General features: G+C 42.1%; 122 protein-coding genes, 2 tRNA genes, 2 pseudogenes, 1 CRISPR repeat array and 2 other annotated features (2 of these 129 only partly in view). Of the genes and pseudogenes, 24 read left to right on the plus strand and 102 right to left on the minus strand.

Annotation, left to right across the window (positions count from 1 at the left end; all coding sequences use genetic code 11):
* A protein-coding gene (gene msrA, locus ACSYSN_RS03985) for a peptide-methionine (S)-S-oxide reductase MsrA (RefSeq protein WP_491712846.1) crosses the window boundary here: on the plus strand, positions 1–399 show its 3' portion. It extends 144 nt beyond the left edge of the window; 399 of the gene's 543 nt are visible here — the last part of the coding sequence; the start codon falls outside the window, past its left edge; its stop codon occupies positions 397–399.
* Between the two features lie 101 nt (positions 400–500).
* On the plus strand, positions 501–1,379 hold the full coding sequence (locus ACSYSN_RS03990; protein ID WP_491712847.1) for a YitT family protein: 879 nt from the start codon (positions 501–503) through the stop codon (positions 1,377–1,379).
* A gap of 35 nt (positions 1,380–1,414) precedes the next feature.
* On the opposite strand, the gene msrB is transcribed toward ACSYSN_RS03990, so the two are convergent.
* Positions 1,415–1,846 carry a peptide-methionine (R)-S-oxide reductase MsrB gene (msrB, locus tag ACSYSN_RS03995; protein ID WP_491712848.1) on the minus strand — a complete coding sequence of 144 codons (432 nt, stop codon included), beginning with the start codon at positions 1,844–1,846 and terminating at the stop codon, positions 1,415–1,417.
* A 151-nt stretch (positions 1,847–1,997) separates the two neighbouring features.
* On the opposite strand from msrB, the gene ACSYSN_RS04000 reads away from it, so the two are divergent.
* Together ACSYSN_RS04000 and tpx are read left to right on the plus strand one after the other, a co-directional pair.
* Positions 1,998–3,185 carry an aminotransferase class I/II-fold pyridoxal phosphate-dependent enzyme gene (locus ACSYSN_RS04000; protein ID WP_491712849.1) on the plus strand — a complete coding sequence of 396 codons (1,188 nt, stop codon included), beginning with the start codon at positions 1,998–2,000 and terminating at the stop codon, positions 3,183–3,185.
* Between the two features lie 85 nt (positions 3,186–3,270).
* Complete coding sequence (tpx, locus tag ACSYSN_RS04005) at positions 3,271–3,765, plus strand: thiol peroxidase (protein ID WP_491712850.1); 495 nt, start codon at positions 3,271–3,273, stop codon at positions 3,763–3,765.
* A gap of 55 nt (positions 3,766–3,820) precedes the next feature.
* Here tpx and ACSYSN_RS04010 read toward each other — a convergent pair whose 3' ends face one another.
* From ACSYSN_RS04010 to ACSYSN_RS04030, 5 genes are all read right to left on the minus strand, one after another.
* Positions 3,821–4,321, minus strand: coding sequence for an NUDIX hydrolase (locus tag ACSYSN_RS04010; protein WP_491712851.1), 501 nt, complete (start codon positions 4,319–4,321; stop codon positions 3,821–3,823).
* A 20-nt stretch (positions 4,322–4,341) separates the two neighbouring features.
* Entirely contained in the window at positions 4,342–6,189 is a 1,848-nt protein-coding gene (aspS, locus tag ACSYSN_RS04015; protein ID WP_491712852.1) for an aspartate--tRNA ligase, read from the minus strand.
* Between the two features lie 2 nt (positions 6,190–6,191).
* Complete coding sequence (gene hisS / locus ACSYSN_RS04020) at positions 6,192–7,478, minus strand: histidine--tRNA ligase (RefSeq protein ID WP_491712853.1); 1,287 nt, start codon at positions 7,476–7,478, stop codon at positions 6,192–6,194.
* Between the two features lie 279 nt (positions 7,479–7,757).
* Positions 7,758–8,195 carry a D-aminoacyl-tRNA deacylase gene (gene dtd, locus ACSYSN_RS04025; RefSeq protein WP_491712854.1) on the minus strand — a complete coding sequence of 146 codons (438 nt, stop codon included), beginning with the start codon at positions 8,193–8,195 and terminating at the stop codon, positions 7,758–7,760.
* Complete coding sequence (locus tag ACSYSN_RS04030; protein WP_491712855.1) at positions 8,195–10,435, minus strand: RelA/SpoT family protein; 2,241 nt, start codon at positions 10,433–10,435, stop codon at positions 8,195–8,197. The genes dtd and ACSYSN_RS04030 overlap by 1 nt, the downstream gene beginning before the upstream one ends.
* A 192-nt stretch (positions 10,436–10,627) precedes the next feature.
* Between ACSYSN_RS04030 and ACSYSN_RS04035 the strand changes: the two genes are divergently transcribed.
* On the plus strand, positions 10,628–10,750 hold the full coding sequence (locus tag ACSYSN_RS04035; RefSeq protein WP_317636810.1) for a hypothetical protein: 123 nt from the start codon (positions 10,628–10,630) through the stop codon (positions 10,748–10,750).
* 83 nt (positions 10,751–10,833) lie between these two features.
* Here ACSYSN_RS04035 and prmA read toward each other — a convergent pair whose 3' ends face one another.
* On the minus strand, positions 10,834–11,790 hold the full coding sequence (gene prmA, locus ACSYSN_RS04040; RefSeq protein WP_491712856.1) for a 50S ribosomal protein L11 methyltransferase: 957 nt from the start codon (positions 11,788–11,790) through the stop codon (positions 10,834–10,836).
* 61 nt (positions 11,791–11,851) lie between these two features.
* Here prmA and ACSYSN_RS04045 point away from each other — a divergent pair, with 61 nt between their 5' ends.
* A complete protein-coding gene (locus ACSYSN_RS04045; protein ID WP_317636812.1) occupies positions 11,852–12,352 on the plus strand; it encodes an aminoacyl-tRNA deacylase in 501 nt (166 codons plus the stop codon).
* 81 nt (positions 12,353–12,433) lie between these two features.
* Entirely contained in the window at positions 12,434–13,378 is a 945-nt protein-coding gene (locus ACSYSN_RS04050; RefSeq protein WP_491712857.1) for a sugar-binding transcriptional regulator, read from the plus strand.
* Here the strand turns inward: ACSYSN_RS04050 and citX are convergent.
* The 15 genes and pseudogenes from citX to ACSYSN_RS04125 form a co-directional block, all read right to left on the minus strand.
* Positions 13,375–13,917: a citrate lyase holo-[acyl-carrier protein] synthase gene (citX, locus tag ACSYSN_RS04055; RefSeq protein ID WP_491712899.1), complete on the minus strand. Its 543-nt coding sequence runs from the start codon at positions 13,915–13,917 to the stop codon at positions 13,375–13,377. The genes ACSYSN_RS04050 and citX overlap by 4 nt on opposite strands.
* 85 nt (positions 13,918–14,002) lie before the next feature.
* A complete protein-coding gene (citF, locus tag ACSYSN_RS04060) occupies positions 14,003–15,541 on the minus strand; it encodes a citrate lyase subunit alpha (protein WP_491712858.1) in 1,539 nt (512 codons plus the stop codon).
* On the minus strand, positions 15,531–16,445 hold the full coding sequence (locus tag ACSYSN_RS04065; protein ID WP_491712859.1) for an aldolase/citrate lyase family protein: 915 nt from the start codon (positions 16,443–16,445) through the stop codon (positions 15,531–15,533). The genes citF and ACSYSN_RS04065 overlap by 11 nt, the downstream gene beginning before the upstream one ends.
* Complete coding sequence (gene citD, locus ACSYSN_RS04070; protein WP_491712860.1) at positions 16,446–16,742, minus strand: citrate lyase acyl carrier protein; 297 nt, start codon at positions 16,740–16,742, stop codon at positions 16,446–16,448.
* Entirely contained in the window at positions 16,732–17,787 is a 1,056-nt protein-coding gene (gene citC, locus ACSYSN_RS04075) for a [citrate (pro-3S)-lyase] ligase (protein WP_491712861.1), read from the minus strand. Before citC ends, citD begins: the two co-directional genes overlap by 11 nt.
* Positions 17,780–18,585, minus strand: a pseudogene (locus ACSYSN_RS04080) (alpha/beta fold hydrolase). Before ACSYSN_RS04080 ends, citC begins: the two are co-directional and overlap by 8 nt.
* A gap of 2 nt (positions 18,586–18,587) precedes the next feature.
* Positions 18,588–18,850, minus strand: a pseudogene (locus tag ACSYSN_RS04085) (anion permease); the annotation flags it as partial.
* 11 nt (positions 18,851–18,861) lie between these two features.
* Entirely contained in the window at positions 18,862–19,344 is a 483-nt protein-coding gene (locus tag ACSYSN_RS04090; protein ID WP_491712862.1) for an RraA family protein, read from the minus strand.
* Complete coding sequence (locus ACSYSN_RS04095) at positions 19,311–19,439, minus strand: hypothetical protein (RefSeq protein WP_491712863.1); 129 nt, start codon at positions 19,437–19,439, stop codon at positions 19,311–19,313. The genes ACSYSN_RS04090 and ACSYSN_RS04095 overlap by 34 nt, the downstream gene beginning before the upstream one ends.
* Positions 19,440–19,457: 18 nt before the next feature.
* Entirely contained in the window at positions 19,458–20,387 is a 930-nt protein-coding gene (locus ACSYSN_RS04100) for an L-lactate dehydrogenase (RefSeq protein WP_491712864.1), read from the minus strand.
* A gap of 192 nt (positions 20,388–20,579) precedes the next feature.
* Positions 20,580–21,974 carry a flavocytochrome c gene (locus ACSYSN_RS04105; protein WP_491712865.1) on the minus strand — a complete coding sequence of 465 codons (1,395 nt, stop codon included), beginning with the start codon at positions 21,972–21,974 and terminating at the stop codon, positions 20,580–20,582.
* Between the two features lie 16 nt (positions 21,975–21,990).
* Positions 21,991–23,394 (minus strand): class II fumarate hydratase, encoded by a 1,404-nt coding sequence (locus ACSYSN_RS04110; protein WP_491712866.1) that lies wholly within the window; start codon positions 23,392–23,394, stop codon positions 21,991–21,993.
* A 166-nt stretch (positions 23,395–23,560) separates the two neighbouring features.
* Positions 23,561–25,570 carry a copper-translocating P-type ATPase gene (locus tag ACSYSN_RS04115; RefSeq protein WP_491712867.1) on the minus strand — a complete coding sequence of 670 codons (2,010 nt, stop codon included), beginning with the start codon at positions 25,568–25,570 and terminating at the stop codon, positions 23,561–23,563.
* Between the two features lie 133 nt (positions 25,571–25,703).
* The gene (brnQ, locus tag ACSYSN_RS04120) at positions 25,704–27,077 is read right to left on the minus strand and encodes a branched-chain amino acid transport system II carrier protein (RefSeq protein ID WP_491712868.1); all 1,374 of its coding nucleotides are present in this window, start codon (positions 27,075–27,077) and stop codon (positions 25,704–25,706) included.
* A gap of 62 nt (positions 27,078–27,139) precedes the next feature.
* Positions 27,140–27,379 (minus strand) — a binding site (T-box leader).
* 93 nt (positions 27,380–27,472) lie between these two features.
* A complete protein-coding gene (locus tag ACSYSN_RS04125; protein WP_491711677.1) occupies positions 27,473–28,369 on the minus strand; it encodes a LysR family transcriptional regulator in 897 nt (298 codons plus the stop codon).
* A gap of 139 nt (positions 28,370–28,508) precedes the next feature.
* Here ACSYSN_RS04125 and ACSYSN_RS04130 point away from each other — a divergent pair, with 139 nt between their 5' ends.
* The gene (locus tag ACSYSN_RS04130) at positions 28,509–30,332 is read left to right on the plus strand and encodes an FAD-dependent oxidoreductase (RefSeq protein ID WP_491711678.1); all 1,824 of its coding nucleotides are present in this window, start codon (positions 28,509–28,511) and stop codon (positions 30,330–30,332) included.
* A gap of 149 nt (positions 30,333–30,481) precedes the next feature.
* Here the strand turns inward: ACSYSN_RS04130 and ACSYSN_RS04135 are convergent, their stop codons facing one another.
* The 56 genes from ACSYSN_RS04135 to ACSYSN_RS04410 form a co-directional block, all read right to left on the minus strand.
* Complete coding sequence (locus ACSYSN_RS04135; protein ID WP_491711679.1) at positions 30,482–31,132, minus strand: copper homeostasis protein CutC; 651 nt, start codon at positions 31,130–31,132, stop codon at positions 30,482–30,484.
* A gap of 42 nt (positions 31,133–31,174) precedes the next feature.
* The gene (locus ACSYSN_RS04140; RefSeq protein WP_491711680.1) at positions 31,175–32,131 is read right to left on the minus strand and encodes a glycosylasparaginase; all 957 of its coding nucleotides are present in this window, start codon (positions 32,129–32,131) and stop codon (positions 31,175–31,177) included.
* Positions 32,132–32,433: 302 nt separating this feature from the next.
* A CRISPR array of direct repeats spans positions 32,434–32,888; the repeat unit is 28 nt; unit sequence GGATCACCCCCGCATACGCGGGAAACAC.
* A 29-nt stretch (positions 32,889–32,917) separates the two neighbouring features.
* On the minus strand, positions 32,918–33,799 hold the full coding sequence (gene cas2e / locus ACSYSN_RS04145) for a type I-E CRISPR-associated endoribonuclease Cas2e (protein ID WP_491711681.1): 882 nt from the start codon (positions 33,797–33,799) through the stop codon (positions 32,918–32,920).
* Positions 33,799–34,746 carry a type I-E CRISPR-associated endonuclease Cas1e gene (cas1e, locus tag ACSYSN_RS04150; protein WP_491711682.1) on the minus strand — a complete coding sequence of 316 codons (948 nt, stop codon included), beginning with the start codon at positions 34,744–34,746 and terminating at the stop codon, positions 33,799–33,801. The genes cas2e and cas1e overlap by 1 nt, the downstream gene beginning before the upstream one ends.
* Entirely contained in the window at positions 34,736–35,386 is a 651-nt protein-coding gene (gene cas6e / locus ACSYSN_RS04155; protein ID WP_491711683.1) for a type I-E CRISPR-associated protein Cas6/Cse3/CasE, read from the minus strand. Before cas6e ends, cas1e begins: the two co-directional genes overlap by 11 nt.
* A 30-nt stretch (positions 35,387–35,416) precedes the next feature.
* Positions 35,417–36,118, minus strand: coding sequence for a type I-E CRISPR-associated protein Cas5/CasD (gene cas5e / locus ACSYSN_RS04160; protein WP_491711684.1), 702 nt, complete (start codon positions 36,116–36,118; stop codon positions 35,417–35,419).
* Positions 36,099–37,181, minus strand: a complete 1,083-nt coding sequence (gene cas7e / locus ACSYSN_RS04165) for a type I-E CRISPR-associated protein Cas7/Cse4/CasC (RefSeq protein ID WP_491711685.1) — start codon at positions 37,179–37,181, stop codon at positions 36,099–36,101. The genes cas5e and cas7e overlap by 20 nt, the downstream gene beginning before the upstream one ends.
* On the minus strand, positions 37,171–37,818 hold the full coding sequence (gene casB / locus ACSYSN_RS04170; RefSeq protein WP_491711686.1) for a type I-E CRISPR-associated protein Cse2/CasB: 648 nt from the start codon (positions 37,816–37,818) through the stop codon (positions 37,171–37,173). The genes cas7e and casB overlap by 11 nt, the downstream gene beginning before the upstream one ends.
* Positions 37,819–37,826: 8 nt before the next feature.
* On the minus strand, positions 37,827–39,506 hold the full coding sequence (locus tag ACSYSN_RS04175) for a type I-E CRISPR-associated protein Cse1/CasA (RefSeq protein ID WP_491711687.1): 1,680 nt from the start codon (positions 39,504–39,506) through the stop codon (positions 37,827–37,829).
* 217 nt (positions 39,507–39,723) lie between these two features.
* The gene (locus tag ACSYSN_RS04180) at positions 39,724–39,921 is read right to left on the minus strand and encodes a hypothetical protein (protein ID WP_491711688.1); all 198 of its coding nucleotides are present in this window, start codon (positions 39,919–39,921) and stop codon (positions 39,724–39,726) included.
* 101 nt (positions 39,922–40,022) lie between these two features.
* A complete protein-coding gene (locus ACSYSN_RS04185) occupies positions 40,023–40,430 on the minus strand; it encodes a hypothetical protein (RefSeq protein WP_491711689.1) in 408 nt (135 codons plus the stop codon).
* Positions 40,430–40,708 carry a hypothetical protein gene (locus ACSYSN_RS04190; protein ID WP_491711690.1) on the minus strand — a complete coding sequence of 93 codons (279 nt, stop codon included), beginning with the start codon at positions 40,706–40,708 and terminating at the stop codon, positions 40,430–40,432. The genes ACSYSN_RS04185 and ACSYSN_RS04190 overlap by 1 nt, the downstream gene beginning before the upstream one ends.
* Before the next feature lie 132 nt (positions 40,709–40,840).
* Entirely contained in the window at positions 40,841–41,194 is a 354-nt protein-coding gene (locus tag ACSYSN_RS04195) for a hypothetical protein (RefSeq protein ID WP_491711691.1), read from the minus strand.
* 148 nt (positions 41,195–41,342) lie between these two features.
* Positions 41,343–41,888 (minus strand): N-acetylmuramoyl-L-alanine amidase, encoded by a 546-nt coding sequence (locus tag ACSYSN_RS04200; RefSeq protein ID WP_491711692.1) that lies wholly within the window; start codon positions 41,886–41,888, stop codon positions 41,343–41,345.
* The gene (locus ACSYSN_RS04205) at positions 41,888–42,298 is read right to left on the minus strand and encodes a phage holin, LLH family (protein WP_491711693.1); all 411 of its coding nucleotides are present in this window, start codon (positions 42,296–42,298) and stop codon (positions 41,888–41,890) included. The genes ACSYSN_RS04200 and ACSYSN_RS04205 overlap by 1 nt, the downstream gene beginning before the upstream one ends.
* Complete coding sequence (locus ACSYSN_RS04210) at positions 42,298–42,519, minus strand: hypothetical protein (RefSeq protein ID WP_491711694.1); 222 nt, start codon at positions 42,517–42,519, stop codon at positions 42,298–42,300. Before ACSYSN_RS04210 ends, ACSYSN_RS04205 begins: the two co-directional genes overlap by 1 nt.
* Positions 42,520–42,531: 12 nt before the next feature.
* Positions 42,532–42,903: a hypothetical protein gene (locus ACSYSN_RS04215; RefSeq protein WP_491711695.1), complete on the minus strand. Its 372-nt coding sequence runs from the start codon at positions 42,901–42,903 to the stop codon at positions 42,532–42,534.
* 15 nt (positions 42,904–42,918) lie between these two features.
* Complete coding sequence (locus tag ACSYSN_RS04220; protein WP_491711696.1) at positions 42,919–43,212, minus strand: hypothetical protein; 294 nt, start codon at positions 43,210–43,212, stop codon at positions 42,919–42,921.
* 11 nt (positions 43,213–43,223) lie between these two features.
* Positions 43,224–44,444: a BppU family phage baseplate upper protein gene (locus ACSYSN_RS04225; protein ID WP_491711697.1), complete on the minus strand. Its 1,221-nt coding sequence runs from the start codon at positions 44,442–44,444 to the stop codon at positions 43,224–43,226.
* A complete protein-coding gene (locus ACSYSN_RS04230) occupies positions 44,410–44,571 on the minus strand; it encodes a hypothetical protein (RefSeq protein WP_491711698.1) in 162 nt (53 codons plus the stop codon). The genes ACSYSN_RS04225 and ACSYSN_RS04230 overlap by 35 nt, the downstream gene beginning before the upstream one ends.
* 13 nt (positions 44,572–44,584) lie before the next feature.
* Entirely contained in the window at positions 44,585–47,683 is a 3,099-nt protein-coding gene (locus ACSYSN_RS04235) for a hypothetical protein (RefSeq protein ID WP_491711699.1), read from the minus strand.
* Positions 47,680–48,438 carry a distal tail protein Dit gene (locus ACSYSN_RS04240; protein WP_491711700.1) on the minus strand — a complete coding sequence of 253 codons (759 nt, stop codon included), beginning with the start codon at positions 48,436–48,438 and terminating at the stop codon, positions 47,680–47,682. Before ACSYSN_RS04240 ends, ACSYSN_RS04235 begins: the two co-directional genes overlap by 4 nt.
* A complete protein-coding gene (locus ACSYSN_RS04245; protein ID WP_491711701.1) occupies positions 48,425–52,519 on the minus strand; it encodes an NlpC/P60 family protein in 4,095 nt (1,364 codons plus the stop codon). The genes ACSYSN_RS04240 and ACSYSN_RS04245 overlap by 14 nt, the downstream gene beginning before the upstream one ends.
* 15 nt (positions 52,520–52,534) lie before the next feature.
* The gene (locus tag ACSYSN_RS04250; protein WP_491711702.1) at positions 52,535–52,738 is read right to left on the minus strand and encodes a hypothetical protein; all 204 of its coding nucleotides are present in this window, start codon (positions 52,736–52,738) and stop codon (positions 52,535–52,537) included.
* Positions 52,739–52,749: 11 nt separating this feature from the next.
* Entirely contained in the window at positions 52,750–53,130 is a 381-nt protein-coding gene (locus tag ACSYSN_RS04255) for a phage tail tube assembly chaperone (protein WP_491711703.1), read from the minus strand.
* Positions 53,130–53,786 carry a phage tail protein gene (locus ACSYSN_RS04260; protein ID WP_491711704.1) on the minus strand — a complete coding sequence of 219 codons (657 nt, stop codon included), beginning with the start codon at positions 53,784–53,786 and terminating at the stop codon, positions 53,130–53,132. The genes ACSYSN_RS04255 and ACSYSN_RS04260 overlap by 1 nt, the downstream gene beginning before the upstream one ends.
* Positions 53,786–54,169 carry a DUF806 family protein gene (locus ACSYSN_RS04265; RefSeq protein ID WP_491711705.1) on the minus strand — a complete coding sequence of 128 codons (384 nt, stop codon included), beginning with the start codon at positions 54,167–54,169 and terminating at the stop codon, positions 53,786–53,788. Before ACSYSN_RS04265 ends, ACSYSN_RS04260 begins: the two co-directional genes overlap by 1 nt.
* On the minus strand, positions 54,156–54,551 hold the full coding sequence (locus tag ACSYSN_RS04270; protein ID WP_491711706.1) for an HK97 gp10 family phage protein: 396 nt from the start codon (positions 54,549–54,551) through the stop codon (positions 54,156–54,158). The genes ACSYSN_RS04265 and ACSYSN_RS04270 overlap by 14 nt, the downstream gene beginning before the upstream one ends.
* Complete coding sequence (locus tag ACSYSN_RS04275; protein ID WP_491711707.1) at positions 54,548–54,889, minus strand: phage head closure protein; 342 nt, start codon at positions 54,887–54,889, stop codon at positions 54,548–54,550. The genes ACSYSN_RS04270 and ACSYSN_RS04275 overlap by 4 nt, the downstream gene beginning before the upstream one ends.
* Positions 54,879–55,169, minus strand: coding sequence for a head-tail connector protein (locus tag ACSYSN_RS04280; RefSeq protein WP_491711708.1), 291 nt, complete (start codon positions 55,167–55,169; stop codon positions 54,879–54,881). The genes ACSYSN_RS04275 and ACSYSN_RS04280 overlap by 11 nt, the downstream gene beginning before the upstream one ends.
* Positions 55,170–55,238: 69 nt before the next feature.
* Positions 55,239–56,942: a phage major capsid protein gene (locus ACSYSN_RS04285; RefSeq protein ID WP_491711709.1), complete on the minus strand. Its 1,704-nt coding sequence runs from the start codon at positions 56,940–56,942 to the stop codon at positions 55,239–55,241.
* Positions 56,887–57,999 carry a phage portal protein gene (locus tag ACSYSN_RS04290; protein WP_491711710.1) on the minus strand — a complete coding sequence of 371 codons (1,113 nt, stop codon included), beginning with the start codon at positions 57,997–57,999 and terminating at the stop codon, positions 56,887–56,889. Before ACSYSN_RS04290 ends, ACSYSN_RS04285 begins: the two co-directional genes overlap by 56 nt.
* An 82-nt stretch (positions 58,000–58,081) precedes the next feature.
* Positions 58,082–58,282, minus strand: coding sequence for a hypothetical protein (locus tag ACSYSN_RS04295; protein ID WP_491712935.1), 201 nt, complete (start codon positions 58,280–58,282; stop codon positions 58,082–58,084).
* Positions 58,239–60,152, minus strand: a complete 1,914-nt coding sequence (locus ACSYSN_RS04300; protein ID WP_491711711.1) for a terminase TerL endonuclease subunit — start codon at positions 60,150–60,152, stop codon at positions 58,239–58,241. Before ACSYSN_RS04300 ends, ACSYSN_RS04295 begins: the two co-directional genes overlap by 44 nt.
* Positions 60,130–60,576 (minus strand): phage terminase small subunit P27 family, encoded by a 447-nt coding sequence (locus ACSYSN_RS04305; RefSeq protein ID WP_491711712.1) that lies wholly within the window; start codon positions 60,574–60,576, stop codon positions 60,130–60,132. Before ACSYSN_RS04305 ends, ACSYSN_RS04300 begins: the two co-directional genes overlap by 23 nt.
* Positions 60,577–60,675: 99 nt before the next feature.
* The gene (locus ACSYSN_RS04310; RefSeq protein ID WP_491711713.1) at positions 60,676–61,173 is read right to left on the minus strand and encodes an HNH endonuclease; all 498 of its coding nucleotides are present in this window, start codon (positions 61,171–61,173) and stop codon (positions 60,676–60,678) included.
* On the minus strand, positions 61,166–61,315 hold the full coding sequence (locus tag ACSYSN_RS04315) for a hypothetical protein (protein WP_491711714.1): 150 nt from the start codon (positions 61,313–61,315) through the stop codon (positions 61,166–61,168). The genes ACSYSN_RS04310 and ACSYSN_RS04315 overlap by 8 nt, the downstream gene beginning before the upstream one ends.
* A 115-nt stretch (positions 61,316–61,430) precedes the next feature.
* Positions 61,431–61,501: transfer RNA gene (locus tag ACSYSN_RS04320), tRNA-Trp, on the minus strand.
* Positions 61,502–61,667: 166 nt separating this feature from the next.
* On the minus strand, positions 61,668–62,006 hold the full coding sequence (locus ACSYSN_RS04325; RefSeq protein WP_491711715.1) for a hypothetical protein: 339 nt from the start codon (positions 62,004–62,006) through the stop codon (positions 61,668–61,670).
* Positions 61,966–62,466 carry an ArpU family phage packaging/lysis transcriptional regulator gene (locus tag ACSYSN_RS04330; protein WP_491711716.1) on the minus strand — a complete coding sequence of 167 codons (501 nt, stop codon included), beginning with the start codon at positions 62,464–62,466 and terminating at the stop codon, positions 61,966–61,968. The genes ACSYSN_RS04325 and ACSYSN_RS04330 overlap by 41 nt, the downstream gene beginning before the upstream one ends.
* A 9-nt stretch (positions 62,467–62,475) precedes the next feature.
* Positions 62,476–62,991: a hypothetical protein gene (locus ACSYSN_RS04335; RefSeq protein ID WP_491711717.1), complete on the minus strand. Its 516-nt coding sequence runs from the start codon at positions 62,989–62,991 to the stop codon at positions 62,476–62,478.
* On the minus strand, positions 62,960–63,313 hold the full coding sequence (locus ACSYSN_RS04340) for a VRR-NUC domain-containing protein (protein ID WP_491711718.1): 354 nt from the start codon (positions 63,311–63,313) through the stop codon (positions 62,960–62,962). The genes ACSYSN_RS04335 and ACSYSN_RS04340 overlap by 32 nt, the downstream gene beginning before the upstream one ends.
* 4 nt (positions 63,314–63,317) lie before the next feature.
* Positions 63,318–63,569 (minus strand): hypothetical protein, encoded by a 252-nt coding sequence (locus ACSYSN_RS04345; protein WP_491711719.1) that lies wholly within the window; start codon positions 63,567–63,569, stop codon positions 63,318–63,320.
* Between the two features lie 2 nt (positions 63,570–63,571).
* On the minus strand, positions 63,572–63,760 hold the full coding sequence (locus ACSYSN_RS04350; protein ID WP_491711720.1) for a hypothetical protein: 189 nt from the start codon (positions 63,758–63,760) through the stop codon (positions 63,572–63,574).
* The gene (locus tag ACSYSN_RS04355) at positions 63,748–64,071 is read right to left on the minus strand and encodes a hypothetical protein (RefSeq protein WP_491711721.1); all 324 of its coding nucleotides are present in this window, start codon (positions 64,069–64,071) and stop codon (positions 63,748–63,750) included. The genes ACSYSN_RS04350 and ACSYSN_RS04355 overlap by 13 nt, the downstream gene beginning before the upstream one ends.
* Before the next feature lie 3 nt (positions 64,072–64,074).
* A complete protein-coding gene (locus ACSYSN_RS04360) occupies positions 64,075–64,293 on the minus strand; it encodes a hypothetical protein (RefSeq protein ID WP_491711722.1) in 219 nt (72 codons plus the stop codon).
* An 83-nt stretch (positions 64,294–64,376) separates the two neighbouring features.
* Positions 64,377–64,661, minus strand: coding sequence for a nucleotide modification associated domain-containing protein (locus tag ACSYSN_RS04365; protein WP_491711723.1), 285 nt, complete (start codon positions 64,659–64,661; stop codon positions 64,377–64,379).
* A gap of 267 nt (positions 64,662–64,928) precedes the next feature.
* Positions 64,929–66,224 carry a VapE domain-containing protein gene (locus tag ACSYSN_RS04370; protein ID WP_491711724.1) on the minus strand — a complete coding sequence of 432 codons (1,296 nt, stop codon included), beginning with the start codon at positions 66,222–66,224 and terminating at the stop codon, positions 64,929–64,931.
* Positions 66,217–66,999, minus strand: coding sequence for a bifunctional DNA primase/polymerase (locus ACSYSN_RS04375; RefSeq protein ID WP_491711725.1), 783 nt, complete (start codon positions 66,997–66,999; stop codon positions 66,217–66,219). The genes ACSYSN_RS04370 and ACSYSN_RS04375 overlap by 8 nt, the downstream gene beginning before the upstream one ends.
* Before the next feature lie 5 nt (positions 67,000–67,004).
* The gene (locus tag ACSYSN_RS04380; protein ID WP_491711726.1) at positions 67,005–67,574 is read right to left on the minus strand and encodes a single-stranded DNA-binding protein; all 570 of its coding nucleotides are present in this window, start codon (positions 67,572–67,574) and stop codon (positions 67,005–67,007) included.
* 2 nt (positions 67,575–67,576) lie between these two features.
* Positions 67,577–68,308 carry an AAA family ATPase gene (locus tag ACSYSN_RS04385; RefSeq protein ID WP_491711727.1) on the minus strand — a complete coding sequence of 244 codons (732 nt, stop codon included), beginning with the start codon at positions 68,306–68,308 and terminating at the stop codon, positions 67,577–67,579.
* Complete coding sequence (locus ACSYSN_RS04390) at positions 68,305–69,690, minus strand: DEAD/DEAH box helicase (protein ID WP_491711728.1); 1,386 nt, start codon at positions 69,688–69,690, stop codon at positions 68,305–68,307. The genes ACSYSN_RS04385 and ACSYSN_RS04390 overlap by 4 nt, the downstream gene beginning before the upstream one ends.
* On the minus strand, positions 69,690–70,208 hold the full coding sequence (locus tag ACSYSN_RS04395; RefSeq protein WP_491711729.1) for a helix-turn-helix transcriptional regulator: 519 nt from the start codon (positions 70,206–70,208) through the stop codon (positions 69,690–69,692). Before ACSYSN_RS04395 ends, ACSYSN_RS04390 begins: the two co-directional genes overlap by 1 nt.
* Positions 70,198–70,461, minus strand: a complete 264-nt coding sequence (locus ACSYSN_RS04400; RefSeq protein WP_491711730.1) for a hypothetical protein — start codon at positions 70,459–70,461, stop codon at positions 70,198–70,200. The genes ACSYSN_RS04395 and ACSYSN_RS04400 overlap by 11 nt, the downstream gene beginning before the upstream one ends.
* Entirely contained in the window at positions 70,454–70,807 is a 354-nt protein-coding gene (locus ACSYSN_RS04405) for a hypothetical protein (protein ID WP_491711731.1), read from the minus strand. The genes ACSYSN_RS04400 and ACSYSN_RS04405 overlap by 8 nt, the downstream gene beginning before the upstream one ends.
* 218 nt (positions 70,808–71,025) lie before the next feature.
* A complete protein-coding gene (locus ACSYSN_RS04410; protein ID WP_491711732.1) occupies positions 71,026–71,334 on the minus strand; it encodes a hypothetical protein in 309 nt (102 codons plus the stop codon).
* Positions 71,335–71,424: 90 nt separating this feature from the next.
* On the opposite strand from ACSYSN_RS04410, the gene ACSYSN_RS04415 reads away from it, so the two are divergent.
* Positions 71,425–71,814 (plus strand): DUF2513 domain-containing protein, encoded by a 390-nt coding sequence (locus tag ACSYSN_RS04415; protein ID WP_491711733.1) that lies wholly within the window; start codon positions 71,425–71,427, stop codon positions 71,812–71,814.
* On the opposite strand, the gene ACSYSN_RS04420 is transcribed toward ACSYSN_RS04415, so the two are convergent.
* Together ACSYSN_RS04420 and ACSYSN_RS04425 are read right to left on the minus strand one after the other, a co-directional pair.
* Positions 71,795–71,992: a hypothetical protein gene (locus tag ACSYSN_RS04420; protein WP_491711734.1), complete on the minus strand. Its 198-nt coding sequence runs from the start codon at positions 71,990–71,992 to the stop codon at positions 71,795–71,797. The two genes, ACSYSN_RS04415 and ACSYSN_RS04420, sit on opposite strands and share 20 nt — an antisense overlap.
* 143 nt (positions 71,993–72,135) lie before the next feature.
* Positions 72,136–72,363, minus strand: a complete 228-nt coding sequence (locus ACSYSN_RS04425; RefSeq protein WP_491711735.1) for a helix-turn-helix transcriptional regulator — start codon at positions 72,361–72,363, stop codon at positions 72,136–72,138.
* A gap of 154 nt (positions 72,364–72,517) precedes the next feature.
* On the opposite strand from ACSYSN_RS04425, the gene ACSYSN_RS04430 reads away from it, so the two are divergent.
* The 3 genes from ACSYSN_RS04430 to ACSYSN_RS04440 all read left to right on the plus strand — a co-directional run bounded on the left by ACSYSN_RS04430 (position 72,518) and on the right by ACSYSN_RS04440 (position 75,056).
* On the plus strand, positions 72,518–73,147 hold the full coding sequence (locus tag ACSYSN_RS04430; RefSeq protein ID WP_491711736.1) for a LexA family protein: 630 nt from the start codon (positions 72,518–72,520) through the stop codon (positions 73,145–73,147).
* A gap of 58 nt (positions 73,148–73,205) precedes the next feature.
* On the plus strand, positions 73,206–73,817 hold the full coding sequence (locus ACSYSN_RS04435; RefSeq protein WP_491711737.1) for an SLAP domain-containing protein: 612 nt from the start codon (positions 73,206–73,208) through the stop codon (positions 73,815–73,817).
* A gap of 117 nt (positions 73,818–73,934) precedes the next feature.
* Positions 73,935–75,056, plus strand: coding sequence for a site-specific integrase (locus ACSYSN_RS04440; RefSeq protein WP_491711738.1), 1,122 nt, complete (start codon positions 73,935–73,937; stop codon positions 75,054–75,056).
* A gap of 36 nt (positions 75,057–75,092) precedes the next feature.
* Here the strand turns inward: ACSYSN_RS04440 and cas3 are convergent, their stop codons facing one another.
* From cas3 to ACSYSN_RS04460, 4 genes are all read right to left on the minus strand, one after another.
* Positions 75,093–77,843, minus strand: coding sequence for a CRISPR-associated helicase Cas3' (cas3, locus tag ACSYSN_RS04445; protein WP_491712900.1), 2,751 nt, complete (start codon positions 77,841–77,843; stop codon positions 75,093–75,095).
* Between the two features lie 428 nt (positions 77,844–78,271).
* Positions 78,272–79,687, minus strand: a complete 1,416-nt coding sequence (locus ACSYSN_RS04450; protein WP_491711739.1) for a DASS family sodium-coupled anion symporter — start codon at positions 79,685–79,687, stop codon at positions 78,272–78,274.
* 16 nt (positions 79,688–79,703) lie between these two features.
* Positions 79,704–81,524, minus strand: coding sequence for an FAD-binding protein (locus tag ACSYSN_RS04455; RefSeq protein ID WP_491711740.1), 1,821 nt, complete (start codon positions 81,522–81,524; stop codon positions 79,704–79,706).
* Between the two features lies 1 nt (position 81,525).
* The gene (locus tag ACSYSN_RS04460; RefSeq protein WP_491711741.1) at positions 81,526–83,313 is read right to left on the minus strand and encodes an FAD-binding protein; all 1,788 of its coding nucleotides are present in this window, start codon (positions 83,311–83,313) and stop codon (positions 81,526–81,528) included.
* A gap of 205 nt (positions 83,314–83,518) precedes the next feature.
* Here ACSYSN_RS04460 and ACSYSN_RS04465 point away from each other — a divergent pair, with 205 nt between their 5' ends.
* Positions 83,519–84,400, plus strand: a complete 882-nt coding sequence (locus ACSYSN_RS04465) for a LysR family transcriptional regulator (protein WP_491711742.1) — start codon at positions 83,519–83,521, stop codon at positions 84,398–84,400.
* 79 nt (positions 84,401–84,479) lie between these two features.
* Here ACSYSN_RS04465 and ACSYSN_RS04470 read toward each other — a convergent pair whose 3' ends face one another.
* Together ACSYSN_RS04470 and ACSYSN_RS04475 are read right to left on the minus strand one after the other, a co-directional pair.
* The gene (locus ACSYSN_RS04470) at positions 84,480–85,199 is read right to left on the minus strand and encodes an MIP/aquaporin family protein (RefSeq protein ID WP_491711743.1); all 720 of its coding nucleotides are present in this window, start codon (positions 85,197–85,199) and stop codon (positions 84,480–84,482) included.
* Between the two features lie 175 nt (positions 85,200–85,374).
* Positions 85,375–85,986, minus strand: a complete 612-nt coding sequence (locus ACSYSN_RS04475) for an SLAP domain-containing protein (RefSeq protein WP_317636845.1) — start codon at positions 85,984–85,986, stop codon at positions 85,375–85,377.
* A gap of 141 nt (positions 85,987–86,127) precedes the next feature.
* Here ACSYSN_RS04475 and ACSYSN_RS04480 point away from each other — a divergent pair, with 141 nt between their 5' ends.
* Both ACSYSN_RS04480 and ACSYSN_RS04485 read left to right on the plus strand, forming a co-directional pair.
* Positions 86,128–86,991: a glycosyltransferase family 8 protein gene (locus ACSYSN_RS04480; RefSeq protein ID WP_491711744.1), complete on the plus strand. Its 864-nt coding sequence runs from the start codon at positions 86,128–86,130 to the stop codon at positions 86,989–86,991.
* A 158-nt stretch (positions 86,992–87,149) separates the two neighbouring features.
* Positions 87,150–87,431, plus strand: coding sequence for an HU family DNA-binding protein (locus tag ACSYSN_RS04485; RefSeq protein WP_317636847.1), 282 nt, complete (start codon positions 87,150–87,152; stop codon positions 87,429–87,431).
* A gap of 65 nt (positions 87,432–87,496) precedes the next feature.
* Here the strand turns inward: ACSYSN_RS04485 and ACSYSN_RS04490 are convergent, their stop codons facing one another.
* From ACSYSN_RS04490 to ACSYSN_RS04505, 4 genes are all read right to left on the minus strand, one after another.
* The gene (locus ACSYSN_RS04490) at positions 87,497–88,195 is read right to left on the minus strand and encodes a methionine ABC transporter permease (RefSeq protein ID WP_491711745.1); all 699 of its coding nucleotides are present in this window, start codon (positions 88,193–88,195) and stop codon (positions 87,497–87,499) included.
* The gene (locus ACSYSN_RS04495; protein ID WP_491711746.1) at positions 88,188–89,249 is read right to left on the minus strand and encodes a methionine ABC transporter ATP-binding protein; all 1,062 of its coding nucleotides are present in this window, start codon (positions 89,247–89,249) and stop codon (positions 88,188–88,190) included. The genes ACSYSN_RS04490 and ACSYSN_RS04495 overlap by 8 nt, the downstream gene beginning before the upstream one ends.
* Before the next feature lie 18 nt (positions 89,250–89,267).
* Positions 89,268–90,119, minus strand: coding sequence for a MetQ/NlpA family ABC transporter substrate-binding protein (locus ACSYSN_RS04500; RefSeq protein ID WP_491712901.1), 852 nt, complete (start codon positions 90,117–90,119; stop codon positions 89,268–89,270).
* 46 nt (positions 90,120–90,165) lie between these two features.
* Positions 90,166–90,406: a binding site (T-box leader), on the minus strand.
* Between the two features lie 61 nt (positions 90,407–90,467).
* Positions 90,468–90,989: a dihydrofolate reductase gene (locus tag ACSYSN_RS04505; RefSeq protein WP_491711747.1), complete on the minus strand. Its 522-nt coding sequence runs from the start codon at positions 90,987–90,989 to the stop codon at positions 90,468–90,470.
* 153 nt (positions 90,990–91,142) lie between these two features.
* Between ACSYSN_RS04505 and ACSYSN_RS04510 the strand changes: the two genes are divergently transcribed.
* Positions 91,143–91,454 carry a TipAS antibiotic-recognition domain-containing protein gene (locus ACSYSN_RS04510; RefSeq protein ID WP_491711748.1) on the plus strand — a complete coding sequence of 104 codons (312 nt, stop codon included), beginning with the start codon at positions 91,143–91,145 and terminating at the stop codon, positions 91,452–91,454.
* A gap of 44 nt (positions 91,455–91,498) precedes the next feature.
* On the opposite strand, the gene pnuC is transcribed toward ACSYSN_RS04510, so the two are convergent.
* Both pnuC and ACSYSN_RS04520 read right to left on the minus strand, forming a co-directional pair.
* A complete protein-coding gene (gene pnuC, locus ACSYSN_RS04515; RefSeq protein WP_491711749.1) occupies positions 91,499–92,212 on the minus strand; it encodes a nicotinamide riboside transporter PnuC in 714 nt (237 codons plus the stop codon).
* A gap of 115 nt (positions 92,213–92,327) precedes the next feature.
* On the minus strand, positions 92,328–93,482 hold the full coding sequence (locus tag ACSYSN_RS04520) for a cation:proton antiporter (protein ID WP_491711750.1): 1,155 nt from the start codon (positions 93,480–93,482) through the stop codon (positions 92,328–92,330).
* 256 nt (positions 93,483–93,738) lie between these two features.
* On the opposite strand from ACSYSN_RS04520, the gene ACSYSN_RS04525 reads away from it, so the two are divergent.
* The 4 genes from ACSYSN_RS04525 to ACSYSN_RS04540 all read left to right on the plus strand — a co-directional run bounded on the left by ACSYSN_RS04525 (position 93,739) and on the right by ACSYSN_RS04540 (position 95,848).
* Positions 93,739–94,374: a hypothetical protein gene (locus tag ACSYSN_RS04525; protein ID WP_491711751.1), complete on the plus strand. Its 636-nt coding sequence runs from the start codon at positions 93,739–93,741 to the stop codon at positions 94,372–94,374.
* Positions 94,375–94,451: 77 nt separating this feature from the next.
* Positions 94,452–94,985 carry a helix-turn-helix domain-containing protein gene (locus ACSYSN_RS04530; RefSeq protein ID WP_491711752.1) on the plus strand — a complete coding sequence of 178 codons (534 nt, stop codon included), beginning with the start codon at positions 94,452–94,454 and terminating at the stop codon, positions 94,983–94,985.
* 32 nt (positions 94,986–95,017) lie between these two features.
* Complete coding sequence (locus tag ACSYSN_RS04535; RefSeq protein ID WP_491711753.1) at positions 95,018–95,620, plus strand: DDE-type integrase/transposase/recombinase; 603 nt, start codon at positions 95,018–95,020, stop codon at positions 95,618–95,620.
* Positions 95,621–95,623: 3 nt separating this feature from the next.
* Positions 95,624–95,848 (plus strand): IS3 family transposase, encoded by a 225-nt coding sequence (locus ACSYSN_RS04540; protein ID WP_491711754.1) that lies wholly within the window; start codon positions 95,624–95,626, stop codon positions 95,846–95,848.
* 46 nt (positions 95,849–95,894) lie between these two features.
* Here the strand turns inward: ACSYSN_RS04540 and ACSYSN_RS04545 are convergent, their stop codons facing one another.
* A complete protein-coding gene (locus ACSYSN_RS04545) occupies positions 95,895–96,209 on the minus strand; it encodes a hypothetical protein (protein ID WP_491711755.1) in 315 nt (104 codons plus the stop codon).
* 725 nt (positions 96,210–96,934) lie between these two features.
* Here ACSYSN_RS04545 and ACSYSN_RS04550 point away from each other — a divergent pair.
* Positions 96,935–97,963, plus strand: coding sequence for a hypothetical protein (locus ACSYSN_RS04550; protein WP_491711756.1), 1,029 nt, complete (start codon positions 96,935–96,937; stop codon positions 97,961–97,963).
* Positions 97,964–99,079: 1,116 nt separating this feature from the next.
* Here the strand turns inward: ACSYSN_RS04550 and ACSYSN_RS04555 are convergent.
* A tRNA-Ser gene (locus tag ACSYSN_RS04555) sits at positions 99,080–99,167 on the minus strand.
* A gap of 610 nt (positions 99,168–99,777) precedes the next feature.
* Here ACSYSN_RS04555 and ACSYSN_RS04560 point away from each other — a divergent pair.
* Complete coding sequence (locus ACSYSN_RS04560; protein WP_491711757.1) at positions 99,778–100,356, plus strand: phosphatase PAP2 family protein; 579 nt, start codon at positions 99,778–99,780, stop codon at positions 100,354–100,356.
* A 33-nt stretch (positions 100,357–100,389) separates the two neighbouring features.
* On the opposite strand, the gene ACSYSN_RS04565 is transcribed toward ACSYSN_RS04560, so the two are convergent.
* Positions 100,390–101,220 (minus strand): DegV family protein, encoded by an 831-nt coding sequence (locus ACSYSN_RS04565; RefSeq protein WP_491711758.1) that lies wholly within the window; start codon positions 101,218–101,220, stop codon positions 100,390–100,392.
* A 244-nt stretch (positions 101,221–101,464) separates the two neighbouring features.
* Here ACSYSN_RS04565 and eno point away from each other — a divergent pair, with 244 nt between their 5' ends.
* Positions 101,465–102,751, plus strand: coding sequence for a phosphopyruvate hydratase (gene eno, locus ACSYSN_RS04570; protein ID WP_491711759.1), 1,287 nt, complete (start codon positions 101,465–101,467; stop codon positions 102,749–102,751).
* Positions 102,752–102,877: 126 nt separating this feature from the next.
* Here the strand turns inward: eno and ACSYSN_RS04575 are convergent, their stop codons facing one another.
* Positions 102,878–103,144 (minus strand): YxeA family protein, encoded by a 267-nt coding sequence (locus ACSYSN_RS04575; RefSeq protein ID WP_491711760.1) that lies wholly within the window; start codon positions 103,142–103,144, stop codon positions 102,878–102,880.
* 242 nt (positions 103,145–103,386) lie between these two features.
* On the opposite strand from ACSYSN_RS04575, the gene ACSYSN_RS04580 reads away from it, so the two are divergent.
* Positions 103,387–105,660 (plus strand): HAD-IC family P-type ATPase, encoded by a 2,274-nt coding sequence (locus ACSYSN_RS04580; RefSeq protein WP_491711761.1) that lies wholly within the window; start codon positions 103,387–103,389, stop codon positions 105,658–105,660.
* A gap of 43 nt (positions 105,661–105,703) precedes the next feature.
* On the opposite strand, the gene ACSYSN_RS04585 is transcribed toward ACSYSN_RS04580, so the two are convergent.
* From ACSYSN_RS04585 to dnaK, 6 genes are all read right to left on the minus strand, one after another.
* Positions 105,704–106,201 carry a GNAT family N-acetyltransferase gene (locus tag ACSYSN_RS04585; RefSeq protein WP_491712902.1) on the minus strand — a complete coding sequence of 166 codons (498 nt, stop codon included), beginning with the start codon at positions 106,199–106,201 and terminating at the stop codon, positions 105,704–105,706.
* Positions 106,202–106,386: 185 nt separating this feature from the next.
* A complete protein-coding gene (locus ACSYSN_RS04590) occupies positions 106,387–106,914 on the minus strand; it encodes an adenine phosphoribosyltransferase (protein ID WP_491711762.1) in 528 nt (175 codons plus the stop codon).
* A 90-nt stretch (positions 106,915–107,004) separates the two neighbouring features.
* The gene (recJ, locus tag ACSYSN_RS04595; protein ID WP_491712903.1) at positions 107,005–109,281 is read right to left on the minus strand and encodes a single-stranded-DNA-specific exonuclease RecJ; all 2,277 of its coding nucleotides are present in this window, start codon (positions 109,279–109,281) and stop codon (positions 107,005–107,007) included.
* A 60-nt stretch (positions 109,282–109,341) separates the two neighbouring features.
* Complete coding sequence (lepA, locus tag ACSYSN_RS04600; RefSeq protein ID WP_491711763.1) at positions 109,342–111,180, minus strand: translation elongation factor 4; 1,839 nt, start codon at positions 111,178–111,180, stop codon at positions 109,342–109,344.
* A gap of 140 nt (positions 111,181–111,320) precedes the next feature.
* Positions 111,321–112,457 (minus strand): molecular chaperone DnaJ, encoded by a 1,137-nt coding sequence (gene dnaJ, locus ACSYSN_RS04605; protein ID WP_491711764.1) that lies wholly within the window; start codon positions 112,455–112,457, stop codon positions 111,321–111,323.
* A gap of 76 nt (positions 112,458–112,533) precedes the next feature.
* Positions 112,534–113,145, minus strand: the end of a protein-coding gene (gene dnaK, locus ACSYSN_RS04610; protein ID WP_317636874.1) for a molecular chaperone DnaK. Its footprint extends 1,245 nt past the window's final position; only the last 612 of its 1,857 coding nucleotides appear in the window; the start codon falls outside the window, past its right edge; the stop codon is at positions 112,534–112,536.

Here is a 113,145-nt window from a genome sequence, read left to right on the forward strand (position 1 = left end):
ACCTATGAACAAGTTGCAAGTGGTCTAACTGGCCACACGGAAGCAGTCGAAATCACTTACGACCCACAAATAATCTCATATGAAACCATGCTGCAATACTATTGGCAAGTAACTGATCCAACTGATGCAATGGGGCAGTTTCAAGATCGTGGTGACAGCTACCGGCCAGTCATCTACTATCATTCACTAGCCCAAAAAGCTGCAGCAGAACAGTCTAAGCAAAACTTGCAGGATAGTGGGAAGTTTGACCAACCCATTGTTACTGCAATCGAACATGCTAAACCCTTCTATCCTGCTGAGGACTATCACCAAGACTTCTACAAGAAGAATCCCGCCCGTTATGCCCTGGAAGAATCAGGTGGACGGACCGACTTTATTAAAAGAAACTGGCAAAAATAAAGTAGACAATCAAAATACTGGTTGTTTTTTGCCTAGTTCCAGCAACTTTTGGTAAACTAATTTACGTTTATTAAGCAAGTTTTATAAAAGGTTATCAGGTAATGGATAAACTCGACACATTCAACCGACGTTACAGTCTGCTTTCAAAAATTTCAGCTTCATTTTTTTATTCTTTAGCGGTTGCGTTTGCTTTGAACTTCTTTTGGGCACCCGGTCACATGTACTCTTCCGGTGTTACTGGGTTTGCCCAGCTGGTCAACACGATGAGTGAACGTTTTTTGCCGGTAACCTTGACCACTTCGACCATGTACTTCGCCCTGAATGTTCCCTTATTGCTACTAGCCTGGTTTAAGATTGGCCATAAGTTTACCTTCTTTACTATTATTACCGTTATTCTAGGTTCCTTAATGATGCGCCTGATTCACCCGGTGGACATGCATATTGATCCTTTGGTCTGCGCCATCTTTGGTGGCATGATCAATGGTCTGGGAACCGGGTTTGCCTTAAAAAACGGCATCTCGACCGGTGGCCTTGATATTATTGGTATCGTGATACAAAAGAAAACGGGCACCAGCTATGGTAAAGTCAGTATCTTAATTAACCTAGTGATTATTGCCGCAGCAGGCTTTGCTTTTGGTTGGACGCGTGCTCTTTATTCGGCTCTGACCATCTTTATCAACGGTCGGGTCATTGATACGATTTACACCCAACATCAAAAAATGCAGGTAACCATTGTAACTGAGCAACCCCAGGCGATTATTGATGGTGTCCAAGAAAAAATGCATCGCGGTATCACTATTTTTCACGATGTTGAAGGAGCATACAGCCATATTGAAAAGAAGGTTTTAATCACGGTGATTGACCGCTATGATATGTACGACATCTTACAGATTGTCAAAAAAAGCGATCCCTACGCATTTATGAGCGTTACTGAGGTTGAACGCGTATACGGTAGCTTCAAAGAACAAGAAATTGTCTAAAAAAGTGCACTTCCAATGGAGGTGCACTTTTAAGGTTATTCAAATAATTGCTTATACTCACCATAACCGCGTTCAGCAAGTTGTTCATATGAGATAAAGTCCAATGCTGAAGAGTTGATACAATACCTTAAGCCGCCACGATCAACTGGCCCATCGTTAAAGACGTGTCCCAAGTGAGAGTCAGCATCAGGACTCTTAACTTCGGTTCTTTCCATGTTGTGCGACTGGTCGCGCCGGTATATCAACTTGGCGATCGGTTTAGTAAAGCTGGGCCAGCCGCAACCAGCATCATACTTGTCTGTACTAGAAAAGAGCGGTTCACCCGATACCACATCGACATAGATGCCCTTTTGATCGAAGTTGTCATACTTACCCTGGAACGGGTAATCAGTTGCTCCATGTTGCGTTACCTCAAGCTGCTCTGTTGTTAGTTGCTGCAATTTTTCTTTTTTCTTTGCTTGTTCCATTTTGCTATCACCACCTACCATAATTATAGCAAACTTTACGTAATTACTTGGGTTAGCGGTCTCATAAATTAATGTTATCTTAAAACTCACTTTTGGTAAAACTAGGTTATAATTATTTCAGTACAAAATAATAGAAAGGTTAACTGTAACTATGCCAAAATTAAGCCCAAATTTATCGAGAAAGATTAATTCTAAGATCAAAAATTTGCCTTCTTCGCAGATTCGTTCTTTTAGCAAAGACATTGCTCAAATTCCGGAGATAATCATGTTGACTGTTGGTGAACCTGACTTGAATACGCCTGAACACATTAAGCAAGCTGCAATTACCGCCATTGAAAATAATGATTCGCATTATGCCCCGGAAGCTGGGAAGATGACCTATTTAACGGCAGTTAGCACATATCTTCAAAAGAGTCTTGGGGTTTCCTATGATCCTAAAAATGAAATCTGTGCAACTGTTGGCGTTTCCGGCGGTTTAAATGTCACTTTTATGGCACTCTTCAATCAGGGCGATAAAGTTATCGTACCAACCCCCGTTTGGGAAGTGTACTTTGGCATTATTAAGATGGCAGGAGGAGTACCTATCCAAGTAGATACATCTGCTGACAATTTTATCTTGACAGCAGAAAAATTAACTCAGACTTTGGAAAACGAAGGTAACGGGGCTAAAGCAGTTGTTTTGACCGATCCTTCTAACCCAACTGGCCGAGTTTATGCGCAGAGTGAACTCAAAGCTTTAGCCCAGGTTATCACTGAATATGACCTGTACGCTGTTAGTGATGAAATCTACGCCGAATTAACTTACGACCACAAAAAGCACTATTCACTTACCCAAATTATTCCGGACCGCACGATTCTCGTATCCGGCCTATCAAAAAGTTTTGCCATGACGGGCTGGCGGATCGGCTACATTGCCGGTCCAGCGGAAATAATGGAAGCGATTATTAAGATCAACTCATTCCTCATTACTTCGGTTACCGATAATGTTCAAGCGGCTGCAATCGAGGGCTTAAAAACTGGTGAAAAAGACTATGCCGCAGCTCGTGCAACCTATGGCAAACGGTTGCATATTGTTCAAACTGGTCTAGAACGAAATGGTTTTGAAATGGCTGTCCCAGAGGGCGCCTTCTATATTTTTGCCAAGATTCCAAGCGCTTTTGGTAGTGATGATGTTGCCTTTGCCAACGATCTTGCTACTAAGGCTAAGGTTGGTGTAGTTCCAGGAAGCTACTTTGGTGCGGGCGGACAAGGATATGTCCGCTTATCCTATGCCTCATCAGAAGAAAAGTTGCAGACCGCAGTTGACCGGATTACCAACTATGTTAAGCAGAGTCTATAACTTAAAGAGCTTATTTTTGGGTTTATTTCAGCTAGTAGTTTAAACTTTACTTAGAGAAATTTATTGTTTTAAGAGAGGATCAATTATGCAAATTACTATGAGACAAGAGAAGCTAGCAACTAATGGTCAACCACCGCTAGTGGGAGATAAATTACCAGACTTTAACTTAACCGTGGCCGATGGTTCAATTCAGCGTGCGACCAACCTGATTACCAAGCCGACCCTCATTAGTGTTGTGCCTAATATTAATACGAGCGTTTGCAGTATTTCAACTAAGCGATTTAATGGTGAAGTTGACAAGTATGATGGCATCAACTTCTACACCATTTCAACTAACACCACTGATGAACAGAAGAATTGGTGTGCTGCTGAAGGCGTGAAAAAAATGAAATTGTTGTCGGACAAGGAGCTCGACTTCGGTAAAAAGATGGGGCTCTACGTTGAAGCTGCCGGAATTGATGCCAGAAGTATTTGGATTGTTGATGCCGACCGGAAGGTACTCTACCAAGAATTGATTCAAGAAATGACTAATGAACCAAACTACGATGCAGCTTTAACCTTTTTAGACAGCTTGAAGTAGTTGTTTTAAAAAGAAAAAGCGGTTAGGGTATTTACCCTAACCGCTTTTTACTTGCTTAAAAAATAGGTTTACTTAATACTTGCCAAGTTGTAAAGGACTGGTCTTTCAAACTAAATCCTGCAGGCTGAAGTATATATTCTTTAGCCTTTAAAGCCAACGGTGACGAATTGGCAATGGTCAAGTCCGTTAGAGGCACCCAGAGGGCGCCTAACGAATCCTGACCAGAAAACTGGTCCACGCTGGCTTGAACATTTCCCTTAGTCTGCTCAATATCATAAAACACACAGATGTGCTGGTTGTAGTGCCAACTTTCATAATCCCATGGATATTTAAAGGATGTAACTCCAACTTGCTTAAACGCTAAAGCCGTTAATCCGGTTTCCTCACGAACCTCGCGCACGACCGCTTCAGTCAATGCTTCACCGTCCTCCAAGCTACCACCAGGCAAGTCGTAGCGGTTAATATAGGGGCCGCCCGTTTTTTTGATAACCAGCAGCTTTTGCTGGTCGGCGATTATTCCGTAGCAGCCAAAGGCACGGTGATATTTGGATGACATGTGCTTGTTCTTTCTTGTTTTTATTTTTCGTCCCAATCAGTGTTAGTTCCATATTCCTCTTCTGCCTGCTTTTCTAGGCTGGCATTGGTCTTAACCACACTATCTTGATACTTACTCTCAATCTCAATACCCAGGTCGGACAGCTGCTGTTTCGTTACCGGGGCTGGAGCGTGCATCATTGGTTCAGCTGCATTGGCATTCTTAGGAAAGGCTAGAACATCGCGGATGTTATCCTTTTCGGCTAGCAACATAGCAAAACGATCTAGCCCAATTGCTAAACCAGCATGTGGTGGAAAGCCCATGTCCAGTGCCTCAAGCAGATAACCAAATTGCTCATAAGCCCGTTTCTTAGAGAAGCCCAGTGCTTTAAGCATCTTTTCCTGGATTGACCGCTTGTGGATCCGGATTGACCCACCGCCAAGCTCATCTCCGTTCATGACGATGTCATAGCTGCGGGCATGGGCTTGGTGCGGATCGGTTTCAAGAAGCTTGATCCCCTCGTCATCTGGCATGGTGAAGGGATGGTGCGCTGCGATCCATCTGCCAAAGCCCTCATCATACTCAAAGAGCGGCCAGTCAACCACCCAGACAAAGTCAAAGACATTTTTAGGAATAATCCCCGTTTCCTTGGCAAATGTCCGGCGCAGATAATCGAGTGAATCGCAACAAACTTTCCACTTGTCAGCCACAAAGACCAGCAATTCACCGCCCTCAAGGCCAAATTCGGCCAGCAACGCTGACTTGTTCGCAGCGGTTAAAAAGCGGGCAACCGGTCCCGAGAATTCTCCCGCTTCATACTTAACCCAGGCAAGCCCCTTGGCGTGGTATCGCTTAATGTAGTCCTGCTTCTTTTCAATTTGCTTACGCGAGTATGCTTTTGCCCCATCCTTAACGGCAATCCCTTTGACAAAACCGCCGTTTGCAATCGCACCAGCGAAGACTTTAAAGTCACTGTCCTTGAAAACTGGACTCAGATCATGTATTTCCATCCCAAACCGGGTATCCGGCTTGTCCGTACCGTACTTGTTCATCGCATCAGTCCAAGAAATACGGGCAATTGGCGTTTTGAGATCAATGTCCATGACATCCTTCATGATTTTTTTCAAGAGACCCTCAGTGTAATCCTGCACCTGCTGCTCATCAGTAAAGGATGTCTCCAAATCAATCTGGGTAAATTCAGGTTGGCGGTCGCCCCGCAAGTCCTCGTCGCGGAAGCACCGGGCCAGCTGGTAGTATTTGTCAAAGCCCGCTCCCATGAGCAATTGCTTAAATAATTGGGGTGACTGCGGCAGAGCATAAAAACTGCCAGGATAAATTCGTGATGGTACCAGATAGTCCCGCGCACCTTCTGGTGATGACTTGCCGAGAATCGGAGTTTCAATATTGATAAAGCCATTTTCATCGAAGAATTCGTGAGTGGCGCGCAAGATTTTTGCCCGCAACATAATTGCCTGTTGTAGTGCAGGACGCCGCAGGTCAAGGTAGCGGTATTTCAACCGTAATTGTTCACCTACTTCGGCATCGTTCTTGATTTCAAAGGGCGGATTCTGCGACTTATTTAAAACCGTGATATCGTCAGCGGTCACTTCGACTTCACCGGTTTTCATGTCTGGATTGGCACTGGCCCGCTTCACTACCGTCCCCTTAACCTGAATAACGTCCTCACTCCCTATGGATTCCGCTAAGGTCATTAATTCAGGGCCTGAATCATGGTTCACCACTACCTGTACTAGCCCTTCACGGTCACGCAGGTCGATAAAGAGAAGGTTGCCCAAATTGCGAATTCGTTGCACCCAACCATACAAATTAACTTCTTGATCAAGGTATTGAGCAGTAATATTACCGCAGTAGTCTGTTCTTTTTTCCATTTTTAATCCTTCAATTGCTCCATCATTTTTTCCATCTGGTCAACATTTTCTAAGTTAAGATCAACTGTTTTACCATCCGCTAGGCGCTTAACGTTCAAAATACCGTTGGCCAGTTCCTGGGCCCCCAACGTAATTACGTATTTGGCCTGGGCCCGGTCAGCCTTTTTGAACTGTGCCTTGAGCTTCTTTTGCTCAACGTCATACTGGGCACTAAAGCCCTGCCGGCGCAAAATGCGGGCAATCTCAACGGCCTTACCTGCAGTACCTTCGCCAATATTGGTAATAAAGAAGTCAATGCCTTGATCTTCAAACAACTGCGGGTTTTGCTTTTCTAAGACCAGCATCAGGCGTTCTTCCCCGATGCCAAAGCCAACAGCCGGTGTATGTGGTCCGTCGAATTCTTCAACCAGGTTATCGTACCGACCTCCGCCTAAAATTGTCGTCGCAGACTCCCACAGGCTCTTATCTTCGACCATGAATTCATAAATAATACCAGAATAGTAGTCCAAGCCACGCACCAGGTCGTTATCAATCACATAGTCAATCCCCAAACGGTCGAGCATCTGCGTAATCTGGGCAAAGTTGGCCTTGGTTGCTTCATCTAAGTAATCAATGATCTTCGGAGCTGCTGCCAAAAAGCGCTTGTCTTGGTCATCTTTTGAATCCAAAATGCGTAAGGGATTTTTCTCCAAGCGCCGCTTAGAGTCATCTGATAGTTGGTCTCTTAATGGAGTAAAGTAATTGACCAGGGCATCACGGTAATCATGCCGGACCTGGGCATTGCCTAAAGTATTAAGGTGCAACTCATAGTTTTTTACCCCTAGTTCAGCTAATAAATCGTGGCCCAACATAATGCTTTCAACATCGGACAAAGGGTTGCTAGCACCAAAGCTCTCAATACCAATCTGGTGGAATTCCCGTTGCCGGCCGGCTTGTGGGCGCTCGTAACGAAAAGTCGATTGGATGTAGTAGACGTTAAAGGGCTTAGCCTTTTCTGGTGCATATAATTTATCTTCCACATAGGCCCGTACTACCCCGGCTGTTCCTTCGGGCCGTAAGGCGATGTGGCGGCCGCCCTTGTCTTCGAAGTCATACATCTCCTTTTCGACGACATCAGAAGTTTCACCGCTCGATCGCGCAAAAACTTCATAATTTTCGAAAGTCGGGGTCCGCATCTCCCGGTAATTTGCCCGTTTTAAAAAGTCGCGGACAGTCTGTTCAACCTGTTCCCAAGAGCCAGACTGCTCTGGCAAGATGTCGACTGTTCCTTTTGGTCTTTGAACTCTCATTTATTTCTTCCTTTTACTACAACTAAAAAACGCCCTTGAATGAATCAAGGGCGCTTTGAATTAGCACGGTACCACCTTTTGCTTGCTGCGAATAACGCTCGCGAAACGATTATTATCTGATAAAGGGGTCACAGTTAGTTTTCATCTGCTCTTTTCACCCTAGGAAGCAGTCTCTAAAATAAAAATGCTAAACTTCAATCTTCGTCATTGATAATTCTTTTTTAGAATATATTTTTACCAGTAAAAAGTCAACCTGGAAAGCTATTTTACTGGCAAATTTTACTGGTCAAGCACAATCGTGAACGGTCCATCATTTTCCAGGCTAACCTGCATGTCTGCCCCAAATTGCCCCGTTTCAACAGTTAAACCAGCTTGCCTTAATTCTTGATTAAAAACTTCCCACAATTCAGCTGACTTAGGCGGCCGCATTGCTTTCGTAAAACTGGGCCGGTTACCCTTTTTGGTGTCAGCTAACAAGGTGAACTGACTGACACTCAAGATTTTTCCGCTAACCTCTTTGATTGCTAGGTTAGTCTTACCGTGCTCATCTTCAAAAATACGCATTTTGGTAATCTTGGCGGCTGCTTTCCTGACCTGGTCAAGTTCATCGCCATCCTTTAGACCAACTAGGAGTAAGTAGCCACGGTCAATCTGGCCCACGGTCTTATCTGCAATTGCCACCTTAGCCCAGTTAACTCTTTGAATTACTACTCGCATTAATTGTCTGCCCTCCGTGTTTCATAAACGTCTGGAATATCGCGTAATTTAGTCAAAATACTATCAAGTTGAGATGAATTGTTAACGGCAACCGTTGCATAAATATGGGCAATGTTTTCTTCATTAACTTTACCAGACAGGTTGTTAATGTTAGGGGTAAGTGAATTTAGTTTGGTCAAAACATCACTTAACAGGCGGCTACGATTATAACCAAAAACCTCAATGTTGGCATTAAAGGTCTGGCCGCTATTTTCGCCCACATTTTCCCATGCTACTTCAATTAATCGGCCTTGACTGCCATCATTGGCAGTGATATTGCGGCAATCTGAACGATGAATCGTTACCCCGCGTCCTTTGGTCACGTAACCGACAATGGCATCGCCTGGAACGGGATTACAACACTTGGCCAAGTGTAACATTAAGTCACTGATTCCTTGAATCATGACCCCATTCTTATGCTTGATTTTCATCGTCGCAGCTGAATTTTTGTGGTCTTGCGGCTTGGAAGCAGACTTTTGCCCTGAATTTAAAATTTCTTCTTCCAGCTGCTGCTGTTTCTTCAACTCATCTGCCCGGCGGAGGTCGGCCGTTAGCCGATTTACGACACTGGTTGCCGACAAGTCACCAAAGCCAACGGCAGCATACATTTCATCCGTTGTATGGTAGTTTAACTGTTCTAAAATTTGTTCAAGGTGATCCTTATCCAGAAATTCCTTAGGGGACAGATCCTGCTGACGTAGCTTGTCGTTAATCATCTGTTCGCCCTGTTCAATACTATTTTCACGATCAAGATTACGGAAATAGCGGCGAATCTTATTGCGTGCCCGCGAAGTTTTGACCATATCAACCCAATCACGAGAGGGCTTAGCATTTGATTGGGTCATAATGTCGATGACATCACCATTTTTTAACTTATAATCAAGTGGCACTAACTTACCATTAACTTTCGCGCCAACAGCGTGTCCACCAACCTGAGTATGGATTTCATAAGCAAAGTCAAGTGTTACTGAGCCCTTAGGTAGTTCGTAGACTTCTCCTTTAGGCGTGAACACATAAACACGATCTGAAAAGATTTCACTCTTAACGTTCTTCATGAACTCGCCAGCATCTTGCGTTTCATCCTTTAATTCCAGAATTTCCCGCACCATGTCTAACTTTTCATTTGAACTTGTTTGTGCTACTCCAGTTGTATTGCCGCGCTTGTATGCCCAATGGGCAGCAACTCCGTATTCGGCAATCTCATGCATCTGTTCTGTCCTGATCTGAATTTCCAGCGGTCGACCACCAGGACCAATGATAGTAGTGTGCAACGATTGGTAACCATTAACCTTAGGAACTGCAATGTAATCCTTAAAGCGTCCAGGCATTGGTTTCCACTTCGTATGAACTGCCCCCAAAACGGCATAGCAATCCTTAACGCTTTTAACTATTACCCGCACTGCCAGCAAGTCATAGATATCATTAAAGTCCTTGTGCTTGTTGACCATCTTTTTGTAGATCGAGTAGATATGCTTAGGTCGGCCGTATATTTCGTACTTAATACCCAAACTATCTAAACTAGCTTTCAAAGTCTTAATTGCATCTTGAATATACCCTTCACGTTCACTGCGCTTTGAATTCATTAGGCTAACAATCTTATAGTAGGACTCGGGATTTAAGTAGTGAAAGCTCATGTCTTCCAGTTCCCACTTAATTGTCCCGATTCCCAGCCGGTCAGCCAGGGGTGCATAAATATCCATTGTTTCCGAAGCAATCCGGCGCTGCTTGTCAGGGCGCAAGTGCTCCAGAGTATGCATGTTATGGAGCCGGTCGGCTAGCTTAACCATAATTACTCGGATGTCCTTGGCCATTGCAATCAACATTTTACGGTGATTTTCAGCTAAAAATTCTTGGTGTGACTTATATTCGTACTTATTCAACTTAGTGACGCCATCAACCATGAAGGCAACGTCCTTACCAAAGTTCGCCTTGATATCGGCATTAGTAACAGATGTATCTTCAACTGTATCGTGTAAAAAACCCGCCGCAATTGTATCCGGATCAAGACTCAATTTGGCTAAAGTGCCTGCCACCTGCGTTGGGTGAACGATATAGGGCTGGCCCGACGCCCGCTTTTGTCCTTGGTGCGCTTCTTTGGCAAAGTCATAAGCTTTTTCGACAAAAGCAATTTGTTCCGCTGACATATATTTTTTACAAGCGGCAAGCACTTGCTCATGCGTCATTTCCTTGTATTTCGACATAAAAGACCCTTCTATTTGTATATTTGTTTGTCCATCAGGCCAAAAATTTCAAAAATTAAATAAATCAACCCAAACAGGTAGTTGTAATTTGCATACTTAAATAAAACAAGCAAGCAAAAACAAACTGGTAAAAATAGCAACCAGTAGCGCTTTAGGTTGATTGTTTTAACTAAATTACCCACGTGATAGCTGATGATGCTATTAACCAGAACAAATAAGATGCCAACTCGAACCGTTGTCAGTATTCGTAGTAAACTGAAAATTAGCGGTAGTATGACCACTAACAGCGACCACCAGATTACTGGCATCGGCTGATATTGATTTACCTTTCGAATAAATGGTATGTGATTAAGTTTATCAATCAATTTGCTAATTCCTTACTTAGTCTTAGATTCATATTATAACTCTTCTTGATCTTCTTTTCTCTCAATTACTAAGCCAACCCACCGTTCTTGTTTCATCGTAAGGGCAATCTGAAAACCATGTTGGTCAAGGGCCTGCTTGATTTTGTCGAACTGCAAGTAATCGATCCCAGAAAAAATGACTTGCCCGCCATTATTTAAATGTTCATCCAATTGCGGAATTAAATCAAGCAAAATCTCTGCCAAAATATTAGCCACAATCAGGTCATACTTGCCCGATACTCCTGCCAGTAGGCTAGTCTGCCTAATATCAATGTTAGTCAACTGGTTCAAGGCAATATTTTCGTGAGCAGCTGTAATTGCCTCATCAGAAATGTCAGTTGCGAGTACTTGCTCGGCTCCCAAAAGGGCAGCTGCAATTGCCAAAATCCCCGACCCGGTACCAACATCGACTATCTTCATGGGCTTGATTAGAGCTCGTTCCAGCCCCATCAGAGCTAGCTGAGTAGTGGTATGATTACCTGTGCCAAAGGCCAGACCCGGATCTAACTTGATTAGTTGCTGATCATTAAATTGGGGCTGGTATTTTTCCCATTCTGGTACAATCGCCAAATGCCGCGAAAGGTTAAGTACGTGATAAAATTTTTGCCAAACGGTATTCCAATCCTCGTCCTCAATATAACTGGCACTTACCTGGGCTAGGCCAGTTGCTAGGCCAAGCTGCTGCAGTTCCTTCAACTTGGTTCGATACTCATTGATTAAGTGCTCACGATCACTTTCCCCACTGAAGTAAGCCATAAACTGTAGGTCGTCAGGTAAGTTGGCGATTTCAGCTAGCTCAACTACAGTCGCATCATGCTTCCAGCCTGCTTCTTCAAAGTCAGACCGCTGCCGCACTTCAATTCCCTGACTCTGTAATACGTCTTGACTATAGCTAGTCAGCGCGTCTTCCACTTCGTGGCTGGTCTCTACTTTAATCACTAACAATTTCATCGTTCTACCCCTTTTTGTTTTTCTTTTATCAATGCTATGATTAATGGTGGTGATATTAACTATGTCTAAAAAGAAACAGAAAATTGAAAAAACCCTCGTCGAGAAAATACTTGATCGCAACCAGATTCCCTACCATCAAACGGTCTTTGCTACTCACGCAGATGCAGGCGGTGTAGCCCAAATGGATACTTCTATTTTAAACGAGAATGAACATTTGGTCTACAAGACACTGGTCTGCACTGGCAACAAAACTGGTGTGGTGGTTGGTGTTATTCCGGTAACAGCCCATTTGAGTATGAAGAAGTTGGCCCAGCATTCTGGTAATAAGAAGTGTGAGCTACTCCCGCTAAAGGACCTTGAACGGACTACAGGCTACGTCCATGGGGCCAACACCCCAATCGGCATCTACTTCAAACATCACTTTCCAATTTTTCTTGATGAAAGTATGGAAAATGAAGCAGAGATTGCCGTTTCCAGTGGCAAAGTTGGGCGCAGCGTTTTTCTAGATCCGCATGATTTGCAAAAAGTTACCGCTGGAATCTTTGGTGATTTGTTAGAATAAAGGTTCCTGCTTGGGCGGTAGCAATAGCTGCCAGAATATATTGGTAAAGATAATTAATGAAGCAAGATAAGGACGATCAAAATGACATTATTAACTGATGAACAACTAGCAAATATCGCACATGATTATTTTCTCAGTAAGTTAAACATTGCCGATATTTCCAAGAAATACAACCTTTCCCGCTACCTAATTACAAAGGCAATCGAAGAAGCCCAAGACAAGGGGATTGTCAAAATCAGCATTTACCAAAGCCCCAAACGCGCCGAAAAACTGGAAAAAGAACTGCAACGTTTGTTCAACCTGAAAGAAGTATACATCTTAACGGACTTGGAAACTAAAAACCAAGATAATGAGATGATTGTTAATTATGCCGCTAAACAGATTCAAAATTACGCTAAGTCCGCACACGTCATTGGCCTAACTTGGGGTACGTTGTTGAAGGACATTATTAACAACTTTTCCGAAACCAATCAGGAAAATCTAACCTTCGTTCAACTTTTGGGCCAGGCTGTCAATTCGAGTAAACGAAAAAATCAACTAGTCCAAGAGGCTGCAGACAAGTTTAACGCCCAAAGTCTGACCTTCCCGGCCCCGTTATATGCAATCAACCCGGACCTGGTACAGAATATCAAGCAGGAACCCTATTACCAGTATATTGAACACTTCTTTGCGCAGATCGACCTTGCTTTTGCTAGTATCGGAACAGTTCAGTCCCTTGAATCAGGCCAGTTTTTTATGGACCATTATGCAGACCACCTGTTTGAACCGGGGAAACAGGAAGAAATTGCCGGTATTATCTTTGGTCGCCCCTATGACATTAAGGGTAACTTTTACCAGCCGCTTGAAGCCCACATTTCTGGCATTAGTCTTGATGACATTATGCGCATCCCTAACCGCTTTGTGACGGTGAAGAACCGCTTTAAGGAAGATGCCCTACTCGGCGCACTTAGAAGCAGAGTAATCACCCACTTGCTAACAACTAGTGGCATTGCAGAGCGCGTATTACACAAAAATCAGCAGCTCTAACAAAATGTCTGGGCAAAAATTTTACTAATGTATTCCTGCATTTCTGCTACGGAGTGCCGCCGCGAGCGCGCACACTCTTTGGCTGGCCGGTTGCATAAAAAGCATTTGCGCGGTAACAGACCATTATCTAAACGAGATAGGGCCTGTTTTTGGTTTTGCACCAGCACATCAGCGTCAAACAAACGGTTAATTTCAGCCGCATCTTCAAAGGATATGGCCAGTTGTTTAACCTTAGCGGCGTCTACTTTTAAGATGTAAAACTGTTCACAGCCAGTTTCTTGATGCCAAGTTGCAAACGTTGTGTAGGCATATTGTTTTTCCTGGAGCCGCTCTTCTAGGTCAGAGATGCCTGCTTCAAATAATTTCTGCAAGTAGCGGTTATTTTTGATTGGTCCTGGAATATTGAGCTTAACATCAAGCAGGGTTGCCTGGGGATACTGCTGAAAGGCTTTTCTTTGCAATGCCAGTCGGTCATCCCGATTGGCTAATACCGTCTTAATATCCTGTTCTTGACCCGCTAGAAAGATTGACTTACTCATTGCAGTCACGTCACCATCCTCTTTTAAATATTATAACTAAAAAAACGTGAAAATCGGCTTTGAACTTATTTTCACGTTTTTAATTTTAGTCTTTAACTTGTTTTATTTGATCAATTATGGTGCCATCCCGATACTGAGTTAACGCAACCGTCCGGTTAGTATATTCTAGCGGTTGGGGAACACCAACCTGCTCTTCAGCCATCTTTTGCAGTTCTTTGATGTCCACCAAGTTGAGGTCAGGAACTTGGCTGAAGACTTCGAGTAAGTCCTGACGGTTAGGGTTGACGGCAATTCCGCGCTCGGTTACCAAGACATCAATTGAACTGCCAGGTGTAACCACAGTTTCAACCGCTGGAACAACAGTTGCGTTACGGCCACGCACAAGTGGTGCAGTAATGATGGTCAGCTTGGCAGAAGCAGCATCCTGGTGACCACCAATGGCTCCCCGAATCACCCCATCAGATCCCGTCATCACATTCACATTGAAATCAGTGTCAATCTGTAGGGCTGAGAGAATCGCGATATCGAGGTTATTAACCACTGCGCCCTTGTTATGCGGATCAGCGTACCAAGAGGCATCAATTTCTTGCTGACCACTATTCTTGGCCATGGACAGGGCTGCGCCCTTGTCAAAATCCTGGACATCCATGATTTTCTTGACCAAGCCCTCCTCTAAAAGATCGGTTGTTGGCTTAGTAATTCCGCCTAGAGCAAAAGAGGCTGTCAATCCGTCTTTAAGCATTGACTGGCGCAAATAGCGCGTAACTGCTAGCGCTGCACCACCAGAACCAGTTTGGAACGAAAAGCCCTGCTGATAGTAAGGTGAATTCACGATTACCTGATTAACCATCTCGGCAATCTTTAATTCCTTAGGATCCTTGGTAAAACGGGTAGCACCGGAACCTATCTGGTCAGAATCGCCAATTTTAGCTACCTTAACAACGTAGTCAACCTGTGTTTGCTTAATTGATGCCGGCGTATTAGGATAATCAACAATGTTGTCAGTCAAAAGAACGACCTTGTCGGCATATTGAGCATCGATTAAGGCGTAACCTAAAGAACCAAAGACTGCGTCACCGTCTTGACCATTGGCATTGCCAGCGGGATCAGAAACTGGAACGCCCAAAAAAGCAATGTCGATTTTGATCTCGCCCTCTTCAATTGACCGAGCACGATTACCGTGTGAACGAAAGATGACCGGATTCTTCAGTCCACCTCGCGAGACAAATTCACCTAGACTACCGCGCATACCAGACGAAGTGATATTGGTGATTACTCCCTTTTTAATGGCCTCAATTACCTTATCGTTCATAATACCGGTAAGCGAGGATGGGGCCAAAGTTAAATTCTGGTAGCCCATTGCAATAATTTGGTCCATTACTTCATTGAAGGCAAAGTCTCCATTGCGAAAATGGTGGTGGAATGAAATTGTCATTCCATCTTTCAAGGTCTCTTTAATAACCTTGGCCAGTGATTCAGCTACCTTATTTGTTCCCGTAGTAACTGCCACTTTAGGTGCTACCCGTTTTATTTCCGGATTACCAATCTCACTTGACGTAAATGGTGCTAAATTCATTTGTGCCATTAATGCAGCTGGTAATTCACGGTTTACCCTATTTTTCAATGTACTTTCCCTCCTCATCAATCAGCTTAGAAGCCTTGGCCGTTTCAAGGACCCGGTTAGCTTTTTCAACCACTGGCTTATCAACCATCTTACCGTTCAGCGAAATAACTCCAGAGCCCTTAGCCTTGGCTTCGCGAATCGCATTTTGAACAGCTAGGGCCGCTTCAATCTCATCCTTAGTCGGGTTGAAAACCTCGTTGACCATTGAAACTTGTCGCGGATTAACGAGTGACTTACCGTCATAACCCAATTCATAGATATAACGAGTTTCTCGGTAGAATCCCTCCAGGTCATTCATATTGGAAAAAACCGTGTCAAAGGCATAGACATCAGCAGCCCGGGCTGCTTGGAGAACCATATTACGCGCAAATTCGAGTTCACGACCATCGGGATAACGGTGGGTGTGCATGTCAGCGGTGTAATCTTCACCAGAAACAGCCAGTCCCATCATTAATGGCGAGGCTGCGGCAATTGCTGGTGCATTCAAAACCCCCTTGGCGCTTTCAATTGCCGCCATCACACCAATAGAGCCCTGGGCTAACCCATATTCCGCTTCAGCTCTTTCCATGTCATGAACTAATTTTTGAATCATTTCCGCCGATTCAGTCTTAGGCAGCCGAATAACGTCCACGCCAGCTCGTACCATCGCTTTGACATCTTCGTCATAAAACGGTGTATCTTGCCCATTAATTCTGACCACAATTTCTGCTCCTCCGAAGTCAACCGTCTTGATGGCGTTATAAACCAACATTCTAGCTGCATCTTTTTCAGTCAAGGAAACCGCATCTTCCAAGTCTAGCATAATTGAATCTGCCCCATAAATACCAGCATCCTTAATCATTGCTGGATTGTTACCAGGAACAAACATCATGGTTCGCCGCAAACGATTTTTAACGTAAGTCATTTATTGCAATACCTCCAATTTGGGCTGGTCTGTTGTTCCGGTTGCCCGTTGCACAGCAGCTAACGTCCGCGCTGCAACGACACAGTCAAGGGCCCCTTTATCCGTTGCCTTGATCTTGGCACTAGTAATACCAAAATCGGTCAAAGTAGCGGTAATTACCTTTTTAATTTGCTTACCATAAGCCTTAGCAACCTCTGAATCAAGCTCAATTTGAATTCCTCCGGTTGCCGGTAACACCATAATTTGGATATCAGAAGATTCTAAAGTGCCGGCGACACCAACTGTTTTAATTTCCATTAATGTTCATTCCTTCCTTAATTCTTTTTTGTAAATCTTGCTGATGCGCTAGCATAAAATTCATCGTGCTAGCTGGCACCAGTGCAGCAATTGCCGCAAGCTGATCTGTTTTAAGCAACTGTCTAACGCGAGTTGCTGTAATAATTTGCTCCTTAGTGCTAAAGCGTTCAACAATTCTGACGTCAATCTCAGGACTTAGGATATTAACCAAACTTTGGTTATAGAAATTAGTTGTCCGTGAAAATGGTTCAGTTCCTAGATAACGACGTTTAATTGCTAATGCTGGTGCAATCTTATTTTTAAAAACAAGAGCATCAACTGCAGTTTGACTGACGATCAGTTCAGCGGGCGACTTTAAAAAATAAGCCGGAAAAGTTGATTGCGAAACTAAATAGTCGCCCCCGCTGACGACCAGTACATTGTCCAAGTCGGCCGTACCGGCCTTAACCAGTTCCTGCCGTTCTTTTGTGTTAAACAGTGAAGCATCTGTTGCAACAACAAAGACATAAACCAGGTCATTTTCTCGACTGGCTAGTTCCACCAGTTGCCGGTGTCCAAGTGTAAAGGGGTTGGCATTCATGACGATAGCCGCAACTTGCTGGCTAGCTTGGTTAGCAACCTGCGGAAGTTTAACCAAAAAGTCATCAATATCAGGTGTCCCAGTTTCCAAAAAGGCAGCCGTTTCAGTTCGAGCTAATTCAGTAAATCCCAGATGGGCAAAACTAGCTGCATACTCCTCCTTGGTAAAGACTAAACTGTGGTAAATATTTTGATTAAACAAATACTGCTGCAAAACTGTCACTAGTTGATTGAACCGCGCCCCTGCCACTGCATCTTGGTTACAGACAGCAAGATATTTCAAAACATTGCCAACAACACTGCCAGTGCCGACTAGTTCATTTTGATCATCAAATAGTCCAAAGGTATGGTCAATAACCTCAACTTCCCGTGAACTAAAGTTGGTAATCCCCCTTTTTGCCAGGAAATTTTCCCACTTTTTGCGTGTCGCTGGAATATTTAAATACAAGTCAACTATCTTATCCATTTGCTTTTACCTTTTTAAGAAAGCTCATCACTTGCTGATAGACCAGCTGGGGTTGTTCCGCTTGTAGCAAATGGCCACAATTAGGAATTGTTTCAGCCTTAATCACAGAATTTAGGGTCGTCATGGCAGCAGCAAAGTGATAGTCAAAAACGGTGAATTTTCACCTGCTAGGACCAACATTGGCACTTTCAATCCAACCAATACATCCCACCAGTCTTGCGCTGCATGGTCAATCCGACAGAGAAAATTATCTTCGGGATGATATGGGAACTTCTGCGCTTCAGCCTTAGCCTGGTTGAACATGGTGTCATCAACGTGGCTATAGATACCAGTACCAAAATCAAATTTAAGGTACTGCGGAAAGTTTTCCCAAGTTAAATCTTTAAAGCCATACTGCCAAGATTGATCCTTAATCATCTTAGGTGGCTGATCTAAGTCAACCAGGGCCCGAAAACGGTTCTCACCAAATAATGAAATAGTCGCCCATAAGTTGGCCACTCCCATCGAATTACCTATGCCAACCACAGATTTTAGGTTCAGCTGCTGCATCAGTTCTGCCAAATCGACAGCGTGTCGACTTATTCTTTGTCCTTTAAAGGTGCGCTCCGATTTGCCTTGATTGCGCGGATCGAGCACAATAAAACGAAAATCCTGACTAAAGAGTTGAGCGCACTGCTGCCACATTAGCGCCGAACCACCAATACCTGGAACGGCCAAGATTGGTGGCTGATCGGTTAAGCTATCATAATAATTAATCCTTACCCCATCATTGGTAATGAAGTTAAATTGTTGCAGCATTTTACCACACCAGTTTTGGGGTTCACTTCATCCTTAATCGGAGCTAGGCCGACTAAAACAGTTACAATCAAGCCAATCAGAGTTATCCCCCCAATTGGTAGGGTTTAGTAATACAACCCACAATCGTCGCCACAAAGATGGCAAACATTTGCCAAGTGACTAGCGAAAGTCCCGCTGGTCGCAACGGCGTCATGCACCACAAGATAATCCCGCAAACAAGGGGAAGCACAAACCCGCGATAATTTACCTTTTCTAAATTTTTCATAATTTTCCCTTTTAACTTTCAGGGCGATAATAATCGTCAATTATTTGATAATCTTTATGCTTAAGTTCATTATCAATCCAAGCGAGGTCGCCCGTCCCCTCGTGATAACTTGCCGCTTTGGCGTCATCTTTTTGGTGAAAAGCTTGCGCCCGAGCTAGCAAAGTTGCTGCTTCAGCACGCTCAATTTTGATTACACCATCACCGTCACCCAGAATCAGGTCACCGGGATTTACGGCAATACCTCCGCAAGAAACCGGCACGTTGATTTCGCCTGGACCTTCCTTATATGGTCCGTTAGGCGTAGTACTAACTGCATAGATTGGTAGATCCCAGTTGCGGAGGCTGTCAATATCACGCATAGGACCGTCAACAACGACGCCAGCCACATGTCTTTGATCGCGTAACCACGTCATCATCACTTCACCGATAACTGCCCGGGTGTTGTCTTCCTCGTTATCAATTACCAGTACATCGCCCCAGTTCGGTTCATGCAATCCGCAACATTTGAAGCCGGTAATTCGCGATAGGCCTGGATTAAATCTTGATCAGGTAATTTTCTTTTTAAATAGATGCGCTTTCCGTTTTGCACATTAAGGCCTTCTTTTGCTTAAGCTAAATCAATTGCTGCTAATACTTCCTGCATCTTTTCGGCGGAGTTGCACATCTTCTTTAATTCAGCATCAGATAGCTTAGTTTCGATTACTTGATTAATTCCTGCCCCATTGATTACAGTTGGCGTACCTAAATAGAGGTCACGCTTGATGCCATATTCCCCATTAATTGGAGCTGACAGCGGTAGCACAATTGCCCGATTTTCTAAAATTGCACTGACAATTTGCGTCAACATCATGGCAATTCCGTAGAAGGTGGCACCCTTATGCTCAATGATTACACCACCCTTTTGGCGGACGTCCTGTTCAATTTCGGCCAGGACCTGGTCATTAATGCCACTAAAGTCACGTAAAGCCTTACCAGAAATAGTGGACTCGTCAAAGTTTTCAAAGGAGGTATCACCGTGTTCGCCCAGAACCAACGAGTTGACCTCAGTAACCGGTACTTGCAGCTTTTTAGCCAATTCAACCTGGAGCCGCGCTGAATCCAGTGAAGTACCTGTCCCAATTACCTTGTTTTTTGGAAAACCTGATAGTTTCTGGGTTAACGTGGTCAGAATATCAACCGGATTGGCAGAAACAACAAAGATTCCTTGGAAGCCTGAATCAACTACTGGCTGAATGATACTTTTCAAAATGCCGACATTCTTGTTAACCAGATCAAGCCGAGTTTCTCCGGGTTTGCGTGGCACTCCGGCAGTGATAACTACAACATCAGCATCTTTGGCATCAGCATATTCACCCGGATGAATATTACAGCCACCAACCAGCGGCGTAATATCCTCCAAGTCCATCGCATCACCGACCGGTCGTTTTTTGACGACATCAGCTATTACCAATTCATCAACCTTAGTATGTTGCAACAAGTCATTAGCAAAAGTCGACCCAACAGCACCGTCACCAACAAGTAATATTTTTTTGGTCATAATTATTTCCTTTCAAAAATTAAAATTTTACTATTCTCTACTATTAACTAATTATAAATTTAATTCTTATTTTTGCAATATTTAAAATAAATAAATTATTTTTTATATATTGCAAAAATATTTGTATTTTTAGAATACTTGCTTAACCACATAAAAAGACACTTAACATTGTTAGGTGTCTTTTTATGTTTACTAACTTCTACGCACGAAAGCCGTCATTTGGATTCCGGCTTGACGACCAAACACGACCGTTTCCGCAATCGAGTTACCTCCGATCCGATTGTTACCATGTAAGCCGCCAGAAACTTCACCGGCAGCATAGAGACCCTTGATGATATTTCCATCAGTGTCTAATACCTCAGTTTTGGGTGTAATGTGAATTCCACCCATTGTATAGTGAATAGCAGGATTAACATGAATAGCAAAGAAGGGTCCACGAGCAATAGTCCGGTCCATCCCCGTTTTGCGGCCAAATTTCTCGTCTTTTTGCGCAGTTACAGCGCTATCCCAGGTTTGAACAGTCATCGTTAATCCGGCGGGGTCAATGCCACTTGATTCGGCTACTTCTTCTAAGGTATCACCGCGGCTAACCAGTCCAATGCTGTCATAAAACTCCACCGCGGTAAAGTTCTGTCGGATTCCCTGATCAAAAATCAAATATGCCCCGTCTTCATGTAAGTTACTAATCGCATTAGACACAATCTTGCGGGTGTCCATTTCGTTAACAAACCTTTGACCTGCCTTATTAACAAGGATAGCACCCTCGCCGCGGAGTCCCTCACCAATCAAGTAGACGTGTTCCGTATCAGTTTGGGCAGTCGGATGAACTTGGATAAAGTCCATTTGTTCAAGTTGAGCTTCAATTTGCTCGGCCAGTTTCAAACCATCACCGGTTGCGCCCGGCTGATTGGTAGTTTTGTAATCGACTAAGTCAGGACGGTACTTTTTGATTAACTCTTTAGAGGACCCAAAGCCACCAGAGGCCAGAAGCACTGCCTTGGCCCTAACAGTTTTAACACCCGCGTCCGTGTATAGCTTGACGCCCACGACCTTCTGTCCATCATCCTGCAGTAATTCAATTACCTTAGATCGGATAAAAATTGGAATGTTTGCTTTCTGAACTTGCTCCAGTGCGCCAGACACCAAGTAACTGCCCACCGGGGCCATGGAAGCAGGCCGGTGAGCCCGCTTTTTGCTCATTCCCCCCGTAATCGTGAGGTTACTCAGATCAATACCGTGATCACTGAGCCAGTCAATTGCACTGGCAGAATGATCCACAAAATATCTCAGTAGCTCGCGATCATTTAGGCGACCACCACCTTTAAGCGTTTCACGGAAAAAGTCTTCTTTGTCGTCAATAATACCTGCTTTTAACTGGACTAAGCTCTCAGCGGCGTTCATTCCAGACGAAGCCCGACTGGTATTGCCACCTAATTGGTCATTCTTTTCAAAAACTGCAACCTTCAAGCCTAGCTCATTAGCCTGGAGTGCAGCGGTCAAACCTGCTCCACCGGCTCCGACAATAATTGCGTCGTAACTTGGCGCAATCTCATCAGTTCGGTTTGGTGCAAAAACAAATTTAGCCATTAATCAATTCTCCCTTTTATTCTTCTGGTTTCGTCCGGTCAATATTGGTCATCTGCATGTAATCCATCCAAGCTTCATATTGCTCTTCAGTGACCTTACCACTCTTTAAAGCTGCTGCCTTAAGGGTTGACCCTTCCTGGTCGGCAGTTTGTGCAATTTTGGCAGCATCATGATAGCCAATGTGCGGTGATAAAGCAGTAACTGTCATCAACGAGTCTTCTAATAATTCATTCATCTTGCTAGCGTTAACAGTCAGACCCGCAATCATCTTGTCAGCAAAACCCGTAATGGTCCCCGTTAATATGTCACACGAGTCCAAAAAAGCGGTAATCATGACCGTCTTGAAAACGTTCATTTCAAAGTTGCCTTGTGAAGCAGTAAAGGTGATAGTCGTATCGTTCCCAAAGACCTTTGCTGCAGCCATGGTCACTGCCTCCGCTTGGGTTGGATTTACCTTACCAGGCATAATTGAGGAACCTGGTTCATTTGCCGGAATATTTAATTCATGGTAACCAGCTCGCGGACCAGAAGCCAGGAAGCGGATGTCTTGGGCGATTTTAAACAAATCGGCCGCCAGCGTTTTGAGTGCACCGTGCACTACATCAATTCCAGAATGGTGAGCCAAACCCCAGAACTTGTTGGTCTCCACTTCAAACTTATGTCCATAAACTACAGATAATTGGGCAGCAATCTTGCTCGTCATTCCCGGCGCTGCATTTAGCCCCGTACCAACCGCCGTACCACCAATTGCCAACTCATAGAGCGTCGGCTTAAGTTCCTTGATATAGGCTAAATCGTGCTTTAAAGCCGCTAGATAGCCGGATACTTCCTGGCCAAAGGTAATTGGGGTGGCATCCTGCAAGTGAGTCCGGCCCACCTTGACTGTCGTCCAATACTGGTCTTGCTTGACCTTTAGTTCATTGATAAGGTGCTGAAGAGCTGGTTCTAACTTATCCAGTGCCTCAACCGCCACAATATTCATCACTGTCGGATAAGTATCGTTAGAAGACTGCCCCCGATTAACATCATCATTAGGCAGAATTGTTAATTCGGGGTGCAACTTGTTGGCCAGATTAGCAACCACCTCGTTAACATTCATGTTACTTTGAGTGCCTGATCCAGTTTGGAGCACGTGTAAAGGAAAGTCCTTGCGCAAGTCATCATCATTTAGTGCCAATAACTGGTCAATTGCTTCCACAATCGCTTGCCCCTTCTCCTGAGGCTCGTCACCGACTTCAACGTTAGATACAGCCGCCGCCTTTTTTAACTGCAAAAAAGTACGAATAACTGCTAGTGGCATTAACTCCCCACTGGGAAAATTATTCCGACTGCGCTCTGTTTGCGGACCCCATAAAGCATTTTTGGGAATTTTAACCGGACCAATCGTGTCACTTTCAATTCGGTACTCTACTTCACTCATCACTAAACTCCTTTTGTCCTGTTTTACTGTATGAAACTTACTTAACTAATAACTACTATTCATCATACCTGCTAACAGTTGCTTTTTCAATATCTTTAAAATAAATGGCAAATTATTTAATTTTTTAAAAAGGCGAAAGTTTAAAGATCTCGCTCTTACCAGTGGCCTAAATTTTTAAAGTTTCAGCATTAATAGCTACAATTATGGTAGAAAGTGCCATCAAAGCTGCACCAACTGCTGGCGTGAGGATAATTCCCCAGGGTGCCAAAAGTCCGGCCGCCAGCGGAAGGGCAACGATGTTGTAGCCTGCGCCCCACCACAAATTTTGGACGGTTTTTTGTTGCGTATGCTGGGCCAATTGTAAGAAGCTAATAATATCAGTTGGATTACTATTAACTAAGACAACGTCAGCCGAGTCTACCGCTACATCCGTACCAGCACCAATGGCAACGCCAATATCAGCCTTGGCCAAACTAGGCGCATCATTGATCCCATCGCCTACCATCATCACCTTGCTAGCTTGGTCTTGAAACTGAGCAACAATTTTTTCCTTATCTTCTGGCATTAAATCGGTATAAACTTCAGTTATGCCTAACTTTTTTGCAATTCCTTGCGCGGCCTCGCGATTATCACCAGTTAACATAACGGGTGTAATATTTAACTTTTTAATCTGTTTAATTAAAGATTGGGCACCAGGTTTAATCTCGTCTCCAACTAGCAAATAGCCTAGGACGGTTCCTCCTTCTATGAGGTAACTAGCGGTATTATTTAAGGTATCAATTGCCGGAAAGACTTCAACTTGCGATCGCGCTGCCTGTTCATTGACAAGCTGATAATGATGACCATTGATGGTACCGCTAATCCCCTTACCTGGCAGATTTTGACCATTAGTTAACGTCAGTAAGTCAACCTTTTTGGCTTGGGCAAATTGCAAGACACTCTGGGCAATCGGATGAGTTGAATCCTGTTCTAAAGAAGCAGTAATGGCCAGTACCGCTTGTGCGTCGAGGTCAGAACTCAAACTTGCAAACTTATTGACCCGGAACTTTCCTGCGGTCAAAGTGCCCGTCTTATCCAATAAGAGATAATTAAGTTTTGAGCTAACGCTAATGACTTTACGGTTTCTAATCAAAAGACCATGCTTTGCTCCGATAGCCGTGGATTTAGCATTAACTAAAGGAATTGCTAGCCCCAAGGCGTGCGGGCAGGCAATGACCAGGACAGTGACCATGCGCTCTAAGCCAGTACCAATACCGCGCATGCCAGTCCAAACAATTAAAGCAATAATTCCCACAACTAGAGCGGCATAGAAAAGCCAGCCCGAAACGCGATCAGCCAGGTCCTGCAGCCTGGACTTGGTCATCTGCGATGACTGTACTAGCTGGTTAACATTAGCCAAAAAACCTGAATTAGCCGGATTATTGACCTTGACCGTCAGAGCACCACTACCATTAAGCGAACCCCCGATTACTCGATCACCTTTTTTCCGGAAGACCTCGCGGGCTTCCCCCGTCACTAGCGACTCGTTAACCCGACTAGATCCTGCTAGAATAGTACCGTCTAAGGGGATACTTTCACCGGCTTTAATCAAAATAAGTGCGCCTTGTTTGACGTCGTTAATTTTCACCTCAACGGTTCGCTTACCCTGCTTTTGGTGTACTTTATCAGGCAAAAGCTTGGCTAAATCATGAACCGAGCTATTGGCCGACATTACCGACGACATCTCAATCCAGTGACCGAGCAACATAATTAAGATTAAAGTAGCCAGTTCCCAAAAAAAGTCCATTGTATGTTCTGAACTCTGTACTAAGTCATTGCGGATGAAGGCATACAAACTGTAGAGGTAGGCCGTGGAAATTCCGAGCGTAATCAGCGTCATCATTTCAGGCCGGCGCTCTTTTAACTCAGAGCAGGCACCCTTAAAGAAAGGCCAACCACCGTAGCAAAATAAAATAGTGGCAAAAACTACTACCACCCAATCCGAATCGGGAAAAGAGAATTGAAATGGTAGACTAATGCCCATTGCTGGTGCCAAAAACAAGATTGGCAGTGCCAAAACCACCGAAACTAGCAAGCGCTGCTTTAAATTGCCCATCGGCATCATAAGCTGATTACCCATGTTCATTTCTGCCATGTTCATGACCAGCGTGCATTGCAGTCCGCTTTTTGTCTTCATTTTCGTTTTTAGCCAACTTGCTCAGTCCAATCTTTTAACTCACAATCACTTTATTCTTCTCCTTCAATCTACTTTTATTAATAGTAGTTGTCAAAAAAAGTGGCCCATCTAAAAGCTAATCTGCATAGTTTTGCTACTGCTTTGGTCGTTTGCGGTAAAAATGCACCAGTAAGCCAGCGGTAATTCCGACCGCTGCCGGAATTACCCAGTCCAGACCGATTGCAGCCAAAGGCAACAAACGTACTTGGAGTTCCTTGATAAAATGAGCCCACGGACTTTGGCTGATAACCGGGGGAAACGAGGCTAACATATCGAGTAGTGCAGGAATCATGGTCAGTCCGATTGCCCAAAAGTACACAACTGGATCGCCAGCAAAAGCTGTCTTAGCAATCGACAGGACAATTAACACAATGGCAATTGGATACAAAAACATCAACATTGGGGTTGACCAAGCAATGATTGTGTCGAGGCCAAAATTGGCCGTCACAAATGATGCAAAGGTCATGATTGCCAGCCAGGTATGATAACTGATTTTTGAAAAACTGCGGTGAAAGTCCTGTGCAAAAGCCGCTAGCAGGCCCACTGCGGTCGTTAAACAAGTTAGCGTCACCAAAGTAGCCAGGAGGGCATGCCCAAAGTCACCAAGGTAATAAGTAACAATCTGATTGAAGGCTGTACCACCTTCAGCTGAGGGTTTAAAGTGCTTAAGAGTTGTTGCCCCCAGCCAAATCAGTGCAATATAGATCAGTCCAATTTCGCCAGTAGCAATAACACCAGCTCTCGCAGTAACTTTTGCGTTACTCTTGGCTGAAGTCTTGCCTAGCTGCTTGACCGCTGAAACAATCGTATAACCAAAGGCCAAGCCAGCTAAAGCATCCATCGTGTTATAGCCCTGCAGAAAACCATTAAAAAAGGCCATATTGTGATAAGCAGCAGTGACTGTCTGCTGACGAGCCGCACCCATTGGCTTTGCAGCTGCCAGCAGAAAAACAACAAACAGTAAAAGTAGAAAAATTGGATTCAAGACGCGACCAACACTGTCCAAGATAGTTGTTTCTTGATAAGAAATAATAAACGCTAAAATAAAAAAAATAGCGGAAAAAACGAGTAGGCATGGCTGCGCAAGTTTGGCTGGTAAGACAGGTTGCAAACCAACCGAAAATGAAATACTAGCGGTCCGCGGGGTTGCAAATAAGGGGCCCAGGGTCAGGTGGATTAGCACCATAAAGGCCAGCGCATACTTTCGGCCCAAAGGACGACCAATATCGTAGATTCCCTTGGCATGACTGACACTAATCGCTAAAACGGCTAACAGTGGCAAAAGCACGGCGGTTACTAAAAAACCGGCAGTAGCAGCCAGCCACTTGGCTCCTGCTAGTTGGCCCAAGTGAACAGGAAAAATCAAATTTCCTGCCCCAAAAAACAAGCCAAATAATAGGGAAGCAACCACTAAATATTGCTTCCAGGTTAATGGTTTGGTATTTTCATCCGGTCTAATCTCTTCCATACAATCTTCCTCAATTTCTTAACTAGCAGCGTCTTTAAAATAAAAAAGCATCCTTGATTATCATCAAGGGTGCTTCACGCACGGTACCACCTATTTTACTGCCTAATTCTCAAAAGCCGCAGTCACTTCACGTACAGCCCAATTGCGATACGCTAACACGATAATGGGTGTCACCAATACTAACTAATTAAATTCACTAGCTTGCTCAAAGTTACTTTCAGATTGTTTTCACGATCCCTTTTCACCATCAGGACTCTCTAATACGCTACCTACAACCCTACTCTTCTTTTCATTGCATTTTATATTAATAATATTCTAATCAACAACTTATTTATTGTCAACCAAAAAATAAAACTAGCTTACGCTAACTCAATCATAGCTGTTAGCAATGTCGTTTACACAAAATTGGCGTAGTTGTTTTTTAACCAGGTAACAAAGGATTTAGCAGTTTTAGTCATGCCATATTCAAGCATCGCTATCCCATAATGCGGCTGCACTGGATATATTAGTGGAATACCATGTAGCTGCCGATCCGCAAAGTCTGAAACAAAATCAGCCCAAATACCCACCCCCAAATTAGCTTGAACCATTACATGCGAATTTAAAATGTTGTTAGAATAAACCAAATTTAAATGCTTATTCTCTTTGACAATCGCCTTTTGCAGTTCATTTTGGGAAGGTGGACACCACTTACTATCTAAAAAAATCAAGCGATAATTACTCAAACTGGTTAATGGCAAGGCTGATTCACAAGCTGCCTTGGGACCATAAAAATTGGCATAATATTTACCTTCAACCAAATCCGTATAATGGATATTGGCAATTTTAGCCACGATGTCAGGCATGGTAAAGATCAGATCACAGTCTCCATTTAACAAATGATCTTTTAGACTATTATGAGCAAAATTTTCCAAGTAGATATTTGGCCAGTTGTTTGCTTTAACTTGCCGATATTCTTTAATGATATTAGGTAGCATTGAAATTTCGTACGGCGTTCCGCTGTAACCTATGGTTAGATCTTCCGCTCTGGCACTAGCAATTCTTTGGGCCTTTTGGACCGACTTATTGTAGAGGTTTAACATGGGCTTCATCGAAGCATAAAAATTTTCTCCACTTTTCGTTAACTGTACCTGCTTTCTTGTCCGATAAAACAGTAAAAAATTGAGCTCTTTTTCCATCGAAGAAATAGTTTGTGAAACTGCTGATTGAGACAAGTTCATTTGTAAGGCAGTGCGCGAAAAGTTTAAGGTTTCAGCTAAATTTACAAAAACAGCTAAGTGATCATAATTCATTTTGATTACCTTCTATATCCTATATATCAGTAAAACTTATAAACAATCATATTCTTGATTAGTTGTGCTCCTTTAACCAATGTTATATTAAGTTCATAAATATTAACAGAACAATTGCAACTTTTTAAGGAGAAAAATTATGAAAAAATTGCGAGCTGGACGTTACGCTGTTATTGCACAAGAATACGAAAAAGAAACGATGCCACTAGAAGTTGAAATTACTGATAATCAGATTAGTCAGATACTTCCACAGGAGCCAATGATTCCTGGCAGTTTGGAAGAAAGTGTTTTTACTAAGGTACCTCAAGAAATCATTCAAAAGCAAAGTATTGACGTCGATGCGATTACTGGCGCAACCCATTCCGTTAATGGCTTAATTCAAGCAGTGAGCACTGTAATTGAACAGGCTGGAGGAGATCCTGCTGACTTTAAGTTACGCTCAAATAGCAAAAATAGTGACCCGTCATCAAAAACACCAGATTTAACTGATCCGCAAAAAACTTTTGCTAGCTGGCGTAATAAACCTAAACAAGTCGTAAAAGAATATCATACCGATTTTTTAATTGTTGGTGCTGGTATTGCAGGACTTGCAGCAGCAGTTCAAGCTCGTCAATTAGGAATGGAAACAATTGTAATTGAAAAAAATGGCTTTGTCGCTGGCAACGGTGGCGGGGTTGAAGGCATTTTTGGGATTAACACCAAAATGCAAGCAGCTGCTGGAATACATGCCGAACCAGAAGACATTATTGCCAAAGAAGCAGAACTAGGACAATACCGAGCAGATGGCTCTTTTTGGGTTGATTTAATTAATAATTCCGCTGCCAATATTGACTGGCTAGTAGATTTAGGGGTGCAATTAACTAATGTTGATGATTACCATGGCACCTGCATGTTTCCAACTTTTCACTGGTTTAAGGGGGGCTTTGCTTCAGTTGGGTATGCCCCTTACATGAAAAAACAGGCTGATAAACTCAAAGCACAATTCTTACTTGAAACAGCTGCTACCAGTATTATTTACGAAGATGGCATAGTCAAGGGCGTCTACGCTAACACACCCGCAGGTAGCATTAAAATTAGTGCCAAGGCTACCCTACTAGCAACTGGTGGCGTAGGGCACAACCCTAAATTACTCGAAGCCCAAGGCTGGTCGACTAAAAATATTCATTATTGCTCCATGCCCAGCAACACAGGTGACGGTTATCAAATGGCTATGTCCGTTGGCGCAAAAGACTTTTTAAAAGAGTCACCCGAGTTTATGATGAACTATATTCAAGCTCTGCCACACGAAGGTGTACACTTGTACATTGATCCAATTAATGGTTTTATGTCTCTACCAGCAGGTGGACCAGTTGTGTTCGTTAACCAAGACGGGCGCCGTTTAGTTAACGAAAATGTCAAAAAAGATAACCTGCTCTACCAACGAATGGCAATTAAATCAACTCGAGTTACGTATGAAATTTTCACCCAGAAAATTTATGATCAAATTACAAAAGACGTCCCTAGGGCAGACCAGATACTAGCCCAAGCAGTTAAAACAAACGATGGTGATTCGCTCTTTAAAGCGGATTCATTCGCTGGTCTAGCGCAAGCCGTTGGCTTACCAGAAAATGTTTTAGTTGAAACCATGGAAAACTACAATTCATACTGTGAGCGTGGACACGATTTGGAATTTAACAAGGATAAAGATATGCTACTGGCGATGAAAGAAGGCCCTTATTACATTGCTCGCCTTGATCCCTCAAACTTAATCGGGATTGGTGGAATTGGTTCAAATCAAAAATTCGAAGTTATTACTAACGACTTTACTAAAATCCCTGGTTTATATGCTGCCGGAATGGATTCAACGATGCAGTATCGGGATGTCTATACGATTACTTTAGGTGGTTCAGCCTGTGCCCATAATGTTAATTCTGGCCGACACGCTGCCATACATGCGCAAGAATATCTTAAGCAGAATAACTAATTTAGCTAAAAGAACCTAGAAAAAAGTCTAATCTACCCAAAAAAGACTGACATATCACGTTAACAAACGTTGAATTGTCAGCCTTTTTAAATTGTGAAATTTTCGTTTAAGTTAAAGAGCACTTATCTCCCAGACTCTTTACTCTTTTTCTATGCTTTTTTTGTTGCAACCAGCCTGGTGCCATGTAGTTGTTCTACATTTAATCTGCTTGCAATAGTAGCGCAATTAGTGGCCGTAATACCGCCACCCGGTAAGATTGTGATGCGCTGACCGGCCCATTCCATAATTTTTTTTAAGTGTGGTATCGTGGCTAAAATTGGTTGATCCAGACTCCCGCCATGCGTCAAAATACGGCAAACACCACTGGTTACCAACCAGTTGAGTGCTGCTTGCTGATCTGCGGCTGGAATGGCATCAAAGGCCATGTGCATGACAACCTCAAGGCCCAAATTTCGTGACAAGTTAATCAAGCGTTTCATTTGAAGTTGGTTGAGCTGGCAGTCCTTAGTCAAGCAACCAAACGTGACCGCGTCAGCCCCGGCCAAACTGGCAACTTGTATGTCACTTACCATGATGGCAAGTTCAGCTTCATCATAGACAAAATTACCACCTCGCGGCCTAATCATCACCACGACCGGAACGTTATGGTGGTGGGCGTAATCAACCGTTTTCTTAATCAAGCCAAATGATGGCGTTGTTCCGCCAGTACTTAAGTCACTATTTAGCTCAATTCGTCCAGCGCCAGCTGCAATCATTTGAGCAGCGCTGGCAAAATCTTCAACACAAGCTTCTTTCAACATTTATCTTTTCCTTCTGTACTAGTTATGCAACTTAACCATCACCTAATCAAGGCTAATCCCATTTTGCTTTTCATACTCATCAAACCACGCTGACGAAACTGCTTTGATTGGGGTTACTCCAGCTTGACCAAGCTGGGCAAAGTAAATCTGAGCTCCCCCTTCAGCCGTGGCCACGCAGAAAGGAAATTCCACATTCGTGGCAACGCCCCATGCGCCCTGCTTATTCAGCGCAATCAAGGAGATGGCGCCAACCTGACTAGTGCGTTTTTTTAGCTTGGCAATAAAGGGGTAAAGGGTCGTATCACAAGCTGCTTGCGGGGACTTGCCCTCCGCCATCTGCCTAACAATTTCATAAGACAAGCAGCCCTTCATAATATCCTCGCCTAAGCCAGTAGCCGCAGCGCCGCCAATTTCACTATCAACATAAAAGCCTGAACCAGATAACGGAGAATCGCCCGTGCGACCGCTCTTCTTCATAAACAGACCGGAAGTAGATGTGGCTGCTGCCATCGAGCCAGCCTGGTCAAGTGTAATGGCACCGACCGTGTCATGACCATCATAGGGCTTTAAGTCTATATTTGGTGTTGACTTGCGCCTGTCTTGCCAGCTTGCTTTAGCCGCTTCGGTCAGCATGTTAGTCATTTCAAAACCAGCCTGCATCGCAAATTTGGTCGCTCCCAGACCCACTAAAAAGCTGTTAGTCTTGTTTTGGCTTAACCGGCGGGCAACTGAAACGGCATGCTTAACATTCTCAAGTGCAGCTACTGCTCCTTGAGCTAGAGTATCGCCGTCCATAAAAGCCGCATCTACTTGAACTACCCCTTCTTCATTGGGCAAGCCGCCATAACCGACTGACTTATACAAGGGATAGTCTTCTACGGTATTAATTAATTTTTCAACTGCGTCTCCAGCACTGACTTGTTCATTTAGTTGCTGACTGGCTACTTGCAGACCATCATACGACATTCTCCAAGTCGATATTGCTGCCCATGTATTCATCTCTATACTCCCTTGCTTTTATTACCTAAATCTTAGCCTAGGCCAGCAAATCTCACAAGTGGCAAAAGTTATTTTCACCTAAAAACTTATGTACCTTAATTAAAATTAAGGTTGATTCAAGCTTGTTCTTTGTCAATTCCAACCTGAAATAGTGTCTTGTAATTCATTTCCGTTCTTTGATAAATATGCTAACGATTTATTGAACGTACTCACTATAAACTGTTGAACAATCGATAGCATACATTTACCCTACCTACTTGAAAAACGCGCATAGCCAATAATTGTAACTGTGTGAGTAGTAAGATATACTCCCGCATACGCGGGAAACACATAAGAAATCCGTCCCAATTTCAGTTCTTGATAGGATCACCCCCGCATACGCGGGAAACACAGAAATAAAATTGATTTTAATTCATCAAATGAAGGATCACCCCCGCATACGCGGGAAACACAGTGATAATATGTACTTTGAAGATATCGAAGGGGGATCACCCCCGCATACGCGGGAAACACCCGTTCCACATGCTGTGAGCAGACCAACCCAAGGGATCACCCCCGCATACGCGGGAAACACAAACTTTATTAATCGTATTCAACATGATTAATGGGATCACCCCCGCATACGCGGGAAACACAAGCTCTAAGAAGTACAACAGCCACTTCAACAGGGATCACCCCCGCATACGCGGGAAACACTGGCCTTTTGAACAGCAGTCTTAAGACCCGGCAGGATCACCCCCGCATACGCGGGAAACACCCTAAATAGATCCCATTAAACCAGCATTCCTAAAAATGAAGATCCTCGTTTTTAATTAGTTTTTCTGCAAGACTCAAAGTTGCTTCAGCGTCTGAGCTTGCTTCATGCGGTCTTGAATTTTCAATTTCGTATTTTTCCAATACAGTACCTAACTTATAATTATCTAAAAATTTGTTTTTCTTTTTTACAATTGGCATTAAGTCAATTAATTTATTAGATAAACCTTCTTCATTGACAGTCTTAAAACCCGTCGAGATGAACCTATCATCAAAGGACAAGTTATAGCCGATAAGCGGTAATCTTTCAACAAATGTTTTCAGCCCATGCAGTGCTTTGCATAATTCAATACCTTGATCCTTTAGACTTTCATTTGAAATGCCGGTTAGCTTAACAATGCTTTCGGGGATTCTTTGGTCAATTTTAACAAAAGCATCGTAATGTTCTTTGGTTCCGTCAGCATTTCTTTTAACAGCAGAAATTGAAATTATTTGATCCTTGGTTGGATCTAAACCTGTGGTCTCGATGTCAAGGGTAACGAAACGGTCTTGACTTTCTATACTATAATGTTTTTGCATACCGGCTTTGGCTTTGCGCCATTTCGCAGCCTTACTAAAGCCATGTTTAACAGGAACATCTACCCGATTTAATCGTTTTACCAGCGGAATTCCTTCAAAATCCCTAACCTGATAATCCGGTCTTGTAGTTTTAATTTGATAGCCAAATTCATTTTTAGAATTGAAGGCCATAGTTGCCTGACCATTACCGATGTCACGCATAATTCGGTCCCATAATAAATCACGGATCCTCGCGGTCACATTACCAACATAAACACCGGTCTGAATTTCTTGACACCACTTGGTTAGGTCCCCTCTAAGTGAAGGCGGAACTTTAGTTAAAGTAATAACTATCATTAGTCTGCGCCTTCGTCACGTTCAGAATACTGTACGCCATATTTTTGAAGGCCCGTTTTGTCATCCCACAATCCCAAACTTTCAACTTCTTGATCATCTTCAGCGTCTAATAAAAATTTCAAATCTTTAACCATCCGGATCATTATTTTTCCATCTACAAATGCATCACGCATAGCCAATCTGGTTCGCGAACCAATATCTTTGTCATCATCATCTTCAGCCGCCATTTTAAATGCGATTGGAATTGAAATTTCAGCCTTGTACAAATCCGCAAAATCATAAACAAAAGACAAATCATGCCCTGTATGTACAAATCCTAAAGCTGGCGAAGCTCCCAGAGCAACAATAACACTATAACTAAGGCCGTTTAAAGCCTGATGAGCAGCGGTCAAAGCTTTATTAATTGGAGTGCCTGAATCAAAATCATCGTGATTATATTCACGCCGACTCCAAGGAACCCCCGTTTCTTTTGAAAGTTCTCGGTAAACTTGGCGAATTCTCGCTCCTTCTTTTCCGCGCAATTCTTGCATCGTTAAATTCGAAAAAATTTCATTCGGAAAACGCATTTGATACATTTTTCTTGCAACTGCTAGTCTTGAACGAATATTGGATACCAGTTTAGCTTGTCTCTCGATTAATAATGATGAATGATTCAACGTCCGACCATGGGCGTACTGGCGAACTCCCCTTTCACCAACCCAGACCACACTCATTCCAGCATCGCCGATTAATTCCATTGCCCGATGGGTAATATCTACTCCAGGTCCCAGCATTAATACACTAATGATGCCTGCCGGAACAAACACTGTACCTTTACTATCTGCAACGACAATCGCACTATCTTGGCGGTTTAATTTGGCATGTTCTAAATAAAGGAAAGTAACTCGGTCTCTAACTCGACTTAACTCAACCAGGTCGGGCTTTTTAGCACCAACATTATGCTTCATTTTGCTTAACCGGAATTACTGTCATTAAGCCCATGCCATAAGCTTTCTTTCGACCTATACCGCCAATTAATGATTTTTTGAACATCTCTAAGTCCGTTATTTTAAGGATACCCTCAAAAGAAACCCGACTTAGGTGAACTTTTCTTTCATTCTTATGTTTTAAAATTGGATGATCACGCTCAACCACATCAAACAAATAATGATCGGAATTTTCTTGTTTCTTTACGATCTGAAAACCGGTCGTTTTGGTTTTTTGGATAAGCCAGTCTTTTTGTTGGTCAACCGTCACATGCGGAAATACACGGCCTCTTTTTTCGCCAGGTGTAATTACCGAATGAGTCGGATTGGCGGTTAGCCGAAAGCGTAGATATTGTCCGTTCTTTAGTGAATTTAAAAAGTTGTCATATGATTTAATTAATACTGTTCCTGCGACTCCATACTTTACAAGAGTCGCTGGGTCTGGCTTAGTTTCACTTAATATAATTAAATATTTTTCTTTTCTTAAGGGATCAATTCGCCATAATTTACGGCTGCGGCTTTGTTTCTCAACTTCGTCGGGAAAACTCTGCTCAACCCAATTATGGTAAGCGCCTAAATGCGTTAAATCCTTGTTTTTTTGCCGATTGTTAACATCGATCATTACCCTCGATAAGTACATTTTGCTCCTTTCTTACAACGCCGCAAATGGGTCGTGTTCGCTACTTGTTTTAAACTTTGGATTAGTTACTTTTTTCCAAACACGGACAACTGGCCGGTAATCGAAATAGCGATTACGTTGATCAAAAGAACCAACACTATCTTTCACCATGAAGTATTTTTCGCCAGCTAAGAGTTTAGCATCAGCAAACAATTCTACATTGATTATCTCTTCCTGTGATTTTTTCTCTTGATACCAATTCGCTGCCTGCCAAGGCAATTTGGATAGGACTTCTACTGGATTAGCAGCAGCAAATTCAGCTATTTGTAAAACCCCAGCTGGAGCATTTGAACGCCGACCGAGGAAAAGCTGAAACTTGGGATGGCGCAGCGCATATTTGATTTTATCAATTAATAGGTCATTTTCACTACTAATCGCAAGTACAAATACCGCATCTTGGATATAAGCCCGGTAAGTGACCTTCCGCGTGCCTTTTTTCCATTCTACGGTTTGATAATCAGTTAAAAGGGTGCCCGGTTGATCGACTCTAACCGCCAAATCAAGTTTATTAAAATCTTTGATCCGCTGATCGTCTCTTTGATAGCCAAAAGCAGCAGCAATCATCCCAATGATCGCACTTTTGGACGGATGGGCAGCTGTTGTGCGCTGATTAAAGCTCGCTTCATTCCCGTAAGATTGCAACGGTCCCGTTAATTTAATCGTGATTGTTTTCATCTTGCACCACTTGTTCAAGTTCAGCGGATACTTGCTGGAGTAACTCATTTAAATTAGCTATTTGATAATCTGTTAAAGAACTATCATCGTCCAATGACAAGATCCATGTTTTAACCGGCGTGTCGACCATTTTGCAGGTATTCTCATACTCTTTTTCAATTCTTTCAATTGAAGGTTTAACATAGCCTTTATTCGAAGTCACTGCTTTCTCAAATGCCGAAACTAAATTAACCGGCGTGTCAGTTCTTAACGTAATCATGACATAATTTGGCAGAGTTTTATTAGCAAAAGTATTTTGTTTACCGGTTGGCATTGATAACAAGAACGATTTGATAAACTCAACTGTTCCTTCAACTGCCGCCTCTGAACCTAAATTATGGACCAATTCAGGGAAATTCAGGTTGGCATAACGATAAAGTGTAGAAGAATTATATTCAATTGTTCCCAGCATTGCGGCTCCCGTTGTATCTTCTTTTTGGAGATCATCAAGGGCCGTAAAGTAATCAAATTCAGGAACCACTTCATGGGTCGAGATTGCGTGCGCTACCTGGGCTGAGCCTTCAACATTGAGTTCAGGATTATCAGCAACCATGCGCCCAAACAAAGCCAAGTCTACTGATTGGTCGCTGTTGAATAAGCGCTTTAATTCCTTTTTATCAATTGTATCGTGATCTAAAACATATTGAGCAATCTTTTCGACCTGTCCCCGACTTATTAAAAGCAAGGCTCCTGTTTTGCCGTCCTTATCCAACTTAATGCCAGTACTCTTAAAAACTTCCTTAACTTTAGCTTGCACATCTTTTTCGGGCAAAGAAGAATCTAATTCCATGATTTTTTCGGCTATTAATTGAGCTAATTTTACAGTTCTTAAGCCTGCACCCAAGTCATGTTCATTAAATTCTTGGCGCATTGCCCGTTTCCAACTTTGCGATGAAACCCGTGACCTCATTACCCCGCCATAAAGCGCTGTTTTTGGAGCTCCAGTGTCGTCGCGATTAATGTTTGAAGACGGTACCGCCTGTAACACGTGAAGATCGATGTAAAAGTTTTTATTATTGTTCATTGTTTTCTCCTTTTGTTTTTCTATTGTATCCATAGTATTTCTGACCCCAATCGAGTCTAACCTTATTGGCTGATTCATAACTCATTTGAAAGCGATAGAGGTCTTCAGCAAGTTTTCCGTAATCAATCTTTACCCTGGAATTATTTGCTTTAATAATCCCAATCAGATGATTAAGCGAGTTAATGACACTATTAACGTCAGTAGTTGCTAACGTTTGTCTAACCCGTCGATCTAAAGCTACTTCTAAATCTTCGTTTTTCTTCAGTTCTGCCAAAGCTGTAAAGAAATCGCTTCCTGCTTCCTGCTTCTTGGTAGAATCCGCTTCTACCTTGTCAGCAGCTTTTGCATTGGGCTTAATTTTACGTTGAATGTGACTATAAACCAATTCATCTTTTCCTTGCTGATGAATGGCATAGATTCTTAAAGCTGCATAAATTGCTTTTTCAGCATATGAGGGTTTACCATTTTTACTCAACATATCTGTCTCTAAAGTTTCCATCATTATCGGCCAAACAGCTTGCGCCTTATGGCTAGCAAAACTCGCAGCGCCGCGCATACTTGCAAGTACCCCGCGATAATTCCCAGACTCATGCATTTGCATGATCATCGAGCTGGTCTTCATACCTATTTTATTCATAACTTAGCTCACCACCTAATTTTCAATTTGTTAGAAACGCTTCCTAACAACTTATTCTTTGCCACAAAAACATTCAGTAAATTCTTCCGATCGTCTACGATTCCCGTAATATCACGGGATGTGCTATTTTTCATAAAAGCTTCTACTTCAGAATTAACAATTTTCCATAATTCTTTCTTCCATTCGTTAATCTTTAGATCCCGATCATCTTGATTGGTCAATTGGGATAACCAGCTTTTAAAAGGCATGTTCAACTGATCGTAAAATTTATCCATTAACTTTTTGTTCAATTCTTTAGAATCAAGTTTACGAATTCTTGCTAAATCATTGACAAATACCCAGTAGCTTTTCCCAACATCTTGGGTCAAATCAATCGTATCTTCGATTCGTTTAGGCCAATAATTTTCACTATCATCAAAAAGTACATTGAGGTCCAAGGTCAAATCATCTGAAACTTCAGCATAAGGTGATTGAGAAGTGGCGTTACCATCACTCACTAAGGCGACTAAGACCAATGAAATGCGTTTTTTGCGCTCAATTATTTTCTCGTTTTTAAGCTCATTAAGCCAACTGACTATTCCCGGTCGATGAACATCGTCAGCCTTGTTGGGATTGACATAATCACCAAATTTGCGCCACATTGCCAGACTTAATGCCTGTTTTCCTTTAACCGCAGGAATAAACTCATTATCTTTGGCTTGACGGCTTTTTTTCCAAACTGTCATCGGTTCGATAAAAGCATTGCTTGAACTAAACATGGGAATGCCAGCACTATAAATCGTTGGCAGCATGTCACTTGACCACTCAATGTGAATAATTCGCGACCATGCCGTGTAGAGTGCAGCTCGATTATCGGGTAACAATTCCCTTTTACGCCACTTAATGTATTCACCAATCTCATCATATTCCCAAACCGGCCGCTCTTGACAATACTCATCACCTGTCAAAACCAAATTCAACAGCAAGGATTCAAATATGTTCTTTCCATTGGCATAAACGGGATTTAGTTTATACAGCCAGCCGGCGGGAGTTGAAAACTTCTCAGCAGTTTCAACTTTTGCTTTATCGGTAACTCCCGTAAAATTCTGATAACAGATGAGCCAACGTACCAATTCAGCCAAATCTACGTCATTTTTAAAATCGGCAATTTTGGGCGAAAAAAGATCGGGTGTGTTGTTGCTTTCTGAAATTCGGCGATTCATTTGCTTGATTGCAACTGTCCCAGTGCCCTTGGCTATTTTGTATTTATCAAGGACGAACCGGTCGTATTCTTCCTTTGTCACCTGATAAAAAGGATGTTCCCCAAATAAATCAAAGCGATCTTGATTTTTCTTTAAGTATTCCACCACCACTTGGGTGAAATTACCGCCTTGGTATAAGCTTTCCCACGTATCAAGCAAATCATCTTCGTCGTAATCAGTAACATTTGTTACTTGAAATTTCTTGGGGTCAACCGTTAGCCAGCCATAAGACTTATCCTCGGCATTAAAGCGAGAATAAACCGTCTGTAAAACCGCTAACAAAAATCGCATAATCGCCAGATCCTGTGAGCGCATCTCACCAGCCAGCTGGCGATACTGCTTGGCATTTTCGAATAATTCGACCATTGATACTGTTTGAGTTTTTGCATTAAGATCAATTACTTTAATCCACGGATCAATGACTAAATTAAAATGCTGATCATTCATTAACTTCCTCCTTTATTATTTTTAAACCAAATTTAGCTGAGTAATTTAAAAACCAAATTTTTTAAGGGTTTTTAGCTTGTCTGAAGGTGCTGGAATCGTTGATTTTACAGGAAATAGAGTTTTAAAGATTTTTATCGGTTTTAAAGTTGGAACACAAACGGGAACACACAAAAAAGCCCAACCTGGTAAGGTAAGGCTTTTAGCTAGCTGTTTATATTTAAGCTGCTAATTCGTCGACGATAGTCTCTTCAGTATCTTTTAAGTCTTCAAAGTAACTTACAGCATCGTCAATATCTTCTGGCCATAATACCCAGAGATTTTGATTAGCGTCAAATTTTAAAGTGCCGTAGCTATCGCCATTCAGTGTTACGTCGTATTCTGTCTTGCTGTTTTGATTGAATTCTACTTTAGTCATTTTTGTTTTCTCCTTTTGTTTCTCAACTCTATATTTATAGTATATCATATTATTGGTGTTTGTAAACCCTAAAGGCAATATTTTTTAAATATTTTTTTGTTTTATTTATCCGCATTGTACAATTCGGCTACAGCCAAGGGGTCGCTCATGATTATTTCCTCCATTTTTTCGATAGTAGCTACCTTTTGATGTTTTTTAAGCGCGTCCATCTTCCAATTATCAAACTGATCAGAGAGCTTCTGCACAAATTGATTGCGCTCTTCTTCAGGTAATTGTTCTTCCACCACGGCAATGGTGTAGGCTTGAGCCAACTTGTTGATATTCTTCCAGCCGGCATTCTCTAATGTTCGCGGACGCTTGCGATACTCTCTCACAGTCTGGTAAGGTATGCCTGTTATCTTTGCCAAATTTGGTAAATTTATGCTGCCATCAAACACTACCTTTTTGGCCTGGGCGAGTTCAGAACCGTACTTATCGCGCCAATTATCAAACTTCACCTTATCAATCATTAGATCGTCCCCTTTGCTTCAAGCAAATCTTCACGATACTCAGCAATTATTTTGTTTAAATTTTTGTTGTTAAAATCGTGAAAGAACACTTCTTCCAAATCAATCGCATCATACCCATCTCCGCTATTGCCGGCTTGCCATGCTATATCGACGCGGTATCCGCTTGGGCAACTGCTGTCGTCAACAACTGATAGACAATCTGCTTCTTCATAGTTGTTGTTTCCTTCACACTCATCGATTAATTTGGCGTATTTTGCGTTTACTTCTGCTTTAGTCATTTTTATTTCTCCTTTTGTTTCTCAACTCTTTATATTTATAGTATATCATAGTTTTAGGGTTTGTAAACCCTAAAAGCAATATTTTTTTAAAATATTTTTTTCATAAAAACAAGCCCTCAGAGGGGCTTGCTATTATCTATTGTTGATACGGTATGCTAGCTCAGCTGCCATGTCAACATCGTATGGATTCCAGTCAGTGAATATTTCATCTCCGCTGATGTAAGTCTTGTGACTGCCGTACCCGCGGCCGTAAGCTCTACTGTTGGCCACTTTAACTTTTTCGTTGTCGCGATCCATGTAGAAGCAATTCTTTACATTTCCACTCTTGTAGAAGTCTTGCTCAAGCCCGATAAGCTTTTCTAAAGCGTCCTCATTAAGGTAGTAGCGCGGTGCTTTGTCATCCTTTGACCAAGCTACCAAACCAAATTCATTGATTAGCTTTGGTACCTTCATCTCATCAACTTTTGAATTTGTAAATTTTTGCATTTTCTTTCTCCTTTAAAACTATTTCTTAACTCCTTACTCTTATATCATATCATATTATTGGTGTTTGTAAACCCTAAAAGTAAATTATTTTGTTTTTTTGCATAAAAAAATAAGCACTCCAGGACTTACCCCAGAGTGCTTATTTAATTTACTTCGTCAATTTTATATTTAGCCCGCTAAATCCCTTGGTCAAGTCCTTAGCAAACTGAGCCTTAGTGATACCCAACTTAGTCAAGTATCCCCACGGGTCGGTATGGTTAGTGTTGCTGTAGCCATGCTGTACTAGCCATGAGTGTGTCTTGATACCTTTAGACTTATTGTCGTCCAAAGTCAGCGGGATACCATACTTCTTAGCTGCCCACCGTAGCCAGTTGACATAGTGCTTGTAGGCTCTCATGGCCCTCTTGTGGTTGGTAAACTCGCACAATTCTATTTGTACTGGTGACATAGCATTTGCTGGCATACCTGCTCCCCAGGCGTCATAGCCTAATTCGCCGACCTGATAAATGTTTTTATCATCAATTACTAGGTGGACATAAGTTTCGCTAGTATGGATGCCAGTCTTCATATTCCTGGCAACCGACCACGCCTCCCCGTTGGGAGCGGCCGTTGCGTGTGCCACGACAAAATTACGACTAGCTACATGTGAACTACCTTCGCTCTTACCTAGGGCGAATTTATAATTTCTTTTCATTACTTATCATCCTTTTTATTGATGTTGATTTCTCCATCAGAATTAATGCTCGTCACCGGTTTACCATCCGCAGAAAAAATCAATTTATCAATTGGTTTTTTGCTGTTCATCTGTGATACTGCTTTTTCAGCAAAAGCTTTAATTGATGCCTCAATTTCTGGCGTGATAGCTACCTTATTGGCGCGTAGTACATCACAAACACTAGTGATTACGATATCCATCTTCTGGGTACCATTACCACCTGTCGTTTCTGCATCGTGCACAAAAGCTGCTGCCAGGTCAGGTATCTGCGACACCCACTTGCTCTTTATTGTGTGGTTAAGACTGTATAGCTTAATTCCTGAGTAGGCAATGATTGCAACAGCAATCAGTCCGTAGTAGCCCATATCCAGCATTTCTTTAATACTCATTATTTTTTCTCCTTTTTCAATTGCTCGTTTTCACGCTCTAGCTTCGCATTCCGCTCGCGTTCAGCGTGGTAATTGCTCTTAAATTCATCTCGTTCGTTTTTTAGCTCTTCGATAATTGCATCATAGTCTGCTCTGTGTGTTTTGTGCGTCACAGCTAAAGCAGTGGCAATTGCTCCGACAAAGACGCCAAGCACCTGTATCATGTTTGACCAGCTTTGCAAATTGCCACCCCCTTAGCTCTTGTATGCAGACCTTACAATCAGTGCAAAAATAATTAAATCTCCAATCACGGTGTGAGCCATCTCCATTTGACCTGTGTACATCGCATGCACCATTTGCGTCAATGCAAGCATACAGACGACTGCCCCGCACATAATTAACAGCGCGTGTTGCCACCCTTTAGATTTGTTTCCTGTGACCGACACGATGAATAGGCCTAGTCCCAGAAGTAAAATTACTACATCAAGCCGCTGGTCATTAAGCGTGTGGGCCAGTTCCGGTGGCCAGAAAAAATAATTCCGGTCAGCAAAAAGCGAGGCACCAATCGTTATAATTGATACACTCGCCAGCGTTTGCTCAAAATTTTCATTGATATTTTTAAACATACATATTGATCCTCCTTAAATAAATACAACTTTTGAGCTGTCTATCCAACCGCCCACGTTTCTTTCTTTCGAATAGATACAAATTATTTTTCCGTTAGCAGTCTGACCTGTAATTGTCCAGATTGTATTGGGATAAGTTGTGCCAGAATTGCCATAAGAGTCATCAATCTTCCCGGTGTCAGGATTGATGCTGCCTTTTAAAAAGTACGCATCATCCGTCCTAACCTGTTTACCGAATAAGTCGGCGCGTGAGAACTTCGTCCCTTTTAAAAAAAGATTGTTTACTTCTTGTTGTCCATCAAGTAACATTTCAACCTCCCCTATGGTGTGCCCACAAAAACATCAGGATTTTTGCTGGAATAGTCGGCCCCCTCCGCTTCTGTTGTCGAATAATGAAAAATCTCACGCTTTTTTAGAGCATCAATATCAGTCTTCATAGCTGTTATATCAACCTTAGCCGAATTAACAGCAGTTGTAAGCGTATCGTGAGCGGTCTTAGCATCAGCTTTTGTTTCCAATCCAGATACATCTTGTTTGGGGATGCTGATATTAGCAACGCCATTAGCTCCAGGGCTAACTGGTGCACCGCCGTTGACACTAATTTGCTTTAATTTGCCGGCTTGCTCTAGTTTCTGGTCAATCGTCGCATTGTCATACATGCCAGTAACTTTAGTAGTCAGCGTTTTCCAGTCATTTTTGGTAACAAAATCTTCAAAATCAATGTCATTGAATTCTTCTTTCAGCTTATCCAATTTTTCGCTGATTTGGTTAGCCTTGGCATCCATGTCGGGCAAGGTGGTGTTCTGAAGTTGATTGATTTTACTGATTATATCAGCTAATTTCGTATTTAAATCCGCCTTTAGATTGTCTTCAAACTGAGTGAATTCAGCCTGAAGTGCATCCCGTTGACTATCAAATTCCGTCTTAGCATCTGCCTTAATTTCATTTAATTCAGCCTGCCAATCGGCCGCCAGCTTATTAAATTTATCGCCATATTGAGAAAGCTCTGTCTTGTAGTCGTCAAGAATTTTCTGAAACGCAGTTATTGACTGTGTAAAACTGTTTTCTTTATCAGTTTTAAACTGGCTAAGGTCATTCTGTATCTTCTCCATGAAAGCTTGAACATGCGTCAGCATCGCCTCTGCCTTTGACCAATAATTCTCGTTATCGACCGGTAAGTCTGCTTGCTTGACCACCTCAATGTGGAAGTTAGTCGTGGTATCAATCAGCTTATTAGTGCTGTCTGTAATTTCGAACCACGCACTACCGCTTTCCTGATATACCGCTGTATTTAGCCGATATTTCACAATCCCGGCCTCTGCATCTACGACGTCAACATTATCGTCAGCGACCATTTTGCCGCCGTCTTTATTTTCGCCAAATGCAATTTGGCAATTGTTTAAATTGTAGGCTGCACCAGTCGCTGTCACCAAGTTAGCAGTTAAAACCAAGCCGCTTTCAGACTGCCGGATAGTTATCCGGTCAACATCAACCGAGGTTGTATTTTTATCTGTTTGTAGCGTCAGGTTTGGTATGCTCATTGGCTTTCGCCTCCTTTAGCTGCTGTTTTAAATCGGCATTTTCGACTTCCAGTCGTGCCTTTTCTACGGTAAGATTGGCAATCATGATACCAAAATCAAGTGCTGCTTTGCTCATTAAATTATCCATTAAATTATCTCCTTTACATAAAGTCCCAGTTTGAAGCCTTACCTCGCCAGTGTTTCTTAACCCACGCTTGTATTGATGATATTCCATCTGCGTTTTTAAGATATGTGCCAGTTCCATCTTCAATTTTGCTGTTTCCTAAAAATACCCCGTTGATTCGGCTTGTACTAGCATATGGACTGCTTGATATTTGAGTGGTCAATACATTGTCTTGTGCCATCCAGATATTTCTACTATTAATAATTATGGCATCATTCCCGTTGGCCACTACCACTCCATGGGTTCCTGATATCAGCCCACTGACACTTGGCGGTAAGGCATCGTTCAGTGCCCCAACAGTAAGAACAGTTTTTCCGACGTTGGCTCTCAATGAACCGTTAACCATCAATTCTTGCGCATTGAGAGATTTTATGACTCCCGTATTTATATATTCAGCATTAACTTGCCCATTGGACTCGATGGCTGTTCTAAGAACCCCGTCTGGTCCCATGAAGCCTAAGCCGTGGTCATTAAAAATCAGAGACCCTTCAGAGCTTTCGGCCACTATCTTTACCGGGTCTTTATAAGTTTGGACACCGTTGGCGTCGATAAACTTCAGTACCGCAGAGCCACCTGATTCAATCCAATTTTTAGCATCCTGCATCTGTGCGTAGTAGTCTTGTAATCGCTGGTCAAAAACTTTCTGGTCAACTTCTAATTTCCCAGTTTTTTCGCTTACAATGCCAAGCTCTACTCCGATTTTTCGCTCTGCCTCTTCGCGGTCAGAGCCTTCTAGTTTGAGTGCTGCTTTGACTTGTGAAGTCAGCCCAACGGCTTGCTTGACCTTATTACTTACGCCATCAACTTTGCCTTGAGCATTATCGCCAGCCTGTGATAGCAGTTCATGTGCGTAAGTCACTGGCAAGTCGCCAATAGTTTCACTGATATATTGGTGGCCCAGCGAGTCAAACACTGTCTGGGTGACTTGTGCCGTTTGCTGAACGCCGATATCTTGCACGCCTACCGTGTCGTAGAGGTTAATTTGGTCGATTTTATTGATTTGCTCATAAGATATAGTTAGTGGCGTATCAGGGATACCGATGCGGTTTTCTTCCATGTAAGCCTGTGTTAAATTGCGCAACTGATTAATGTCATCTTCAGTGGCTTCGCCAGTTTCATTTTCTTCTGGTGCCTGAAAGTAAGGCGAAAAATCTTGCTTAGTATAGTGCCTGAAATCCATCTGATAACAATTGTCGGCAACCAGTATTCCTTCAGGTAATCTTACGGTTATCGTCTTAGCATCAACGCCCGTCTCAGTATCGGTCTTATCTTCATCAGAGCCCGGTTCGATGTCATCTGCCGCACTGTAGTCAAGGTACTTCGACAACACCCAACCCGATTGGTTACCCACAGTGATGTGGGTCCAATTTTCGCCGTTTGATGTAGCTGTCCCGATTACCTTGACCTGTGTACCAGTGGCCAAACTGGTGTTAATAGCAGCATGATTAGCACTGCCTGGTTTCTCGTAAAGTTCAACTCGTCCTTTAGTTTCAACTGTGTGGCCAAGCAGCTTACCAGGTGCCACTGGCTTAACTGCTTTGGGCTTTTTCCAGTCTCCTGCGCTACTAGTCACCCACTTACCAGACCCAATCTTGTAATAGGTTGTGCCTGCGGCAACCGATTGGCCAAGCACCTCGTAATATCCAGCTTTTACGTACTTAGGTTTCTTCTCCTTTTTGCCCTTCTTGACTTCATAGACATACATTTCTTGCCCAGGAGAGCTGTACTGCTGGGTTTTATCTTTGACATAAATCTTACCCTTTGCCGGTTGGTAAGCTATGTCACCATTTTTGCTGAAAGATAAGTGTGGGCCATAAACCCACCTATGAGAGCCGATGTGGTACCACTTAGCACCATTTTCATCGACCGCTACATAGTCATACTTGATTTTTTCGCCATTTTTAAGCGTGTCACCAGGGCGCCTGTAGTGGTCCGAACCTTTAAAGGGTGAGTAGTAGACATGAATAATCGTCCCATGGTCGTCATAGGTGACTGTCGCTGTCCCACTAGCAGGATATTTAGTACCCTTGCTAGTCTGGCTAGTACCAACGGATAAGTGACCTTGGCCAGAACCTTCATTTATTACGTAAGAGCCGGACTTGTCAAAGCTTAAAAATTGTCCATCAACCCAAGATAAGTCGCTTAGCTCGTACCAATCATCGCCGTTCACTGGTGCCGGATCACTATCGCCGCTTACCTTGCGGATAATTTGCAGATATTGGCCATTTTTAATCTTAGCCACCACTGTGTGGCCCGTATAAGGCGTGTTATAAGTGGTTATGCTACCACTACCCAGGTATTGGACCACTCCTTGTCCCTGAAAAGCATCTCCAGCTTGACTCATATCAGCTGGCAACTTAGCTTTAGGCGCTGGTGTGTACTTAGCAAACGGCAAAACGCCGGTATACATACTAGTAATATTGTTATCTTGCGAAATTGCAGTTAAATCTCGACCGGCCTTAATAACTATCCCGGTATCACGTCCCGGGTTTCTGATTAATGAAAAATGATAATTATCAAACACCCAGTCCGCATTGTAGAGCGCCTGCATTGTTTGTGTTTGAGTGTCGCCCATCTGGTCAGCGCCAAGTAGTAGTGACGATACTTCGCCATCGCTATCCAGAGTCCAGTTGATATTGGCCAAATCTGTGACGTTTGTCGTAAATTCAACGCCCGGGATATTCTCCAGAGCTGGCATTGAATCTTGTAGTGCTTGGAAGCACTCACTGGCACTTGCACTGGCCAGCGATATATCAGACCCAATTACTAAATTGCCAAAATCAGAAGCGATGTGAGTTGCGTTAATCGTCAACACCTCATTGCTTGGCGTAACCTGATTGATTCTGAACTTTTGCCGCAATTTATCGGGCGAAGCATCAGCCATGATAATCATGCCTGGCGCGATGTCTTTAGCATGAACACCATCTTTCTTATAAGTCATGGTTAAACTAGGGAAAGTGCTCTTAGCCCTAGTTACTTGGCAAGTTAGTGCATCGGATAGTGCTCCAATACCATTGGTAGCATCATCATCTGCCGCATTTTCAAATAAAATCGGGTAGCGCAAATATTGCGTCATGCTAATCTCCTCCAGTTCGGTTTGTAGTAAAATCTGGTCGGTGTATCGCCGGCTAAACTAATCGTATTTTTACCAGGAAACAATATTGGAGCATCGTTGTTCGCGAACTCAACCAAATTGTTACGTGGCTCTGTTTCTGATTTGTAAGCCTGGCACTCTTCGCCGTCGATATATAGCTCGCCATCGACACTGTTTAACCGATAGGTAAGACCATTAACTGTTAAAACAAAATTACCCGAACCGGTTAAATGCCAGTCGGGTAATGCCGTCATGTTGCTAATGTTATAGACGACTTCAGGAATCTCTTGCCAGTGAATGCCATCATTGCGCTTCATTAGCGGTTTGCAATTAAAAGTTATCGACCCGGTGAGCTCTGTTTGCATCTTCTCTTCGATTAGAGGAGTAATTGCTGGTGGTACAGTAACCACCGCTTCCCACAACCACTCTGGGTTGTCGTCAAACTTCAAGTAGTCGTAGTCGTAACCATTGAGCCAGTCAATAATGTCATTTTGAAGCTGATAGATATCCTGATATTGTCTAGGTTTAAAAATTGTTACATTTGCCGTTACGGTAATATTTTTAAACGATTGATAATTCTGCAAAATATCGCCATTTCTGCCAGCCACATGTGTGGCAGTAATATCAGGCTCTCCATGTACGATTGTTAACGGATATTGGACGTAAATGCCAAAATCAGCGCTTGACCGATTATGGTAGATTAATTGTCCTTTCTGATGTACATCATGCAAAGCCATTCCTCCTTCTGCTTAGTCTATTAGCACTGTATTTGTCGACCTGTTCAGCAATTGTCTTTAAATCTAAGCTAACCTTAGTATCAACACTTAGCGGTTGACTTTGAATTAATCTCAAAGCCTGCAAAATACTATCGAGCTTATCATCGCCCACAATTGCTGTTAGCAGTACGACAATCTGCTGCAGTAGCTTGTTGCTACCACTATCGTCAACACTGTCACTGCCACGTACAATTTTTGTGGTGTCATCAAGCAATTGTTTAGCTCTATTGCGTTTGCCTAGGTCTAGCGGAATAATCATTTCTGGTTTATTCTTCTCTGCTACTGGGTATAGACCAAACTTGCTTACTATACCGCCATTTTCATATCCATGCCCATTACCTAGGAAGCTCAAACTAGAACCGTAGGTGTGTTTAGCATAATTTAATGCGGCGAGTAAGTTATCATATCCATTAAAGATATTATTGTGACCTTTTTTAGCGTAAGCATTAAAAGTGCCACGCTTCGTCTGCATCAGTCCTAAAGCTGGTCCTGAACCGTCACCATCAGGGTCTGCTCCAGCTTGTTTTGCGTTGGGATTACCACTTGACTCGGTCGAGATCTGTCGCAGCACTTTCTCAACCATGCTCTTGCTAGTTGACAAACCGTTGGCGCTCAGTGCCTTAATAACATCGCTGCGCCAACGGTCAACACCATCGCCCGCCGGGTTACTGTCTCCAAACAGCCCAGACAATTTGGAAATAAATTTCCAAAAGCCAGAGCCAACTTGCTCTTTAATGACTTTGTCTAGTCCGGTATCAACTTTCTCTTTTGAGCCAGTACCTAGTCCAAGTACCTTGCGGAAGCTAACTGCTCCTTCATGCACGTCGCTGATATTGCCCATTCCAATATTAGGGTGGGCACTTGGCGATTGTGCAGAGTAATAGCGACCGTCGCCGGCATACACACCGACGTGATTTTTACCGCCAGGACCAAAGAATACTAAGTCACCTTTAGATGGATGCGAAGTAGCTTTAGTAGCACTGTATTGTGAGCCAGAATAGTGTGGGAACGACTTGCCGAAAGCGTGTTTTAACGCATACTCAACAAGGCCGGAACAGTCGAACGAGCTGGGTCCTTCTGCTCCCCACACATAGTTATGACCCTCGCCGTACTTCTTAACAGCTCCTAGTAATCCGGTGGCGTCTGAACCGCCGTCCAGTTTACTTCCGGCCATTTTCCAAAGTGAACTCCACCATCCAGTAGCTCCATCTTTAGCCTGGTTAAAAGCACCTTTGGCTAGGTCGGTCATTGCACCGCCAATCTTGTTTGAGCCCGTCCACTTGAACAGCCCTTCAACGTACTTGATTGGGTGCGCAATAATTTTAGTGGCTAAGTCGAAATACTTCTTTAAATTGCCGGCTGTTTTAGTGACCCAATTCCATGCACCAGATGCAGCATTGCCGATTTGGCCCAAGATTGAGTCGGTACCTTTGGCAAAGTGCTTAGTTCCGCCCATTGCCATTAACATCGCAGTTTCGCGTGCATTTATCACGTGCATCCCAGGCGTTAGCAGCATTTGGGTATTTCTGCCCTGAATAATTCCGGCATTGCCTTTACTATCGACCAGCATTTCTTTGTTGCCAGTCTCGGGGGAATCGTTGCCATCGTTGAGCGTGGCGATTACTGGCTTGGTAATTGGATTTGACAGTGATTTCAAGATTGAATCAGTACCAGCAGCCAGTTTGATGTGACTAAGCAGGCTGATGGTGTGTTCTTTACCGCCAAAAGCGTGGATTACCCCATCAATTGCCTTGATGCCTCCATTTACGATGTCAATCAAGCCATTCATTGCGTTGGAAGCCAGCTTTTTAATGCCGTCCCATGCTTTATTGAAGATTGATTTGACGCCATTCCAAAGACCTGTCCAAGCTTTTTTGAAGCCCGAACCAAAAGAACTGAAGAAAGAATTGATATTCTTCCCCCAGTCCTTGAAAGTATCTAGTACCTTACTCCACAGCTTCTTAAAGAAGTCATGGATTGCATTCCAAAAACCATCCCAATTTTTCTTGAATTTTTTGCTAAAAGAATTAAAACTCTTAGACAAAGCTTGCCAAACAAGTTTAGCAACTTTTACGGTTTTATCTAGCCGAGATTTTACACCACTGAAAAGCTTGCCAAACCACTTTACGACGCCTTTGACCACTCCCGGCACACCAGCAAAGGCTTTTTTAATTTCTTTGCCGATACCGTTGATAAATTGCCGGAAAGGCTTGCAATTTTTATAAAGCAGGACAAAGCCTGCTGTTAAGGCTGCTATTCCTGTGACAATTAAGCCGATTGGATTAGCGTTTAAAACGAGGTTTAGCCCTGCTTGTACTACTTTCCACTCTTTTATAACAGCAATAACTTTTGCAATACCACTTACAAAAGTGATAAGCGTTGCGGCCATCTTAGTAAACTTCGAGACTGCAAAATAAGTAGCAAACACCACTCCCATAGCTTTGACTTCATTGGTGTGCTTAGAAATAAAGTCAATTGCATTGACAATGCCTTTGCCAACGCTTTTAGAGAGTGAAGCAGCTATTCCTTGGATATGCTTACCAGTTGCATTAAGCTTACCGTTCTTGCCGATTATCTTATCTAGTCCCTTGCTTAGGCCATCAAGCGCTGTATTAGCTAGCGGCTTCATTACTGCAGAAGTGAAGTTTGTCCAAGTACCTTTAGTCTTGGCAATCTTACCCTCAGTTGTCTCGCCAAACTTTTTCCATGCTTCTCCACTGCCATCAGCGGCTTTGAGCATGTACTCTTTCATCTTTGAACCGGTTATTTGACCATTCTTAAGCGCATCAGTAAATGCACTCTTGGTCATACCGCTAGCCTTTTGAACAGCTGTCTTAAGACCAGGCATCTGTGCAAAAGTTCGGTTAAAAGTACCTAAGTTAACTTTAGCTGCCGAGAATACACGAGTAAGCTTAGTTCCCATACCCGTAATTTGTTCTTCTGTGGCTCCTCCAGCTTTACCGTAAGCGTAAAGTTCGTTGGTCAGAGCCTTGGTTTGCTTGATGTTCCCACTGGTCAAGCCATAGATACTAGTCTGAAGCTTAGTAACTGCTGCGCCACTGGCATTGCTGACCGCACGAATTTCGCCAATTTGGCCAGTTAGCTCCTTAGTGCCTTTTTCAGAGACACCGATATGCTCCCAATTCTCACTGATTTCTTTGCCAGCTTTGGCAAGATTAAATCCCTGCTTAGCTGCATCAAATAGGCTTGAGCCTAGATTGCCAACGATATTAGTTATACCAGTACCAATCGCAGAGCCTTTAGCAATATCCGAGATACTAGTCTTAGTATCTTTGGCTGCGTCTTTAGTACCGACCAGCTTCGACTTAATTCTGTCAAGAAAGCCGGTCGGCTTAGGCCTCTCCATCGTTTGCGAAAATTCATTCATCTGGGTCTTCGCATTGGCCAAGCTGGTTGCCGTCTTGTTAACCCTGATTAATTGCGTTTGATAAGCTTCTGAATTCTTGCCATTGGCGCTTGCAGTCTTGACTAGCTCCGCCTGCTGGATAGCTAGCTGCTTATTATAGTGATCAACCGAATCACTCAATAATTTTTGCTTAGCCTTGTTGGCTTCTTCAGCCTTACCTTCAGCCTCAAGTCTGGCTACATAAGACTGCGATAGCTGTGTCGCTTGCTTATAGCCTTTTTGCAAATCTGCTAAACCACTGGTGTAGTAGGTCATGCCTGACTTAGCTTTGCTTAACTGGTCAGACTGCTTACTAATTTGTGAGTTAGTCTTAGTGATTTGCGCAGTTAAGTCGTAGTAGCGTTTGGTACCTTTTTCGGTAGAGGTATCGACTTCTGATTGTTGCTTTTTTAAGTCAGCTAGCCTTGCTTTTTGCAATTCGAGGGACTTACTTAGTCCCTCAATCTTAATTTGCTGAGCTTTTTGGTTGTCCCCATTACGCTTAGCCGCAGCCTCATTCGCTTTAAATTCTTCAGAGTTAGCTTTCATCGCACTAGTAAGTGTTTTGAAACTTTTAACCGCTCCGCTAACATCTAGCGAGACTTGATTGGCCATATCGTGTTGCAATTCAACCATTTTTCTACCTCCTTTCTACCTTTTAAGTACCGCGTCTAGCGGGTCAATTAGTTCTGCTCTCTCGTCAGCAGGCCTTGCCTTCAACGCTTCTAGTAAGTCATAATAATCTTCTTTTTTTGCTTGCGATGGCATTACTCCTTTTTCCAACAATTGTTTGATTAAAAAAATTAAATCTTCCCTATCATTTTTTAGTTGCATTACCGATTTTTTGCGTTCCAATCGGTACGCGGCTATTTTTTTGGGTCGTTTGCAATCGCCTTTTGTTGTAATTTATGCTTTTTGATGTTTTCGTTGACATCATTTTGCGGAATTCCTTGGATTATCATCACTAAAGCACCCACAATCTCGCCAATTTCATCGAAAGTAGTAGTCCTTCTAACTTTGGCCATCTCTTCATCGCTCAGTTGTAGTGTTTCTTGGATAAAATCAAGCATCATATGCAAGCTTTCAGCAGTAGCTTTTACCTGTTCTGCTTCATTTTCCTTATCATCAACATCAGAAAGCTTGATTTGCAAATCCAATGCACGCAGCATCAAATCTGTTGACGGCAAAATGCTGATTTTACGGTCGATTTTAACTAGTGGTTTTAAATTTATTTTTATCTTAGCCATTAAGCTTGTCCTCCCCCGTTATTAACCGGCGCATTGTTTACTGCTTCATAGCCACCAAAGACTTCTTTCAGCATTGCGGCTTTGTCAAAGCCTGCTTGTGTACTTAACCAATATTTATACGGTTGTTGAGTATCAGGGTCTTTCGGGTCAACGAATACAGTCTTATCAAGCGGCGTTAGTGCTGTTGCGGAAAGCGTTGTCTCTGCATCGGTTTCCGCGTTGTTATCAGTCCCGTGGTTGCGCGACTCTTCGATAATCTCGCAGTTGGCCACTCCCTCGTAAATATCGGTCTCATTATCAAGACTCCGACTGTGCGCAAGAATTGCAACGTGTGGCTTCGGTAAGTGTCTTACCCAACCGCCTTTACCATCTTCTACATAGCCCAGCAGTCTCATGTGGATGTCGTGATCAATATCTAGGGCGGTTAAAGCTACCTTAACTTGCGACTGGCCGTAACTGACGCGCTTTACACTGTCGTTTGCAAATTGCTGTGTTCCTTCTGCTTCAAGGCCAGTAAAGTTAACCGCCGTCATACCCTCGCCCTTGCCGTCTGGTGTATAAAGACCAGTATCACTTAAGCCTTGCGCTCCTTTAATTAATTTTCCGTTATCATCTAGTAAAGCGAAAGTCGCTTCTTTAATACCATGTGCGCTCATTATTTTATCTCCTTATTTTTAGTTAAATATATTGTTTTCGTCACTTGCTGAGTGTCGGGGTCCATCGTGTGCTGGGAGCTTTGCTCAACCAGCCACCCCTGCTCAGTTAACTTTTTCATCAATTCAATTTCTGCTGCCTGGATATTATCGACGTCCGGATTAGAACCCCAAAAAATTTGCAATTCGATTGTGACTGACCACCGCTTGAAAGTATCGTTTGCATGTGCAGACGATTGATTTGAAGCTTCAGTCAAAAAAAGAATGGTGTCATCAACATCATTCTTTTGGTCATTATCCATATTTGTGCAAATCACGTAGTCGGGGGTTATCCAATCTAAATTTAGCCCAATAATCACTTGCGCCAGTTCATCAACCGGCATCATTCTTAGTCACTTCCTTAAATTTTTGGTTCATCGCTTCATACATTTTCGGCTTAGCTTTTTCAACTGCGACGTCAAACCAATGGTCACCCTTGATAAATTTTGTTCCGTCGTTTAGAAAGCGGGCAATGTGGCCCTTGCTTTCAAAGCCCACCGTTGTGGTGCCATCTTGCTTGCCAGTAATATCACCATCAAAAACATGCACATCATCTGCCATGTGCTTAGTTTCTTTTTTGTCGCTGTAATGCAGCTGAACTGCTGCATCATGGATTGCTTCAGCAACTACATCTGCTCCGGCTTTAGTAATTTCGCTTTGTCCTTTTACATCAGGGATTTTTTTCTTAGCTTCAACTAGAAATTGTTTGCCCCAGTCGTCATATCTCATTTGGCCACCTTCTTTAGCGTGATGTAATCGTAAGAAATTACGCTGTTGCTGTCATCAGGCGATACGTTAGCAATCGCATAATTAATTCCGTTGTAGCCAACCTGCATCTGTGCTGTGATTTTGCTATTATGCCTAACCACAAGCACAGGCTGGTCCAATTGTTCTGGCGTTAAACTGGCTTGCTGTGAAATACTACGAGTGTAGGGCATACACCATAGTGTAAACACAGGAACACGTTGTATTGTGTTGACTCCCGTGTGCGGATTGTGTACCGCTTTCGTTTCATAAAAAATAGCCTTTTTATTAAGGCTATGAATTTTAATGTTGTTAAGTGCCACTACTGTCACCACCATATTTAAACTGTAGATGTGCAATAAATGTCCTTACTGCCGGCGATTTTCCTGCAGACAGTGTTCGGTCAAAGTATAGCTGCGTTGCTAGTGTTTTAATCGCCAAGCTATAAAGTGGGTCCTTAGGTAAATCAGGGTTCTCTTTATCTTCAATTGCTTCATCCACTATTGCTTTGGACGACTCTAGCAAGCTAGTAACTGTAGCTTCTTCTTCAGGCGTATCATCCACATGCAATTCATCTAGTAGTTCTTTTGGGTCAACAATCATTTTGCCACCTCACTATTAGCCGCTGTCATTTCATTGACTACTGTTTATTTCTCAAGCGACCAATCAAAACTACTTAGACTTAGGTGCTACTGGAGCGCCAGCGCTAAGTGTAATAAACTTACCTGCGTCTTCATCGGCTTTGACAAAGTCGGCACGAATGTAAGCTGCAAGCTTTTGTGCGTAAATATCGTTATCTACCCACTTAACTTCGCTTTCATCCTTGTAGGCCTCCATCACGAATGAGTATGGATCTCCGATAAACGCATGCGCTTCGCCTGCTGCACCCAATACAGTATCGGGTACAACTGTTACGCTGTAGCCAAGCAATTGCTTACCAGACGGAGAGTTGAGGCTATCATTAAACATGTAGCGACCTTCGTTGTCCTTCAGCTTGTCGATGAAGTTGTAAGCCGACTCGGTCATAATCCAAGTCTTGTTGTAGTTAGTCAGACCAACATTGACTACGTCCTTTAAGCCGTCTGCATCGCTTGCAGCAACTGGTGCAGCAGTCTTGAGGATTGCCCCAATCTTCTCTTGCTCTGTCAATGCACGCATATTGATGATGTACTCAGAAATAAGTGAAGACATCTGCGAGTAGTCAGAGAGCATTTCGTTTGAAATTGGAATTGCACCGGCATAAGTCTTAAGGCTGTAGTCAACCTTAGTGATACCCATCTTCTGCAGTTCTGGGTTCTGGTCGTACTCTTCCTTAGTCACAAAGCGTACAGTACCCTTCTTAACGATTGGGAGCTGGCCAGTTGGCACAGTAACTGCCACACGTCTAATCATCGAAGACAACTGGTTCTTATCTTCTGGTTGGTGGTAAGCTTCCATCACTGCCTTAGGAACGAGAATGGCTCCTTCAGTAGTAGTAGTAATGTGGTCTCTCACATTGCCATGCGTTTTTACGTAATCTCCAAAACTTCTAATCGCTAACTTATTTTTGTCTTCAACAACGCCAGCTCCTCCAATTGTTCTCAATTGACCACCTCGATTCTTGTCACGCTTTGAGTTTGTCTCTTCATCATCTAACTTCTTGTCTTCGTCTTCAGCGTCTGTGTCATCAGTGTCTGCATCCTTAGTATCGTCACTGCCTTGATTTTCAAGTTCAACGACCTTCTTCGCAATTGCGTCAATGTCATCATCACTCAATGTTGAGCTTTCATCCTTTGGCTCATCTGTTGCAGGCTCTGCTGGCGTGTCGTTATCACGCTTCTTTAAATCTTTTACGTTTTCCTCTAAATTTTTCTTTTCCATAAAATTCTCCTTTGATCTCTCAATCTGTACTGTTGTTTCGCTGTAAGCCGGGTAAGGTGTCAACGATATTTCTGGCATTTCACTAATCTCTGTAATTGTGTGAATTAAATTACCGTCATCATCTTCACTCCAACTTTCGCCATTATCTGCAACATCAAATCTGAAGCTTGCTCCTTTGATATTTCCGTTTGATATATCAGTGAAAACATCTTGACCAAGCGTTGTGTTTGGTAAAATCGCATCAAAAAACAGACCTTTCTCATCGACCTTTGTCGTCAATGTATCCGAGTCTGCTCTTGCCAGAATGTTGTTAAAATCGTGGCCATACAAAAGCAATAATTTTGATAGGTCTACATTGTCTAGTGCATTTGGGTCCACATATTCAGTGAAGCCCATATCTTCAGAAGGCTGGTCAAAGACAATCGCGTATCCGGTTATCTCATGACCACCATCTTCTAGGTCACGAACCTTGAACTTCGTCACTCGTGACCTCGTGTTGTATTTCTCCGATTTCATCTTCTACAATCACCCCCCTTCTTATTAGTAATTGTTGCGCTTGTTCCTGCGTCAACACTGGATTAGTACCACTAGTGAGTTTAACTACATTGTCTAGTAGCATCTGCCCGTCACGGTCAATCGCTTGACTCATATCTAGTTTCAAATCAGGCAACTGCAGCTTCATGCTTAGTTCGCTAATAATCGGGTCAATATACCGCGTGAGTGAGTTGATGTATAAGCTCTCAATCTGGCTGACGTTTGATTGGTTGTCACTCTTGTTCGGCGTCAAATAACTTGCAGGGATACCAAACGCTGTGGCAATACGTCCTGCATCCGCGTCAATATTGCTTAAGAACTTGGCCACATCGGTGCTGATTTGCATCTGTGACAAGGTAGCCGACTGGTCCAAGACAATTGTCGAACCTGCACCGTCTCCTTGGTATTGTTTTTCAAACTCGTTGCGAATATCGTTCTTTCGTTCCTTAGAGATTTGCCCTTCAGGGATAGTAATAACATTTGATGGCAGAATTGCTTTTTCTAGCTGACGCAAAGTCAATCTGTCCGAATTTTGCGACACTCTGATTGTGTTGGCCAAACTCTCTAGTGGACTGATACCGACAAACCGCATTAGCGGATTGTCTGCTTCGCCTGTCGCCAGTAGTTTAAGATGGATAACGTCAAAAGACGACATCAATGCCGTCTTACGATTATCCATAAAGTTAATCTGATAACTAATGCTTAAGCTATCATCTGATAGCACTAATTCGACCTGACTAGTCGGCACCTGCTCAAGCATTACTGGCTGGCCAACTTCGTTTCTATAAATTAGTAAGTAAGAATTACCAGTCAGCAGTAATTGAGCGTAAGCCGATTGCCAGAAGTTAAAGCCTGATAGCAAGTCGTTGGGTCGCCTCAGCAAATAATCCTTGTCATTCGTGTTTTTAAAAGTACACGAGGCAATATCTGATGAAATCAAAGTGACTGCATTCAATAATTCTGGATTTTTGAGTGATGTAGTGACATCAACCATGCTATTCGGCACAATCTTGCCACCAGAAATACTAAAACTAGGCACAAAAGAGTTGCTTGGTATGCTTTGATTTCTGGTCTTACCACCTGGGCTTAATGTCCTTGCTAGATTTTTAAATAAACTGATATTAATCACCTCCTACTATCTGTTGATAGCCCAGTAATATTGCCAAAATCATTAAGCTAAAGCCTAAAACATAAGCACCAAAAATATGATTAAGCATAAAACTAGCCATGACTATTGCTATTTCACCTAAAATATAAAGCAAAAACGGTAGCCACCGTTTAAAAGCCGAAATCATTTTTGAAATAATCGTCAATTTTCTCATCACTCCATCCTTCAAACGGCTTTTTCGTCGTTTCTTCATTGCGGTCTGGGTCTGTAAACCAAAACTGAGCTTCACTTACCGCATCAATAATTGCATCCACTGCGTCAATCTTTGCGGTATGGATTTCCTTGTCCACCTTTATGCCATACGCATTCTCAAATAGCGACGCATTAATTAGCGAATACTCAAGAATTGGGTCTGCTAGCATATCTACTCGTCTCATCTCAAACATTTGCCGCAGCTTTCGCGTTGGTGAGTCGAGTGAGACTGTTCCTTGTCTTAATGTGACAAACGGAATATCTTGTCGTTCTTTAGCCAGCCACTCCACAATTGGACTGGCCAAGTGTGTGTCGTAAATAAATGCCTTGACATTCAGGCTATTGTCCTTTATGAAGTTTAAAAAATAATCTCCGACCACTTCATCATCAATCTCGCCGAACCGATTTTTTGAGACGTCACAGAACCCAAGATTTTCCGCATTAAGATAATTAATGCCGTCCTGGTCTGACTTCACCGTCACTGATTTCTGTGCGTGTGCTGTTGGAACAAAAGAATGTTGGTAAATAAAAAAGCGTTGTTCATTTCCTTTTAAATAAGGAAAGACAAACGCTATTGCCGTGTCGTCACTCATTTTTGAAAAATCGAAACCGACATAACAGTCACGACCTTGCATATCAAACTCAGGTACAACCGCACGTTGAATATCATCAAGCCGCAGATATTTATTAACCGACGTTGCCAGCCACATGTTTAGATTGCGGTTTTGGAAGCTGTAAAGCTTACCACTCTTAGCATCCCTATCATGCTCGTCTTGCAGGCTTTTGACCATCGTGTCATGAACTGCAGGCAAATCAATCAACGGGTTAGACTTTACCCAAGTATCAGGTTGGTCAGTTTCTGCAACTTCATCTTGCTCCCAAACTAGCAGCAGTGACGTATCTTCAGACCTGTCGTTATCTTTTTTCAAAACTTCGGTAAGTCGTTTAACGTCGTTAAACATCGGGCAATTTGGATTATCGTAAGCAGTAGAAATCGCAATCGTCTCATGATTTTCAACCTGAACTTGGCCAGACGTGATTTTGCCCACGATGTTGTTCGAATTCTGTGGGTCGCCGTACTCGTCGATTACACTCAATAAAAAGTGATACGCATCGAACTGTCCTGAACTAGCAGTCAATCGAGTCAGCTGACTGTAGTTTTTTAGCGACTTCACAAAATTGTCGTTGGTCTTGACCATTGCTGACTTAATACGCTTCTTAAATACTGGCGAGTCAGAGAGCAATTGAATTGTCTGCTGGATATATCGCCAGCCTTTTTTACTCTGCTTTTCAACTGGCGCAATGTAGCAGTAGTCCATGTTGTATTGGCCTGCGTCTTCAATAAAGAAACTGTAAGCCAGCAAAATATTCATCAAATAAGTTTTGCCGTTTGTCCGCGCGACTGAAATTAGCGCATAGGTAAAACGTTTCTGGTGGTCTTCTTTTGCACGCCAACCTTGGTTTAAACACAAAATAGCTTTCTGCCAAAGCATTAGCGGAATTGGCTTATTAGCATTTACGTCCGGGCAAAGCTTGGCAAAATTTAAAATCAGCCGGCAACTTTTTAAGTCATATTCGTATTCAAAACTTTCGTCGTAAAGGCTGCGCTTCAAATCGTTCAGGTGCCGGAACATTGCCAGCTGGATTTTATAGCCGGCAAGCTGTTTTCCGGTCAAAACTTTAAAAGCATACTTAGTGGCCGGGTCATGATACATCTCAAACACATCATTGAAATACCCTTTGGTCATCAGCTTTTTAAAAGTCTGCATTACGTTTGCTTTACGCTTAGTAAAATCAAATTCCTGCACTTTAGAAATCGTCTTCGCTGTCATTCAGCACCTCCTCCACATTCATATCTTCATTATCGTCCGAGTCCAATTCGTTTAGCTCTGCTCTTGCAGCAGGACTTAAGCCTAGCTGTGAGCCAAGCGAATTAATCTTGACGCTGGCAGACTCAATACTTTTAAGTGCCGGGTTTGCTTTATATCCCAGGAAGTCCTTGCCAACAATTTCGCCAGATGAATTCTGTAAGCTCTTGTAGAGCTTTATCTGAACTCCGCCATCTTTGATTGCTTCGTAGCTCTCACGCAAAATCTGATAGTTAATACAAAACGCCTCAACCATTGTCTGGTCGGGCGTTTTTACAACTTCGGTTGAATTCAGATACGGAACAATTTTTCGCCAAATTCTTGCGGCATAACTTGCTAAATATTTGGGTGGTGTAGTAGGTAGCTTTTGCAGTTGCTTACCACTCAATCAGGTCACTTCCTTTCAATAGCCCCCCCTACTTAAAAATTTTCAAATTCAGTTTTTGAAAGAGAAGACACTATTATGTGGTTGCTCTCTTCCAGACCACTAGGGGCGGGGGTGTTTTTTATTTTTCAAAATTAATTTTCGCCATTCAGATTTTTTTAGCGTCCGTAATTTCTGGACGGGTAATGATTGCTCAAGCTTTTGCTTGATATTGTTACAATCACTGCACAGTGTCCATAAATTGTCCATATCAAGCTGTCTAGCAGGCTTTAATAGCTTACGCATAACTATGTGGTCTGCTGTCAAATAACGCACCTGGTACGCTTTTCCGCACGCCTGGCACGTGTATTTATCTAAAGCTAAACGATAGTCGCGAACCTGCCGCCATTGCTTCGAGCGGTAGAACTTGATTGACTCAGGGTCGCGCTTCGTTTGATTGTACTGTCGGTACATTGCCTTGCGATGCAAGTTGTTACTTGATAGCTTAGCCTTAATATAGTTGTCGTGATTAATCTTATGGTGCTCATCGCAATAACGATTGTTGCCTTGAACCCAGCGCATACACCGAGGATAACCACAGTGATGGTAGAGGTTATTCATCTGCTAACCTCGCTAGAACACTGACAAGTGATGGACTATTTAATGCTTTGTCTAAGCAATAGTTTTTAAGTATTCCTAACTGCTCTTCGGTATATGGCTCAACATGAACTTGTTTTAATGGTACGATTTTAAAGTTAGTCATTGTTTGTCTCCTTATAACGCAATAGAGCCCTGATTGAATTAACAATCAAGACTCTATTAGTACGTCTCCACCTGTTGGCCACTTACCCAGGTCTAAGCCGTCATTGATGAAGCTACACGCCACCTAGGATTTGAACCCAGATTAACTAGTCTGGAACCAGTTGTGCTGCCGTTACACTAATGGCGTATGACATGCTCGCTAAGTAGCGATGCTGGCACTCTTAAGCCAGCCATAGGTCATCGCATGTCTATTGCGGTGCCAGGAATCGAACCTGACTGATGACCATTATTACCGCAACCAACACTTTAAAGGATACAGTTCAGCAATAGTTTAACGTCATTCCGGACGGCAGCTATTTATTAATTCCATTATTCAAACGCTTAAGACTTCTGTCTTGCCAGTATTCAACGGTTGTATTAAATATGTTAACTGCTGCTTCTAATTTTTCTTCGTTAAATTTATCTGTATCGTCTAATTGTTCTTCGACGATTGAAGTACAAAGTTTCATTGTTTTTAATACAAAGTTTTTTTCTTCATCAAGAATAGATGTAGGCTTTTCAACAACACATCCGCCATGAGCCCACATGTCTATTTTGGCTTCAATCTTGTCCTCATATCCACTTTCGCGACTATACATATTTTTGCACATTTTATTCCTTTTGCGTTCCTCCAAAATTCCTCGAATATTCATCGCATATTCCTCCAAAATTCCTTTTGTAAATAATTAGGTTGATTTTCTCTTCAAATTGAAACTTATCTTGCGTCGTGTTCCAGCTGTCCGCAAACTCATATAAAGCTTTCTCTCTGTACTTAGGATAGGCATTGTGACTGATATGCACGTCTTGCCTTACCTGCCAATCTCTTTTAAGGTCAAGATACTTGCTAATCAACAGCTGCGGAGAAATACCACTGGTCTGTTCCATCGCATACTTAATAGCTTGTAATGCGGTTAGTGCCGTCAAACGGTTAACCATGCCATTTTCACTATTATTAATCCCGTTAGTATGCATCGGAGCGTCTGACAGTTGTGGGCTTGATAGACTAACACCAGCTCGTAAGCTTAGCCTTTGGCATTGCTTATATAGAAAAATATTTACATTCTTAGCCGTAGCTTCGATATCTGGGTCTGCCCAGAAGCCCATTTGCTCCATACTTAATTTCTATCCTTTCGTACATATTTTTCTGTGTGCGATATACTTATCGCCACTATTTAATTTCCGCCAGGGCACGAACTCAGGTAATCTTTCCAATTCATAGCCTGCTTCATATAAATTAATTCTTGTTCGCTCATAATAATCGCAACCGTGCTTCATCAGTATGCTGTAATTGGCATAATTACCTGCATAGATTAGCTGCCCTGTATCCATGACTGTCACTTTGTATTTAAATTTTGGCCTAGCTTTGATGTGATACTTTGCTGCTAAGCAACGTGCCCTTTTAATCGTCACACCTATTTGTATTGATATTTCGCTAGGCGAATATCCTTCATGTAATAAATCGACGATTAACTCATCATCATCTACCTGGGATGCACGGTCACTTTGCGCTTCAAGCTTTAATACATGACTTTGCAATTGATTTAATTTTTGGTAATAACTCAAACCGAATTGCATCGGATCAAGCGTGCCGTACTCATTTTCGATATCATGGATCAGTGCCATAGTTTCTGAATCCATATCCAATCAGTCCTTTCTCAACTATCATCAGTGCATCATCCACACTCCTTGCTATTCCGTGAATAATGTTGTGTGATACCAGCATATTATGAAATCTAACCTGGTCAGGTCTGGGTCTACCAGTTTTTGATTTTACTTCAATGTAAAAAACCTGATTATCTACCCAGCGAAAACCGTATAAGTCGGGATGTCCTTTAGGTAAGCCAGTATCAAACCATCTCTTATCTATAGTTTGCACTTTACCCACATTCGACCTGAACACCGTGCAGTGATGCATCGATAAGCTTTGCATTATTTGTTTTTGAATTTCATGCTCTTTCATAAAATTATCTGTTAATAGTAAGTTCAAGTTTATCCCCAGGATAAACTTTATAATAGTGAATTCTTTCATCAAGATATATTTTAAGGCTATCGATGTTATTAGAAATATTGAATACATACCCATCATCACCCACTAAGTCTATCAGATAGAATTGTCCTTCATTGTATGCTACATAATAATAAGAACCAGTATTTGAAAGATCTTCAACAATATCGCCTGCATGTATTTCTTTGTCTATTTTTTTACTAATTTCCATTTTTACCACCCCAATACTTTCCAAAACATATACTCTTTTATAGCTAAACCTACTAGAGACAATGTCAATCCAACAAAAATCAAAGTAAGCCAAACTTCTATGCTATGCTTTTTATTTTTCTCATAAATAAATGCCGCTAAAATCAAAATTAGAGAAATTAAATTTATAGTGTTTACTACTATTTTCGCCATTCACTTTCCCCATCCAACCAATCCACAAGTTCGTGATATTCTTTTTTAGTAATATAGATCGGTTTTATTAATATATTTTTATCATTCGGAACCACGGCAAATGAATAAATCTTTCTTGAGTCAAAATTTATCACTACATGCTTTGTGTTCAGTTCTGACCGTCTGATAGTCATCCCTTGAATAGTGATTTCGTCATCTTCGTTCGGCAACGGCTTATAAAACTCATCGTCTTTTAGCTCATATCCTGAAGGAACATGCCCCACATACCACTCTTTACCATCACTGTCTCTTCTCCACACTGCTCGTGCCATTATTTAATCTCCTTGTAAATCAACAGGTAAGCATATTAGCTCTCCCTTATTTGTACTTCCGTAGGGGATTTCGCGAAGTACCGGCTCACCGTGTTCTTTAACATATTCAATGGCCTCATATTCACTATTAAAAGCTGCTCTTGCTTCAGTAATCATATGTGAGTCGTCACACGTATCACTAATATCAGTCATTGCTAAAACTACATAAATTTTCTTAGTCATCAGCTACACATCACTTTCTTTTCCTATTTAAAATCCAAACAATTAGTATTGCTGCTATCGTATCAACTAAAAAATATAAAAATTTAATCATGGTTTTTCTTACTCAATTCAATGTAGTTCAAAATCGCATACCCAGCTGCGTCTTTCCATGTATCTAGCAAACTTTCGTCGTTAACTTTCTGGTCACTGTTAAGCGTCAACACTTTAATTCTGTTAACTTTGTCAATAAATCGCGTTAGTCCCGATATTGCACCCAGTTCTTCGAATGTTTCGCCGAAGCTATCGCCATAATCATGATTTTTGTCGATTAAGGTCTGTTTCAATTCATCGCAAGCTTGCGATATTGCGTCTTTTTTAATTAATTCCATAATTTTAACCTCCTGCGTGACACTCGGGTGACAGTTACCGTCACCTATCTAACCCTTACTCTTATAAGGGTTTAAGTGTCACAAATTATCAGGTGACAGTAAAATCGACAAAAACTTTTATTTAGTTATATAGAGAGCTATATATAATAATTAAAAAAGTTTTATTAGAATATACTGTCATACTGTCACCTATATACCTATTACTTACTCTCCCAACGTTTTCAGCGGTGACAGTAACCGTCACCTTACTGTCACCTACTGTCACCATTATTTAGCAAAACCACGGATAGTTTTACCTTCTATCTTCCTACGGGCACTAGTATCATAGCCTGCATGCTCCATGTAATAACGCACGTCCCTTGTCTGTTTATTGTTTTTAGACAGTGCATTTGGATCTTGCAATAATGCTATTGACAAATCTTTGTTAGAAATAAAATCTCTATCTTTAAATTTATTTTCTAGTACATCCATTAAATTATCTTCAAGCCCTGACGTATATCGGAATTGTTCTCGGTTAGCCTTAAGTAATTCCTCTTGCTTCGGCGTAAACCTAAACGGGTCTTTAGCGTTTTTATAAAGCCAAACTGCTTCGCCCCAATACTGCTCCACCAGCTCCGGCGTTAGGTCGGTCACCGGGTTTTTAGTCTGATATTCAGGTCTGGCGTAAATTGATAGAAAACGCCGGTCCCCTGAACGATCTTTTAAGTGCCTAACTTCGTTTGTTGTTCTTGTGATTATGAATTTCTTTTTAAAGTGTATCGGCTTGTGACCATAAGGCTTTCGATATTCAAAGTCCTGCATCGTGATGAATTTTTTTATTTCTTCAAAACTAGCATCATTGCTCGCCATCATTTCATCATCGTTCACAATTAGTGCATTGCGCATGACATCGAAATCGTCCTTTTTAGTAAAGGTGTTAAATTGGTCGGTATACAAGCCCATAGGCGCAATATTTTTTAGAATGGAAGTCTTACCAACGCCTTGGCCGCCTACTAAATCAGTCACGTAGTCAACCTTGGTGTTAGGGTCGTAAACTTTGGCCACCGCGCTCATAAAAAATATTCGCGTGATTAAGGTGGTCGTTTCGTCTTTTACTGCCCCTAGAAATTCCGGGAAGAAAACGTCTAATCGTCGTTTTTTGTCCCAATGCTTATAAGCATTATCCATATATTCGACCACTGGATTGTAGGCGTCCATGTAAGCAACATTGTCCACCGCCTGCTCAATAATTACGTTTTTAAAATTGGGATTGCTGTAGGCGCTCTGCGACTCAATGTAAAGTTCAACTGAATTAGTGACCTGGTCCGTATATTGGCCTTTACTAATCGCGACCGTACCGATATTTTTAATCTCAAGGATTGCGTCCCTGACTACATCTACGTCTGTGGTAAACTCGTTTAATCTAAAAAGTCCTTTCAGTTTGGGGTCATGTAGTAGTATCATGACGGCATTCTTAACGCTATTTGTTTTTACCGCACCGCTGATTTGACGTTCTAGCTCAATCGTGGTGCTGCGTAACTTTTCAGCGTTTTTCTCATTAAGATGTATCACTTCATCACTCATCAATCCCCCTCCTTCTTAGTTCTTTCTCGACCATTGAATTGACTGTTCGCTCTACCTCGCTGAAAGGTAAGCTGTCAGTTGTGTTGTTGTTTGCGATTACCGCTAGCTTTGCCGTTGCTTCTGGGTCAACACCCCGAAAAAGTAAGCCACCTATCAAACTAGTCAAAGTATTGTTGCGACCGCCACTGTCTCCTAACCCGTTGGCTATTTTTTCAAATAGTTCAGTCGTCTGGGTCTTAGTGGTTGGCTTGTAGCTTAAGATAGTCCGCTTTTCTGGCTTGGCTTTTTCTCGGATTAGTTCAAGCAATCCCTCTGGCGCCTGCTTCATTGGCTTTTGGTTAAGCCACTGATAGCCTCGACTGGGTGACACGACCACGTAATTGTTTTCGTGGGCCTTAAGGTCAACGCCTGGCAAGAAGCCGATGTTCTGGGCAATCACTTCATTTTTCGGTTTTTGAAAGAAGAAATGAAAACCATTGTGCGCTGTGCGTTCTGTTAGCGTATCTTTGAACCATTCGTCGTGCTTCAGCTGTTTAATTGACTCCATGCCGTCAACTTCGCCGTGTCTATCAACGTCAATCACGAAGAACTTATCATTTTTAAGGGCAATATTGGCCAGCGGGTATTGCTTCCATACTTCTCTGACTTCATCAGGTGTCAGTGGTGGCTTATTCGCAAACTTAATCAACGGCCTTTTGTCGGACCCAATTGGTATCACGAAGAAGCCATGCTCGGCATAGCTAGCCGCAGAATTAACTAAGTTTGTTAGTTCCATGATGTTTAAAACGGCAGTTGGCTTTCGTCAACCTCTACCGCTGCGCCAGTTGTTGCGAATGGGTCTTTAGCATCGGCTACTTTTGGCTGTTCTGCTTTGTCAAATTCATAGTTGCGGTAAGGGAATTTAGGGTTTTTCTTGTTTTCAGTTTCATTGATTGTGATTTTAATCAGCTTCCCGTATGCTGGCTTAAAAGCTTCGACCAGAGCTTCATAGGCGTCTGTTTCACTCTCAAAAGCGAAGCACTTGTCCTCAATTGGATTGTTGAGCATTTCTCCAATAATTTGCAACATCGAAATATTGCGAGCAATAACTGCGGTAGGCATTGGCTTACCGTCTGCTTTAAGTTGAGCGAGTGACGGGAAGATTGACTCTTTTCTGCCTTCACAATCGCCTTGTACAACGGTAAAGGTTAACATCAGGAAGTCCTTATCGTTCTTGGCATTGTGAGTAGCATTATCAAAACTCATCAGGTAAGTTCCATCAGGAAGCTTGGCGTACGGGTCAAATTCCTTACCACTCTTTGGGTCAAAATTCTTTTCTTTCAATTCACTCATTGCATCCATTAAACTCATAATTATTTATTCTCCTTTTTAAAAATTCCATTGCATGTTTCTAATAACTGTAAAATCCGCTTGTCTGTAATATTTTTTGGGTCGTATTGTGTTCGCAGACCTTTGACTTCCCTGAAATATGATGCGTTGGCACCATCGCCAACCTTCTTGGTTCTGATTTCAACGTCACAGTTGCCGTTGATGATGTTGTAGTACTTAGTTTTAAGTGAAGGCTGGTAAGTCGTCACTCCCGTGTTGTCGTCAGTGATTGCTAGCTCTCGGCTGATATAAATAACGTTCATCGGTAGGGCCTTTAGGTCCATGACTAACTGCTGCAGGGCTGTGTTGAAAAGCGCATAGCCTTTGCCGTAAGCAATATCGCCTAGCGAGCTAACATTGTTGTCCCAGCAAACTGCTTGCTCCAGCATGACGATAATGTCGTCGATTACGTCAACTACTATTGTCCTGAATTGCTCTTCGGGCTTGCGCTGTTCGTTTTCGTTCTGCAAAGCCAAGATAATCTCGTCCAATTGTGTAATGATTAACTGCTTCGGCTGACCTTTGCTATCTCTCAAGTTTCTAATCTGAAACGATGGTGCAGTACCCTGCTCGCTGTTCCCATCAGTGTTTAGCACGATTGGATTGGGAAAGTAACTCGCAAAGTAACTCTTGCCGCTCATCGGTGCGCCCCAGATAAAAAAGTTGTGTGGCTGTGCCTTAGGCTTCAGCTGTTCTGGTTTTGGTAAAACTATCATTTTTTAATCATTCCTCTCTGCTTGAGTTGAAAGTATACCCAGCCTTTTTTGTACCCATGCAAGTCCGCGTAGGCATTTAATTCGGCCGGCGATTTTAATTCACTCAACTTCTTGCTTGCGACCTTTTTTAATAGGTCGTTTTTTACTATCTCTTTAATTAATTGCTTTCGATTTTTAGCTTCAACCAAGTCAACGTCTTTAACCTCTTTAGCCTCGTGCACCTTGATTGGTTTGCCGCATAACGGACACTTACCGTCTTTAACTTCGCTGGTCTTAACAACCGCGAAGCAATAGTCGCACGTAATGATTGACATGCCCTTTTCAGCAGCGGTTTGGTCAACTCCCTTAGTCCCACTTACCACTGCCTGTTTCCAATCTCGGTCATCATCGGGGTAGCCGAACTTTTTTACGTTATTAGCGTGGTCAATGATGATTGCTGTTTTACCGGGTCGCGGGTTCAAGCACCGCATTGAGAATTGCAGGTACAGTGATAACGATGCGGTTGGCCGGGCCATGATTACACAATCAACATTCGGTAGGTCAACGCCCTCTGTGAATAAATTGACGTTGACCAGAATTTTTAGCCGCTGTTTTTTAAAATCAGTTACGACTGCATCCCTGATAGCAGGTGGTGTCTTACCATCGACTTCTTTAGCAGTAATGCCAGCGGCGTTAAATTCTTCTGCTACCTTAATTGCGGACTCAATTGAGTACGTGTAAACCACTGCTTGCATTCCTGGTGCTATTCGTTGGTACTGCTTAACGATATGGCCATAAATCTTTGAACTCATGGCATCGTCCATTGATTGATTGGTGTAATCTCCCGTCGAACTGCGCTTTAAAAGCTGGTCGTTAAAATCGTTCGGCGGTTGGAAGTACCTGAAGGGTGCTAGGAAGCCTTGTTTAGTTAAGTCTTTAATTGATTGTCCGACGATAATATCATCAGCAACCTGGTCAAGTTGTCGTCTACCAGTCCTACGTGGTGTTGCCGTAAAGAAAAGCACGTACGCATTGCTAAATTTATCTAGTATTTTTTGATAACTGGTAGCTAAAGCGTGATGTCCTTCATCAATCAGGATTAGCTGCGGTTCTGACATTTTATCCAACCGTCTAGTTAGAGTCTGTACCATTCCCATAGTAGCTAAGTTAGGCTTAACACCCTGATTTTTAAAAGTATCAATAGCTTGGTCTAAGACTTCTTTGCGGTGGATAATAAACATTACCTGATTGCCTTTAGCAGTCGTCCTGCGGGCTATTTCGGCCATGACCACGGTCTTACCCGTCCTCGGCGGTGACTGCACAATAATGTGTTTGTGACCAGCTTGCATTGACTTAGTTATTCGGCTAATTAAATCTAGTTGATATGGTCTTAGCTCGTACATTATATTTTGCGATAAGCTTCAATGATTTGTTCGGTGTCGTCTACTAAGTTGTCTTTGTCTACCTTTTCGTAAAGCACGTCCATCAAGCCAATAAACATTCTTCTTGCATCTTCATCTAAAGTAGAAACAGCTTTTTCCATACTTTCATTGAAATCCTGAAAACCGTCAAAGCCAAGTTCGCTCAATAGTCTAATTATCAACGTTGCGATATAAGCGGGCTTTTCTTCATCATCTATCTCTTTACCGTTAATCTCAAAATCAACCGTTGGTATGCAAAGGTACAGTGCCGTTTTAGCAATATCCCTGATCAGCTCCTTGTCGGCCTCTTCAGGCAGGCCTTGAATGTACGGGACTGAAACGTTGAAGAATTTAGCCAGTTTTATGCACTTTTCCAGATTAGGCTCTCGCTCTCCTTCTTCATATAAATGTATTGCTTGCTGGGTCACTCCAACGGCTTCTGCTAAATCTTTCTGACTTAACCCTTTTTCTTGTCTTAGCTCTTTAATCCTATTTTTCATGCTTAATCTCTTTCTTCTTCAATTCGTCCCAAATCTGCTGTTCAGCACTGTCAAACATTGCGCTAACCACACCGCTAATGAATAATTCGCTTGGCCGTGCGTTGTATGACCTGGGACTATCAGGCTTATTCTTTCTAAGAAAGTTAATCGCCTGACCGTAAGTTTTCTGTTTCATCGCTTCATCTTTAAGGCAGGCAGTCCACTCGACAATTTCCGACAGCACATCGTTTTGCCACTTTATAAAATCATTCATAAATATCGTCTAACCTTTCGCCGTCAAAAAAATCAAATATTAGTTCTTCCGCATCGCTTTCGTCTCCGTCGACGAATTGATCAATGAAATCGGCATTAGTAATTCCCAAAATCTCGACTAGCTTATCAATTGAACCTCCGCAGAATTTTAGAAAACTTTTTAAATACGAATTAATGTCTTTATAGCCATTATCAATTTCTTTCCAATATTTTGTGTTTATAATTGAGTTTCCTGTGTCATGCAGTAAGATTGCGTCCGGTTCTTCTTCGGCCAGTTTCCTCATATCTTCTGCATCTCGGATAGCCTTCATAGCCCACTGACGCTCTTTTCCTTCTTTAGCTTTCATGTTATAATTCTCCTTAGATATTTATATATTTATTAGTCCGATTGCCGTCGGGCTTTTTTATGTTCCTGGCAGAAATTCCGGTGTACTTAGTAACATTATCAGCAGCACCGTAAATGCAATTACTGCTAGCAATAATGCGATTTCTGAACTTTTCTTTTTCGGTCTTATGTCGAAATATTCGTTTAAAAAGTAATCCCATTGTTTAAAAATCTTCTCCATCATGCTTCCCAATCTATCTCTTTCTTATGCTCTTCCATCCACTTGGCTGCTTCATACTCAAATATCGTAAAGCCATGTCCAGGACCAGGATGGATATTTGGGCACCAGTCTGGCTCAAACTTATATAAGACATTTGCTTTAGCCCACGCTTGGCCATGCGGATAGCAATACTTCTTGGCAAACTCTTTTATTCCTATTGTTCTACCTATTAGATTTTCTTCTGGTACATAGCCACGCTCAGCCATGATGGCATCCACAGAGGGTGTTAAGGCTGCGATAGGAATTGGCAATTCTATTACGTCAGGCATCTGGGGTCACTTCCTCGTGAAAATTTTTTTAATTCGTGCATTTTCTTTCCTTCTTTCTTGCTATAATCACCTTAGAAAGGAGGTGATTACATGAAACTTAATCAAGACTGTGTTCGTTCCATAATGCTATTTATTGAAGATACGGAGACTTTTGGCTCTTTTTTGTACTTAAATGATTTTTTAAACGCCAAAGAACTTAAAAAGTTTGATTCAGAAGAAATTAAATATACTTTGGCAAAATTATCTGAAACTAATTACCTAACCCACAATATTCGATGGATTAATAATGAAATAAAATATTTTAGTACAGGGGCTCTTACTTGGGATGGTCATAAGTTTTTAGACACAATACGTGATGATAAAGTTTGGTCTAAAACAAAGGAAATTACTAATAAATTTGCCTCTGTATCAATTTCTATGGTCGAAAGCATTTCTTCTCAAGTTATTACCAATTTAATAGCTAAACAGATGGGATTATAAATGATTGGCCATTTAACCAAACATAAATTTGTTTACCGTTAGACTTATCAAGTAATATTGATAGGTCTTTTTCTGATAAGAAAATTATCATTGATAAATTATTTGCTTGCCCTGCACCAAGTGGTATCTTTTCACCAAGGTCATTCTTGTAATAGTAAATGTATTCTGTTGAATTCATTTCACTCTCCTGTTCAACGCAATAAGTTCAATATCCAATTAGTGAATAAGCTCCCTATTATTGAAAATATAATTGCAACTTTCATTTCATTTTTGGGGTTTAAAATCCAATCTATTAATTTATCCATTACACTCACCTCCTTTCTAAATAATTAATTCTTTTGTTCCAAAATGGTACTCACGTGGCAAAAAAATTTGATCAATAGGCCGTTTAAAATATTTGGATAACTTAAACATTTCATCTTGAGTAAATTCTCTTTTACCATTTTCTTTGTCACGATAAGATTTCGTACTAATGCCCAAATATTTTGCAATATCTTCTTGAGTTGCTTTCATTTTTTCTTTTCGTAATCCATATAAAAGTATTTGCATTTTGCACCTCCTTTCTGTTCCTTTTTGGAACAATTAAAGTATATATCCATTTTGGAACAAAAGCAACATATTTTTTTTAATTAGTAATAATATGTTCCATTTAGGTATTTTTTATACTATAATACGCAGTATAAATTGAAAGGCAAAATAAAAAATGGATTTATCAAAATATATCGGTTTACAGATTAAGAAAATTCGTGAATCCCACGGACTGGATCAGCAAGAATTTGCTGATAAAGTCGGTACTTCTCGTGTAAATATCACTAGATATGAAAATGGAACAAGGAAAGCTAATCAAGATATTCTTTTTGAAATAGCTAAAGTTTTTAACGTAAATATTAATTATTTTTTCCCAATTCCAAAAGATGCAACCTTTGTCGATGAAAGCCATTTACGTCAAGTACCACTAGTGGGCACCATTGCGTGTGGAACACCTATTCTTGCTGAACAAAATATAGAAGGTTATATACCTATGTATTTTGATATTGGGAGTAAAGATGATATTATCTTTGCTTTGAGATGCAAAGGAAAATCGATGGAACCAACTTTAAAAGATGGTGATACTGCTTTGGTTAAACAGCAATCTACTATCGAAGATGGTGAAATAGCGGCTGTTTTAGTAGATGATAATGAATCGGCAACGCTAAAGCGTGTAAAGCATGTGGGAAATCAAATATTATTAATGCCTGATAATACAGATGGTTTTTCACCAATTGTTTTGAATAAAGACAATCCTGGAAAAATTTTAGGAAAAGTATTGGAAATACGGCGCAAAATTATTTAGTTTTTTTGTCCACCACACCAATGACGTTAAACCTATGGCAATATTTTGGAGGTATATTATGAAGCTTAGAAAAATTATGGTAACTGGATTGGCTTCAGTTGCAATGCTAAACGCTGGCGCAACGTCTGTAAGCGCACTAGCTAAAAGAAGTCAAATTGAGACTACTAGTAAAACACCTATTTACAATAAAAAAGGCCGCAAATACCGGTATGCAGCATATTCTCCCGGCATGTGGTTTATGATTAAGGGTACCAAAAAAATAAAGGGCAAAACGTACTATCAAATAACCAAAAAAAGGTTCATAAGAGCCAGCGGAGTGAAGATTAGATTTGATGCCGGCAAGACACCAGAGCCATGGCCTAAAAAGCAGTGGGAATCTAGACATCTTGTAGATAGCCATTTTTTAGTAAATGGACAGGCTGATTATCCTGAAGAAATTTATCAAACCTTTATGATGGTTGACGTTGAAAGCGATTATGTTGAAGCGCTGCAAGAAATAGCCAACCAAATGGGTATGCTTGATAAGGATACTGGCGAAATACAAGGTGGTCAACAAGCATTTGAAGATAAACTGATTGATATTTTGCGTAATAGCTCTATTTTTGATATAGATAAAAACCCTGTAATCGCAAACGTTGAGCGTCATCGCGCAGCCAAAAGCAATCAATAGAAACACAAAAAAGCCCTTAAGAAACCGTCTGGAAAACAATTCTTAAAGGCTAATTAATATAGCAATAGCAGAGCTATTACTCTGCCCTATTTTAACAAAAATTAAAGGGGAAATAAAATGGCAATCACAAAACGCGGTAAAACTTGGCAGGCTCGCTTCTGGTGGAAGGATGTCCAAGGGAAGAAACACAGCAAGACAAAGGACGGCTTTAAGACTAAAGTAGAAGCAGCCAACTGGATGTCGGAAATCCGCGTAAAGTATAATTCCGGTCTAGTAATCGATAAAAATCCAATTTTTGCCGAGTACTTTTGGGACTGGTATAAAACTTATCGCGAAGGGTCTTTAAGACCCTACTCTAAAAACAGATATCTTGCCGGCTATAATCACTTAAAAAAGTATTGGGGCAACAAAAAAATCAAGGATATAAACCGAACGCAGTGGCAACGATTTTTAAATAACCTTGGTGAGCGTTTTAGTAATGCGACGATTAATTGCTACTTGTCAGATTATCGGGCGTGTGTCAAGTATGCCATGGCAGATGGTATCATTTCCAACGACTTTACCTTTGGGTCACAAATTTCCGGCAATAACTCTAACACACGGAAAGGGAAAGTTAAATTTTTGTCTATTGCTGAAATCCAAAAGCTGTTTGATACAGCCTGGGACGTCAGGTCAACAAAATCGCCAACTGCTTATATTATAATCACCGCCATATTAACCGGAGCCAGAATTGGCGAAATTAAAGCACTTAGGTGGCACAATGTTAATTATCGTGATCGTACGATCGACATTCACCATAACTATGATGAAAAAAGGCATATTTTGGGCCCCACTAAAAATAAATCTTCTTATCGTACGATTAAAGTCACGCAGCAACTGCTAGATATTTTGGATGAATTAAAAGTTAATGAAACTGATTATATTTTTGAAAGTCCAAGATATCATGTCCCTCCCTCAACTAGACTAGCAAACAAAACTCTTAAAGAACTGCTGAAAAAAGCTGATCTAGATAAACCTGCCTTTACTTTCCACTCTTTGCGCCACTGCCATGTAGCGATGCTTCTATATCAAGATATCGACATTTATGCGATAAGCGCTCGTCTAGGCCACAACGACCTTCATACAACGCTTTCAACTTACGCCTATTTAATCGATGAGAAGAAAAAAGAAGCTGATGAAGTAACAGCCAATAAGCTCGACAAACTATTTAGTGGGAACACAAGAGGAACACAACATTGAAAAAACAAAAAAACGCCTAAGCTCAAATCGTTGAGTTCACGCGTTTTTTTGCAAGCATTTTTTAGCTGAGTAATTTAAAAACCAATTATGCTTCTTGTGCTTCAAGTGAATTGTGGCATTGTTATTGGCATCCAATACAACTGCTAATTCCCCTTTTAACCACTTATCTGACTGCCAGGCAGGAAAATACTTTCCAGTAGTTTCTTCTAAAGTATCAATAATATCGTTAACATCGAAGCTAACTGCTGCCGGCAAGCGAATAACTTGCCCAGCGAGCTCTTTAGACTGACAAGTCTCAATTGGTCGGCCATCAAGCAGAAAAATCTGGTGATTTTTTTCTTGTAAAAGCAGCACATCAAGCGTTTCCTTAATATCGCGGACCGCAGCTTGGGCTTTTTGCTCATCCACTGCACTATGAGAGCGGTCTAACCAACCATGCAAGGTTTTTCTCTTCTTATTTATTGGAGCCGCGATTCTAAATGCTTTAGCTTTAATCTCCGATCTTTCCAGGTCATGTTCAAATTCAGCTTTGGCTACAGGCAGACCCGCAATTTCGGGATCATTGTTTTCATCGTAGGTCTTTTGGACAAGGTCAGATATATCATCTGGCAAATGGATCTTATCATTTAAATAGTAATCTGTCTTCATGAGGAGGTACTTCTCGTAAACCGCCTCATTTGCGGCACCATAATTTCCCATCGTTTCAATTCCCATCACAGATAGCTTGGGAGCTCGAAACTTTGGTGGACGTTCAATTAAATGACGATGAAGTCGGCCCGCTCGTTGCAACAAGAGATCCATTGGTGCAATATCAGTGTAAAACACGTCAAAGTCAATATCTAACGACTGTTCAAGCACTTGGGTGCCTATCACGATCATTTTGTGCGGCCTTTTTGCCCCTTTACCAATTTTAGTTTGCAGCCGCTCTTCAATCTTGGTCCGCTCGGGCGCAAGGAAGGCCGAATGCAGCACAATCAACTCAACAGTTTCGTCATCAACCAGCTTTGCCAACTCTTGTGCTCTTTTAACTGTATTAACAATTATTCCAGCAATACCGCCGCCATTAATTGCAGTTAAAATTGACTTGATTAATTTGTCATTTTCGAGGTTAATTCGTTGTACTTTTAAACTTACCGGTTTTTGATCTGATTGTCCCGCAAAATGTGAAACTTGCTTGACCTCGCTTCCATCTAAAATAGTTAAGAGCGGGTATGCTTGAGATTCGGCCCATTCGGCACTTGTTGTTAATTTTTTTTGATATTTACCATGATAATAGGATTTTAAGAGTTGCACTCTTTTATCTTTGGGTAAAGTTGCAGAGAGCAGCACTAGCGGTACCCGATAAGCGCCTAACCATTCAAGCGCGCGATAAAGATACTGGTTCATGTAGGCGTCATAGGCATGCACCTCATCAATCACGATTACCTTATCGCTGAATCCGAGATGCCGTAAAAATAAGTGCTTCTGCTTGAGGGCCATTAACAACAGTGTATCAATCGTACCAACCGCAAACTTTGACAAAATGGACTTTTTACCCGTGAACCAGCTATTAACTACAACTGCACCAGCATCTTCAATGTTACTGGAATTGGGCAAATTAGCATATTCCTGATTAAATTGCGCCTTGCCGTGCAACAATTTAATGGCTAGGTGATCGTTCTGCTCATCTGCTATCTCGCCGAGCCAGGTGTTAACGCGGGTAAACATAGCGTTGCTCGTTGCTTGGGTAGGTAGCCCCCAGAACAAACCATCACGCTGAGTAGCATAAGCTAATTGTTCAGTGGCAATTAAAGATGTTTCTGTTTTTCCCAATCCCATTGGCGCTTCGATGATCACCATGCCCGGATCAATGGCATCTTCAATCGCCTCTGTGATTACTCTTTGTACGGGGCGAGCCGTAAAGCCCCAGCGCTTTTTATAGGGATCATGTGTCACGTCAACTTTTTCAGGAATCCAATCACCACTAATCTCCCAGGCTTCAACTGCTGCTTCGAAGCGGCTCTCTAAATCGAGATCATCGAATGTTTGATCCAAAGGAATCAACGGAAATAATTTTTGGTTGGGATCATCACCTAAAAACTCACTTGAAGCAAACCAATCTGCCGTGATCAAGAGTCCTTCTAAAATAACTGCTTGAGCTTGGTTGACCGCAGGTATTTCTGCAACAGACTGATATCCAGCGAATTTTAAGCCATATTCAAAAATTTCTTTTTGAATAGCTTGCCAATTTTTCCGCACCGCTTCAGCATCAGTCGCAGAATTACCCGTGTCATACTGTCGATAATTATCCGGATAGTCATCAAGCTGCTCAGCCGGAAAGACTGGCCCGGCATCACCATGATGTCCGCCGATAATAGCTTCGATTGAATCTGGGACTCCCAGATCTTCTAGCAAAGCCTCCCCTGCCTTAGCGTGGGGAGAATATTTTCGAGATGAGCCAGTATAATCGTCTAACTTTGTAAATCCCGAATCAATTAAATTATCGATTAATTGTTCGTCTAAGCCATCATCTCCGCTGTATGACGGCTTAGTCTGGAACGCTGGCGTGGCCTTGCCGATATCATGGTTAAACCCTAAAAACTTAACCAACTTGCGTAATTCTGTTTCTCCGCCAACATTTTCGCTCAGCCATTTTTTGGTGCCTTCACAAACTTTATGACTGAGTAACCAATTAATTACATTGGCCGTATCAATCAAATGAGCCAGCAAGGGTAGCCAGAGCTGTTCGCCGTTGTCAGTTCTTTTTTTCGCCCACAGCGCCTTTGTTCGTTTGTTTAATTTTTTTATTTGATTTCACCTCTTTTTAAATCTTAATTTATTCAAATCATGATACAATTTATTAAATTATTCAACTTATTTTTTAAATTTTTATTATCTTACCCTGTATATCCTCTTAATAATTGACCTTTGCAAATTAATAAGCAAAAAAGCTAGTGGAAATACCACCAGCTTTTCAACAAGCCCGCTTACGCAGGAAACACTACAATTCATATCATTATACAGGGATCACCCCCGCTTACGCGGGAAACAAACTGTAAAGTTATTATACACTCTCAAACAAATTACGAAACTATTGGACCATACAATATTTTACCTTCCACCAGCAGTAAAATCTATCCCAGAATAAAGAATAGCGCTCAGCTGATAATAAATTAGCAAACCCATAACGTCTAACTTTTTAGTTGCACTTCATTACTTTTATCTAGGGCGTAGTTTTACCACATACCGATAACTTTGGTCCAAAGGAGACCGCCGCCCAGCCAGATGACGTTAAGTACAACACCAATGATTGCACTTAACTTCCACCAGTCCTTGTTAGAGACATAACCGGTTGAAGAAAGCAGCGCAGCCGGACCAGCTGAATAGGTTGAAGTTGACAAATAGAGTGAACCGTCTAAGGCTAACATTAACGCAGCCATGATTGGCGGCACACCAGCACCAATAGCAATTGACAAAAAACCTGCATACAGGGCCGAGATTTGTGTCGAAACACTTGGAAATAGGTAGTGCAAGTAGAAGTAAGCCAGGTATAGGATGACCAACACCCAAACCCAATTCAAACCTTGCAAACTGCTTCCCAAGGTCTTTGAGAACCACGGGAAGAAGCCTAATTGCATGAGCTTTTGTGACATTAACATAATAATTGACAACCAAGTTAAAATATTCCAAGCAAAACTCTGTCCGAGAATGTCCTTGACGTTAATTACACCACAAATCAACAGCAGTGCGACTGCAATGAAACTAACCATTGTTGCATCAATCCCAAATTTAGAACCGATTAACCAAAGTACAACTGACATGACAAAGACCACGGCCATAATCTTTTCAGCGGCGGTCATCTTACCAATTTCCTTTAATTTGCCATCTGCCCAGGCGTGAGCGTTTGGCGTTTCCTTAACTTTAGGTGGGTAAATTTTGTATAGAATCAGTGGCACTACTAAGAGTGAAATCAGTCCGGGGACGATTGCCGCTACAAACCACTGCATCCATGAAATGGTAATGTTCTGTGTTTTAGCGATGCCCAGTGCAACCATGTTACCAGCCAATCCAGTTAAGAACATAGTTGAAGTGACAATGTTAACTTCGTACTCGTTAAAGACCAAGAACGACCCAATATTACGCTCTGTACCCTGCTTAGGATCAGAACCCATTTCTTTTGAAAGGTTATCAATAATTGGGTACATGATGCCGTTAACCCGGGCATTATTACTTGGAATTCCAATTGCTAAGACCGTTTCAACCAGCGACAAGGCGTAAGCAAGGCCTAGAGTCCGCTTGCCAAAGGTCTTAACAAAGAAGTAGGCAATGCGCTTCCCCAAACCGGACTTGATGAAACCGGCAGCAATAAACATACACATCGCAACCATCCAGGCGGTCGAGTTACCAAAGCCAGCAGTTACTTCTTCCATCTTAAAGATACCAGCAAGGGTTGCAATTACGACAGCAATGATGGTGGTTGCCATCATGGGCAGCGGTTTAGTCACGCAAGCAACAATTGTTGCAATGAAAATGGCAAACAAGTGCCAGGCCTGAACATTAATTGCAGCTGGTCTAACCGGCGTCAATAACCATAAGATAATACCGATTGCAAGTGGCATTAACCACTTTTTCCATTCAAATTTATCTAACATTTTTCTCTCCTTTAAATCACTTGTTAGCTTGCTTAATAGCGGCCTTTACGGCTTCTTCTAGTGCCTTAGTGGTCATCGATGCCCCAGAAATGGCATCGACTTCGGTAGAGTTTTGCTTGACCATTTCCCGTGGCAGCTGCTCAAGCGCTACAGCTCCGATACCTTCGGTTTCATGATTTTCCAAGACTTCAACCTTTTTAATCTTCTTATCTTCATAGGTAACACGGACTAGAATGCGGCCACCGATTCCAGCTTCAGAAGAACCTAGGTATTGGTTAGCTTGCAGTTTAATCCGCTCTGCCCGATTACCGTCCACCAGATCATTAATACTGGGAACTTGATTAACTAGGTCAACTTCTTCATCAGCAGGTGTCAACTTGGCGACGGCCTCGCCCGCAATCTTGCCAAAAATCAAGCACTCCGCCAGATTGCCTCCACCTTGGTAGTGGTTAGCGCACATGCCGCCCAGTTCCCCTGCCGTATAGAGCCGCTTAATCGGTTCGCCTTGTTCATTAAGAACTCGGGCATACTCATCATGTTGTGGTCCCCCTTGGGTGTTCAAAACCGCTGGGGCCAACTTGATCGCATAAACTGCCCCAACCATTGAGAAGGGCTCAAGCGTTGCGGGAGCACGACCAAATTCCAAATCACACCCGTTTTTAGCAAATTCGTTGAAGCGTTGTACCGTTTGGATTAGGTTAGTAGCCGGGACATTTAGCTTGTCGGCAAGATCAGACAGTGAAGCAGCCTTAACTAGCTTGTCGAAGAATTTCTGATACTTTAATTTACCTTGCTGCTGTTCTTGAACAAACTTATCACACTGCTTTTGGTCAAAAACTAGCCAGGCATTGTCATAGGCATGCGGCAAAAGGTAGTCACCGTGCTGATAAATATGCCCGTGGCGGAACTTAGCGTCTTCACGCATAAAACGACTGCCGTCATCAGCAACAGCAAAAATTGAACCAGATTTAACGTTCTCCCAACCACTAATTTGGCGACCACGTTCATTTTCCGTTTCCGCAATCACATAACTCGGGACGATTCCTAATGATTCATAATTGCCCATATGCCACATCTTGGCACCAACTTCACTCGCCATGCTAATTCCATCGCCCTTGTTATAAAGCGTGCCAAGTGGCGTCAACTTAGTAATATGCAGGTAATCCTGCTGCATTTGGGGATTATTTTCAAATCCACCAGTGGCTAGCACTACTCCGCGTTTAGCGTGCATGTAGTAGTGTTTATGGTTACGAGTAATCATAGCGCCACGGATTTCTCCAGTTTGAGCATCCGTTAGCAGATGCTCAGCTCTTGAATTCAACCAGATGTCAATGTTCTCTGCCCGTACCACTACTTCCTTACGAATAACCTTCCATAATTCAGCATCAAAGTCGCGATTATGAACCATGGCGAAGTCAAAGGTATCAGCCCCTTCATACTCAGGATATTCACACAACTGCTTTTTGCGGGCAACGTGATCACCCTCTTGGTAGTCACGGGACCAGATGTAGGGCTCAATGCCAAAGTACTTCTTGAAGTACTCCGGCATCTCGACAAAGCCGTCTAGATACGCCTCCATGGTTTTGGCATCGATGGTAAAGGGCGCAGTCAACTGCTTAAAGTAGGTCTTGATTTTTTCTTGATCGTGTCCCATTGCGACATGTTGTGCTGAATAGCGAGTATTCCCGCCCTCATGTCCGTAGGGTGCTACATCAACTAAGAGTACCTTAGCACCATTATCGGCTGCGAACCGAGCCGCAGTTCCGCCAGCACCACCAAAGCCGAGGACGATGACATCATAGTCACCATTCCACTTAGTTTGCGCATTAACTTCCATTTTATTTTGCTTTTCCTCCTTTGGCCTGTTCGATTGCTTCGTCCACAGCTTCCTTAAAAGCCCTACTGGTAGTGGTTGCACCGCTAACTGCATCAACTTTAGTCGTTTGCTTATCTAACATCTCCTTGGTCAAAACAGGAATTGCCTTACCTCCAAGATAGGGCGTTTCTTTTTGCTGCAGGGTTTCAATGTTGGCAATCTGATCACCGTCCATCGTTACCCGAACCACAATTGGAATATCATTAATGCCATTTTCACTACTACCAATTCCCTGGTTAGCACCGGCCACATACTCCTTCGTGGTGGTCTGTGCCTCTGATTGCAGGTCAGACATTTGGGGAACAGCATTGGCTGCGAATTGCTCTAGCTTTCGCTTGGGCCAAGCAGCATTTTCACCGGCAAGCTTACCTGAAATTAGTAAATCGGCAATGCTATTAGCACCAATGTACTTGGTTGCAAAAATATCACCCAGCTCCCCCGCTTCATAGAGGTGGGGAATTACGTTGTTTTCTAAATCAAGCACTTCACATTTTTCATTGCGTCGGGCTCCGCCGTGAGTGTGTAAAATATTGTGTCTAATGGCAATCGCATAGTACGGGCCGCTGCCAAATGCCCGCATAGTTTCAATCTGGCGGTTTAAGAATAAGTCGCGCTTTTGACCGCTTAAAAAGTTAAAGTCAGCGACCGCTTCACCTAATTTAGGTGCCTCAATCTTTTTAGCTAGCTCTGTAATTGAATTCGCCTTAATTGCATATGACAAAAGTTGCTTAATCTGGTCAGCCTGAGCAGACTCATCGCTAGCCAATTGATCATATTGGCATTGATCCATAATGATATGGGGGTGATTCTGGTTGGGCAGCATAATCCAGTTACCGTGATTATACTTATAACCATGCCGATCCTCTTCGTCTTCACGGTAGTAGCGTGTTCCATCGTCACCGGCAACAAAAATACTGCCATTAAACAAACTCTTCCAGTTAATCATGTAAGCAAACTTTTCTCTGGGCTGACCTTCATTTAAGGAAAAACCGTGTGAGTCATAATTAGCCATATGCCACAGGCGGGCTCCAGCTTCAACGGCTAAGTCAATGCCTTTACCCTTGTTGTAGAGCGTACCAATTGGTGCAAGCGACCCTTGGCCCAAAAAAGTTTGAATCATGTCCTGGTTATTTTCAAAACCACCACAGGACAGGATGACACCATTCTTAGCAGCCACATTTCGGATAATACCCTCATGCTTGATCTGCACCCCTAGAATTGTTTGGGTCTCTGGATCTTGAATCAAGTGCTCAGCGGGACTAGCAAACCAAATATCAATCTGATCTAGACGCTCATATACTTGCTTGCGCAATAACTTCCAAAAACCTCCATTGTACATACCAGCTGTCATGCTTTGAGACCGCATCGTATCAGCATGAGCATATTCGGGATACTCACCTTGGGGCCGTCTGCCGGTATATTCTGCTTCAATGCCAAAATATTTTTGAGCATACTCCCTCATCTGCAAAACATTATTAACAAAAGCGTCTAAGGCTTTAGGATCATATTTGAACGGATAATAGGTTTGCTGATAATAAGCCCGCAAGTCGTCAAAACTGTCGCTCCAGGCGAAAGCACCACCAGCATAACGGGTGTTACCACCCTCCTGTCCTTCTGGTGCTGAATCAATTAACAAAACTTTGGCCTTATTGTCCGCTGCAAATCTTGCTGCAGTGGCGCCAGCACCACCAAAGCCAACCACCACAACATCGTAGATTGCATCCCACTTAAGTGTCGAATTATAAATCAAAATATCTACCTCCACTTTCCTAAATAATTCTTACTATATGCAATATATCCCCTAAACTTTTCTTAGTCTAATAAATTTTTGCTTACCTAATTTATAAATAAAGTGTGAGAGTTTTTGTAACTCAAGGGATTCTGGTATTTTTTAGGAAATTTAATATAATTAAAAAAGATATACTTATAAATTATTTTTATTTTAGGAAGTCAACATGAACGAAAAAGATCTTTTGTACTTTTGTAAACTAGTCGAAACAGAAAGCTACACTGTTACTGCTTCCGCCTTTGATGTCACTCAACCAACCATTTCGATGGCGGTCAAACGCCTCGCCGAAAAGTTTGGTGACCCATTAATTTTTCAAAAAAATCGCAAAAGTAAAATCACGCTAACCGATGCCGGCGACCTCCTCTATCAGAAGGCCAAAATCCTACTGCACGACATTGCCAGTATTAACTACGACGTTAAGCACGCCAGTGATAAAAAAATTCGGATTGCCTTTTCTGGTGAGGCAGGAAGCCTATATATTCCCGACATTATCCAAAAATTTCACCAAGCCGGTATCAATAACCTGCTTGAGACTCACTTAGAAAGGTCTGCCAATGCTTTTTCTGATCTAACTAACGGCGACGTTGATGTGGCTATCTATTCTTGGATGCTCCCTATCAACGATCCCGAATACTTCATTCACAACCTCCAAAAAACCGAGCTAGTAATCATTACCAGCCGGCAAGATCCCTGGAAAGAGGTGCATGAAATCGGAGCTGCCGACTTGCGTAACCGCCAATTTATTGCCCGCAACCGGGGCTTTTTAACTAGAGAATGCCTAGAACGCGAAGCAAAATTGGGTGCATTCACACCCAATGTGATCTATACCGCTTCTTCAATGAAGTTAATGATCGATCTCGTGAAGCGTAACGTGGGCATTGCATTAGCAATGGAAAGTAGTCTGACTGACTTAACCGGACTCCACATTATCCGGTTAAAGGCGGGACAAAAAATTTGGGCCTACATGCAAATTGCAATGCGGAAAAGCTTTATTCCTAATAAGTATCAACGCCAAGGAATCGACATTTTACGCCACTTTAAACCCTAAAAACTGACTTAGCTTTTGTTTTTTTCGCAAAAAAGAGGCCCCATAGTTGAACTACAACCATGGGGTCTTTTTAAATACTTTAAGCTAAAACTGTAAATAATAAGCCGGCAATCGTGCCACCAGCAAGTGGAGCAACGATGGGAACCCAGCTGTAAGCCCAATCTGAATCACCCTTATTAGCGATTGGCATAAATTGGTGAGCCAGTCTTGGCCCCAAATCACGAGCGGGGTTCATTGCAGCACCAGTCGGTCCGCCTAATGATAGCAGTACTGCCGCAATCAAAAACCCAGCGAGGAGTGGATTCAGTCCGGGGGCAAAAGGCGTCTTGCTCATCGCCAATAAACCATAAACTAAGACAAAAGTCGCCATTAACTCCGTAACAAAGTTCCACAAATAATTTCTGATTGCTGGGACAGTGGCAAAAGTGCCTAAAATCGCGCTTTGGTCATCGGTTTCCGCCCAGTGTGGGTAATAGGTCAACCAAACTAGGATACCGCCAACAAAGCCACCGGCAACTTGTGCAAACATGTATGGCAAAACTGCTGACCACGCCGTCTTATGCGCAATTGCCATGCCCAACGTTACTGCTGGGTTGAAATGACCCGGAGACAACCAGCTAACACAGTACACCCCAAAGGTCACGGCAAAGCCCCAACCTAAGGAAATGACAATCCAGCCGCTAGCTTTGGCCTTCGACTTGTTCAAGTTGACACTGGCACAGACGCCGTCGCCAAGTAATATTAGAATAATGGTGCCGAAGAACTCGCCCACCAATTGCATTGTTAAACTATTATTCATTTTCTATTCTCCTACTTCGATTATCAAGTTGTATAGTAGACTCTTAAAATAACTTCAGTAGTAAACTATTCCCAATTCGAATATACAACTATTCTAGTTCAGTGTAAACCATTTCTTGACTTTCACGAAAAATAGCTCTTACTCGCAAGAGCAAGAGCTATTTTTAATTATAGTACTATTTATTTAGTTCTTTACCACTTTTATGGTCTAAAGCTGACCACTTAATAAAGTCCTTACTTGTAAAGCCCACCAACTTAAGGCCGCGCACCGTCTTGGTCTTGTGAACTAGCAAAGTCTTGCCCTTTGGTACATAGTATCCAGTTCTTAGTTTACCTTTGCTGGTATATACGTCTGCCCTTTTCTTTACCTTGTAACTGACCGCTTTAAATACTTTAACGTTCTTAGCTTCAACATATTGGGCCTTGGTCTGTTTGCTACTAGAATTGGGGTTGAGAAATTGCACTAATGTCTTGTTCTTAACGGAATTAATCCCGCCGGTGATGTAGAGCACTGTACCCTTCTTCATCTTAGCTTTTTTAGCTACTTTCCCACTCTTATCGTAAACCGCACTCGCCTTGGTGACTTTAACATATTTGTTATTCAAAGCCAGTGCTTTGGAAATATCATTTGAATTACCGTTAGTCGTCTTACTTGGCGTTGTTGTCGAAGTAGTTGGCTGGTTAGTTGCTGGACTTGTAGTCTCTGCTGCGAAAACTGGTGCCGCTGCGCTCATTACTAGCGATAGCGAAGTGACTCCGACAAAACTTAATAACATTTTTTGCTTCATTTTAAAACCTCATTACTTCATATTATTTACTATATAATTATTTTACTACAATCCTTTGACGATTTCTCGCCTTTCAGAAAACTAATTTTGCTTTATACTATTAAGTAAAGCAAGCAAAATTCAGTCGTTAGGATGGTCTAAATGACAAGTCGAAAAAAAGCTGTAATAGAAATCCTGGTCACAATTGACCAAAATTATCTCAAACCATTAGAAGTAATGCTGTACTCGCTCAAACTCAACAACCCTGGAGAAGACTTTCGAATTTGGGTACTTCACGATAATATCCCAGCCCGTGCTTTAGCTGCACTTCAAACTTATAGTATCAAAATTGGCATGGAAATCGCCCCCATGGCTATGGACAAACATTTCGACTTTCCTGCTTCTTTGCTTAACCTGCACGACTATCCCAAGGAAATGTACTTTAGACTGCTAGCTGGTCAAGCGCTGCCAGCAGACCTGCATCAGATAATCTACCTAGATCCTGATATTTTAGTGATTAACGCGCTGCGGCCCCTTTGGGAAACCGACTTGCAGGGTAAAATGTTTGCTGCAGCAGTTCATGAGGGTTTAACTGACATCATGAGTTCAATTAACAACATTAGACTAGGTACCGACACAGCCTACTTTAATTCTGGAATCATGCTCATGGACCTAGACCAGATGCGACAAAAAATCAAAGTCGTAGATATTGCTGCAGCAATTCAACAGCACCATGATACGCTAATTTTACCTGACCAAGACATTCTTAACTACCTGTACGGCGAAGACATCTTAAAAATCCCAGAAACTCGGTGGAACTATGATGCTCGTGCTTATTCTATCTACTTCACCCGTAGCGGCGGCAATATCAACACTGAGTGGGTTATGGAAAATACCGCCATCCTGCACTTTTGTGGCAAACCCAAGCCTTGGGAGCGCGAAAAACACTCGCACTACTCACTCTTCAAACCACTCTATCTGAACTATCAACAGATGGTTAACCGGATCTTTCAGCAGCAAAAATAATAAGATATTTCGCTTTTTTCTATTGAAGGACCGGCCAACTGTGATAAAATAAGAAAAGTTGCCAGATATCATGCAACGCAATGACTTACCTAGTCTGCGTATATGCCAGATTAGCGTGATACTTGTTTATTCATTTTTTAGAAAAGAGAAGGAAAGATATGGCCTCAATTAACAAATCTGAACTCACTAAAGAAGTTTCAGCGAAGACAGAACTTAAGCAAAAAGATGCTGAAAAAGTTATCGATGCTTTAATTGAATCAATTAAAGAAGACTTAGCTAAAGGCGAAAAAGTGCAAATCATCGGCTTTGGTTCATTTGAAGTTCGCAGTCGGGCAGCCAGAAAAGGTAGAAATCCCCAAACTGGAAAAACTTTGACTATTCCTGCTACTAAGGTACCTGCTTTTAAACCAGGTAAGGCCTTAAAAGATGCTGTGAAATAGGTTTTCATACCATCGAAAAAGCCAACAGATCTAAGATCTGTTGGCTTTTTCTTCGTTTAAAAACTTTATTTTTGATGGTTCAGTCGCCGGGCACAGAAGTCGCCGACAATTTGCACAATAAAGATTATAACTACGACCAGAAATGTCGCCACCATCGTAACGTCATTATCAGACCGTTGGTAACCATAGACGATTGCTGTGTTGCCCAGTCCACCTGCACCAATAGCTCCAGCCATTGCGGTTAGCCCAATCAGACTAATCAGGGTCACCGTTGATACGCGAATTAATTCTGAACGTGACTCGCCCAAATAAACATCAAAAATAATGTCCCAGTTGCTAGCACCCAGACTCTGCGCAGCCTCTATCTTGCCATGGTCGACACTCTCCAGGGCCACCTGAACCTGGCGCGCATAAAACGGAAATACTCCCAGGGAGAGCGGAACTAGCGAGGCCGTGAGGCCAATCTCGGTATGCACAATTAACCTGGTCAGTGGTGCAATAAAAGCTAATAAGATAATAAAGGGAATAGCCCGAAAAATTGAAACAAACTTGTCAAAAATGTTATACCAGAACTTGTTGGGCATAATACCATCGCTTTTAGTTAAGACCAGCAGGACACCAAAGATAATGCCGAGGATCCCACCAAAAATAGCTGACCAAAAGGTCATATAAAATGTCTGACCGATGGCTGAACCCCAGCCGTAATCACCCTGCCAGCCCAAATTCACTACATTAGGAAAAGTTTTGCTAAACCAACTAATCATATAATTTCCCCTTTTCATTTAACCGTGTAACTGCTACTTTTTCTGCGGTCAAAAACCGTCGGGTCTCTTCCTGTTTAGTCGAATCACCCTTAACCAGGACCAAGAGCGTACCAATCGGTTCATCATTAAGCAATTCAACGTTTCCATAAAGCATGCTAGTTTCAACCCCAATTTCGCGGTAAAGGTCAATAATAATTGTCTTAGTGACATTAGCCATGCTGTAAACTAGCTGGTAAATCGCCTCATTGGCTCCCAACTTGTCCAAGTGGAGCGACTTCAACGTATTAATAACTTCACGTGAACCACCAACAAAACTTTGCGTCAGCTCATTCTGCGGATGCAACACGACCTCCCGCAATGAGCCCTGTTCCACAACTTCACCATGCTGCATTAGCACGACCTCATCACAAATCTTCTTAATTGCCGCCATTTCGTGAGTGATTAAGACAATCGTTAAGTTGAGTTCTTCCTTCAGCCGTTTCAGTAAGGCTAAAATCTGCTGAGTATTTTGCGGATCTAGTGCACTAGTTGCCTCATCCGAAATCAAAATATCGGGTTCATTGGCCAGTGCTCGAGCAATTGCAACACGTTGCTGCTGTCCACCCGAGAGCTGGCTAGGGTAAAAGTTGGCCTTATCTCTTAGGTCAACTAAGTCAAGCAGTTTTAAACATTTTTCCTCAACCTCTTGGTCCTTTAAGTTAGCATGCTTTAACGCAAAAGCAACATTTTCAATCACTGTGATCTCATTGAGCAGGTTGAAATTTTGAAAAATCATCCCGATTTTTCGGCGAGCCAGTTGCAGTTTTTTGCCACTAATAACCTGCTGGCCATCCTTAACAAAGTCAATACCGTTAACCCTAATACTGCCCGCTGTCGGTCTTTGCAAGAGATTGATGGTTCGGACCAAAGTCGACTTACCCGCCCCAGAAAAACCAACAATACCTAAGATACTGCCCTTTTCAATGGACAGACTAACGTTGTTTACTGCCTGTACCGTCTGGCCTTTTTGGTCTGGAAAATCAACCTTAACGTGTTGTAATTCAATAATCCCCATTGCCTACTTCTCCATTCACTAAAACTTTAAATCCCAAGCCGGTATTTCCATGTCACCGTAATATTTCTTATAAAGACGCTTAGTTTCGGCTGTTTGAAAAGACTTAACTACCGACAGATAGTCCTTGTTCTTTTCTTCACCTTTCCGTGCCCCAATAATGTTTACCCACTGCAGGGAGTCCTGGTTAACCGGTTCGATATAGATTGTTTCCTTAGTACCAAGGCCAGCCGGACTTGCAAAGTCATTATTGACCACTGCGGCATCAACTGAGTTGATTACCCGGCCCGCCTGATCAGCATTAATTTCTTTGATTTTAAAATTCTTGGGATTCTTAATAATATCTGCAGCGGTGACTAAAGCCTGTCCCGGATGTAATTTAATCAGTCCCGCATTCTTTAAAACAAAGAGCGCCCGGGATTCGTTACTGGCGTCGTTGGGAACGGCAATCGTTGCACCTTTAGGGAGTTCACTTAACTTGTGGTACTTCTTAGAATAAAGCCTAATGGGCGCAATCTTAGTCCGCCCAATTGCCACCACGCCGCCATGATTTGCCTTGTTCCAGGCTTTCAAAAAGGCATAGTGCTGAAATGCATTGAGGTCAATGTCACCATTTTTAACTGCCTTATTAGGTTGGTTGTAATCGGTGAAATTCTTGATTTTAAGCGTCACCCCATACTTTTGTTTAGCGACGATTGCGGCCTGCTCCCAAATTTTTTGCTTCGCTTTAGTTTCGCTGACAATCCCCACTGTCACCACGTGGTCTTTTTGGTCATTATTTTTCTTTGATCCAAAACTGAACCAGGCCGCCGCTACAATGACCAGGGCAGCAACTAGCCCGATAATAATATTTCGCTGTTTTTTTCTTCTCATCATTTTTACCTCCAAAATTGCAAATAAAAAAGCACTCATCCTATCTAATAAGGACGAGTGCTTCGCGTTACCACCTTTAAATTTGTTCATTACTCACGTAATAAACCTCACTGGCTGTCAATCAACAGTCTGCAATCATAACGGATGCAACTCCGCCGTCAGCTAACTATCACTGCCGGTCATCACTCCAAGCCCATCTTCATCATTCCTTGTTAACTGACTCTCACCACCACGTCAGCTCTCTTTACTAACAATAAAACGACTACTCTGCTTTTCAAGATGTATTAATTATTTAATTGTTTATTAATTTAGCACCTCAAATAAATTCTGTCAACTAAAATTATCAACTTATTTATCTGCTAGGTCATTTTTGCGCAGATAAGTTTTAAAAACATAGGGGTACTTGTTCTGCTCATCAGGCTGGTGCGCTATTTTTTTGATTAACTTAAACTGGCTGTAATCCAGCGGCGGCATCACTGTATCTCCAGCAAAACTGGCCTTAATCTCGGTTTTTTCAAGACAATCAACGCGCTCCTGCAGTGCTTCAAACAACATCGCCCCGCCAATGACAAAAATTTGGTCGGCTGAATGGTCCGCCAGCCAAGTGTCTAACTTAGCTAACGTCGGTAATATCAGGACTTGCTGATGAGCCGCATACTTGCTCTTCAAGTCCTTGCTACTACTCAGCACAATGTGCTGGCGCCGCGGCAAGATGGTGGGCAGGCTGATAAAGGTCTTGCGCCCCATGACAATTGGATGTCCTAGCGTTAGTTCCTTGAAATGCTTCAAGTCGTTGGGCAAATGCCATGGCAGGTGCCCAGCCAACCCAATCTCGTGTTTTTGATCTTCTGCCCATATATAGGTAATCATTACTTCAGCCCTCCTACTGCAATTATACCGGTTAAGGCTCAGCTTTTGCTGGTAATTAGATTCAGCTTTTCAGATTTCTCTATAGAGGTTAACGCGCCTAGAGCTGAATGTGCTATAGTAGTTAGGTAAAACCACCGGCAGTAAGGAGAAAACATGAATAAGAAATCTGATCAAATTACCGCAAAAAATTACAATAAAATGAAGGAGACCGAGGCTGATTTAGTCCGTGACTTGCAAGCCGTAGTCAAAGATGCAAGTAAGGAAGTTAGCCTTAGTGACGAAATTTTTCAAAAGCACCAAGACTGGCTCAAGTTAATCATGCCCAACTACTCTCCTGAGATTCACTTGGGTATCATTAAGGGCTATGAAAACATTGAACGTTATCAGTCATATTACGACAACAAGGCCGGTAAAGGTGCCACCAACATACTAATTAAGATTGTCAAAGCACATTTGGCAAAATAAAAGGTGAAGTTCCGCTCTGTAAAAGCAAAACTTCGCCTTTTTTGTTAATGAAACCAGTGGGTGTGCTTGTCGGTGAAAGCCAACAAGTCATTACTAAGGTAAAGGAGATAGGTAATGAACAGTGTCAAATTGGCATCGCCTTGAAAGGCCGTCACTCCCCAAAGGACTACCGACATGATACCCTGAATCGTCCAAAAATAGTACTGCTCGCGAAAGCGCAGCGTGCATAGTATCGATCCAGTGACGCCGATTGCGCCAGCAGTCGCATCAATCCAAGGCCGCGGACTAATAAAAACCTGGGTATCCATGAAGTAAAGTAGCCCCAGTACTACCATAAAGAACAAGAGCGTTAAAAACCATTGGGAAATATTCAAACCGCGAATATGTTTTTCCGCATTTTTAGACCAAGCTGGCAACAATAAGACTGGTAAATCTAACAACAAGATATAGGAAGCCTGTAAAACCACATTGGCATAATTTTTGGCATAAATCGAAACAATAATGTAAATAATTGCAGATAGCAAGCCCAAGATCCCGTTAATTGGCTTGGCATTAGTGATGGCCAGCGTGCAGGTAAAGCCCATAACTGCAGCAATCATCGTTATTAAAGCAAGCGCGTTCAGGGGCGCACCCACCGTGGTCCCAATAATAACCCCAATCCCTAGCATTAACAACATGTAGGTTTTGAAACTCCATCCTCTCATCTGGTCAAGATACCAACTAAGTCTGAAAATATTAGTATTTGGCTGTAATTTCATCTATTCTGTCCCATCCATTCAATAATTTAGCATTTAAAAAATACGCTTTTCATCATAGCATTTTTCTGGCTAAAATTTCTAAAATTTTTTTGCAAACTACTAGCTCAACTATCAATTATTTTTTGGAATTGAGCAACCAGCGCAGCAAGAAAGGCGCTAGCAAGGTTGTCATGATGATTGACCCAACTACCACAGAATAAGCTTCTGGTGCCAGCAGATGTTGCTGCAACCCAAGCTGAGCAACTACTAGCGCCATCTCCCCTCTTGAAACCATTCCCGCACCAATCGTTAGTGCTTGCTGATTAGCAAATCTAGCAAGTTTGGCCCCCAATCCTGCTCCGAGCAATTTCGACATGACCTCGCCCAGGAACAGCGTCAAAAATAAGGTGCCATTCTGGAAAATTCCCGCCAGCGACATCTTTAGACCGATGCTGGCAAAAAAGATGGGGATAAAACTGCTGTAGCCAAGCACCGTGAAGTTTTTTTGCAATTCAACTTTTGCGGAGGTTCGACCCAGTGCTAACCCGGTTAAAAAGGCGCCTAGGACACTACTGAGACCGACTGCCTCTGCTGACCAGGCCGCGGCTAAAACTAGCAAAAGACTGACCTGAGTCGTAGGAACCGGTAGCGGCAAGCGTCGACTTAAGGTAATTAGTCGCGGCATGACCCAGATGCCAGTAAGGGCCAAGAGGCCAAGATAACCCACTTGTAGTAGGAGCGGCTTAACTAGTTGCAAGGCAGCCGTTGTTCCACCGCTTGCAGCACCCATCAAATTGCTGGTAACACTTAATAAAATAATCGCTAGCAGATCATCAACCACAGCTGCACCTAAAATAGTCATCCCTACCTGACTGTTCAGCTGGCCCATTTCTTGCAAAACCGTAACTGAAATGGAAACCGAGGTCGCGGCAAAAATTAAACCGAGAAATAAACTTTCACTTTTAGCAAAATGAAACATAATACCGGTCAAATAGGCGGTGATAATTGGCACCACCATCCCCATAGCGGCTACTAAGACGCTCGGTCGCCATAATTTTTTCAAAATTGCTAGGTCACTTTCTAGGCCTGCCAAAAACATTAGTAAAACAACGCCCAGATCAGCAAAACTAGCAAGCAAATTACTGGGACTTACCCAGTTTAAAATTGCGGGACCAATGACTATTCCTGCCAGCAACTCGCCAATTACTGCCGGCAGGTGGCAACGCGTGCTTAGTTGCCCGCCAATTAACGTAAATAGTAAAACTACCACCAGTGTGCTTAAAATTTGCATCGTTTCCTCATTTCAACATAAAAAAAGCCTTCAACAATTGCCTAGGCAACCCAAACCTAGGAACAATTCTTGAAAGCCAATAGCTCCAACCTTATCTTTTTATTTACTGACATCTTAATTATAGCCTAGTGAGGAATAAAATAGCCAGTAATTTATACATAACCTATATTTGCCGAAATTAAAATAATTCGATTGTTTACCTCATATAATTGATGTACAATAGATGTGTTTATTGAGAATATAAGGAGGTTATTTTATGAAAAACAAAAAAATCTTATCATTACTTGCCGCAAGTACTATGGCATTATCAGCAGTTGGCGGAATTTCCAGTAGTTTAACAACTGCTAACGTTCAAGCTAAAGAATTGACTTTGTCTGAAGGCAATTACAAAGTTAGCGCTAAAGGAAAGGTTATTCCAGGTCGTTATCGGATTGAGCCATTGGAAGGCCACGGCGTAGTTTCATCATCATATCGAACAAAGCCGGTTGGGACTTTCTCTGAACTAATTGGTGATGCAGAAGCTCAAAAAATGTCAGATAGTTATATTTCATCATATACTACTGATTTAGGCAAAGGGAATAAACTCCGAATTACTGGTAGTGGGACTTTTAAATTAATTAAACTGTCGAAAAGAAGACATTATCATACTACCCTGACCGCTGGTCAGTGGAAAGTTGGTCGTGACATTAAGCCGGGCAAATATACCTTTACTGCAATTGCAGGACACGGCAGCGTATCTACCAATTCATATGGCAGTAAATATTACTTTTTCAAGGCACTAGGAATAGGAAGAAAAATAAGCAGCGATCAAGTCACAAAGTTCACCAAAACATTAAGTAAAGGCGAATACGTAACTTCTGACGTAGATAAGATCAAGTTAACTAGAAAATAGAATAAAAAACCACTGGAGATTTATTTCTTGAAGTTAACCCTCTAGATTGGACCAAAATCCATCTGGAGGGTTTTACTATGGTTAAATTTACCGTTGAACAAAAATTACAAGCACTTAACTTGCTCAAAGATGGCTATAGCAGTTGCTCTGTGGCCCAAATAATTGGTGCTGGCTCACATCAAACAATTGATACTTGGGCAGGGCAATACCAGCACTTTGGCGTGCAGGGTTTAGAAATTCAGCGCACTTCGCAAAATTATCGTGGTCAATTCAAGCTCCAAGTCTTAAACTGGAGAAAAGAACATGACGAGACCTATCAAAATACCGCCATTCACTTCAAGATTTCCTCCCCTAGCTTAATTTATACTTGGGAAAAACGTTTTGACGAGGGCGGACTTGATGCACTCTTTACCAAACGAGGCCGACCACCGATGAATAAATCACCTAAAAAACCAGGTAAGTATACCAGCAGCGAGTTATCTGAATTAGAGCGGCTGCGCTTAGAAAATCGCCAGCTCCACATTGAGAACGACTACTTAAAAAAAGTCGAGGCCTTAGCTCGGCGCAAAGACGCTCAACGCAAGAAGAACGGACCATCATCCAAGAGCTAAGGCACGAGCATAACTGTCAACTGCAAGAACTATTGCACTATAGCTTTTTAGCCAAGAGCACCTATGAGTATCACCCGAGCAGCAGGCGAAAAAGGTACAGCGATCTGGCTTTACTGTCGCTAATTAAAGTGGTTAAAAGGCATAATCCCAGCTTTGGCTACCTGCCCATGACCGATACGCTAAAAATCAAGTATGGTCTCAAGGTAAACCATAAACGGGTTTACCGGTTGATGAAAGAACAAGGTCTGCTGGCGTGCAAATACAACCTGCGTGCAGGCAAGTATGATTCATCCAAGGGTCCTCAAGGCAAGAAGGCCAAGAATCGCTTCCACCAAAAGTTTAAGACGAATCGGCCCTATCAAAAGATAGTCACCGATATTAGTGAATTTCGCTATGGCAATAAGAGCATGAGTGAACGGATATATTTCTCACCTTTTAAAGACCTTTACAGTGGTGAAATCATCAGCTACACCATTAGTCAGCGGCCACAGACCAAGTATGTGCTGGATGGACTCAAACAGGTTTTGGTCAGCCGGCCTAAACTGCCTTACCGCATGACGATTCACAGCGACCAAGGCATTCAATACCAGTCCAAAGCATATTGCCAGACCCTAAAGCAGCATCACATTTTTTAAAGCATGTCGCGGCGAGCCACCTGCCACGACAATGCGGCCTGCGAGAGTCTCTTTCACATCATGAAGGTTGAGCTAGACTACTACACCTATACCTATCCTACTAAGAAGGTGCTGCAGGAGGCCATGGAAAAGTGGATCAAATACTACAATCAAACTAGAATCAGGCACACGCTAAAAGGCCGCACCCCGATTGAATATCGGAACACGGCCTTAGCAAATATGAAATAATGTTAACGTCCAATTCTAGGAGTTAACTTCATCTCTAGTGGTTTTTTTATTTTAAATATTTAAATAAGTCTACTCCATTGTCTGAAGCCATTTTTAGAGTTTCTTCCATATCGTAACCATAATCTGTGATCGTGATATCATACATAAAATCGTGAATTTCATCAGGCTCTGCTGTTTTACTAAACGTGAAAAACGCTCCAACAAGACCTAGCCATTGCAAAACAATTAAAAAATCTTCATCTGAGTATACCCAAAAATATATGCTATTATCAATTGATTTTTCCAAATGGTATTCTATTTTTCTTTCGTCACTGAGATACTTAAAATAAACGATTAAATTCTCTTGTTTTTTGAAATTCATGATAAATTCCTTTCTATAATCATTAGCTCAATTGTTAAGTGCTCTTTTAGCTTATTTATTCTTGTTTTAACTTTTGGACTTCCGCTTTTGCATTTTTCATGCTCGGCGTGATAATCTTTGCGAAACTCATCTCTTCTTTTCTTGGACATGTCAATAATAATGACATAGTTCTTGCAATTTGATCTATAAAAATCCTGGTCCAGTCCTACCAATCGGCCTATTAGTGTTCTGAAACTTGTTTGCAGTTTCTGCCTGTCCACTTATAACGTATACTTTGAATTTTCTTGCTTTTTTGGATCAACTAAAAATCCTTTTGTTGCACACCTCTATCTCTCTTCATAAAATGACTAAATAATTCGGCAGTACTTTTTAAAAAATAATTTACTTTTCTTCACTAAAATACTAGTATAGAAAGATATTAAAACAAGCTCATGGCTTTATAGCAAATCATCATTTTTATTTACTTTAATTCACGTGTTTATTTGTTAGTTTTTAAGTAATCAATAGTAAGGTTGACGTTGATTTTGTTATCAGAAGCTTGATTTTAATACATTGAAAAAAGGTAAAAAGTGAAATTTTAGTCACTTCATCTTCACATGGCTTGTTAACCCCAAAAACTGATACATTATTAAAAAGCCTTAAGAAGAATAATCTTGGAGGTTCTTGCTTAAATGTAACGGTAAACGTTTAACATCTTAAAATTTTTAAAGGAGACATAAATTAAAATGATAGTAGTAATGGTAATATTAGTTCTACTTCTTTTACGGATAATTTTTCACACAATTTCTCATGATCTAAATTTGAAAAAACCCAATCCTAAGACCCCTCATAATAATCCAACAATACAAACCCCAACTATTACGCCTTCCTCCAGTATACGAAATAAATTTTATGCTCGTTTAAAATACAAGCACAGCAAAGAATATATTGTATATCAAAGAAAACTATTATGGAATAAACCATGGACCTGGATCAAAATTGTAATTATTGCAATGGCTTTACTATTTTTATTTAATAAGGAATTAAACATTTCTTCAAACGCTAGCCAAACTTTTACTACTTTTTTTAACCAATATATTTTACATCAAAATCACCATTCAAGTTATTCTGATCATTCAAACCGGTATACCCATTCAAATGATTACGATGATCCTTTTAGAGATGATTCGAATCGTTTCAAAGATGAAATACTAAATAACAAAAATACATCTAAAGCAAAATATAAACTACGAAAAAATCCAGCAAAAAAGATTTCATTAAAATCAGGAACATATAAAGTTGGGAAAGATATTGAAGCTGGTAGATACGTTATTCAAGCTACTAAGGGCATTGGTAGCTTAAGTTTTCCGAGAGATGAAACTATATTTCTTGACTCAGATCCTGATTCTATTTTTGACAGCAATACATTTTCAATGCCGTTAAGAAATGGTCAAAAAATTAAACTTAATAATAATAGCTTTAACAAAAATTTTACAGTTAAATTTGAGCCTCAATCAGATATCACTAACTATCGAAAAAAACTACTTTCTGGTATGTGGTTAGTTGGTTATGATGTTAATCCTGGTAAATATAAAATTAAGGCCATTGCAGGTTCGGGCAATATTACATCATATAAAAATGGTAATCTCCATATTAATACAATTTTAACAGCTAAACATAAACACAAAGATGACATATCTAAAATTACTACCAAACTATCTAAGGGAGAAATTATATATTCAGAGGTAAAAGAAATAAAATTAATTAGTAAGTAACCTAAAATTGGCAACTTATCATTGTTAACAGCTCTATTCTGTCCACCACGCCAGTGACGTTAAACCCTATGGCAACTGAAACTTCTAGGAGGACAAAATAGTGGAGAAAATGGAAAATAATAATATTTGCTATTATTCTAATTAATTATCGTTCAGGAATAAAAGAGATTGATTCAAAAATTGAAAAGCCCGAATTTCATGGCTCACCTGAAGAATTCGAGAAGAGCGAAGAATATAAAGAGTATTCGCGTAAATTGTGGAATAATAAATGGTGGGTAAAAGCTATATTTGTAATTGGGGTAATAATAGAAATATACCTAATTATTGATGCTTTTAACATAATACCTTTACCATCTTGGGCTCGCTTCTACGAGCAAGTAACAAAAAAGCCTCCGGAGGAAATATGGGAATCCTGGAGGCTCTATCTAAGTATAATAGCAGTCGATATTACATTGCCTATTTTAACAAATTTTAAAGAAAAATAAATATGGCATATTTCAAGAAGCGCGGCTCAGGCTGGCAGACGCAAGTATCGTGGTATGATACAGATAATACTAAGAAGTATAAAACCAAAATCGGCTTTGCCTCTAAGACTTAAGCTAAAAAGTGGGCTAGTGAATTTGAAGTCGCTAAAGATAAAAATCAAATAACAAATTATGACCCCATTTTTATTGAATACTTTTTAGATTGGGCCAAAACTTACCGCATCCCTGGCAAGACTACTACTTCTGTAGATAGATATAATCAAATTTACAAACACTTATAAAGAATATTTTTTTAAAAAACTAAATAAATTAGTCGATCTCAATATCAACAATTTATTAACAAATACGGTAGCACCCACGCTAAAATAACGGTACAAAAAAATCACAGTACAATTAGTGCTTGTGTAAGTGATACAATCGTGGATAACATTATTACTACCGGTTTCACTAAACGAATTAATTTAATTTGGGATACAGACAAACTAGAACAGTTGATTATTTAACTAGTAATGAGATATTAAAAATGACCTATCTTTTGATTTAGATAAGTCATTTTTATTACTTTGGCGAGCATTTAGCAAACATCTATATTTAAAATGCTGTTATATCAATGCCTTCAAGCACTATATTAAGGAGAGTACAGGATTTGAACCTGCGCGCCGGTATAAGCCGGTTCGCCGGATTTCGAGTCCGGTGCATTACCACTCTGCCAACTCTCCGCAACGTATGTCATTATACCCTACTAGTCTAAATTTTCCAACCTAATTACGCATAAAAATAAAGTGGCGCGGCAGCACTTGGGCTTGGATTGTCTGGAAATTACTTCCCTAGCCTACCATTAACCTGATTACTGCTACCACAACAACTAAACATTGAGGCCGATACCACAATGTTAGTTGCCGAGTTGACATTACCATGAAAGGTCGTAGCAAAACGATCAAAACAGAAACAATAGGTGTTGCGACTTGAATAATTAAAATTTTATAGAAGATGGGCAGCATCGCCCGACCAACTGGTGCACCGAGATAAATCAACGTCGCAATGATGGGCGCTAGTTCATAGTGGCCGTAATTACAATTGCTGAGACGCTTTGAATTAATGGCCCAAAAAAACCTATATCCTACTTAATCCTTTTAACAAGTTTTTATGTTAAACAGTCATTTAGTTTTATGCTTAAATCATGCCAGCTATCTTAAAAAAAGCCACCTCTTGACAATCACAGCTTCACATTTCTTAAGTTTTACTCAAGAGTGACGGTTAACGGATCTTAGTTTTAACTACTTTTGATAGAATAACAGGCAAATAGATTGCTTTAGGTGGGATTTGATCTTGTACACAAATATTGGGCTTACAGCAATATCAGCTCTTATCTTGTTGCTACTCATTTATAATATTAGAAATTCATGCCGCTTTAACCTGTTTGACCACTGGCTACACCATAAGTTGATTCGACAGCATGACGGCTGTGGCTGGCGGGTAATTGCCTTTTTAAATGACCCCAAGCTGCTAGTAGTCTGGGATATTTTTCTAGCTAGCTTTTTGATTAATGAAAATAAAAATTTGCTGGCACTCTGGGTTTTAACTACACTTGGCTTTGCCGACTTAACGGGAATTATGCTCAAGCGGTGGATGCACAGAAAGCGGCCCCGCATGCATTCCAATCTTGAAGCTGGCTACAGCTTTCCCAGTGGTCATGTCCTGGGGATAACGGTAATGGTTTTAATCATTGGGCAGCTTTTTACCAGTATGGGGACAGGGCTGATCGTGATTCTGGCCGCCACCTGGCTGCTTGTAGTTACCTCCCGCATCAGCCTAAAGGCTCATTACCCATCTGATATCCTTGGTGCTACATCACTGGCAATCTTTTGCTTTAGCCTTTGTCAGCAACTTTTTTCCGCTTTTATTTAAAACTACGGCAGCTTCATCGCGTTGAAGCTGCTATTATTTTTCAGCAAAACCAACCATCAGACTCCCATCTTCTGCATAGAAGCTGCACAGGCCGCGTTCAGGGCGAATATCCACTTCCGCTTGCGGATAGATGGCAATAATCTCATTTCTTAAGGTCTCCGCGTCTTTTTGGTTGCGGCAATTATCAATGACTACCCGGCCACCTTGGTAGTTCATCTTTTCCATCAAGCGGATAATTTCTTTGAGGGCCCGCTTAATCCCACGAGCTTTGGTAATAGGCTCCAGTTTTCCTGCACGATTGGCAGTCCCTACTACATTAATCTTCAAAGCTCTAGCGACTTTCGCTACCGCCAGATTAATGCGACCACTTAAAGCAAGATTATGCAGCGATTGTAACATCACTAGCAGGTGGGTGTGACTTTTATATTTTGAAATTTGCTCTTCTAAGTCAACGAAACGGATCTGGCTAGCGAGCAAGCGCCTAATTTCACCTAAAATAACGGCCATTTCTGGTCCAGCAGACCGTGAATCAACCACGACAATATGACTGCCAGGATGTTCTTTTTCATAAATTTGCTTAGCTTGAAAGGCAGATGAGTAACTACCACTCAAGCCGCTAGTAATGGTCAGCATAACCGCCCGCCTACTGCCTTCAAGGGCCCTAAGCCAGTCATCGATACTGGGACAAGAGGTCTTACCCGCTTCCTTATTTTGCGCCATAGCAGCAATGAAGTCGTCCATATTCAGTTTTTCATCATCAATAAAGTCCTTACCAGCAATCGTAATAATCAGTGGCACAACCGTTAACAGGTTATTTTGTCGGGCATTAGCGCCAGAATCAACAATTAATTTTACATCTTCCATGTACTATAACTTCCTCACCAAAATTTATTATAATCGAATAACAAGTACGTATAGCTAAATAATAAATCAACTTCTGAGAAAAAGCGACTAAATTTTTTTAAAGATTTTTAACTTTAGAAATCGTTTACAAATGTTTACATAATCACAAACTTAGGCTAAAATTTGTCATGGAGTGTTGGAGCACAGGCTCCACTAATGTATGTACTAACTTTTAGTACAGCATTTATTTTTAGGAGGTTTTTAGATGTTAAAATCAGTCATTGAAAATGTTCATGCACTGGAAATCTATGATTCACGTGGCAACCCAACTGTAGAGGCTTTTGTTACTCTTTCAAATGGTGTTGTTGGTAAGGCTGAAGTTCCATCAGGTGCTTCAACTGGTGAAAATGAAGCAGTTGAATTGCGTGATGGCGGCAAACGGGTTGGCGGCAAAGGTGTGGCCAAGGCAGTTGCCAACGTTAACAACGAAATTGCTAAGGCTTTAAAGGGTTTGGACCCACACGATCAAGCAAATATTGACCGTGTAATGATTGAATTAGATGGTACTCCAAACAAGGCCAAGCTTGGTGCTAATGCTATCTTAGGTGTGTCAATGGCAACTGCTGCTGCTGCTGCTAAAGACAGCCACCAGCCTTTATACCGTTACCTGGGCGGAACTGACCTGGAAATGCCACAAACTTTTCACAATGTGATTAACGGTGGTGAGCATGCTGACAACGGTATCGATGTTCAAGAATTCATGATTACCCCAGTTAAGAAGACTTCATTCCGTGATGGTTTTGAGAAGATCGTTAACACCTACCACACTTTGAAAAAGGTGCTAGAAGACAAGGGTTACGAAACTGGCCTAGGTGATGAAGGTGGATTTGCACCTAACATGAAGAACTCAGAAGAAGCTCTTCAAGCTCTTCACGATGCCATTATTAAGGCTGGTTATAAGCCGGGTGAAGACATTGCGATTGCCTGTGACTGCGCTGCTTCCGAGTTCTTCAACAAAGAAGACGGCAAGTACCATTTTGAAGGCAAGGTTTTTGACGGTGACCAATTAGGCGCATACTATGACAAGCTGCTTAATGAATTTCCTGAATTAATTTCAATTGAAGACCCATACGACGAAAATGACGTTGACGGCATGATTAACTTCACCCAAACTCATCAAGATAGATTGCAAGTCGTTTTGGATGACTTCATTTGTACTAACCCTCAGCTTTTGACTAAGGCTATCAAGGAAGGTGCCGGTAACGCTTCATTAATCAAGCTGAACCAAATCGGTACTGTGACTGAAACTTTAGAAACTATCCGTCTTTCACGTAAGAATGGCTACAACACCATGATTTCTCACCGTTCAGGTGAAACCGGCGACACCTTTATTGCTGACTTTGCGGTTGCAATCAACGGTGGTCAACTTAAGACTGGTGCCCCTGCCCGTTCAGAACGTGTTGAAAAGTACAACCGTTTACTTGAAATCGAAGAAGAACTCGGTGATGGTGAGCGTTTGGCTACTTTCCCAGATAGCGTTGACAAGGATTAGTTTTAGCTAATCTTAAAAAGCTTGCAGATTTGCAAGCTTTTTTTGTACCCTAAATTATCATTAGTCGGCCTTAGCAACCGCCTTTAAGAATTTCTGCTTTGAAATGTAGTCAATCTGGCGTACATACTAGCCCTTGTGCTCAATTGCAATGTATTGTCTACTTGGATCGTAGCCTCCAACACGCTTGAGGCGGTATGGCAGTTCCTTGCCGGTTGCGGGATCAATTATCCGGACATTGCGGTAATCTCGATTGCTTTTTGGAACTTTGGCATAACTAACTGTTTCCGGGAGATCTTGCTTAATGCGATCCGTCACCGAATAATTGTCGAAAGCCACCCGCCCGACTGCAATTTGCAAGAGAATGTAAGCAGTAATTAAGATATCCTTTAACATAACTTTTCTCCTCCACACTATCAGCTCCTAATTCGTAGCTTTAAGCTTATATTTTTGATTTTCTAAAATCATTTTATTCTAATCTTACTGTTATTAACAAGGCTCTTTAAATAAACTTAAAATTGCCTTTTTGCCTGTCATTACTTAAAAGCACTACTTTGCTGGTCAGCGTTTCATTTGCTAGAAAAAAGGTGGCATTTGTGCTAATTTAGATGAAGTATTAGTAATAAGGAAGGAAAACTATGTCAGCAAAAATTAATGGCTTGAGTCAAGCCGAAGCAGAAAAACTTCTGACCAAGAATGGCTTAAATGAGGTGCCAGAACCGCAATTTAACTTTTTCAAGGAGTTTTTATCGAAGTTATGGAACCTATCTGCCTGGATTTTAGAAGCGGCCTTACTTTTAGAATGTATCTTGGGCAAATGGATTCAATCATTATTCGTGTTGTTAATGCTATTGTTTGCAGCTTGGAATGGTGCGTCGAAGAAAAAGCAATCACGACGTGTGTTGAACAATATTTCGCACAAGTTGACGCCGACAGTCTCAGTTGAGCGTGATGGCAAGTGGCAAAATATTGATTCAAAATACCTGGTTCCTGGCGATCTAATCAGTGTACAGGCTGGCGACGTCCTTGCCGCCGATTTGCGGCTACTTGACGGACAAATTTCAACTGACGAAAGCTCCATTACGGGTGAAGCCAAGACAGTCCGCAAGAACCCGCAAGATCCGGCCTACGCTGGCACAACGGTCACTGAAGGCAGAGGTCTGGCCCTTGTTACCGCCACTGGCGCTAATTCTCGGTCTGGTAAGACTATCAACCTAATTAACAACTCTGCAGCTCCTGGACACTTGCAGCAGCTACTTACCAAGATTATTTACTACTTGTGTGTTCTTGATGGCGTTTTAACGTTAGTAATCATTATTGCTTCCTTCTTTAAAGGCGGCGACCTCAAGAACCTTATCAATATGCTTCCCTTCTTGGCCATGATGTTTATTGCCTCAATTCCAGTTGCCATGCCTTCCACCTTTGCCTTATCGAACTCCTTTGAGGCGACCAGGTTAAGCAAGGAAGGAGTTTTGACTTCTGACTTAACGGGCATCCAAGATGCAGCCAATCTCAACCTGCTGCTACTGGACAAAACTGGCACGATTACGGAAAACAAGACAGCCGTTGCTAGTTGGACTAATTTTAGCAAACTAGACAACAAGCAAGTTTTGGGACTGGCATACGCCGCTACGGACCAACGGAACCAAAAGATTATCGACAGTGCAATCGATGATTATGTTAAGAGTCAAGGATTGTCGGTTCAAAGCGCCAGTGACTTCACCCCCTTCACTTCTGCTACTGGTTACTCCATGGCAACCGCTGCTGGCCACAATATTAAACTGGGTTCCTTTAAACAGTTGTCCCTGATCGACCCTAGTGCTAGCGCTAAGGTTAAAGAAATTGACTTTGGGGCTGGCCGTTCTGTTGCCCTGTTAATCGATGATAAACTGGCCGGGGTCTTCATTCTGCAAGACCAGGTTCGCCCTGATTCCAAAGAAGCTTTGGCCGAACTCAAAAAACGCGGCGTTTTGCCAATTATGTTGACTGGTGATAACCAAAAAACTGCAGCTGCCGTAGCTAAGGAAGTCGACTTGCGCGGTCAAGTGATTTCCATCCACGATTTCTCTGATAAAACCGACACTAGCAAGTTAGCTGGCATTGCCGACGTCTTACCGGAAGACAAGTTGCGCATGGTCAAGTTCTTCCAGCAACAGGGCTATATTGTCGGCATGACCGGCGACGGTGTCAACGATTCGCCTGCCCTGAAACAAGCCGAGGTCGGTATCGCCGTTTCTAATGCCGCTGATGTGGCCAAACGCTCTGGTAAAATGGTTTTACTAACTGATGGCCTTTCCTCAATCGTTAAAATCCTCGATGCAGGCCACCGCGTCTACCAACGCATGACCACCTGGTCACTGACCAAGCTGGCCAGAACGGCCCAGCTAACCATGATCCTTACCTTTGGTTACCTCTTCTTCGACTACATTCCAATGGCCTTAAACGCAATGGTCATCTACACCATCATGAACAATATGGTCACGATGATGATTGGAACCGACCGCGCTCAAATTACTTATAAGCCGGAAAACTGGAACATGGCTAAGCTGGCCAAGATCGCCTTTTCTCTTGCTTCCGGCTGGACCATTATCGGGATTGCCGCAATTGCCTACCTGACCACCCATGGCTGGTCGCACGGCACTATTTCGACCATGGTCTATGTCTTCCTCGTCCTCAGTGCCATGTTCATTATTCTGATCACCCGGACCAAGCGGTACTTCTGGCAAGATTATCCATCTAAGGCGGTGGCCTTGACCCAGTTAGGAGACATTATCCTAACCGTGATTCTCGCCCTCTGCGGCATCGCCATGACTCAGATCAACTGGACTAACTTGGGAATAACCTTCGTAGTTGCCCTACTTGCAGCTATTGTCATTGATCTTTTCTATCAGTCGATTATGAAGAATAGATAAAATAGTTAAAATAAAAAGAGAACTCATCTATCGAGTTCTCTTTTTATTTTACCAATTCATAAACATAAGAAATTTCCTTTGGCCGATAAACACCGTGAAGCGTACCGACTTTGGTGAAGCCCATCTTAGCAATTAAGTGCTGCATCGCCTGGTTGTCTTCGTGCGTATCAATCCGAATCGACTCAACATCAGCACGCTTGGTCTTGATATTATCAATAACCGAACTTAATAATTGTGTTGCATAGCCTTTACCAGCATGCTGAGAATGAATAGCTACCCGATGGATGACCACATACTGGTCAGTATTGCTAAGCCACTTACCATTTAACTGGTCGTAGGCCGGGTCTGGGGCATCAACAATCGCAATGGCGCCGACGGTTTCTTCATCAGCTGAGAGGGCCAAATAGGCCCAACCATGCTCAATATCCTCTTTAACCTGGTCCAGGGACGGATAATCGCCCTGCCACTGGTCAACACCGCGCTCAGCTAACTGGTTGGCTCCGTCTTTTAAAATGGTGATAACTTGGTCAAAATCAGCCATTGTTGCTTTTCTTAATTGCAAATTATTTTACTCTCCCTTTTTGAAATACCGTACCATTATATATACTCGTATGAGAATTGTAAAAAAATTTGACCTAATACTACTATAATTTTTTCTAGTAAAAAAGATTGGCTAGTCGCCAATCTCCAACTTTTTTAATAAAAACATTGCCTGATAGTAAATTTTTATGCCCCATGAAACTTGGTCAGGGAATAAATATCAAGTCCAGGCAATTTTTCCTTGCCTTTTAAATCTGGTAATTCAATATAAAAAGCTGCACCAACCAGGTTCCCACCTAAGTCTTCAACTAATTGCTTGCAGGCCCGTAGTGTACCAGCAGTAGCTAACAAGTCATCACAGATGACTACTCTTTGTCCTGGCTTAATTGCGTCTTTGTGCATTTCTAAACTGTTTGAACCATACTCCAAGTCATAGGAAGCGCGTTCAACCTCACGGGGCAGCTTATGCGGTTTTCTAGCGGGCACGAAGCCTATCCCCAATTCAGTTGCTACGGGGCACCCTACAATAAAACCACGAGCCTCAGGTCCAACAATAACGTCAGCATTTCTGCTCTTAACGTAATCAGCTAACTTGTGTGTGGCCGCTTGAAACAATTTTCCATCTTGTAAAATGGGCGTAATGTCCCTAAAAACAATCCCCTGATTGGGAAAATCCTTAACACTTGCAATATGTTCTTCAAAATTGTTTAACATAAGAAGAAAAAAACCTCCAAAACCTTTATTGCCTGCTTGAACTTAATCATTCTAACAGACTTTTGCCCTAAAAGCATTAAATGATTCAAATTAATGCAAACGTAATTGCTGGTTCACGTACATTAATAACTTGGAGCTGGCCATTTGCCGTAATTCCTGGGCGAAGTTGACTTGTGCACTCACTCCCAAAAAGTACTTAGATGCGGTCAATGGTCTAGTTGACGGATTTTTAACTCCCATGATTTTATCCTGGTCTAAGCGGATAAAGTTTAATTCAAAAAAGACCCGTAAAATGAAAAGTACACTGTTATAGTCAAGTTCCAAAAACCGGGCCACCTGGCGGAAATCGTCAATTGTCAAGCCGGGATGCTGATAGACATAACCTAAAACAGTAGCAAAAGCCGACTTAGCTGGAATGCTTTGAACAGGCAAACGATCAAGCAAAAAACGTAGGTAAAGCTGACCGTAGTCCTTGGTCAGCGCCTCATCCAGCTCTTTTTGATTATGAGGAACATCTAGCAAGACTGCCATTTCTCCCTTACCGTCATAATCACTAATGGGCATGATTTTTGCTGGATCCAAGCCATACATACTGCTAGCAAGTGTCTGATTTTGCTTGTCAAATAACAGATAACTATCTGCAAAACCCATGACGTATTTTTCGTGACGCAGGTCAACCACTGGGGTAGTCAGACTAACTGCCGGCGCCGCAAAGCTAATTCCCGTCAAGATGCCCTGCAGTTTGACCTGCTTGCGGTAGCTATTCTTACCTAGTTGGATGAACAACTGGTCAAGATAGGTTAGTAGCACCCGGGTTAGGTCCTTTTGGTTAAAACCAACCACCCCCAGCTTGCCACCGTTTTTAGCAACAGTCAAACGAATATGGTTCTTCTCCTGGCCCATATAAAAGCAACTAGCAATTTCTGGCTGCGAAATACTAAAAACCGGCTGGACGTTGTCGGTACCAAAAGGGCCAGCTGTTTCAATGTCTGTAATTGTTTCAAGACTGAGGCCCGCCAATGGCAATTCAAAGTCATAATACTTGGTCGGAAGCTCTTTCGTACCCTTGAAGCTAGCTTCAAAAGCTGCTCTAAATGGTGAAATTTTGTCGGCTTCCATTGACAGACCACAGGCAAAGTCATGGCCACCAAACTTAACCAAATAGTCCTCCTTAAGCGGGTTCAACGCATCAAAGACGTTAAAGCCGGGCAATGTCCGCCCTGAGCCCTTAACCAGGCCCGCCTCGTTTTTAGTTAAAATAATTGTTGGCTTGTGAACCTCTTCGACAATCTTATTGGCCACTAACCCGAGCACCCCTTCATGAAAGTCAGGATCATAAATGACCAGGGTATTCTTGGACTGCCAACCATTACGCTTAATCTGTTTCAGGCATGACTGATAAACTCGCATGGTTAAGTCTTTGCGCTTTTCATTTAGTTTTTCAACCTGGTCTGCGATTGTTTGGGCTTCTTCATCATTTTCACATAACAGTAATTCGACAGCTAAACTTGCATTAGCAAGACGTCCCACTGCATTAAGCCGCGGCGCAACGTTAAAGCCAATATCGGTTTCATTAATCTGTCCCAGTTTCAAACCAGCATTTTTGATTAGAGCGCGCAAGCCAGGCCGCTCCGTCTGATTAATTATTTCCAGTCCCCGCTTGACAATGATGTGTCCTTCACCGGAAACCTTGACCATGTCTCCAATGGTTCCAATCATTGCTAGCTCCAAAAGTTCAGGCATTGAATCCTGCATTAGCGCACGGGAAATTGTGTAGGCAACACCAGCTCCGCAATAATCATCAAACGGATAATCCTGCCCCGGATAGTTACAATGGACAATCGCATAACTGTCTGGAAGCTCTGCTTGAAACTTATGGTGGTCGGTAATAATGGTATCAACCTGTTGGCTATTCGCATAAGCAACTTCATCAAGCCCAGTTATTCCATTATCAACCGTAATAATCAACTTAGTACCGTCTGCCACAATTCTCTGATAGGCTTCCATATTAGGACCATAGCCATCCTTAAAGCGATCAGGAATAAAGTAATGGACATCTGCTCCAAGAATTCCCAGTGTCTCCACCATGATACTAGTAGCCGTGATACCGTCTGCATCGTAATCACCGTAAATAGTAATCTTTTCGCCTTCATCTATAGCCCGGTTAATCCGTTCTACCGCCTTATCCAGGTCATGCATCAGGCTGGGACTGGCCAGGTCTGTTTCGTTAGCATTAAGCCAAAAATCCAACTTTGGCGCAGTATTAATTCCACGCAAAGAGAACAACTTAGCCGTGATGGGGCTAAGTTGATACTCTGCTACTAATTCAGGAGCTAATTCAGTGCCTGAGCGCTGCTTCCAATCTATCATCTATTCAATTAAGCCCTTTTCTTTTAATTAGCTTGTTCACAGCAAGCTCTCTCTAGGCTACTTGCTGTTGAGGTCATCATCATTCATCCTCAAAACCGCCATAAAAGCATCCTGAGGAACTTCAACCCGGCCAACAGACTTCATTCGTTTCTTGCCCCGCTTCTGTTTCTCCAACAACTTGGCCCGTCTATCCGGGTCACCAGTATGAATTTTCCACGTAACGTCCTTACGATATGGTTTAACGGTTGCCCGCGAAATAATCTTGGCACCGATTGCGCCCTGAATATCAACCTCAAAGTTCTGACGCGGAATTAACTTCTTCAGCATTGACGTCATTTGCCGAGCGCGCTTCTGGGATTCGTCACGGTGAGCAATAAAACTAAGGGCGTCAATAACCTGCTTATTCAGCAAGATATCAATTTTGACTAAATCAGTGGCACGGTAGCCCGTGATTTCATAATCTAGCGATGCATAACCCTTGGTCGACGATTTTAAATCATCAAAAAAATCATAAATAATTTCCGCTAGGGGCATATTATAAATCACGTTAACCCGGTATTTATCCAAGTAGTCCATGGTAACGAAGTCGCCGCGCTTGCGTTGACAAAGTTCCATTACTGGACCCACAAAATCATTGGGCACCATTACCTCTGCTTTCACATACGGCTCTTGGACTTCCTGATATTCACCCGCCGTTGGTAAGTCAGCTGGATTGTCAATTACCTTGGTAGAACTATCGTTCATAATCGCGTGATAGTCAACCGATGGTGCAGTCATGATCAAATCCATATCATACTCCTGCTCCAGTCGCTCTTGAACCACATCCATGTGCAGTAAACCCAAGAACCCGCACCGGAAGCCAAAGCCTAAAGCCGTAGAAGTTTCCGGTTCAAATTCTAGCGCTGCATCATTTAACTGGAATTTTTGCAGTGCTTCTTTTAAGTCGTCATACTTAGCATTATCAACTGGATACATTCCTGAATAAACCATCGGCGGGATCTGCCGATAACCTGGCAGTGGTTCTGCAGTTGGATTTTCAGCTGCTGTGATGGTATCACCGACTCGCGTTTCACGCACAGACTTAATGTTAGCAGTTAGGTAACCAACATCCCCAGCAATTAGAATATCTTTTTTGACTGGGTGGGGACTTGAAACACCCACCTCTGTAACCTCATACTCCTTGCCCGTATTCATGATCTTAATCTGGTCGCCGGGTTTAACCGTGCCCTCTTCAATCCGTACAGACAGCACTACCCCGCGGTAGTCATCGTATTTAGAGTCAAAGATGAGGGCCTTTAAAGGGGCAGTAAGGTCGCCGGTTGGCGCAGGAATATTTTGCACAATATCCTCAAGCAATTCGGCAATGCCCTGCCCGGTTTTGCCGGAAACTTCAGCCGCATTGCTGGCATCAATCCCGAGCATTTCCGTAATTTCTTCTTTGGCCTGGTCCGGATCAGCTGAAGGCAAGTCAATCTTATTAATTACGGGCAAAATCTCAAGGTCATTATCAATCGCCAAGTAAGTATTAGCCAGGGTTTGGGCCTGCACGCCCTGGGAAGCATCGACAACCAAAAGTGCACCTTCACAGGCAGCAAGCGATCGCGACACTTCATACGAAAAGTCAACGTGCCCCGGTGTATCAATCAAATGAAAAATATAATCGGCGCCATCCTGAGCTTGGTACTTGATCTCAACCGAGTTCATTTTAATCGTAATGCCCCGTTCCCGTTCAAGTGGCATATCGTCCAGCATCTGATTTTTTAACTGACGTTCTGATACCGTATCGGTTAGCTCTAAAATACGGTCAGCAATAGTCGATTTACCATGATCAATGTGCGCTACAATCGAAAAGTTACGAATATGTTTTTGATAATCTTGTAATTTCTTAATGTCCATAAAATCCTTGCACCCTTTATCTGTATCACCCTATTATAGCAAATTCACCAGTTGGATAAAATCAAATAGGACGAATCTTTCCCTGATCCATGGATCCAAAAAGGACTCACTGTAAGTGAGTCCTTAATTAAATTCAGTCTTTACTGCAGCTTTTCCTTTAGTCGTTCAAAAAAGCCTTTTTCTTGTGGTGAAATCGAGCCCCCACCGGCCTTGACAAAGTCAACTAAAGCTTCCTTCTGATGTTCATTAATTGATTGCGGAATCTGCACCTGAACGGTTGTCACCTGGTCACCATTACCATTGCCCCGCAAATAAGGTACACCTTCACCGCGCAGGGTAAACTGCTTGTTGGGCTGGGTTCCGGCCGGAATCTTTAACTCCTTCTCGCCATGTACCGTCTTAACCTTGATTTCATCGCCCAGAGTGGCTTGAGCAAAGGAAATCGGCACTGTTGTGTAAATGGTCGTACCATTACGCTCAAAGTCCTTGGACGGCTTAATCCGGTAACTGATGTACAGATCACCATAAGGGCCGCCGTTCTTACCTGCTTCGCCTTGGCCCTCATAGCGTAGCTGTTGCCCGTTATCAATGCCCGCTGGGATGTTGACTTCAATTGTATTCTTGCCTTGGACAACGCCTTGGCCGTGACAAGTCTGGCAAGGATGTTCGATAACCACACCGCGGCCGCGACACTTGTCACAAACCGTTTGCCGGCGAATGACGCCAAGAACAGATTTCTGCGTAACCGTCATATAACCACTCCCGTTACACTTGTCACAGGTAACTGGATGCGTACCCTTTTCTGCCCCCGAGCCCTGGCAAGTCTGGCAAGTCTCACTACGGGTGTATGATACCTGCGTCTTTTTACCGGTAATCGCATCCATAAAATCGATTGTCAATGTGTAGTCAAGGTCTTCACCGCGCGCGGGTGCAGTTGGATCGGCCCGGCGCTGACCACCTCCACTAGCACCACCAAAGAAGTCATTGAAAATATCACCAAAGCCGCCAAAGTCATTAAAGTCACCATAACCTTGACCACCACCAAAGCCCTGGCCATTGACACCGGCAGACCCGAATTGATCGTACTGGGCCCGTTTTTGCTCGTCATGCAATACCTCATAGGCCTCGTTGATTTTCTTGTATTTCTCTTCGGCTCCCGGTTCATGGTTAATGTCCGGATGGTACTTCTTTGCTAGTTTCCGGTAAGCAGAGTTAATTTCCTTATCACTGGCATTGCGGTCAACGCCCAGCACGCCATAATAATCTTCCTGTGCCATCTAAACGCTCCTAACTCTCAAAAGAAAAGAACTACTTCGCGGCAGTTCTTTTCTGATTTATTCAATTATAAACCCTTTACTTGTCTGGGTCTACCTTATGGAACTCACCATCACCAGTTGCACCATTGTTTGCATCACCTTGGGCGCCTGGATTCTGTGGACCTGCTTCAGGTCCAGCCTGACCAGCAGCTTGGTCACCGCCATTAGCTTGGTAGAGCTTAACCGCCAGGTCTTGAGCAACCTTAGAAAGTTCGTCCTTCTTAGACTTCATTTCTTCTAAGTTATTATCCTTTTGGGCCTGTTTCAAAGCATCAAGGGCTTCTTGAACCTTCTTGGTATCTTCTTCAGATACCTTGTCCTTAGTGTCCTTCAGTGTCTTTTCCGTTGAGAAGATCAGTTGGTCAACTTCATTGCGCAAGTCGACTTCTTCCTTCTTCTTCTTATCCTCTTCAGCGTGTTCTTCGGCCTCTTTTTGCATCTTCTGAATTTCTTCGTCGGACAGACCAGATGAACTCTTGATGGTAATCTTTTGTTCCTTGCCAGTCCCCATGTCCTTAGCCGAAACATTCACAATCCCGTTCTTATCAATGTCGAAGGTAACCTGAATTTGTGGTACACCACGTGGTGCAGCCGGAATGTCTGTCAATTCAAAGCGCCCTAAGGTCTTGTCGTCAGCTGCCATTGGCCG

The organism is Lactobacillus sp. ESL1191, assembly GCF_058504435.1.

Excerpts from the sequence above, each read along its gene's own strand:
- ACSYSN_RS04360 (WP_491711722.1), bottom strand. The coding sequence starts at position 64,293 with ATGACTAAGAAAATTTATGTAGTTTTAGCAATGACTGATATTAGTGAT.
- ACSYSN_RS04295 (WP_491712935.1), bottom strand. The coding sequence starts at position 58,282 with ATGAGAAAATTGACGATTATTTCAAAAATGATTTCGGCTTTTAAACGG.
- ACSYSN_RS04430 (WP_491711736.1), top strand. The coding sequence starts at position 72,518 with ATGGATTTATCAAAATATATCGGTTTACAGATTAAGAAAATTCGTGAA.
- ACSYSN_RS04180 (WP_491711688.1), bottom strand. The coding sequence starts at position 39,921 with ATGACTAAAGTAGAATTCAATCAAAACAGCAAGACAGAATACGACGTA.
- ACSYSN_RS04205 (WP_491711693.1), bottom strand. The coding sequence starts at position 42,298 with ATGAGTATTAAAGAAATGCTGGATATGGGCTACTACGGACTGATTGCT.
- ACSYSN_RS04410 (WP_491711732.1), bottom strand. The coding sequence starts at position 71,334 with ATGCCTGACGTAATAGAATTGCCAATTCCTATCGCAGCCTTAACACCC.
- ACSYSN_RS04540 (WP_491711754.1), top strand. The coding sequence starts at position 95,624 with ATGTCGCGGCGAGCCACCTGCCACGACAATGCGGCCTGCGAGAGTCTC.
- ACSYSN_RS04230 (WP_491711698.1), bottom strand. The coding sequence starts at position 44,571 with ATGGATAATTTAATGAGCAAAGCAGCACTTGATTTTGGTATCATGATT.
- ACSYSN_RS04580 (WP_491711761.1), top strand. The coding sequence starts at position 103,387 with ATGTCAGCAAAAATTAATGGCTTGAGTCAAGCCGAAGCAGAAAAACTT.
- ACSYSN_RS03990 (WP_491712847.1), top strand. The coding sequence starts at position 501 with ATGGATAAACTCGACACATTCAACCGACGTTACAGTCTGCTTTCAAAA.
- ACSYSN_RS04365 (WP_491711723.1), bottom strand. The coding sequence starts at position 64,661 with ATGGAATTAATTAAAAAAGACGCAATATCGCAAGCTTGCGATGAATTG.
- ACSYSN_RS04405 (WP_491711731.1), bottom strand. The coding sequence starts at position 70,807 with ATGAAAGCTAAAGAAGGAAAAGAGCGTCAGTGGGCTATGAAGGCTATC.
- tpx (WP_491712850.1), top strand. The coding sequence starts at position 3,271 with ATGCAAATTACTATGAGACAAGAGAAGCTAGCAACTAATGGTCAACCA.
- ACSYSN_RS04400 (WP_491711730.1), bottom strand. The coding sequence starts at position 70,461 with ATGAATGATTTTATAAAGTGGCAAAACGATGTGCTGTCGGAAATTGTC.
- cas2e (WP_491711681.1), bottom strand. The coding sequence starts at position 33,799 with ATGATAGTTATTACTTTAACTAAAGTTCCGCCTTCACTTAGAGGGGAC.
- ACSYSN_RS04455 (WP_491711740.1), bottom strand. The coding sequence starts at position 81,524 with ATGGAAGTTAATGCGCAAACTAAGTGGAATGGTGACTATGATGTCATC.
- ACSYSN_RS04545 (WP_491711755.1), bottom strand. The coding sequence starts at position 96,209 with ATGAATTTCAAAAAACAAGAGAATTTAATCGTTTATTTTAAGTATCTC.
- ACSYSN_RS04450 (WP_491711739.1), bottom strand. The coding sequence starts at position 79,687 with ATGTTAGATAAATTTGAATGGAAAAAGTGGTTAATGCCACTTGCAATC.
- ACSYSN_RS04125 (WP_491711677.1), bottom strand. The coding sequence starts at position 28,369 with ATGAATTATGATCACTTAGCTGTTTTTGTAAATTTAGCTGAAACCTTA.
- ACSYSN_RS04285 (WP_491711709.1), bottom strand. The coding sequence starts at position 56,942 with ATGAAATCGGAGAAATACAACACGAGGTCACGAGTGACGAAGTTCAAG.
- cas5e (WP_491711684.1), bottom strand. The coding sequence starts at position 36,118 with ATGAAAACAATCACGATTAAATTAACGGGACCGTTGCAATCTTACGGG.
- ACSYSN_RS04420 (WP_491711734.1), bottom strand. The coding sequence starts at position 71,992 with ATGAATTCAACAGAATACATTTACTATTACAAGAATGACCTTGGTGAA.
- ACSYSN_RS04530 (WP_491711752.1), top strand. The coding sequence starts at position 94,452 with ATGGTTAAATTTACCGTTGAACAAAAATTACAAGCACTTAACTTGCTC.
- ACSYSN_RS04045 (WP_317636812.1), top strand. The coding sequence starts at position 11,852 with ATGTCTAAAAAGAAACAGAAAATTGAAAAAACCCTCGTCGAGAAAATA.
- ACSYSN_RS04525 (WP_491711751.1), top strand. The coding sequence starts at position 93,739 with ATGAAAAACAAAAAAATCTTATCATTACTTGCCGCAAGTACTATGGCA.
- ACSYSN_RS04340 (WP_491711718.1), bottom strand. The coding sequence starts at position 63,313 with ATGAAAGAGCATGAAATTCAAAAACAAATAATGCAAAGCTTATCGATG.
- ACSYSN_RS04280 (WP_491711708.1), bottom strand. The coding sequence starts at position 55,169 with ATGATTGTTGACCCAAAAGAACTACTAGATGAATTGCATGTGGATGAT.
- hisS (WP_491712853.1), bottom strand. The coding sequence starts at position 7,478 with ATGAGAGTTCAAAGACCAAAAGGAACAGTCGACATCTTGCCAGAGCAG.
- ACSYSN_RS04585 (WP_491712902.1), bottom strand. The coding sequence starts at position 106,201 with ATGGCTGATTTTGACCAAGTTATCACCATTTTAAAAGACGGAGCCAAC.
- ACSYSN_RS04375 (WP_491711725.1), bottom strand. The coding sequence starts at position 66,999 with ATGGAACTAACAAACTTAGTTAATTCTGCGGCTAGCTATGCCGAGCAT.
- ACSYSN_RS04105 (WP_491712865.1), bottom strand. The coding sequence starts at position 21,974 with ATGGCTAAATTTGTTTTTGCACCAAACCGAACTGATGAGATTGCGCCA.
- ACSYSN_RS04345 (WP_491711719.1), bottom strand. The coding sequence starts at position 63,569 with ATGGAAATTAGTAAAAAAATAGACAAAGAAATACATGCAGGCGATATT.
- ACSYSN_RS04000 (WP_491712849.1), top strand. The coding sequence starts at position 1,998 with ATGCCAAAATTAAGCCCAAATTTATCGAGAAAGATTAATTCTAAGATC.
- ACSYSN_RS04335 (WP_491711717.1), bottom strand. The coding sequence starts at position 62,991 with ATGGATTCAGAAACTATGGCACTGATCCATGATATCGAAAATGAGTAC.
- ACSYSN_RS04490 (WP_491711745.1), bottom strand. The coding sequence starts at position 88,195 with ATGATTAGTTGGTTTAGCAAAACTTTTCCTAATGTAGTGAATTTGGGC.
- ACSYSN_RS04030 (WP_491712855.1), bottom strand. The coding sequence starts at position 10,435 with ATGTCGAAATACAAGGAAATGACGCATGAGCAAGTGCTTGCCGCTTGT.
- ACSYSN_RS04390 (WP_491711728.1), bottom strand. The coding sequence starts at position 69,690 with ATGTACGAGCTAAGACCATATCAACTAGATTTAATTAGCCGAATAACT.
- ACSYSN_RS04510 (WP_491711748.1), top strand. The coding sequence starts at position 91,143 with ATGAATAAGAAATCTGATCAAATTACCGCAAAAAATTACAATAAAATG.
- cas1e (WP_491711682.1), bottom strand. The coding sequence starts at position 34,746 with ATGAAGCATAATGTTGGTGCTAAAAAGCCCGACCTGGTTGAGTTAAGT.
- ACSYSN_RS04225 (WP_491711697.1), bottom strand. The coding sequence starts at position 44,444 with ATGAGCATACCAAACCTGACGCTACAAACAGATAAAAATACAACCTCG.
- brnQ (WP_491712868.1), bottom strand. The coding sequence starts at position 27,077 with ATGGAAGAGATTAGACCGGATGAAAATACCAAACCATTAACCTGGAAG.
- citX (WP_491712899.1), bottom strand. The coding sequence starts at position 13,917 with ATGAGTAAGTCAATCTTTCTAGCGGGTCAAGAACAGGATATTAAGACG.
- ACSYSN_RS04415 (WP_491711733.1), top strand. The coding sequence starts at position 71,425 with ATGAAACTTAATCAAGACTGTGTTCGTTCCATAATGCTATTTATTGAA.
- ACSYSN_RS04050 (WP_491712857.1), top strand. The coding sequence starts at position 12,434 with ATGACATTATTAACTGATGAACAACTAGCAAATATCGCACATGATTAT.
- ACSYSN_RS04235 (WP_491711699.1), bottom strand. The coding sequence starts at position 47,683 with ATGACGCAATATTTGCGCTACCCGATTTTATTTGAAAATGCGGCAGAT.
- ACSYSN_RS04520 (WP_491711750.1), bottom strand. The coding sequence starts at position 93,482 with ATGCAAATTTTAAGCACACTGGTGGTAGTTTTACTATTTACGTTAATT.
- ACSYSN_RS04310 (WP_491711713.1), bottom strand. The coding sequence starts at position 61,173 with ATGAATAACCTCTACCATCACTGTGGTTATCCTCGGTGTATGCGCTGG.
- prmA (WP_491712856.1), bottom strand. The coding sequence starts at position 11,790 with ATGAAATTGTTAGTGATTAAAGTAGAGACCAGCCACGAAGTGGAAGAC.
- ACSYSN_RS04485 (WP_317636847.1), top strand. The coding sequence starts at position 87,150 with ATGGCCTCAATTAACAAATCTGAACTCACTAAAGAAGTTTCAGCGAAG.
- ACSYSN_RS04475 (WP_317636845.1), bottom strand. The coding sequence starts at position 85,986 with ATGAAGCAAAAAATGTTATTAAGTTTTGTCGGAGTCACTTCGCTATCG.
- casB (WP_491711686.1), bottom strand. The coding sequence starts at position 37,818 with ATGAATAAAATAGGTATGAAGACCAGCTCGATGATCATGCAAATGCAT.
- citD (WP_491712860.1), bottom strand. The coding sequence starts at position 16,742 with ATGGAAATTAAAACAGTTGGTGTCGCCGGCACTTTAGAATCTTCTGAT.
- eno (WP_491711759.1), top strand. The coding sequence starts at position 101,465 with ATGTTAAAATCAGTCATTGAAAATGTTCATGCACTGGAAATCTATGAT.
- ACSYSN_RS04010 (WP_491712851.1), bottom strand. The coding sequence starts at position 4,321 with ATGTCATCCAAATATCACCGTGCCTTTGGCTGCTACGGAATAATCGCC.
- dtd (WP_491712854.1), bottom strand. The coding sequence starts at position 8,195 with ATGCGAGTAGTAATTCAAAGAGTTAACTGGGCTAAGGTGGCAATTGCA.
- pnuC (WP_491711749.1), bottom strand. The coding sequence starts at position 92,212 with ATGAAATTACAGCCAAATACTAATATTTTCAGACTTAGTTGGTATCTT.
- dnaJ (WP_491711764.1), bottom strand. The coding sequence starts at position 112,457 with ATGGCACAGGAAGATTATTATGGCGTGCTGGGCGTTGACCGCAATGCC.
- ACSYSN_RS04130 (WP_491711678.1), top strand. The coding sequence starts at position 28,509 with ATGAAAAAATTGCGAGCTGGACGTTACGCTGTTATTGCACAAGAATAC.
- ACSYSN_RS04435 (WP_491711737.1), top strand. The coding sequence starts at position 73,206 with ATGAAGCTTAGAAAAATTATGGTAACTGGATTGGCTTCAGTTGCAATG.
- ACSYSN_RS04590 (WP_491711762.1), bottom strand. The coding sequence starts at position 106,914 with ATGTTAAACAATTTTGAAGAACATATTGCAAGTGTTAAGGATTTTCCC.
- ACSYSN_RS04550 (WP_491711756.1), top strand. The coding sequence starts at position 96,935 with ATGATAGTAGTAATGGTAATATTAGTTCTACTTCTTTTACGGATAATT.
- ACSYSN_RS04190 (WP_491711690.1), bottom strand. The coding sequence starts at position 40,708 with ATGACTAAAGCAGAAGTAAACGCAAAATACGCCAAATTAATCGATGAG.
- ACSYSN_RS04575 (WP_491711760.1), bottom strand. The coding sequence starts at position 103,144 with ATGTTAAAGGATATCTTAATTACTGCTTACATTCTCTTGCAAATTGCA.
- ACSYSN_RS04440 (WP_491711738.1), top strand. The coding sequence starts at position 73,935 with ATGGCAATCACAAAACGCGGTAAAACTTGGCAGGCTCGCTTCTGGTGG.
- cas7e (WP_491711685.1), bottom strand. The coding sequence starts at position 37,181 with ATGAACAATAATAAAAACTTTTACATCGATCTTCACGTGTTACAGGCG.
- ACSYSN_RS04395 (WP_491711729.1), bottom strand. The coding sequence starts at position 70,208 with ATGAAAAATAGGATTAAAGAGCTAAGACAAGAAAAAGGGTTAAGTCAG.
- ACSYSN_RS04325 (WP_491711715.1), bottom strand. The coding sequence starts at position 62,006 with ATGAATATTCGAGGAATTTTGGAGGAACGCAAAAGGAATAAAATGTGC.
- ACSYSN_RS04065 (WP_491712859.1), bottom strand. The coding sequence starts at position 16,445 with ATGACTTACGTTAAAAATCGTTTGCGGCGAACCATGATGTTTGTTCCT.
- ACSYSN_RS04260 (WP_491711704.1), bottom strand. The coding sequence starts at position 53,786 with ATGAGCGCACATGGTATTAAAGAAGCGACTTTCGCTTTACTAGATGAT.
- ACSYSN_RS04330 (WP_491711716.1), bottom strand. The coding sequence starts at position 62,466 with ATGGAGCAAATGGGCTTCTGGGCAGACCCAGATATCGAAGCTACGGCT.
- ACSYSN_RS04300 (WP_491711711.1), bottom strand. The coding sequence starts at position 60,152 with ATGACAGCGAAGACGATTTCTAAAGTGCAGGAATTTGATTTTACTAAG.
- ACSYSN_RS04315 (WP_491711714.1), bottom strand. The coding sequence starts at position 61,315 with ATGACTAACTTTAAAATCGTACCATTAAAACAAGTTCATGTTGAGCCA.
- ACSYSN_RS04495 (WP_491711746.1), bottom strand. The coding sequence starts at position 89,249 with ATGGGGATTATTGAATTACAACACGTTAAGGTTGATTTTCCAGACCAA.
- ACSYSN_RS04240 (WP_491711700.1), bottom strand. The coding sequence starts at position 48,438 with ATGGCTTTGCATGATGTACATCAGAAAGGACAATTAATCTACCATAAT.
- ACSYSN_RS04265 (WP_491711705.1), bottom strand. The coding sequence starts at position 54,169 with ATGATGCCGGTTGATGAACTGGCGCAAGTGATTATTGGGCTAAATTTA.
- ACSYSN_RS04140 (WP_491711680.1), bottom strand. The coding sequence starts at position 32,131 with ATGAATACATGGGCAGCAATATCGACTTGGAGAATGTCGTATGATGGT.
- ACSYSN_RS04565 (WP_491711758.1), bottom strand. The coding sequence starts at position 101,220 with ATGGAAGATGTAAAATTAATTGTTGATTCTGGCGCTAATGCCCGACAA.
- citC (WP_491712861.1), bottom strand. The coding sequence starts at position 17,787 with ATGGATAAGATAGTTGACTTGTATTTAAATATTCCAGCGACACGCAAA.
- ACSYSN_RS04480 (WP_491711744.1), top strand. The coding sequence starts at position 86,128 with ATGACAAGTCGAAAAAAAGCTGTAATAGAAATCCTGGTCACAATTGAC.
- ACSYSN_RS04355 (WP_491711721.1), bottom strand. The coding sequence starts at position 64,071 with ATGGCACGAGCAGTGTGGAGAAGAGACAGTGATGGTAAAGAGTGGTAT.
- ACSYSN_RS04110 (WP_491712866.1), bottom strand. The coding sequence starts at position 23,394 with ATGAGTGAAGTAGAGTACCGAATTGAAAGTGACACGATTGGTCCGGTT.
- ACSYSN_RS04185 (WP_491711689.1), bottom strand. The coding sequence starts at position 40,430 with ATGATTGATAAGGTGAAGTTTGATAATTGGCGCGATAAGTACGGTTCT.
- ACSYSN_RS04425 (WP_491711735.1), bottom strand. The coding sequence starts at position 72,363 with ATGCAAATACTTTTATATGGATTACGAAAAGAAAAAATGAAAGCAACT.
- ACSYSN_RS04370 (WP_491711724.1), bottom strand. The coding sequence starts at position 66,224 with ATGAGTGATGAAGTGATACATCTTAATGAGAAAAACGCTGAAAAGTTA.
- ACSYSN_RS04245 (WP_491711701.1), bottom strand. The coding sequence starts at position 52,519 with ATGGTTGAATTGCAACACGATATGGCCAATCAAGTCTCGCTAGATGTT.
- msrB (WP_491712848.1), bottom strand. The coding sequence starts at position 1,846 with ATGGAACAAGCAAAGAAAAAAGAAAAATTGCAGCAACTAACAACAGAG.
- ACSYSN_RS04135 (WP_491711679.1), bottom strand. The coding sequence starts at position 31,132 with ATGTTGAAAGAAGCTTGTGTTGAAGATTTTGCCAGCGCTGCTCAAATG.
- aspS (WP_491712852.1), bottom strand. The coding sequence starts at position 6,189 with ATGGAAAAAAGAACAGACTACTGCGGTAATATTACTGCTCAATACCTT.
- ACSYSN_RS04200 (WP_491711692.1), bottom strand. The coding sequence starts at position 41,888 with ATGAAAAGAAATTATAAATTCGCCCTAGGTAAGAGCGAAGGTAGTTCA.
- cas6e (WP_491711683.1), bottom strand. The coding sequence starts at position 35,386 with ATGATCGATGTTAACAATCGGCAAAAAAACAAGGATTTAACGCATTTA.
- ACSYSN_RS04380 (WP_491711726.1), bottom strand. The coding sequence starts at position 67,574 with ATGAGTTTAATGGATGCAATGAGTGAATTGAAAGAAAAGAATTTTGAC.
- ACSYSN_RS04465 (WP_491711742.1), top strand. The coding sequence starts at position 83,519 with ATGAACGAAAAAGATCTTTTGTACTTTTGTAAACTAGTCGAAACAGAA.
- ACSYSN_RS04115 (WP_491712867.1), bottom strand. The coding sequence starts at position 25,570 with ATGAAGACAAAAAGCGGACTGCAATGCACGCTGGTCATGAACATGGCA.
- ACSYSN_RS04100 (WP_491712864.1), bottom strand. The coding sequence starts at position 20,387 with ATGACCAAAAAAATATTACTTGTTGGTGACGGTGCTGTTGGGTCGACT.
- ACSYSN_RS04035 (WP_317636810.1), top strand. The coding sequence starts at position 10,628 with ATGATGCTATTAACCAGAACAAATAAGATGCCAACTCGAACCGTTGTC.
- lepA (WP_491711763.1), bottom strand. The coding sequence starts at position 111,180 with ATGGACATTAAGAAATTACAAGATTATCAAAAACATATTCGTAACTTT.
- ACSYSN_RS04175 (WP_491711687.1), bottom strand. The coding sequence starts at position 39,506 with ATGAATGATCAGCATTTTAATTTAGTCATTGATCCGTGGATTAAAGTA.
- ACSYSN_RS04195 (WP_491711691.1), bottom strand. The coding sequence starts at position 41,194 with ATGCAAAAATTTACAAATTCAAAAGTTGATGAGATGAAGGTACCAAAG.
- ACSYSN_RS04270 (WP_491711706.1), bottom strand. The coding sequence starts at position 54,551 with ATGAGATATGACGACTGGGGCAAACAATTTCTAGTTGAAGCTAAGAAA.
- ACSYSN_RS04220 (WP_491711696.1), bottom strand. The coding sequence starts at position 43,212 with ATGTTACTTGATGGACAACAAGAAGTAAACAATCTTTTTTTAAAAGGG.
- ACSYSN_RS04255 (WP_491711703.1), bottom strand. The coding sequence starts at position 53,130 with ATGGCTAAGATAAAAATAAATTTAAAACCACTAGTTAAAATCGACCGT.
- ACSYSN_RS04500 (WP_491712901.1), bottom strand. The coding sequence starts at position 90,119 with ATGAGAAGAAAAAAACAGCGAAATATTATTATCGGGCTAGTTGCTGCC.
- ACSYSN_RS04470 (WP_491711743.1), bottom strand. The coding sequence starts at position 85,199 with ATGAATAATAGTTTAACAATGCAATTGGTGGGCGAGTTCTTCGGCACC.
- ACSYSN_RS04350 (WP_491711720.1), bottom strand. The coding sequence starts at position 63,760 with ATGGCGAAAATAGTAGTAAACACTATAAATTTAATTTCTCTAATTTTG.
- ACSYSN_RS04505 (WP_491711747.1), bottom strand. The coding sequence starts at position 90,989 with ATGATTACCTATATATGGGCAGAAGATCAAAAACACGAGATTGGGTTG.
- ACSYSN_RS04215 (WP_491711695.1), bottom strand. The coding sequence starts at position 42,903 with ATGTTTAAAAATATCAATGAAAATTTTGAGCAAACGCTGGCGAGTGTA.
- ACSYSN_RS04385 (WP_491711727.1), bottom strand. The coding sequence starts at position 68,308 with ATGATAGTTTTACCAAAACCAGAACAGCTGAAGCCTAAGGCACAGCCA.